The following is a 115343-nucleotide window of genomic DNA, read 5'->3' on the forward strand; positions in this document are numbered from 1 at the left end:
CGCCTTCTTCAAACAAATAGTAGCCGGCAAACACCGTATCTTCCAATGTTTCATTTAATAAAGCAGAAGAGTTTGCTAGATTAGCGATCCAATTACTCTCTGCTTCTAGTAATCCTTTTAATTGCAGAAGCATCAATTCATACGCTTCGATTTTTTTATTCATTTTCTCACCTCTGTCCTTGATTATAAGCAAAGACAGAGGATTTGTCTTGTCTAAATTACTGAGTATGGGAAACAATAATGTGAAAAAAGAACTGTTGCCTAAAATAGCCTATCCATCCACTCGTACCAATAGTCAACGCTACTCATGGCATTTCCTTCTCAGTCGTCTTTGAAAACTTACTAGGCATCAATCACAGTAAAGCGGGTGTTTTCATGTTGTACTGTTTCGATCTCATCGATAATTGCCTTAGCTAACGTACCGCTAGATGTCACCGATTGCTTTTGTTCGTTGAATAGTAAGTGATCTTTCCCTAAAATCGCTGGTTTAGCTGGTCCTTCTTGAAAGACATTCCCAGGAGAAATCCCCACCCAAGGGACATTTTTGACTGTTTCTAAAAAGAGATATTCGTCTAGCTGATTTTCTGGAATCGCAATCCAACTTTCGCTTCCTGGTGCTTTTTTCAACTCAGAGAGATTACGTTCCCCAGCTTCATTGAATAAACTGCCGGCTCCTAAGATGAAGAACAAACGAGTGTTTTTTTCTCGAAACAGGTGCACTAATTTTGCTGCCAGATCCACATGCAAGTAAGCTTTGTCAGGACTTGTCGCAAACGCGTCAACAAGCACATCAAAGTCACTGAGCTCTTCTTCTGTGAGAGAAAAAGCATCCTTTGTAAGTGTTTTGACCGTCTCACCAAGTTGTTCTTTGGCCTTCGCTTCATTTCTCACGATAGCAGTCACTTCGTGTCCTCTCTGTACTGCTTCTTGATAAATTGCTGAACCTGCATTCCCTGTTGCGCCAATAATACCGATTTTCATAATGATCATCCTTCCTACTTTTGTTTTTTTCAAAATCAGTTGTTACTAATTAAGTTACAACTAGAGTATAAAAGAAACTTTCTTCCCTGTCAAGAATTTGCCTAGCAGGTGAAAGTTCTTTTTTTACAGCCTTCCATGTGACACTTTTAATGATTGGCTTCTACTTGAATGCCGTCAATGATGGATTGTAGCGAGATAGCGCTCATCTCTTTCTCGATTTTCTTTTGCAGCACGTCGTAAGTTTCCTCTAATACCGTTTGGATATTCCCCCCAATCAAGCAATTGGGATTGGTCTTTTTGTCCGCATGTAAAAGATGCTGATCTTTTTCAACACTCGCATAGATGTCCAACAAAGAAATCTCATATGGTTCCTTCGTTAGTTTAGGGTTTGGTTTTCCTCTTTGGCTTTCGATCAATCCGGCAATACGCAGATCACTCATAATCCGGCGAACATAAGCAGGATTCGTTTCAACACTCTGGGCGATCCGATCACTTGATAGATCAGTTCCTTTAAAGAGGTGGATGTAAGCGAGGATGTGAATGGCGTCGCTGTATTTCGTTGAATATTTCACTTCGTCTCCACTCCTTTTTCTTGTATCATACCTCTTTTTTCAGATTTAGACAAAGGGTACTGACCAATCTTACAAAACTCGAGGATCCCATCAAGAAAAAGCAGCCCTCAAAAAGTTAGCACAAAAGCCTAACTTCTTGAGGGAACTGCATACTGAACCATTTTTTTCCTTTTTATTTAAACGAGCACTTTGCTAATAGCCCTTCATCCAAGCAGACTCAATCTGATTGCCGTCAGGATCAACGATTTCATAACCGACCATCATGTCCTCTGGAATCCCCATATCAACTTGGAACGACTGTCCACCATTTTCTTCAGCAGTTTTTGCAAAATTTTTTGCTTCTTCTGGTGTGTCAAAACTAAACGCGATCAATGCGCCACTCGTCTTCTTTGTATCTGCAATACTTCTACCATTTAGAAATTGTTGGTAAAACGCATGTTCTAACAGCATTAACCAAATCGATTCACTCCAAACCATTCCACTGCTGGTATCGTTTGAGAACTCTTCATTTTTTACAAACCCCAGCGCTTCATAAAAGGATGTTGCACGTTTGATATCAGTGACAGGCAAGTTAATAAACACCATTTTGTTCGCCATTTTCTTGCTCCCTTTCTTTGGTAAGCTGCACTGCTGAATTCGTTCTCATTATAGCACCTATCGGTTCATTCACAAAAACATCAGTCTTTGTCCTCTGCTGCTAGTCTGAATAACCTGATCCAAAATTTTTTTCAAGTAAAAAAAGGCCTTGCACACATAGGCCTTTTAGCTTTTCTCATCTATGAAAAAGTAACTTGATAAGCATTAGCAAAGAATCATGTTTTCGCTAATACAATCAGCCCAAACTACTTTATTTAATACTCAAAGCTCAAGTCTTGAGTCGATCACGGTTACTTTCCCACGATAAATTTTTCGATACTCTTTGGGCGTATAAGAAGTTGCTTTTTTAAATTTCTTACTAAAATAATTTGGATCATTGAATCCTACTCTAACAGAAATTTCACTGATCGATCGATCACTTGTTGAGAGTTCTTTTTTGGCAACTTCAATACGATAAATCATCAAGTACAATGAAAAGGTCATTCCTAATGTATTCTTGATCAAACGGCTAGTGTGATACCGACTTAAATGCAGGTGATCTGCTAAAGTGTCTAACGTAATATGTTCTCTATAATTTTCATGAATATAGCGCAATATCTTATGTCTTAAAGAAAGCGAAGGAGAAGCTACATTGTTTTTCTCGACGTGCAGCAAGGAAATCTGATTGATGGATTGAATCCCTCGGTCCAATGCATAAACAAAATCATTGGTGATCGGTTCGACCAAATAATCGATCAAGTCGTATCGCAACGCTTTTTGAGCGATCGCAAAGCTTTCTACTGCAGAATACAAAATTGCTTTTGCATTCGGATAAAAAGAAAGCAACTCTTTGTATAATTCAAAACAGTCCTCTTCGCCATCCGCATTGATCACTGCAATGTCAACCATCTGCTCAAGACAGGTACGCTGAAGTGCTTTTTTCGAATCAACCATTGGAAGCAAGATGACATTTGGGAAATGACGATCAATCAAACGAATCATCTCGCTAACTGCTCTTCGCTCTTCGCTGTCAATGATCAATAAATTACACACGAAATTTTCTCCTTCGCTAAAAATTCATAGTCGGTTTCTCTATTTTCGTTTATTTCTCTTGAAAATCAATGACCATCCGTCCTTTGATTTTTCCTGAAAGCATTTCATCAAAAATATCGTTGATCTCTTCTAACTGACGCATGACTACTTTAGGAACGACTTTCCCTTCCGCTGCAAATTGGAAAGCTTCTGCTAAATCAGTTCGTGTTCCAACAAGGGAACCGACAATCTTAATCCCATCCAATACAAGTCGAGGAATGTTCAAGTCCATGCTTTCTGGTGGGAGACCGACCGCTACAATCGTACCGCCCGCACGAACAGCATCAACAGCAGAATTGAAGGCTGCTTTTGAAACAGCTGTTACTACAGCTGCATGTGCGCCGCCGGTTGCTTCTTGAATGATTTTTGCCGCATCTTCTTTCGCAGGATTGATTACAAGATCAGCGCCGTGATCTTTTGCGAAGTCCAACTGTTTGTCGTTGATATCGATTCCAATCACTTTTGCATTAAAGACATTTTTAGCATATTGTAAGGCTAGGTTTCCTAGTCCCCCTAAACCATAGATGGCGATCCATTGACCTGGTTTAATGTCAGAAACTTTTACCGCTTTATATGTGGTTACACCTGCACAAGTAATGCTGCTGGCTTCAGCAGAACCTAAGTCCTCTGGAACTTTCACTGCATAGTCAGCTACAACGATACATTCTTCAGCCATACCACCATCTACAGAATAGCCGGCATTTCTAACCGAACGGCATAATGATTCATTCCCGTTCACACAGTATTCGCATGATCCACAGCTTTCATACAACCAAGCGACACTTGCACGGTCACCGATTGCTAGAGAAGTAACATCATCACCGATTGCAACCACTTTACCGATTCCCTCGTGTCCGAGTACGATCCCAGATGCATCTCCAAAGTCGCCATCTTTTACATGCAAGTCAGTATGGCAGACACCGCAACACTCCATTTTCAATAATGCTTCATTCGGACGAAGCGCTCTTAATTCTTTTTCCTCGATTTTTACAACCTTATCTTTTGATACTACAGCTGCTTTCACAAAGACACCTCTTTCAATTCGATTAAATAAAGAACTTCCTTTTATTTGTGAAGTAGTTAACTAACGCATAGAGGTCAGTAATAGCTAGATAAAAGAAAGTTCTCTATCGAGAAGATTACCATAGAAGTCATCAAAAAAAGGGGAATTTATTGCTTTTTTTCTGTAATCATTTATTAGAAAACAATAATGAAATCATTCAAAATTTTTTCTTTATTTCCAGATTACATAAAAGTAAAAATTAAAAAGATAGAGAAAATTCATCTCTATAAATAACAATCGTTTCAATAAAAAACATCAAGACGATCTGATAGAAGACTGTAGGATGATTTGTACTCACTGTTCTTCTATCCTTCTATTTTTATCCCTTCGATGACTTGCGATTTATTTTCTTTCAGGCGCTGAATGTCCTATTGGTATTTAGCAAGATGTCCCTCGTCAATGTTTTTCTGAAAATTTCCATTCCCTTCTTCTCCTTTTCTACTCATAAAAGCAACTAGTGCACAAAGGCGGTCGATCAAACAATCGACAATCTGTACTCTGTCATTATTGGACAGCCGATAAGTATCCACAAAAAGTTTCAATCGATGGCATTGCGTTTCACTCAGATGACTGTTCCCATCAAAATACAAGGGTACCCAGCGGTACGCAGCATAAGAAACATCCCATAACCTGCTTCCTGGCCTTACTGTGTCAAAATAAAAAAGCCCAAAAGGCTCCCCAACTACGATCGGCACATAATACGGAAAAACATAGTAATCAATCAGCAACTACCTAATCACTCAAAATGAACTTCTATAGCCTAAATGTGTAGTGAACGTTTAATTAAAATCTCCGTTTATTGCCTCTTTGCCTTTTTTATAAAAAACTGCTGATCAGTAACAGTTGTTGAGAGGGAAATAAACTTGAATCTGAAGAAAGTATTCTGTCTTCGCAAAACTTTAGACGATCATTTCATGGTATCCTCTGCTAGATAAGCTAAAATCATTTATGAAAAAAGTTACTCTGACGTACATGTAATTTTTGTTGCGCCAAATGAAGCATTGAGGGAAGTTGGATAGAAGTTTCAGAAACGGCAGGCGGTTTGAATGACAAACCGTCTCCAGGCGTCATTTGCGCATGCTCCACTTGAAACATCGTAAGAAACGGCTAACGAATAGAAATAATTATTTTTGTTAGCACTACGTTTGCTCTTGAAGGAAAACCTGAATGGAATTTTTTAGAGAACGTCATTTCTTGATGTGTCTTTTTCTTGACCTAAAGTTAACTTCAACATTTATACTAACAATACTAACTTAAGAAAGAAGGATTTATATGAGAGCAGCAATTTTTGAAAAAGCAGGATTAGTTAAAGTGGAAGAAGTAAAAAAGCCAACTTTACAAGCAGCCGATGATGTTATTATTAAAGTTGTCCGAGCATGTGTTTGCGGTTCTGATCTTTGGTCGTATGCCCATGGCGATAGTAAAGAACCTCATTCAGTTAATGATGGTCATGAGGCATTAGGCATCGTTGAAGAAATCGGTCCAGACATTACGACTGTGAAACCTGGAGATTTTGTCATCGTCCCCTTCACCCATGGTTGTGGTGAATGTGATGCTTGCCGTGCCGGTTTTGATGGCACATGCGACCGTCATCAAGGCACAACGAATTGGTCTAACGGTTTCCAATCTGAGTATATCAACTTCCATTACGGCAACTGGGCCCTTGTAAAAGTTCCAGGTCAGCCAGCTGATTATACGGAAGGTATGATCAAGTCTCTTTTAACTTTGGCAGATGTTATGCCCACAGGATATCATGCGGCACGTTGTGCACATGTAGAAAAAGGGGATAAAGTCGTCGTGATTGGCGATGGTGCCGTAGGACAATGTGCTGTCATCGCGGCAAAAATGCGTGGGGCTTCCCAAATTATTTTAATGAGCCGTCATAAAGATCGACAAGAAATGGCTCTTCAATCAGGTGCTACAGCTGTTGTGGCTGAGCGTGGTGAAGAGGGAATCGCGAAGGTACGCGAGATCCTTGGCGGAGGCGCGGATGCTGCTCTTGAATGTGTTGGTACAGAAGCTGCCATTACACAAGCCCTTGGTGTATTGCATAATGGTGGTCGTGTAGGTTATGTCGGCGTCCCTCACTATGACAATCGACCAATCGGTTCCACTTTTGCTCAAAACATTTCCATTGCGGGAGGATCTGCATCGGTCACAACATATGATAAGGAAATCCTGTTAAAAGCGGTGCTTGATGGTACTATCAATCCAGGCCGCGTTTTCACCCAAACCTATGATTTAGATGATATCAACCAAGCCTATGCCGATATGCAGGAACGAAAAACGATCAAATCTATGGTTGTTGTTTCAAGGGATGAATAGACAAAGCTAATTAAAAAAAGCTCGTCCGAACAATGGACAGCCTCTCGATAGACAAAGTACTATAACCAGTACTTTGTCTTTTTATCTATGAAGAAAGAAAACACTGTAACAGCCTACCCTTTTTCCACAATTAATCAATTCTAGAACTTTAAAATGATAGAACATAACGCCAAACAAAAGAAAAAAGCCCTTGAAATCAAGGGCTTTTGCTTCATCTGATAATAAATGATTAACGACGAATTTCTTTGATACGAGCTGCTTTTCCGTGTAATGCACGTAAGTAGTACAATTTTGCACGACGTACTTTACCGTAACGAACAACTTCGATTTGTGCAACACGTGGTGTGTGCAATGGGAAGGTACGTTCAACACCTACACCGTTTGATACTTTACGAACTGTATAAGTTTCGCTGATACCAGCACCGCGGCGTTTGATGACAACACCTTCAAATAACTGAATACGTTCGCGAGTTCCTTCGACAACTTTCGCGTGAACGCGAACAGTGTCCCCAGGACGGAAAGCTGGGATGTCAGTACGTAATTGTTCTTGAGTTAGTTCTTGAATCAATGGATTCATGTTTATCATTCTCCTTATTCCCAAACATTCTTAAAGCATGAAAGCTCCAGCGGAACATCGTAATAGTTGAGTTTACACTCACTGAGATATCTTACCACAGTCGACCATAGGCTGTAAAGAGAATTTTCTTGTCATGGCACAGAATATCAAAAAAACTGGCACTATTTTACTTGCCAGTCTTCGCTTCGTCTTCAATTTCTTTTAAAAGCTTCTGCATTTCAGCGGTCAGCGGATAAGTTTCCAGCATATCTGGACGTCGCTGATACGTTCGGCGCAAGGATTCTTTTAATTGCCACTGCTCGATCAATTTATGATTGCCATTCTTCAAAACTTCCGGCACTTTCATGCCTTTGAACTCTGCCGGGCGTGTATATTGCGGATGCTCTAATAAACCAGTGGAATGAGAATCAGTTTGTGCGGAGGTTTGATTGCCCAAAACTTCTGGTAATAGCCTGACCGTCGCATCGATCATGACCATTGCCCCCAATTCGCCGCCAGTCAAGACGTAATCGCCCAGTGACACTTCATCAGTGACCAATGAACGGATTCGTTCATCATAGCCTTCATAGTGACCGCAAATAAAAACAAGGTGCTCTTCGGTAGAGAATTCTTCCGCCATTTTTTGATCAAAAGGTTTCCCCGCTGGGTCTAATAGGATCACCCGCTTTTTCGTTTCTGGTGTCGCTTCTTCGATCGCTTTGATATTGTCATAGACAGGTTGGACTTTTAATAACATTCCTGCTCCGCCACCATAAGGATAGTCATCCACTGTTTGATGCTTGTTGTCAGAATAATCACGGAAATTAGAGACATTGATTTCTAATAATCCCTTTTCCCGTGCTTTACCGATGATCGATTCTCCAAGAGGCCCTTCAAACATTCGCGGAAATAGTGTCAACACATCAATTCTCATCGTCTAACAACCCTTCTGGGATCTCAACGATGACCTGACCATTTTCAAGATCGATGGTATGAACAACAGATTCGATATAAGGAATCAAGGCATCCTTCTTCCCTTTTCGCTGAACCACCCAAACATCATTGGCGCCTGGTGAAAGGATCTCTTTGACTTTACCAATGACTGTGCCATCTTCTTCGACGACTTCCAGACCAATAATTTCATGGTAGTAAAACTCATTTTCTGCTAGATCCACCAAATCATCCTTGGTAACTTTTAAAATGCCGTTACGAAACGGTTCAACGTCGTTGATGTTGGGATAGCCCTCAAACGTTAACAAATCAAAATTTTTATGTTTGCGATGACCTGAAACAATCAATGGTAATGGCTCTTTATTTTCACGAAAAAGTGTCAATTCAGCCCCTTTACGGTAGCGTTCTTCTGGAAAATCCGTTTGTGATATCACTCGTACTTCTCCACGGATCCCATGTGTATTGACGATTTTCCCTACGTTTAAATATTCTGTCACGTTCGTTCCCCATTTCTTCTAACTTCTGTTCTATTTTAGCATAGCAAAGTAGCGAATTCTAGCCGTTTCCTAGCGCCCCCTGTTTTCCTCAAAAGCATCGCGCGAAAAACACCCCTTCGACGCTTGATCAAAGGGGCAATGTCCTAATCTGAAACTTATTGATTCATTGAAACGGCCATTTCCAAAGCTGAACGTGCATCTTGATGTTGCACCGTTCGAAGCATCTTTTCTTGTTGCCAGACCACGGTAGTTGCTGTATGGTCATTTTTTCCCATATCAATGGTGATTTGACCGACCTCAGGCGCTGGGAGCATGGCATCTTCCAGATACGCCACCACTTCTTTGGCAACCGGCACAGGATCTTGTTCTTCTTGGTTGACCGCTCGAACAGTCAACGTCCAATTCCCTTCTTGCCAACTTAAATAACTGGAGCCAGCAGCTCCTTGCATATGCCCAGTAATCCCATATCCGAGATCAACGGCTTGTCCGCCATCATCCGCTGTTACATTGACCGCTGCAGCCGCTTCATCCGCTGATTGATACTCTTTTGATTGAAAAGCAGCAAGCGGTGTTTCCTCGTTCAAAGCCTTGTCATTGAGAGACAATTGCTGATCAAGTCCATAATAAAGAATCGAGGCATCGGATTGACTGCCAGCTGTGGCAGCATTCAACACTTTACCCGAAGCAAGCGGAACGTCCTTTGGCAAGACAAGATCAGGGAATACCGCTTGTATTTGGCTATAGATGTCTGTGGTGCTACTCGTATTTGAAGAATCCTCAGAAACCGCCTGACTAGTCGATGCAGTTGATTGACTGGTTTCTGATTGACTACTTTTTTGTGTTTGGGTACTTTCCACCATAGTCGTTGCTGTTGTTTCAGCTGTACTGGCTTGACTGGTTTCTTGGTCTTTTTGATTATTACAGCCAGCCAAGGTTCCAATCGTTAGCAGCGTAACAAATAATCCTAGTTCTTTTTTCATGATGTTCCCCTCCTTATACAAAGGATACCCCTCAATAAAAAAAATGACAAACAAGTCAGATTGTCTGTCATTTTTTTGTTGATTTTTTAAAGATTTGTCACCCAATTTTGCAGTGATTGAAAGCCATCCTTGATCCATTGCCAAACTTGATTGGCGATCGTCGATAGGTCGCCCCAACGAAAGTTTTGTGTCCATTGGTTCAATTGCGTCATGATCTCCTCACGATAGACCCAAATCAAAAAAAGTAGTAGCAAGATCCCTAGCGTTCGCCAAAGAAAAGAACCGATTTTATAAATAAAGACGAGAATCAAAAGAACAACGATCCATGCGATTAGTTGAGACATACAAGCACCTCCTCATTTTTGATTATCTCAAAACCACCTTTTTTTGTCCTCCATCTTAAGCATGAATTTTACAAAAAAAGCATTCCTCAAAGAGAAATGCTTTTCATTCTTGCTTATTTACCATCAATGATATTCAAACGAACTTTCTTTGGTCCATTTGTCCGTACACTGTAAACGATCGTTCGAATTGCTTTGGCAACCCGCCCCTGTTTACCGATGATACGACCAATATCTTCTGGTGCCACAGTAAGATTATATTCCAAGAAATCATCTGACTCTACCAGCTCAAGCTTGATATCCTCAGGTTTGGTAACAAGTGGTGAAACGATCGTTAAGACTAATTCTTGCAAATCTTTCATCCAAAGTCACCTTATTTCTTAGTGAATTTTGCTTCGTGGTGTTTTTTCATAACGCCTTCTTTAGAAAGGATGTTACGAACTGTATCTGAAGGTTGCGCACCTTTAGATAACCAATCAAGAACTAGATCTTCTTTGATTGTTACTTCAGCTGGGTCTAGTAAAGGATTGTAAGTACCAACTGTTTCGATGAAACGTCCGTCACGAGGAGAACGTGAATCTGCTACGACGATACGGTAAAAAGGTTTCTTTTTAGAACCCATGCGTTTTAAACGAATTTTTACTGCCATTATTTACACCTCCATTGATTTAATCACAAGAGCTAGTTTAACAGGTTTTTCTGATGGTGTAAAGAGTTTTTTCTTTACAGCTGAAAAAAGTTTTTCTTTCCTGTTTTTTCGGCATGGTTATCTTTTGCCAGAATGAATCTGGACGCGTATCATGAATACTAGAGAAACCTTTTTAAGAACAAATCGTTTTATTTGCACCATTCACTTACTTTTGGTAAGCTAAATGAGTAGAAAACAACAAGGAGGAATTTTACATGACAAAAAAAATTGGTTTTATAGTCGGCAGCTTGCGGGAAGGTTCTTACAATAAACTCGTAGCGAAAAAATTCGCATCATTATTACCAGAAGGTTTTGAAGCATCTTTCATCGAAATCGGCAACTTGCCTTTTTACAATGAAGATTTGGAAGTTGAAGGAAAAGTTCCTGCTGAATGGACAGCATTTCGGGAAGCATTAAGCGCCGTTGATGGTGTCTTCTTCTTTACACCAGAATACAACCGCTCTGTTCCAGCAGCCTTGAAAAATGCTTTAGACGTTGGTTCTCGTCCTTACGGTGCGAGCAGTTGGGGTGGCAAACCAGCTTTGGTTGTCAGCGTTTCTCCAGGAGCGATCGCTGGGTTTGGTGCAAACCATCACCTACGTCAATCATTAGTCTTTTTGGATATGCCTACTCTACAACAACCAGAAGCCTATATCGGTGGAATCACCAACTTGATTGATGAAAACAACGAAATCAACCCAGATACAGTAAGCTTCTTTGAAACGATCATTGCAAAATATATTGAACTCTTTCAACGATTCAACTAATTAAGAATCCAAACAAAAAGACCAAGAAACTCGGCACTGAGTTTCTTGGTCTTTTTACTGTGAAGAATAATCGTTTGCGCTTTTTACTCGCTGCCTGACACAGACTTTCGGACAAAATGAAGTTCTGTCAGTTCCCCCATCTGTTTTGTTTCAACAAACGTCAAGCGTCTCGCATAATCCCCCGGTTCAAACAGTCGCTTGCCCTCTCCTAAAAACACCGGCGCGATTTGAATAAACCATTCATCGATCAAATCAGCTTCCAGCAATGGTTTTAATAAGGAACCCCCACCTACTACCCATACGTTTTCCTCTTGTTTTAATGCTGAAACAAATGCAACTGGATCCGTTGACACTAGGGTTGCATCCGGCAGCGGCTCTTTTCGGGTACGAGAAAAAACATAGTTGGTCTTTTCAGGATATAGCAGTCCATCATCCATCAGTTTTTTTGCTTCTTGATAGGTCTTTCTTCCCATCACGGTCGCGTCGATGGTTGCAAAAAATGCTTCATAGGTCGTTGCAACACCGGTATCAGTTTGAAACAGCCAGTCCAGTTGATCCTCCATACCTGCTAAATAGCCATCGAGGCTGATTGCACCATAAAATACCACTTTTCCCAATTAGGCTCACTCCTTTATTTTTACGATTGCTTCTGACCTTCGACAAACACAAGTGACTAAGTGATCATTAACCATGCCGACCGCTTCCATAAACGCGTAAATAGTTGTCGTTCCGACAAATTTAAACCCTCGCTTTTTCAAATCTTTCGCTAGCTGATCAGAGATTTCCGAATGGGTCGGTACATCGGATTGCTGCTCAAATTCATTAATGATCGGCTGATGATCGACATATCGCCACAAGAATGCGGAGAAACTACCATATTCTTGCTGGATTTTTAAAACTTCTTGGGCATTGCTGATCGCCGCTTCAATCTTTCGCCGATTGCGGATGATTCCTGGATTCATCATCAGTTCTTCCACTTTTTCTTCCGTATAGTTCGCTACTTTGGTGATTTCAAACTGATCATACGCCGCATCAAAATTCGCCATTTTATTTAAAATCGTTTGCCAGCTCAACCCTGCTTGATTCATATCTAACACCAATTTTCGAAACAACTGCTGATCCTCATACTCAGGTTTCCCCCAGATTGTATCATGATACTCCTGCATCGCTGGTGTACTGTTGGCCCACTCACATCGTTCCATTGTCCTCATCAGCTCCTTTTTGTTTATTTTATCATAAAAGACTTTACTTCCACTAGTGTACTACGTATACTAGTACACATAAATGAAAGGAGCTGATTTTGTGGTTCGTATTAACAAAGCCAGCAGCAAACCTTACTATGAGCAATTGGTTTTAAGTATCAAAGAAGATATTCTGAACGGTGTTCTAACCGCTGGAGACCAAGTGCCTTCGGTTCGTGAAATGGCCAAGCACCTGTTGATGAATCCAAATACCGTCAGCAAAGCCTACAAAGTATTGGAAAATGAGCAAGTGCTTGTCACCATCAAAGGAAAAGGCACCTTTGTGAAAGTTACTGAGGATCTGCCACGCGATGAGATTCGGATCTTACAAGTGAAAGAACGTTTGAAAGAATTGGTGATCGAAGCACGCCATCTACAGATCAGCATGCGTGAGCTGAGCGATTGGATGAATGGCTTTGAACAAGAGTTAGGAGGCGATCCACAGTGAAGATCGAACATGTGACCAAGAAAATGGAACAAACAATTATCTTAGAAAACGTGAACTTCTCTTTGGAAAAAGGAGAACTCGTAGGATTGATCGGCCGCAATGGTTCTGGGAAAACCACGTTGTTTCGGACGGTCGCTGGACATTATTTACTAGATGATGGCGAGATTTCAATCGATAACCAACGCCTAGATCAGCACCCGGAATTAAAAGAACAGCTTTTTTATATCGATGAAAAAGAAAACTTTCTGGCTGCCTACTCGTTAAAAAAAATCAATCAATTTTATCGGCTTGCTTATCCGAATTTTGATCAAAATCTTTATTTAGAATTGATGCAAAGCCATGGTCTGCCGCTAACGCTTTCTTACCGGCGAATGTCAAAAGGAATGCAAGGTCTTTATAAGATGATTCTAGCGATCGCCTCAAATGCGACGTTCTTACTGTTAGACGAACCTTTTGATGGGCTTGATGTGATCGTTCGTAAAAAAGTGATCGGACTATTGCTGGAAAGCCTCAGCGAGTCGAATCGTACCGCATTGATCGCTTCCCATAATCTAAATGAATTAGAGCATATTATTGATCGTGCCTTGTTGATCAAAGGGAAAACGATTGAAGGAGACTACCGTTTGGAAACAATTCGCGAACAATCTCGCAAACTCCAACTCGTCTTTCGCAGCAAACAGATTCCTCCCCTTATCAAGCAGCACTCCAAGCTGATTCAAAAACAAGGACGGGTTCTGACCGCTTTGTTTGACAATTACACAGAGGAGCTGGCGGCTGAGATCCATCAACTTGATCCTTTGGTTTTCGAAGAATTACCTTTGACTTTGGAAGATCTGTTTGAAGCAAATTTACGACAAGAGGCATTAGTGGAAGGATAGAGGTGGAAAACGATGTTAAGCAATATATTTAAAGAACGCTACGGCAAGCTGCTGATCGGCTTTTGTTTTGTCTTACTCTTAATGTATCTTGGTGATGGCTGGCAATCACAAAAAGCCTGGCATCAGCAAGAACGCTATTTGACATCTGAAGAATTTATCAAAGATTTCAACGAAAATCGAGAGTACTATGTCAAAAGCTACAAGGGTGAAACCCCGGTTTACTTTGATTCGGCAACAGAGTACCGCGATGCTGTATTGACGATCAGCAATGAGTCCCCTGATGAGATTTATTACAATCGCCCTTATATGACCACCATGAATCAATTTGTGATTGTCTTCCTGTTTATTTGGGGCTTCTTGTCCTTTTTTGTCGATGGCCGCACCAATTTCAATCGCTTTTTATTTGCTTTACCCTTTAGCAGAAAGCACGTCTTTCACAAGAAACTGCTTTTTATCGGCTTACCCTTGACCGCTTGTTTAGTCTTGGGTCTGTTAGGTCATATCCTGATCGAATACACGATGATCCCAGCTCGCTATCTCGCTGTGCCGCTTCAAGACGTGCTGCTTTCTGCCCTTAGTACCTTGGCAACGAATCTGCTAGTATTTGCTGCAGGTCTCTTGTTAGGCGTTTTGCTGGGGAATCTGTTTACTGGCATGCTCTCGGTCTTCTTCACTATTTCTCTAGGATCAATGGGGTATAGCTTTTTCCAATGTACCCGCGAGTTTTTTAGTTTTGTGTTTCTTGGTCATGGGGATTTTCTGATTCCTTTTCAAACGTGGATCGATTGGCCGCAAGGATATGTCTACCCTTGGTGGCTGCTGCTCCTTTACCTCGGCTTGAGCGGCTTGCTGATTCTTGCTGCCGAAAAAGTGTTCTCGAAAATCTCTTTAGAAAATGACGGTGATTATTTAACGATCCCTAAATTGCGCGCACCAGTTTATTGGCTGCTTTCTTTGGGAACCTGGTTCTATTTATCCATGATTTCTTATTACCCACTAGAAATTTTTTACCGTAATCTCTATGAGGGGTATGATGTCAGTCTTTGGAACATCGCCCTTCGGCTCGGTTTATTACTGGTTGCCTGCTTATTCATCAGTTTGCTGCTTGTCTATCCTAAAGCGCTGATGAATTGGTGGTACAAACGAAAAAACAAACAAATCAGTGGAATATAAAAAAGCATCCCTGCAACATGTTCTTGTTGCAGGGATGCTTTTAAGTTTAATGTCTAGGTTTGTCGTCGTCTTTTTTGTCAAAGAAGTCATTTACTTTACGAGAAACATCATCCGCAAAATCTTCAACCTTATCTTTGGCTTTCCCATATTTATTTTGGGTTTTGCCTTTTAATTCTTCGGAGTCATCTCCTGTAAGTTTCCCTTTTGTTTCGGTTACTTTTCCTTCAATGCGATCTTTGTTTGTCATCGTAAAAAACTCCTTTCATACTTGCTATAAATTAATAGTAGCACCATTTAACAGAAAGCACGAATGTTCTGCTTCTATCCTATTTTTAGAGGTGCTCGCAACGATAGTTGATCGCTATTTTTGACTCTTGGACGATTTGAGATATTCGGTAGAAAGCTGGCTTTCTCTATAAAAAAGGATGTTCTCTAGATGTTCTATTTGATGTTCTTTGAAGAAGTTCATTTAAAGAGGACGCTGTGAGCATAAAAAACCATGACCTGAAGAAGGCAATCTGAGGAGCTGCAGTTGCTAGAATTAGCAGGTACAGCTTCTCGATTTGGTGCCTTTTCAGATCATGTTTTTTAAATTACACAAAGATAAGGTTCAGTTCTCAGTTCCTATCAGTGTTAAACGATTATTTGCGTTTTTTCTTTTTCTTCTTTTGTTTCTTGACCATGCGGTTCATGGCCATTTTTCCAAGTTTCCCTTTGACCCCACCGCCAAACATTTGATCCATGCCAGGAATGTTCATATTTCCTTTACTCATTTGCTGCATCATTTTGCGAGATTCTTTGAATTGTTTGATCATACGGTTGACTTCGACGACACTGTTTCCAGAACCAGCAGCAATACGGCGGCGACGGCTTGGATTCAACAAATCAGGATTTTCCCGTTCAGCTGGTGTCATAGAATAAACCATGGCTTTTTGTCGAGCAATTTGTTTCGGATCAACTTTGACATTTTCGATACCAGGCATTTGACTCATTCCCGGAATCATTTTTAAGAGATCTTCAATTGGGCCCATGCCCATAACTTGATCGATCTGTTCGACAAAGTCATTGAAATCGAAGGAGTTTTCCTTCATTTTTTGAGCAAGTTCTTCTGCTTTTTTCTCGTCGTAATCTTGCTGTGCTTTTTCGATCAAAGTCAGCATATCACCCATACCGAGAATCCGACTAGACATCCGATCTGGATGGAATACTTCAAGGTCGGTCAATTTTTCACCGGTACCAGTGAACTTGATTGGAGCGCCCGTAACTTGACGAATCGACAATGCCGCCCCGCCACGAGTATCGCCATCTAGCTTGGTGATGACTACCCCTGTGATCCCCAGTTGTTGATTGAAGCTTTCCGCCACGTTGACAGCATCTTGTCCTGTCATCGCATCTACTACCAGTAAAATTTCATTTGGTTGTGCCAAGTCCTTGATTTGTTTTAGCTCTTCCATCAAGTTTTCGTCGATATGCAAACGACCCGCCGTATCGATCAAAACGTAGTCATTTTTCTTTTCCCGAGCCAAAGCCAATCCTTGGCGGACGATTTCAACTGGGCTGACATCAGTTCCCATATCAAAAACAGGTACATCCAATTGCTGCCCTAATACTTTCAACTGGTCGATCGCAGCTGGGCGGTACACGTCACCAGCGATCATTAATGGACGTGCGTTTTCGGTTTTGATCAAATGGTTGGCTAATTTCCCAGCAAAGGTGGTTTTCCCTGCCCCTTGCAAACCAGCCATCATGATGATCGTTGGGATCTTCGGTGATTTTTCGATCCCAACTGTTTCTGATCCTAATGTTTTGGTTAATTCTTCATCAACGATCTTAACGATTTGTTGCGCTGGAGATAGGCTTTCTAATACTTCTACCCCCACTGCCCGTTCACGGACATTTTTGGTAAACTCTTTTACAACTTGCAGATTGACGTCGGCTTCTAATAAAGCTAGACGAATCTCACGCATCATTTCTTTTACATCTGCTTCAGATACTTTTCCTTTTCTGCGCAGTTTGCTCATTGCCTGCTGGAGGCGTTCAGTTAAACTTTCAAATGCCATTTTTTTTCATTCCTTTATTCTTCAATTTCTTGGAGCTGTTGAATAAACCCCTGTAAGGTTTCGTCTTTTGGATAGTGGGTTTTCGTATACTCGCTTAGCTGATCCAGCAAGTCTTCCCGCATGATATAATCCGAAAACATATGTAGTTTTTTTTCATAGTCTTCTAAAATACGTTCGGTGCGTTTGATGTTGTCATAGACTGCTTGACGGCTAACTTGATACTCTTCAGCGATTTCTCCTAGAGAAAAATCATCTGCGTAATACAATTCCATGTAATTCATCTGTTTTTCCGTCAATAACGTGGAATAAAACTCAAACAACGCATTCATGCGATTGGTCTTTTCAATTTCCATTTGCTTCCTCCTGTTTTGCAAGCCATTCGACATCGGACAAAACAGTCATGCCTTGTTGTCGAAAATAGGCACAAGCGACACCGACCCCTGTTTTTTTGATTCCAGAAAAATTGCCATCATAAATCGTCTGACTGCCACAAGAGGGACTTTTCTCTTTTAAGATCAGTTGGGTGATGCCTTGCTCTTGTAATTTTTGATAAGCAATTTTCGCGCCTTTAGTAAATTGTTCCGTCACGTCTTCTCCTGAAATGGTGACGACCTTCGCTCGTTGCGCCCAAACATCCACCCCATCGCCACCGACGATTTCGGCCGGTTCGCGTGGAATCGGCAAGCCGCCAAGAACTTCTGGACAGACCATCATTGCTTGACCCGCACGAACAAGTTCGATCAATTGTGGTACTGCTTGATGTTTTCCATCGTAGCGGCAAAGGGCACCGCCTAGACACGCACTGATTCCAATCATTTAGCACCCTCAGCTTTCCTATGAAATCGTCCTTTATTATAGCATTTATTTAGTGGTTGCAATAGTACCAATTGTCTATTCATGCTAAAATAGGACTTGTTCGTTGAAATTTAATCGTTTCTTGAAAAAAAGAAACGAAAGGAGTCTATCATGAAAAAAATACTCGTTGTCGATGATGAACCTTCAATCGTCACACTTTTAACCTTTAATTTAGAAAAAGAGGGCTACCAAGTCGTTTCCGCCTCAGATGGTCAAAAAGCCTTCGACTTGGCGTTGTCAAAACCTTTTGACTTTATCATCTTGGATGTCATGCTGCCGAATTTGGACGGCATCGAAATCACAAAGAAATTACGGCAAGAAAAAATCGAGACACCGATCCTCGTCTTGACCGCAAAAGATGATCCGATCGACCGGATTTTGGGTTTAGAGATCGGGGCTGACGACTACTTGACGAAACCCTTCAGCCCTCGAGAAGTATTGGCTCGAATGAAGGCCATCTTCCGTCGCTTAGAACCTCGTCAACAAGCACGAGAAGAAGATCAACCTGCAGAAATCTTGCAAATCGGCGGAATTCAAGCCGATCTGACCAATTTCCAGGTCAGTGTGGATGGGGAGAAAATCTTCCTGACCCCGAAAGAGTTCGAGCTGCTGGTTTACTTTATGAAACGTAAAGGCCGCGTGATCGATCGCGATACCTTACTCAATCGTATTTGGAATTTTGACTTTGATGGACAAAGTCGCATCGTGGATGTTCACATCAGTCATTTAAGAGAAAAATTGGAAGCTGATCCCAAGCGTCCAGAATACTTGGTGACCGTTCGAGGATTTGGGTATAAATTTCAGGAGCCGACCCAATGAAAAAACGCTATGGCTATGGTTTATGGTCAATCGGTCTATTGCTGATTTTTTTCCTGTGTTGGCAAGTTCTAAGCAGTTTTTACCGTCAGCAAGTCATCGCCCAGCAAGTGGATTTTCTGCAAGAGAAAGCCGCTGTATTTTTGAATCTCTCAGATAACCAAACCGCAGCGCTCGAACAATTTGCCGATGCCTATGTTCAAGACAGCAATAGCCGCATCACTTTGTTAGATGATCAAGGCCAAATCATTTTCGATACTTATGATCATACCCTCCATGAAAACCGCTCCGATCGTCCAGAAGTTCAAGCCGTTTTGCGCGGAAGCGCCGTTGGTCAATCGTTGCGGGAAAGCGACACCTTGCATGAAGAATTGCTTTACGTGGCGATTCCTGTCAAAGAAGATGGAAACTTAACTCAAATCTTGCGGATCGCAGAACCGACTGCTGCTTTTTTTGCGAAAAACCAAGGAATCAAGCAATCGATCTTGATTGTCTATCTTGTCTTTTGTTTCTTGATCAGCCTGCTGATTTTTCACACGCTGCGTCAGCGGAATCGTCCAATCCAAACGATTCTGCCCGTCGTAAAAAAAATGATCACCTCGCCCGATCAACAAGCAATCATTATGCAAGAAACCCCTGAACATGATGAGTTGTATCAACTGATCAATCAGCTGAGCGAACAAATGAGCCAGACCTATCGTGCCTATGCGGCATCTGAACAACAGCTGTACGGCTTGCTCAGTGAACTGATGATCGGTGTCTTTATCATTAATGAAGAAAATCAACTGCTGCTGTTGAATCCGACGATGCAAGAACAGTTGGGGATGGAAACTGCGCCAACCTTGCCGCAGCCCTTCACTGAAGTGATTCATGACACACAACTGATCCAATTGATCTATCAATTTAACGACGAGACCCCTATTTTCCATGCGGAAACCACCCTTAGCGGAGAACGTTCAAAAGTCTTGGATGTTACCTTGCGAAGCTTCCAAGAAAACCAGTTGATTGGTATTTCTTATGACTTGACGCGCATCCGACAATTAGAAAAAATGCAAAAAGATTTTGTCGGCAATGTTTCCCATGAATTAAAAACGCCGGTAACTTCCTTGATTGGGTTTACCGAAACACTGCTGGACGGCGCCAAAGAAGACCCAGAAACATTGCAGACCTTTTTAGAGATCATTCAAAAAGATGCTTATCGCTTGAAAAATCTAATACAAGATATCATCCAACTGTCTCAAGACAGTGATTCTTTCCAGTATGTCGACCAACCGATCAACTTTTCTGAGCTGCTGCAACAAGTCGTTCAAACCTATGGTCCCGCAGCTGCTAAGAAGCAATTGACCTTTCAATTTGAAGGACCCGAACCCTTCATTTTATCTACCAAAAAAGAGCTGCTGCAGCCCATCGTAAAAAATCTGGTAGAAAATGCTGTCACCTATTCAAAACCTGGTGGTGTCATCACATTATCCTATTCAGAGCAAGACGACCAGCTGTTATTTCAAGTGCAGGATCAAGGCATCGGCATCGATGAAGAAGATCAGGAACGGATTTTTGAGCGGTTTTATCGGGTGGACAAAGCCCGCGCCCGCAATTCTGGCGGCACTGGACTTGGGCTGGCTATCGTTAAAGACTATACCAAATTATTAGGCGGCAGCATCAAGGTTGACAGTTTCCCCAAAATTGGTTCTACCTTTACGGTGACTTTGCCGCTTCATGAAAAAGATGATTATTGATAAAAAACAGCCGATAACAGGTGAATAATTGTTATCGGCTGTTTTTGTAGTTGTTTTTCATTACCAAATGAAGCACCAGCCAATAGCATCTTCTTGATGCTTTAAACACAAAAAAAGAAGGAGCATTCTCCTTCTTCGATCATTTCACTATTCAACATTCGTTACTTCGCCGTCTACACTGCGTTCTACTTTCATATCAGTGATTGGCAAGTAACCTAATTCAATAACGATTCCTTGTTGGACATCGTCTGTCATGATGTAATCAAGAAAGGCTTTGACGTTTGCATCTGGCTCGCCGTTCGTGTACATATGCTCGTAAGACCAGATTGGCCATTTGTTATCTGCAATATTTTCAGGAGTCGCTTCTACCCCATCAAGAGATAGCGCTTGGATCGAATCGTCCAAATAGGATAAAGCAAGGTAGCTGATTGCTCCTGGTGTTTCAGCAACGATTTTACGGACTGTTCCAGAAGAATCTTGCTCTTGTGTTTGGATCGTCTCTGCACCATCTAAGCCCCATTTTTCAAAGGTCGCTCTCGTACCGCTGCCTGATGCGCGGTTGATTACAGAGATTTCTTGATCTGCTCCGCCTAGTTCAGACCAATTCTTCACTTTGCCTGTAAAAATATCGATTAAATCTTGTTGGCTAAGGTCCGTAACGCCTGCGTCTTTATTTACCACTGGTGCCATACCAACTACGGCTACTTTATGGTCAACTAATTTGCTAGCATCCACACCATCTTTTTCATCCGCAAACACATCGGAATTGCCGATCGTCACCGCGCCTGCTTCTACTTGACTTAAGCCAGTTCCGCTACCGCCACCTTGAACCGTAATTGTATAATTGGGATTGTCTGCTGAGAAGCTTTCACCTGCTGCTTCAACCAAGGGTTGCAATGCCGTTGAGCCCACAGCTAAAATTTCTACATTTTCATTTGATGCGGCACCTGATGAAGATCCGCCTGATGCTTGACTGCTCTCAGTGCTTGCGCCACCGCTCCCACAGCCAGCTAATAATAATCCAGTTGCAAAAAATAAAAGTCCCAATTTTTTCATTTAGTAAATCTCCTTTCGTTATATGCTTAGTTTAGCAAGGCGGTGTAAACCCTTGATGGATTTCATGTAAAGAATCGATAAAGCGATGTAAATCTTTTGTAAAGTTCGTCGATTGCCTAAAAAAGCCCCCGCTGCATCCTTCAGAGGGGGCTTACTTTATCTAACACTTATGAACTAAAGAAACGTTTGTAGAATCAATTGCTTTGCATATAGCGTGTCAAGCGATCCATCGCTTCCACCAAGTTTTCCATACTTGCCGCATAGCTTAAACGAACATAGCCTTCTGCTTCGGGACCAAAGGCGATCCCAGGAATGATTGCTAATTGATTCTTTTCGGCTAAGTCGACACAAAAAGCCATGGAATCTTGGTTGAAACCTGCTGGTATTTTGGCAAAAATGTAGAATGCACCAGATGGCTTCGCCATTTCAAAACCAAGGGCAGTCATCTTTTCAAACAAGTAATCTCGGCGTTCACGGTAATCGGCTTTCATGACTTCTGCATCGTTGATGCCTTCGATCAATGCCCGCACTGCGGCTTTTTGAGAAATCGTTGATGCCGCGGTCACTAAGTATTGGTGGACCTTAATGATCTGAGCAGTCAACGCTGCTGGTGCAAAAATGAAGCCGACGCGCCAACCAGTCATCGCGTGTGATTTCGACAAGCCGTTGATCACGATCGTTTGATCCCGCAAGTATTCAGCAATGGACACATGGGTTTCATCATAAGTCAACTCACTATAAATTTCATCGCTAATAACAAAAACGGGGTATTTTTCTAAAACTTCTGCCAATGCTTTGACTTGTTCTCGGGTATAAACGACCCCTGTTGGATTGCTAGGATAATTTAAAATGACTGCCTTGACTTGGTTCCCATGTTCTTTTAAGGCTGCTTCCAAAACTTCTGGCGCTAAAACAAAGTCATTATCCGTCGTATCAAGATAAATCGGTTTGGCATGAGCTAAATGGATGACTGGTTCATAGCCTGGATAAATTGGTGCTGGTAGAATCACTTTATCACCAGGTTCTAACGTGGCTAATAAAGAAGCTGAGATTGCTTCCGTTGCACCGATCGTCACTAATACTTCTGATTGAAAGTCGTAATCAAGCTGATATTTATTTTTCAAAAAGAGACTGGCTGCTTGCCGAACATCTGCTAAGCCTGCCATTCCAGAATAGTGGCTGAAATTTTGTTCGATTGCTTGGACACCCGATTTTTTCACGTGCTCCGGTGTGTTGAAATCCGGCTCGCCTAACGTTAACTTTAAAATATCAGGAATTGAAGAAACCCGTTCATCAAATTTACGAATCAATGAAACAGCTATATTGTACACTTCGTGATTGAAGCGTTGGCTTACGTCTGCCATAGTATCACTCCTTTGAATTAAGCAAATTCATTCGCTATTGTTGTTAATCCTAACACAAAAAGGCGACGATTTTAAGCAACGGATGAAATTTATCTACTAACGATAAATTCGTTTGTTTATTTACAAACGAAATCAACTTATGTTAGTATATATCTAAACAATAAAAGGAGAACCCAAAATGAAACCTTATCAAGAGTTTACCATTTCTGATTATCAGCAAGGATATGTCGCAACACCAACGGATTATTGTTGCGTCTTTTGTCAGGAGACCTTCGACAAAGAAGAAATCTATCCCGTTGATGGCGCCTTTTTTACAGCAAAAAAACGAATGGTGCAGCATATCACTGAGCATCACGGAACCGTTTTGACCGCATTGTTGGCTTTACCCAAAGAACAAACAGGCCTATCAGAAAGCCAGCAGGAGATTTTACAACTGTTTGCCCAAGATGTTAGCGATACTGTGATTGCCCAGCGCTTAGGTATCTCTTCTTCGACTGTCAGGAATCATCGCTTTAAACTAAAAGAAAAACAGCGACAAGCGACTGTTTTTTTAAGTATCATGTCCTTGTTGCAAGATACCCCGTTGCTGCCGCCTCACAAAGGGGCGACGATGCTTGATGATCGCTATGCCATTACGGCTAGTGAAAGAGAAAAGATCATTGCTACTTATTTTGATGAAACGGGGTTTATCAAACAGTTTCCCAGCAAAGAAAAGCGCAAGATCGTTGTCTTGAGTGTACTGGCACAAAAATTTGATCCGAAGAAAAATTATTCAGAAGCTGCCGTCAACGATGTATTAAAGCAAGCGATCACCGATTACGTCACTGTCCGACGTTATTTGATCGAATACGGATTTATGCAACGGACGAAAGACGGGAAAACTTACTGGCTGACTTAAAACCTAGTCTGTAACTGGCTGGAACTTTTGTTGGTTGGATGAGCAATATCTTTCACAGTTTTAAAAAAATTAACAAGCTCCAGTATTTTATAGAAAAAAAGACAAAGTACGAACACATCCGTACTTTGTCTACCGTCTGAAACGCTGGGACAAGTTCCAGCGTTTATTTTTCTTTTAGAAAGATTTTTTTGATGATCAATTTATCAAATAATTGCGTTTGATTGTCTTGTTCTCCAATGACTTCAGCGGTCACCGATTTACCATCTTGTTTTTTACGTAGCTGGTAAACGATCTTGCCTGTTTCTTTCAATTCGTTCACCATGTCAACGACACCGCCAAAACCAGTTTTACGAGTGATGAACCCTAACGCCACCATTCGCTCATCTAAATTTTTTGCCGAGATGCTCGCACCGGTGATCAGCGCTTGCCGCATGATTTGTAAGAATTCCTCTAGCCCTGCCACTGGCGGCTGTTCGGGTTCTTCTTCCATCATCGGTCGCTGACGCAAATAATCTAATTCCTGCAATAACGTTTCATACTGCTCTTGTGTCAACATGACCCCCGCCACTTTTTCACGATTGAATACATATACTGCTGTTCCTGCTTCTCGCGCTTGATTAAATACATCCATCGGAGATTTTTTTACTTCAGTAATTGAAGTAGTGGGAACATCCAATTTCTTCAGTTCCATAATCAACGTCCTCCTTGTCTCAACGAACACATTATAGCATAAATTTAGAAGCAGATTATAGAGGTATTTCACTGCTCCTAGGAAAAGAAACAAAAAAGCGGCTAATCGCCGCTTTTTTCGATTGATAAGGTCATTGCATTGATGGCAACGATGATCGTGCTCATAGACATCAAGACAGCTCCGACTGCTGGGTTCAAAATGATCCCGATCGGTGCGAGGACGCCAGCTGCCAAAGGAATGGCAAAAATATTGTATCCTGCGCCCCACCAGAGATTTTGAATCATCTTGCGTCTTGTTTTTTTCGCCAAAGTCAAGAAGTGCAAGATGTCTTGAGGTTCGCTATTCGTCAAAACGACATCGGCTGAATCGATCGCTACATCGGTACCCGCTCCGATCGCAATCCCGATCGTCGCTCTTGCAAGACTTGGGGCGTCATTGATCCCATCGCCTACCATTACGACGCGCTTGCCCTCTTTGACATAGTCACTGACTAGACGTTCTTTATCGTCTGGCAACATTGCCGCATGGAAGGCTTCGATTCCTAGGTAATCGGCTACGGCTTGCGCCGCTTCTTGGTTGTCTCCAGTAGCCATAACTGGTGTGATGCCTAAGTCTTTCACTTTTTGAATAAATTGACTCGCTTCTGGTTTCACCTTATCCCCTAATGCGACGATTCCTTCCACTTTGCCGTCATGAACCAAATAGCTGATAGTATTGCCCTGTTCTTGATAATTTTCCAAGGAGTTCCCTTGATACTGAATGGCTAATTGCTCCAATCCTTTTTGATTGACGATCAACCACTTCTGTCCATCGATCACGCCTTCCAGACCAATCCCTGTCCTTGTTTGAACATCAGTCGCCTTTTTGGCTGTGATGTTTTCCTTTTCAGCTTGGGCTAAAATACCTTCTGCGATCGGATGATTGGCGGTTTTCTCAAGACCTGCTAGGTAAGCTAGTACTTCTGATGCAGAAAGACTGCCTGTCGCCTCGATGCCAGTTACGGTAAACGTTCCTTCTGTTAACGTACCGGTCTTATCGAGGATCAGATAATCAACATGATGCGCATTCTCCAGTGCGTTACGATTTTTTAAGAGCAAGCCATTTTTGGCAGCGATCGATGTCGAACGAGCAACTACGAGGGGAATCGCTAGCCCTAACGCATGGGGACAGGCAATGACGAATACCGTGACCATTCGATCAAGAGCAGTCGGTAGATCAGCAACAAACAGCCATACAGCAAATGCCAAGACACCAGCAACTAACGCAATATAAAACAGCCATTTTGCCACTTTGTCCGAAAGTGCTTCTAAGCGGGATTTATCTGCTTGGGCTTTTCGCACCATTTCCATGACTTTCGCTAAGTAGCTGTCTTCCCCAGTTCCTGTGACTTCCATCGTGATGGTACCATTGCCGTTGACAGATCCTCCAATGACAGTACTGCCGACGGTTTTAGGTACCCGTCTGGATTCACCAGTCACTGCCGACTCATCGATTGTTGTTTCTCCTTCAAGGATCGTTCCGTCGGTAGGAATCTTATCTCCTGAGCGAACGATCAACTGTGTTTTGTTGGTCACTTCTTCTAATGGAATCTGTTCTTCTGATCCATCCGCATTTTTCCGAATCACTTCTTTTGGCAATAGTTCTGCTAATTTCTGTAATGCATTGCCAGCATTAGAAATGGCATTCATCTCGATCCAATGCCCCAACAACATGATCACGATCAAAGTCGCTAGTTCCCAGAAGAAATCCATTACATGAGGAACAGCAAGAAAATGATTGGCGATAAATGCGTAAAGACTATAAAAATAAGAAACCGTGATCCCCATAGCAATCAACGTCATCATGGCTGGGCTTTTTTGTTTCAATTCCATTTTCGCACCACTTAAAAACGGCTGCCCTCCATAGAAAAACAGGATCGTTCCTAAAAGCAATACGACCCAATCTGAGCCAGGAAACGTGAACTGAAAGGGCAATTCGATGCCCATCATTGGTGATAAAATGACGATTGGAATCGCCAAAACCAAGGATAGCCAAAACTTTTGCTTAAAATTTCCCATATGCATACTATGATCCATGCCACCCATTCCATGATCCATATGACTATGATCCATACCAGACATCTCATGATTCATGTGACTATGATTCATACCAGACATCTCATGGTCCTTATGGCCGTGATCCATGCCAGACATCTCATGATCCGTGTGACTATGTTCCATGCCAGACATCTCATGATTCGTGTGACTATGGTTCATGCCAGACATCTCATGGTCCTTGTGGCCGTGATCCATGCCAGATATCTCATGGCCCTTATGGCTATAGTCCATGCTGGACACTTCATGATCCATAAGACCATGGTTACTATCGGAGCTTTCATGCTCCTGCTGTTTTGATGTCGCCTTGTGATGATCCATCCCATTCATCTCATGGCTAGGCTCAGGGACTTCTGTCACTTGTGATTGCGCATGTTGCTCTTTTCCCTGTGTACCATTATCCCGCTCATTCAAAGCAGGTTCATGCCTATGATGGCTTGACGTCTGACTATTACTTGCGGAAGACGTTTTTTTCTGATTCATCCTAGTATTCCCCTTCCTATTTCACTGAATGTGCGTACAGTCTTGCTCCTTCATACAAAAGCTTCAAGCGGCTGGACACTTTTCATTTGTTTTGATTTTTCATTTTCACTTTAGCAATTCCATTGCTTACTCAAATACCCCTTGATAACCCGCTTCGGTGACCGCATTGACTAAGGCTGTTTCTGTCACTTGCGACTCGTCAAACTTGACTGTTCCGCGAGCTTTTTTCAAGTCCACTTTGGCTTTTTTCACACCCGGTACTTCACTAAGCGCTTTTTCAACTTTTGCGGCACAATGGGCACAATTCATTCCGCTGATTTGCATGTTTTTTTTCATTACGATTCCTCATTTCTTTTAACAGTTCGTTGGCTACTTATTTTGTTGCATGGGTTTTGCATTGGCACTGACCAGGAATACAATTACATGAGATCGCTGCTACTGGCACTTTTTGGTCGACTGCTGCTTGGAGCATCGCCAAATCTTCTGCCGTCAATGCTGCTTCTTGGATTATTTCTGCTAATGTCTGCCCAACTTTTTTGGCACAAATATGAGAAAAAAGATTCTCAGCTGCGCTGCGAACGGTTGCTTCTTCGGAAACAAGCGGCGAATAAACAAATTTTTTTCCTTGGCTTTCTGTTTTCAATACGCCTTTTTTGACGAGTCGTCCCAAAAGCGTCTTGACCGTTGCTGCTTTCCAATTTTTATTTTCGCTCAATAAAGCGGTGATCTCTTTCGCGTCGGATTGTCCTAATGTCCAGATCACACGCATGACTTCCCATTCAGAATCGCTAATTTTGATTGGTTCGACCACAGATTGCATTTGTCCACTTCCTTTCATAAGTGATTCACATTTTTAAGTTTACATCTGTAATCGTATTTTGTCAAAAAAAAGCATCGCCAAACTTTCTGCGTTTTGACAATGCTTTTTTCTATTTCATTAAAAATGATTTGGTTCCTATGCTTAAAAGTGGACCTGATACGTCGTCACAGAGTGGAAGGGTTCTTCTGGACGCAACACGATCTCACCAAAGTGGGTAAATTTCTCAGAGCCAGGAACACCTTGTGTTTCGATCGCCATCCCGCCATGATTGGCAAAAGGACCAGACTTCATTGGTGCGCCAGCTTCTCCCTCACCCGTTGTGTAAATAACAACGGCAGGACGGTCAGTAGTTACAGTCAGCTGCACTTTTTGATCGGGACTGGTTACTTTTAGATCCCACTCTTGCGTATGGTCTAATAAGAACGGATCATCCAACATCGTCGTTCCCATCGGGCGTTCTTGTCTAAAATCAAACTTTGTGCCTGCGACAGGCGTTTTTTCACCGGTCGTCGTCACATCGTCATTCGTTTCAGCCACATGTTCGGCATTGATTTGAACCAAGTGGTCATCGATCGGCTGTTGGGTATCACCTGTCAAATTGAAATAACCGTGGTTCGTTGGGTTAAATAAAGTCGCTTTGTCAGTGTTGGCATCATAAGCAAGCAATAGTTCATTGTCATTCGTCAACGTATAGGTGACTTGATAACGAACATTCCCAGGAAACCCGCCATCGCCATCTTGCCGTGTGGTAGTAAAAATCACCCCAGCTTTGTCTGCTTCTTCAAAGGTTTCAGTGATCCATGTATCAGTATCCAGCCCCTTTGAACCGCCATGAAGCGTATTGCCGCCATCATTGTCTTCCGTTTGGTATTCTTGTCCGTCGATCTCAAAGCGAGTACCTGCGATCCTTCCCGCCACAGGGCCGATCGTTGCGCCATAATAACGTGCTTGGCGATGTCCTTCGATCGTGTCATAACCGACCACAATGTCGCGACCTTCTTCTACTGGAACGACCCAATCCAATAAGCGTGCGCCTTCAGGACTTAGCCTTACGATGGTACCGCTATCATTGGAAAGCTCATAAATTGTTCCCATTTTTTCTGACGTCAGTTGTTTCACATTTGGCATTCGTTCATATCCTTCTTTCTTTGATTAGTCTGCTGCTCTTTTTAAGTATAGACGTTTAGGGCTAGATCCGTCAATTCAAGACGGAAGAATTCGACAGGAAATACTGTTTGTCTGACCATTTTCAAACAAACAAAAAGCGGCAAGCATCGCCAACGGATTGATCGAATCATCGACAGCTGATCGTAACAGAACGCGCTAGAAGAAGCACTGACTCCTCCTGACCTTCAACGATCACTCGTATTCATCTCACCTGTTGGACACCTTCGCCGCAACTGTATCGTTTATTTTTTGTGTTTTGCTTGGTAATGTTTTCTCTTTCGTCGCTTTTCCTTGATTTGAGAAGCGCTAGCAGCTAACTCTTCGCTTTCCTCTTCTTGCTTGTCTTTTCTCTTTTCCGCTCGCGCCTTCAAGACTTTTTGCCTGAATCGACGGTTTCCAAGAAACTTCAGCGCGCACATGAGTGGTTGACGATTTTCTCCCACCAAACCAATCAACTCGATAAACAATTCGATGCCAAAACCTGTACTAATGATCAGCAAGATGATTGCGGTGTTACTGGCATAATTCATCAATAATGCAATAAATGAAAAAACCATCGCCAAGGCATAGATCGTCAAGACCGTGCCACGGTGGGTAAACCCTAATGAAAGTAAGCGATGATGCAAGTGCATCTTATCTGCTGAAGAGATCTTTTGTTTATTGAATTTTCTACGAATCATCGCATAGACGGTATCGGTAATGGGTACCCCTAAAATCAACATTGGGGTGATCACTGTAATGAAGGTCGCATTTTTTAAGCCTTGCAACGATAGGACGGAAATCATGAAACCTAGAAAAAGTGCCCCAGTATCGCCTAAAAAAATCGTGGCTGGATAAAAATTGTAAGGAAAGAAGCCTACGATCGCGGCAATCAATGTAAAAATCACCATCGGTACTTCAACGGAGTTTGGTAAAAAGAAGTAACTAATGATCCCAATCGTTGTCAGACTGATAATGGAGACCCCACTCGCTAGACCATCTAAACCGTCAATCAAGTTGACCGCATTCGTGATCGCCAAAATCCATAGGATCGTCATAGGTAAGCCTAACCAGCCCAAGTCAAAAACCCCGAGATAAGGGATCGAAACCGTGCTGATTTTGATGCCAGCAACAAAATAGATCTCCAAAGCCGCTAACATCAAACCCAGTGTTTTTTGCAGGGGCGTCAACTCAAAGATATCATCCAATAATCCAGTAACTACGACGATGGCTGCACCTAAAAGCATCGGCCAGACATAGTCAAAAGGAATCATTGCACGGAATTCCCAAAGCAATGCAAAAGAGAACGAGAGAAAAATACTCAGTCCCCCTGCGGTCGGCATTGTCTTGGTGTTGATTCGGCGATCTCCTGGTCGATCGACTGCGCCGATCTTAAAAGAGATCAATTTAATGATCGGTGTTAGGATTAAAGACACGATCATTGTTATAAATAAGCGCATTACAAATTTGAATGCAAAATCCATCGTTTATTCTCGCTTTCCGTTATTTCTCTTTATTGGTAAATGTATCTTCGATTTTCGAAGAAATCCGCTGAACAGGATCTGTTCGTTCTTTGATCTCTTGTCCCGACACATACTCTTCTACCACTGCGTTGATGATTCCACCCAAGATAATAATCGTCGCAGCAAGATTCAACCAGATCATTAAAACAATAAAACTTCCAATAATTTGATAGCCAATGATTTTCGCAGCAAAGTAACGGGCGTATAAGCCAAACACTTGTGACAGCAACATCCAGCCAATCGTTGCAAAGATCGCCCCTGGCAAAGTCGAACGCAACTTGACCTTTGCATTCGGCACTAACCAATAGATCAGCATCATGATAAACAGCAAAGCAACGATCGTGACTGGCCATTTGACTGTTTGGAACGTATCGATCAGATTGTCTTGAAACTTAAAAATCGGCTGCAAAAAATCAAGAATGATTTTTCCAAGCCCAAATACCATCGTAACACCAACGATCGCAATCATAAAGAGCAGGATGATCACAAATGATACTGCGCGCACCACGATAAAATTGGAACGTTGGTCCACACCGAAGGCTTTGTTCATCGCAATTTGCAAGGCATTGATACTTTGACTCGCAGACCACAACGCAGCCAAGGCGGAAATCGATAACAACCCGCCAGAGCTTGTGGTGAGGAGGTTTTCGATCGCTGGTCCGATAAAGTCATAGATTTGACTAGGGATCAATTCTTGTACATAAGATAAAACCGTGTTCGGATCAATCGATAAATAAGGCAACAGATTTCCCAGCGCAATCATTAACGGGAAAAGTGAAAGCAATAAATAGTAGGCGACGACGACCGATGTGGTCCCCATCTCTGAATCCGTTATTCTATTTTGCGTTGTTTCAATGAAACGCATCAGCTTTTGATTGCTTTTTACTTTATCAACGATTTTCATGTTTCTTCCTCCGCCAGCGAATCATCTGCCTTTTTTTTCTTTGTCATACGTAACAATCAGAAGTCTCCTACCGCCAAAATTTAGTAGGTTCCTTCTTCTCCTTGAGAAGTCAAAATGCGTGGCCCTTCTTTGGTGATCGCCAAACTATGTTCGTATTGGCAACTTAAGCCACCATCTAGAGTATAGGCGGTCCAGCCGTTAGGATCCATTTTCATTTTCCACGTCCCTGTATTGATCATAGGTTCGATGGTAATAACCATTCCTTCTTTTAAACGCAACCCTTTGCCGGCTTCTCCGTAGTGAGGAATCATCGGACTTTCATGGATCGTTGGACCAATGCCGTGTCCAACGAAATCGCGCACGACACCGTAGCCTTCTTTTTCCGCATAGGTTTGAATGGCATGACCGATGTCACCGATTCGGTTGCCAACTTGGGCTTGTTCGATTCCTAGATACAACGCTTTTTTGGTTACTTCCATTAAACGATCGATCTCAGGCGTCGAGTTTCCTACCACATAACTCCAGCAAGAATCAGAAATGGCGCCTTTTAAATCAATACACATATCAACTTTGATCAGATCGCCATCTTTCAATGGTTTTTTTCGGGGGAACCCGTGACAAATCTCATCGTTGATACTGCAGCAAGTGGCATATTTGTAATCTTCAAAACCAATTTGGGCGGCAATTCCGCCATGGCTTTCAATATAATCTCTGACAAACACTTCGATATCCCAACTGGTGATACCAGGTTTGATGAAGCTGCGTAATTGTTTGTGGACATCTGCTAACAGCGCGCCGGATTCGGCCATGCGGTCTATTTCTCTGGCAGATTTTAATGTAATCATGTTCTCGTCTCCCTTAATTAAATTCCTCTTATTTTACCATAGAAATCCCTTATTTTACAAAATTCACAGACATTGTAAAGAGTTTTTCAAGTTTTGTTTTCAATCTTTCGTGCATTTGCTATAATCTGTAAGAGAGTTTTCCTTGAGAATAGGAATGAGATTGGAGGAAAAAGCCCATGGCTTTAGCAAAAATCGTCTATGCGAGTATGACGGGGAATACGGAAGAAATTGCAGATATCGTTTCTGAAGCCCTTGAAAATCTTGACATGGAAGTTGAAATGAATGAGTGTACCCAAGTGGATGCCGATGAGTTTGAAGACGCCGATATCTGTATCGTCGCAACCTATACATACGGTGACGGTGAATTGCCTGATGAGATCGTCGATTTTTACGAAGATTTGCAAGAACTTGATTTAAGTGGCAAAATCTTTGGGGTCTGCGGCTCTGGCGATACGTTTTATGATGACTTTTGTAAGTCCGTCGATGACTTTGAAGCCGTCTTTAGTAAGACAGGTGCAACAAAAGGGGCAGATAGCGTCAAGGTCGACTTGGCTGCGGAAGAAGACGATATTCAAAACTTAGAAGCCTTTGCCAAAAAGCTAGCGGAAGCATTTGCAGAATAAAACAAGAAAACCTCTGACAAAATCACTTGATTCTGTCGGAGGTTTTCTTGTTTGCTTAATGATAACTGATATCGATGGGTGTTTCTCTTGCTAAAATATTATCGGTGGTTTCCGTCATCAGCTTAGCAATCTGATCTTCTGTGGGATGAATGATCCCCGAAGACATCAATGCCGCTAAGCCAGTAGCGACGATCCAGACACCAGTATGCAAGGACTGTAATTTCACGTCCGATAGATCTTGATACTTTGGTTCTTTTTTCACTGATTTCACAAAAAGGTCAAATGAAAACTGCTGCATGGAATCCCCACCACCATGCTCTTCTAAGTATAGCGCTCGGTATAATCGTTTTTCTTTATTTGCAAAGCCAATATAATTTAACGTTAAGTCAACGATGACATCTCCCCGTCTTTCAACTGGAAAAACTTCTGTCGCTAAGTAGTCGTAAATCTGATTAATCAATGCATTTTTTAAGTCATCCATATTTTTAAATTCTAAGTAGATCGGTTGCGTTGAACATTTCATCTTCGCTGCGATATTGCGTGCGGTAAAACGTGTAAATCCTTCGGTTGCGACAACTTCATAGGCAGCTTTTAAAATCTGGTCTCTAGTAATAGTTTTCTTTCTTGCCATAATTTTTTAATCTCCTTAATTCTGCTATACATCGCTTTCAGAAATACCTTTTACTTATTGTATCATGTTTTTTTAAGTTTGCAAAAAAACTTTTAAAATTATTGCCCCTAGTGTTTCCAGTTTTTCAATTTGAAGACCTCTGTTTTTTTGCTCTCTTTTTCGTTTGTTTTCAAAAATACTTAGTGCTATCATGAAGACAGTTATAATTTTAGAATAAATGGAGGAATTTTAATGGTTTTACCAAACTTTAATCAGAACCTTGAAAAATATGCCCAACTGATCACAGAAGTTGGTGTAAATGTCCAAAAAGGGCACACCATCGTCATCCAAATCGCCGTGGACCAAGCACCGTTAGCTCGACTATTGACAAAAAAAGCGTATGAGCTAGGCGCTGATGAAGTAATCGTTCAATGGACCGACGATGTGGTTCAAAAAGAATTTCTTGCGCATGCAGCTGAGGATCGTTTGTCTACGATCCCTCAACACAAAATTGATCAAACAGAAGATTGGGTCGAAAAAGGTGCGAGCCGCATCAGTGTCGTTTCTGCCAATCCCGATGCGTTAGCGGGCGTTGACTCAGATCGGGTCGCCGCTTTCCAAGCAGCTTCTGGTAAGGCGATGATGAAACTGCGTCAAGCAACACAAGCCAACAAAGTCAGCTGGACCGTTGTTGCTGCTGCAGGTCAAGATTGGGCACAAAAAGTGTTCCCTGATGCTTCCCCAGAAGAAGCACAAGACAAGCTATGGGATCAAATTTTCAAAACGACGCGTATCTACGAAGAAGATCCTGTTGCTGCTTGGAAAAAACATGATGAAACACTGCAAGTCAAGGCAGAAGAATTGAACAAAGAACAATTCAGCGCATTACACTATACAGCACCTGGTACCGATTTGATCATCGGCCTACCAAAAAATCACTTGTGGGAAGGTGCTGGCAGCTACAACACCCGCAATGAAAAATTCATGGCGAACATGCCGACAGAAGAAGTCTTTACTGCCCCAGATAATCGTCGCATCGATGGCTATATTTCAAGTACGAAACCATTGAGCTACGCAGGAACGATTATTTCTGGCATGAAATTCACCTTCAAAGACGGTAAAGTCGTGGACTTTTCTGCAGAACAAGGCGAAGAAGTGTTAGGCAAATTGCTAGCGATCGATGAAGGAGCGAAATCTTTAGGTGAAGTCGCTTTAGTCCCTGACCCTTCCCCTATCTCACAATCTGGCATCATCTTCTTCAATACGTTGTTTGATGAAAATGCCTCAAACCACTTGGCTTTAGGCTCTGCTTATGCCTTCAGCTTACAAGGCGGCACTGAGATGAGTGAAGAAGAACTGGCAGCGGCTGGTTTAAACCGCAGCCAAACCCACGTAGACTTCATGGTCGGCTCTGACCAAATGTCCATCGATGGCATCAAAGAAGATGGCACCACAGTTCCTGTCTTCCGCAATGGTGATTGGGCTTAATAAAAAAAGGCTGAGGTGGAGTAGCTCCCCTCGGTCTTCTTTTTACATAGAATATTGAGAACCGGCGGCTTTTTTCATAGTAATCAGCTGGCTTTTTTGATAAAATCTACTTTGATAGTCTTTGATAAGAGAGGATGGATCCGATGACACCAAATCGTGAAGATTATTTAAAGCTCATCTTAGAGCTTGGTGGTGACCAAAAGAAGATCAATAACAAACAAATCGTGTCAGGTCTGGACGTCTCAGCAGCTTCAGTAAGTGAAATGATTTCAAAATTATTAAAAGAAGGCTTAGTGGAACATTCACCTTATCAAGGGGTACAGTTGACTGAAACTGGTTTAGCTTCTGCAAGTGCCCTCATTCGTAAGCATCGTTTATGGGAAGTCTTTCTTGTGGAGCACCTGCATTATTCATGGAATGAAGTTCATGATGACGCAGAAGTTTTAGAACATGTCACCTCAGAAACGTTGGCGAGCCGCTTAGAAGCCTACCTTGATCATCCTCGGTATTGCCCACATGGGGGAATGATTCCTGAACAAGGAGAACTCATTCACGAAGGCGAAAAAAACACCATGAGTTCTTATCCGGTAGGAACCAAGATTCGTATCGCCCGTGTCCTTGACGAACGAGAACTGCTGGATTATCTCGTTTCGATCAAATTGAATATTCATGAAGAATACGAGATCATCGATGCGGCAGCATACGAGGGTCCGATTACGATCAAAAATGACACAAAAGAAATTGCTGTCAGCTACAAAGCCGCCAGCACGATTTTTGTCGATAAACTGTAAGGAGTGAAGATGATGGAAAAAAAGGTCCTTTTTACGATTTTTGGCGGTACGGGCGACCTTGCCCAACGCAAACTATATCCTTCTTTGTTTCGGTTGTACAAAAAAGGCGATTTGAAAGAAGATTTTGCAGTCATTGGTACTGCACGCCGTCCTTGGTCGGATGAACACTATCGTGAAGTGGTGATAGGTACAATCAAAGAGTTGAGTGACTCACAAGAACAAGCAGAGACATTTGCTTCTCATTTCTACTACCAATCACATGATGTAACAGATACGAGCCATTATGATTCATTAAAGGATTTGGCGGAAACCTTAGATCAGAAATACCATTTAGAAGGCAATCAGATTTTTTACTTAGCAATGTCCCCTAATTTCTTTGGGACGATCGTTTCTCACTTGAAATCCCAAGGAATGCTGGATACTGACGGCTACCATCGGGTGATCATCGAGAAACCGTTTGGAAGCGACTATAATTCAGCAAAAGAATTGAATGAAGAGATCAATCAAGTCTTTACGGAACAAGAAATCTACCGAATCGATCACTATTTAGGAAAAGAAATGATCCAAAATATTTCTGCGATTCGTTTTGCCAATAACATTTTTGAGTCAATGTGGAACAATCGTTACATTGACAATGTTCAGATCAATATCGCAGAAAACTTAGGCGTAGAAGAACGCGGCGGCTATTATGATAAGAGCGGTGCCTTGAAGGATATGGTCCAAAATCATATTCTGCAGATTCTTTCCTTATTAGCCATGGAACCGCCAGTGGCTTTTTCTGAAAAAGAATTACGGACAGAAAAAATCAAAGCCTTAAATGCGATCCGTATCTACTCCGAAGAAGAAGTGAAACAACACTTCGTACGTGGTCAATACGATAAGGGACAATTAGAAGACAAGAAATTTGTTGGCTACCGTGAAGAAGCCAATGTGGATGAAGAATCGGCAACGGAAACCTTCGTTGCTGGGAAATTTTTGATCGATAACTTCCGCTGGTCCGGCGTACCATTTTATGTACGCACTGGGAAACGGTTGACGGAAAAAGGCACTCGCATCAACATTGTCTTTAAACAAGTCCCAGTCAATGTCTTTAAGCAAGACCTGAATGAACAAAAGCAAATCGAGAGTTTGGCACCGAATGTGCTGACGATTTACATTCAACCGACGGAAGGCTTCTCTCTTTCCTTGAACGGAAAAGAAATTGGCCAAGGGTTTGAGACATTGCCAGTGAAGCTCGATTACCGAAATAGTACTGAAATCGTCGAAAACACCCCTGAAGCTTACGAAAAACTAATTCTAGATGCCTTGAACGGTGATGGCACTAACTTTACCCACTGGGATGAAGTTGCCCAATCTTGGCGCATCGTTGATGTGATCCGTCACGCTTGGGACCAAGAAACACCTGATTTTCCAAATTATGCCGCAGGAACGATGGGCCCCCAAGCAGCCTATGATCTCTTAGCTGCCGATGGCTTTGAATGGATCTGGCGTCCCGATGAATGGTATCGTGAGCGAGATTTACTAAATGAGAAATAAGCAAATGGTCAATTGGATGAGGAAAAAACATCCAATTGGCCGTTTTTCTTTTTTACCGACTGTTTATAATAGAAAGAAATGAGAAATGAAAGGAGCAGCAGACATGAAACAAGTCTTATCGATCGCCGGTCTCGACAGTTTGGCAGGTGGCGGCATGACGGCTGATTTGAAAACATTTGAGGAATTCGGGGTGTTTGGCCATGCCCTATTAACATGTGTGGTCGCCATCAAGGATGATCTTATGTTCCATGATCTCCCTGAGCCTGTGATCCAAGCACAACTGGATTCACTGCGTTCGGTCGTATCCCTAGATGCAATCAAAATCGGGCTGCTTCATCAAACCGCCATCATTGAATTGCTGCGAGATTTTTTACAAACATTTACCGGACCGATCGTGCTCGATCCCGTTCTCGCCTTCAAAGAAGGAGATACTGCCTTTAACCACTCCTATCAAGCAGGATTGATCTCATTGTTTCCTTACACAGCATTAGTGACACCTAATCTACTCGAAGCACAACACTTATCTGGACAAAGCATTACCTCTTTAGCAGAGATGAAAACGGCGGCAAAAAAAATCCATGCGCTGGGTGCCCCAAATGTTCTGATCAAAGGTGGCAGTCGACTAACTGGGGAAACAGCCTATGATGTTTTGTATCAAGAAGGACAATTTACCGTTTTTGAGGCAGAAAAAAGTACGCGAACCACAACCAACGGTGCTGGCTGTACCCTCTCATCAGCGATTGCCGCAATGCTTGCTAAAGGCACTTCGTTGGAAGCAGCTATCCAAACCGCAAAAGCATTTGTTTGGGCAGGGATTGAAGACGGTCTGCCTTTAGGTACCTCTGGCAACGTCAATCAGCTCGCCTATTTTAAAAAGGAGGAACACCTATGAAAGTAAGAAACCTAACGACGATCGCTATGCTGACGGCACTCACGTGTGCACTTTCTTTGACCTTTATCATTCCTGTTCCGCAAACGAAGGGCTTTGTGACCTTATGTGAAGCAGGGATCTATATCTCGGCCCTGTTGTTCGGACCTAGCGCCGGTGCCTTCGTCGGTGGAATGAGCGGCGGCATCATTGATTTTCTATCAGGTTACCCTGAATGGGCCTTCTTTTCCATCGTGATCCATGGTGTGCAAGGCTGGATCGTAGGTAGAATGAGCCATCGGCCACTAGCAGCCGTCATTGTCGGTAGCTTAATCATGATCGCCGGCTATGCAGCAGCAACGGTTTTGCTATTCGGTTTAGGCGCTGGGATCGCCTCGATCCCAAGTAATTTGATCCAAACGGTCTTTGGCAGCATCGTTGCTTTACCCCTGACGCATGCTTTGCGCCGCACGAAAAAGTTTTCTTTAAATGAAAGGTGATTCTTATGACAGATATCAATCAATTAAAAACGGATTTAACTACGATCGTTGAAGAAGTCATTACGACAGCGAACGTTGGTGAAAATGATCTTTTTGTCCTTGGTTGTTCAACAAGTGAAGTCGTGGGCGGCTTGATTGGCAAAAATTCCAGTCAAGAAGTAGGCATGGTTATCGTTGAAACACTACGAGCGATCTTGCGTCCCAAAAATATTCATTTAGCCGTTCAAGGCTGTGAACATCTCAATCGGGCTTTAGCTGTTGAGCGTGAAACGGCTCGACTATATCAATTAGAAGAAGTCGCAGTAGTGCCCCAGTTGCATGCAGGCGGTGCTTGCTCAGTTGCCGCTTTCCAGCTGTTCGATGAACCTATTGAAGTGGAGCACATAGTAGCAAAAGCTGGCATCGATATTGGCGACACAGCAATCGGCATGCATGTCAAACATGTTCAAATCCCGATCCGTCCCTCTATCAAGTCCCTCGGCGCTGCCCATGTCACAGCTCTGGGATCACGGCCCAAATATATTGGTGGTCCTCGTGCGCATTACGCACAATAAGCAAATCGTATAATAATCGAAAAGCCATCATCAAAAAGAAAAAGCATGCTTCGGCATGCTTTTTTTGTGTCAACGTTCCTGCTATTGCCTCCCCCTTTCCTTCAGAGTGCTCTTTTTTCACTATTTTTTCCATTCCATTTTATGGCAGCTTTTTCTACTTCAAAGGCAAGTTTCTTTCTGGTGTAAAAGGAGCGGCAGCTGTCGCTTTCCTTTTGTCATAAATTCGTCAGAATTTCATCACAAAAAGAAAAGAAAGATACCAGTAAGCCCGCAAATTTCTTTTTTCTTTCCTTGATAGACTGAATGTAGTAAGAATCGAAAAGCGGAAGGAAGAAAAACATGAAAAAAATCGCCATTATTTTTGGAGGCAATTCACCGGAATACACCGTTTCTTTAGCCTCAGCAACTAGCGCAATCGAAGCACTCCAATCATCTCCCTATGACTACGACCTCTCTTTGATCGGGATCGCCCCAGATGCTATGGATTGGTACTTGTATACAGGAGAGCTGGAAAACATCCGACAAGACACGTGGTTGTTGGATACGAAACATAAACAGAAAATCCAGCCGCTATTCGAAGGAAACGGCTTTTGGCTAAGTGAAGAGCAGCAAACGTTGGTACCTGATATTTTATTTCCCATTATGCATGGCAAATACGGGGAAGATGGCAGTATCCAAGGATTGTTTGAATTGATGAAACTACCTTATGTAGGTTGCGGGGTGGCAGGTTCTGCCTTATGTATGAACAAATGGCTGCTGCATCAAGCTGCAGCAGCCATTGGCGTACAAAGTGCTCCTACGATTCTCTTGACAAATCAAGCCAACCAGCAAGAACAAATCGAAGCTTTTATCCAGACCCATGGCTTCCCAGTTTTCTTTAAGCCTAATGAAGCGGGCTCTTCAAAAGGGATCACTAAAGTCACCTGCGTTGAAGAAATCGCTTCTGCCTTAAAAAAAGCCTTTACTTATTGTTCCGCAGTGCTCCTACAAAAAAATATTGCCGGTGTTGAGATCGGTTGCGGTATTTTGGGCAACGACTCTTTGACTGTCGGTGCTTGTGACGCCATTTCATTAGTAGACGGCTTTTTCGATTTTGAAGAAAAGTACCAGCTGATCAGCGCCAAAATCACCGTCCCTGCGCCATTGCCTGAAACGATTGAAACCAAGGTCAAAGAACAAGCTCAGCTGCTCTATCGTAGTCTTGGTCTTAAAGGTCTTGCTCGCATCGACTTTTTTGTCACGGATCAAGGAGAACTATACTTGAATGAAATCAATACTATGCCGGGCTTTACGAGTCACTCCCGTTATCCTGCCATGATGGCAGCGGTCGGCTTATCCTATCAAGAACTACTACAAAAACTGCTTGTCTTAGCAAAGGAGGAAGTCAAATGAATCCCTATCTACAGTTAGTTAGCAAAGAATTTCCGTTAGAAAAAAACCAAGAGCCGCCTCATTTAGTCCTTGCTGCCTTCAGCGAAGACGAGATTTACTTGCAGCCAGAAGCAGCCAAACAATGGAAACGGCTCGTCAAATCCTTAAAGCTTGAAGACGAGATCTGCTTGTTAGATGGCTACCGAACCGAAAAGCAGCAACGGTATTTATGGGAATATTCCTTGAAAGAAAATGGGCTAGCCTATACGAAACAATTTGTGGCGTTGCCCGGTTGCAGTGAACATCAGTTAGGCTTAGCGATCGATGTTGGTTTAAAGGGCAGCCAGGATGATTTGATCTGCCCACGATTTCGTGACAGCGCAGCCGCTGATTTATTTACCCAGGAAATGATGAACTATGGGTTTATTTTACGCTATCCCGCAGACAAACAGGAAATTACAGGGATTGGCTATGAACCGTGGCATTTTCGTTATGTTGGTCTGCCTCATAGTCAAATCATCGCCAGTCAACAGTGGACCTTGGAAGAATACCATCAATACCTTGAACAAACTGCGAGGCAGTTCGCATGAAGAAGAATCAAGGAATCGAGCAATTCCGGGTGATTTTGGCGATGATGGTGGTGGCGATCCACTGTCTGCCTCTTCACCGCTTATGGCCTGACGGTGATATCCTGATCACGTTGACGCTCTTCAGAATTGCAGTCCCCTTCTTTTTTATGATCAGCGGATATTACGTGTTCAGCGACTTAGCCACCCAAAACAGCTATCCTGCCAGACAGCGTGTCTGGCAGTTTATTAAAAAGCAGCTGCAAGTCTACCTCATAGCCACACTGCTCTTTTTGCCGCTTGCTTGGTACAGCGGCATGCTTGGGTTGAACATGCCGCTGGGCACCTTTATCCAAACATTGTTGGTCACTGGCATTCTTTACCATCTTTGGTATTTTCCTGCGATCATTACCGGCAGTCTACTAGTGATGGGCCTCTTGACACGGCTTTCTTTCAAGCAGGTGTTTTTCATTGCTGTCGGTTTGTATGTGGTTGGTTTAGGTGGGGACAGTTGGTCTGGCCTGGCTGCACAAACACCCATTACGCCAGTCTATTCACTGATTTTTCAACTATTGGATGGAACTCGCAACGGCATTTTTTTTGCTCCTTTGTTTTTGATCTTAGGGGTACTAGCCAGAAGATTTGCCAAGAAACCAGTTTCTCCCCATCGCTATAGTTATCTGCTGATCAGTCTGATTTGCTTGCTTTTGGAAAGTTACCTTTTGCATCACTTTACCACGCCGAAACATGACAGCATGTATGTTTTTTTGCCCTTCGTCCTGTTGTTTTTATTTCCGATCATCCAGCAATGGCAAGCACCCATAATCTGGAAACAAGCGGGTCGACTGTCCCTTTGGCTCTATTTACTCCATCCTTATACCATTGCAGTGACCCATTTTCTTAGTCAAAAGCTGCCCTTGCTGCGAAACAATCTGATCAATTTCTTCGTGGTCTTAGGACTGACCATTGGGGTGGTGCATGGTCTCTTTGCTTTGCAAAAGCTGTTCCCGTTTTCGAAAAAAACGCCGCCCAAATTGCAGCGAGCAGCCAAAGAATTTTCCGCCCCCGCTTTGTTGCACAACTTGCAGGAAATCAAGCGATTGATCCCAGCAACAACAAAAGTGATGGCGGTGGTTAAAGCGGATGCTTATGGTTGTGATGCGAAGACGGTCGCCAGTACCCTAGAAAGAGCCGGCGTTGATTTCTTTGCCGTTGCTACCCTTGAAGAAGCCATTGAATTACGGCGAGCTGGCATCAAAAGTCGCTTACTGATTTTAGGGTACACTTCTGCCCAACGTGCCAAAGAGCTGAAACATTATTCCTTGATTCAAACCATCGTTAGTGAGGCCCATGGGCATGCTTTAGCCCAAACAAGCATTCCGATCGAATGCCATTTAGCGGTAGATACTGGTATGCACCGCTTAGGCGTTGCACCTGATCTTGAGACAGTTACTGGACTTTACGCCTTGCCATCTCTCAAGATCACAGGCATTTTTTCCCATCTAGGCTCTTCAGATCAGCTGGATACGGCAAGTATCTTGCGGACACAAGCCCAAATCACTTGTTTTGATGATCTGTTGGCTGGCTTATCCGCTAGAAATATCGCCTATGGACTGACACATCTGCAAAGCAGCTACGGAATATTGAATTACCCAGAGAAACACTATGATTATGTACGTCCAGGTATTCTTCTAACTGGTTCATTGAGCGTCCCGAACGAACCAACGAAGCAGAAGATAAACGTACAGCCAATTTTGACACTCAAAGCCTTACTGGTAGACAAAAAAACAGTTGCCGCTGGTGAAGCGATCGGCTATGGATTAGGCACTGTTTTTGATCGACCAGCCACGATCGGGATCGTTAGCATCGGCTACTGCGACGGGGTTCCACGTGCCCTATCAAACCAAGGGTTCCAACTTTCTTATCAAGGTGCTTTACTCCCGCAGATTGGGTTGGTTTGTATGGATATGCTCTTGATCGATTTAACGGACTATCCAGAACTGGCGGTCGAAAGTTCGCTCGAAGTAATCAGCGATTGGACGACTACCGCTGATCAAGCACAAACCATTACCAATGAATTGATCAGCCGCCTAGGTTCCCGCATCACCTCTAGTTCAAAGTAGAAAACGAATGCATTCGCTTACCGATTACGGTATGATGGGTGTAGAGTAAATGGTAGTGTAAATGAAAAATGATCGTAGATAGTTGGAGTGAATCAAGGATGGCAGAAAAAATAATTGTTGTTGATGATGAAAAAGAAATCGCGGAGTTAGTCACGACGTTTCTAAGGAATGAAGGCTTCCAAGTAGAACCTTTTTATGATGGAACGAGCGCTTTGGCCTATCTTGAAAAAGAAACGGTCGACGTGGCGGTTTTAGATGTGATGCTGCCGGATATCGACGGCTTCCAGCTGTTGCAGCAAATTCGTAAGACCCACTTTTTCCCAGTACTGATGCTCACGGCAAAAGGGGAAGACTTGGATAAAATCACCGGTCTAAGCCTTGGGGCAGATGATTATGTGACCAAGCCCTTCAATCCTTTAGAAGTCGTTGCTCGGGTCAAAACGCAGCTGCGGCGATACCAGCGTTACAACCAGTCAGCGAATCCCCAGAAGATTGAAGAATACGAAAAGGAAGGTTTACTGTTGAAAATCAACAGCCACCAATGTTTTCTTTATGGCAAAGAGGTTTTCTTGACCCCCATCGAATTTAAAATCTTGCTTTACTTATTTGAACACCAAGGATCGGTCGTTGCCTCGGAAACCCTTTTTGAAGCAGTTTGGAAAGAAAAGTATTTAGACAACAATAACACAGTGATGGCACATATCGCCCGTTTGCGGGAAAAACTGAACGAACAACCCCGCAAACCGAAATTAATCAAAACCGTATGGGGGGTCGGCTATATCATTGAAAAATAGAAGTCCATTGATCCGCAAGCTGTTGACCCAATACTTTATCACCACGGGCATCTTGATGGCGATCTTGATCATCATTCCTTTCGCAGTACGCTTCGTTGCTGGAATGAGGGTCTGGTATGGCTATGAACCCATTTATCATATTTTACGACTTTTTGCTGACTATTGGCTTCTTTGCTTAGCCATCGGGGCCTTACTGATTTGGGTGAGCACAACGATTTATTATATGAGTAAAGCTATCAGTTATTTGAATGAAACGATCCAAGCCACAAACCAACTGATTGCCGAACCCACGAAGCGAATCGTTCTTTCCAGCAATATGATTGATGTGCAAGAAGAAATGAACCAGTTGCGGGAGAAAAACTTACAGGATCAACGAGCCGCCAAAGAAGCGGAACAACGAAAAAATGATTTGATCGTCTATCTCGCACATGATTTACGAACGCCTTTGACCAGTGTGATCGGCTATTTGACGCTTTTAGAAGAGGAACCGCAGCTTTCTACCGAACTACGCGCACGCTATACGAAGATCGCCTTGCAAAAAGCCCAACGGCTGGAACTATTGATCAGCGAATTTTTCGAAATCACCCGCTTTAATCTTACAACGATCGCCCTGCAAACTGAAACCACGGATTTGAGCTTGATGCTGGAACAATTGACGTTTGAATTTTTGCCGCTGTTAGAAGAAAAAAACCTCCATTGGCAACTTCAGCTACAGAAAAAAGTCTTTGCGACCGTTGATACGGAGAAAATGGAACGCGTTTTTGATAACTTGATCCGCAATGCCATCAATTATAGCTATCCTAACTCCCCTTTGCGATTAGCCATCAGCGAGTCTGATGATATCCTGATTCGTTTGACCAATCAAGGAAAAACGATCCCAGCTGAAAAGATCGGCTTGATTTTTGAGCCTTTCTACCGCATGGATGCTTCCCGAGCAACAGCGACGGGTGGGACGGGTCTTGGTTTGCCGATCGCCAAAGAAATCGTTGAAGCATTAGGTGGAAAGATTTGGGCGGAAAGCCGTGATGAAACCATCGTCTTTTCGATTCGCCTACCGAAGGCAGCAATGGAAAAAAATGAACAGCTGTCAAAGCCCCATCCATCTGAACCAACCGCTTAACAGGCAAACAACCTGAGCATTTCGCTGCTCCCCTTCTAATTCAGAAGGAGGAATAGCTGCTCAGGTTGTTTTTTATTGATTGCTTATTGATACACCAACGATCGTAACGCTTGATCGACTTTTTCTGCTGCTAAGCGTCCTTCACGAATCGCCCAGATGACTAAACTCGGTCCTCGTTTGGCATCTCCTGCGACTAACACTCGTTCATTGTTCGTCGTGTAATCATCGTACACTTCTCGCACACCAAAGGCATCGAAGAGTTGGGTCTCTGCACCAACAAAGCCCATTGCCAGCAAGACCAAATCCGCCTTGATCACTTGCTCTGTGCCAGGGATCGGCTGAAACTGTTGATCTACTGAGACCGTTTCGATGGCGATCAACTGGCCGCGTTCGGCGCCGATAAAGGCCGTTGTGGACACTCCATGATACGTCACTTGTGTTTGTAGCACTTCAGCCGCTTCTTCTTGCCCATATCCTGTGCGAGCTGTCATTGGGTATTCTGGCCAAGGATTGCTGTCGGTCCGTGTCAATGGCAGTTGGGGCGTGATCTCCAATTGACGCACAGAAGCGGCTCCTTGCCGAATCGCTGAACCAATACAGTCATTTCCAGTGTCGCCGCCACCAATCACGATAACATGTTTGCCAGCAAGTTTTTTACTTGTTGCCGCTTTGCCATGCTTTAACACATCTTTGGTTGCTTCCGTCAGATAATCGACTGCAAATTGCACCCCAGTCAATTCACGACCTGGAATCTTCAAGTCACGAGGAACACTAGCTCCTGTTGCCAAGATGACCCGATCATACTGAGCGGCCAATTCTTCTGCTGACAAGTCACGACCGATCTCCGTATTAGCGACAAAGGTCACGCCTAGCTCTGCCATCAAGTCAATCCGTCGCTGAACGACGTCTTTATCTAATTTCATATTTGGAATACCGTACATCAGTAAACCGCCAAAGCGATCACTGCGTTCATAGACCGTCACTTGATGCCCTAGTTGATTCAAGCGCCATGCAGCGGATAAACCAGCTGGTCCGCTGCCGACGATGGCAACTTTGAACCCAGTCGCTTCTTGAGGCAATCCCGAGGCTTTGACCCAATCATTTTCAAAAGCAGTATCGATAATAAAGCGTTCATTGTCGTGGATCGTGACACCCGAGCCATTCAGTGCTTCGGTACAGCCTTTTTCACAAGGAGCTGGACAAACACGACCAGTCATTTCAGGTAATGGGTTGGTTTTGGCAAGACGCTCAAAAGCGGCTTGGAAACGCCCTTGATAAACCAAGTCATTCCATTCAGGAATCAGGTTGTCATTGGGACAACCTGAAACCGCTCGTTGCCCCCCGTAAAAAGAACCGGTATGACAAAAAGGAATCCCGCAGTTCATACAGCGTGCTGCTTGCTCTTGACGCTCATTTTCAGGCAATGGCGTCTGTAATTCTTGCCAGTCTTCGATTCGTTCTGCCACTGGTCGGGTAGGATTTTCTACTCTTGGGTACTTTAAAAAACCAAATGGATCTGCCATATTAGTCACGCTCCTTTCCTGGGATGGTCAATTGTGGACCGACGACAGCTTCGAAGGCTTTCGTCACAAGTTCATCTCCGACAAACCCTTGGTCCGCCAAGGTCTCCGTCGCTTGGATCATCTGATGGTATTCTGTCGGATAGACTTTGATGAAATGGTGCTGCTGATTTTCCCAATCTTCTAGGATCTCAGCCGCCTTCAATGAATCTGTATAGGCGAAATGCTGCTGGATCATCTCTTTTAGTTGGTGGTCATCGCCGCTTTCGCCAATCCGATATAAATCAACCATTTCCCGATTGCATTTATCGGCAAAGGTTTGATCGGGGTCGTAAACATACGCCACGCCACCGGACATTCCAGCACCGAAGTTGCGGCCGGTTTTTCCTAATATCACCACGACACCGCCAGTCATGTACTCACAGCCATGATCGCCAACACCTTCGACAACGACATTGGCTCCACTGTTACGAACACAAAAGCGTTCGCCAGCAATGCCTCGGAAATAGCCTTCGCCTCGATTTGCCCCGAAGCACGCTACATTACCAACAATTGGTGAATGCTCTGCGTCATAAGCGGCATCTTCAGGTGGCACAATGATTAAGCGGGCACCGCTTAACCCTTTGGCTACATAATCGTTGGCCTCACCGATCAGTTTCAACTGGATGCCTTGGGTGGCAAAAGCCCCAAAGCTTTGTCCAGCAATACCTCGATACGTAAACTGTAACAGACCTGGCGTAACTTCATAATTGCCAAAACGTTCCGCGATCCAGCCTCCTAAACGCGCGCCGACTGAGCGTTGAACATTATTAATCGTATGATTCGTCACGATTTCTTGATTGTTGTCGATAGCAGCTTGTGCAAAAGCATCTAATTCTGGCCATTGACGTTTCTCAAGGAATGGATCGGTCACTTTGCGTTCGATTGGGATCGTCGTCCCAATCATTTTCGAAAAGTCTAATGATTTTGCTTTGCCTTTAGCAACGAAGCGTGGTGTCAACAATTCCGCATGTCCTACCATCTCATCGATGGTACGAAAGCCTAACTCAGCCATCGTTTCCCGTAGATCTTCTGCTAAAAAGTACATCGTGTTGATGATGTGCTCAGGTTTTCCAGCAAAAAATTTTCGCAACGCTGGGTTCTGTGTAGCAATGCCGACAGGACATGTATTGATACTGCATACCCGCATCATGACACAACCAATCGCAACTAGCGCTAAAGAGGCAAAGCTATATTCTTCTGCTCCTAAAAGAGCAGCAATGGCGATGTCCCGACCCGTCATCAATTTTCCATCTGTCTCTAAGGTCATTCGCTGCCGCAAATGATTCATAGCTAACGTTTGATGGGCTTCTGCAAGCCCCATCTCCCAAGGCAAGCCGGCATCACGGATCGAATTTCTCGGAGAAGCACCAGTCCCACCGTCATAGCCTGAGATCACGACTACGTCTGCGCCAGCTTTGACGACACCGGTAGCGATCGTACCCACGCCCGTACTAGAAACCAATTTGACATTGATCCGTGCATACGGATTGATGGCTTTTAAGTCATAGATCAGCTGGGCTAGATCTTCAATCGAATAAATGTCGTGATGTGGTGGCGGTGAAATCAATCGAACACCAGGCGTAGACCCTCGAATCTCGGCGACCCACGGGAAGACTTTATTGCCTGGTAATTGACCGCCTTCTCCAGGTTTCGCCCCTTGCGCCATTTTGATCTGAAGTTCATCTGCACTCATTAAATATTCGGCGTTGACACCAAAACGGCCAGAAGCTACTTGTTTGATACGACTATTATAATTAATGCCATCCACTGGTTTGAAACGATTTCGGTTTTCGCCACCTTCTCCACTGTTGGATTTTGCCCCGATCGCATTCATTCCTTCAGCAATACAGCGATGCGCTTCTTCACTTAGTGAGCCGTAGGACATCGCCCCGACTTTAAATCGTTTGACGATCGTTTCGACAGGCTCCACCTCAGCTAACGGAATACTGCGTCTTGTGTTCGCAAAGGTCCACATAGACCGTAACGTCGTTGGATGGTCCAATGCCTCTTGATTCATTTCCGCCGCATATTCTTTATAAAGCTCATAACTGCCTGTGCGAACGGCTTTTTGGAACCCATAGATCGTTTTTGGATTGAACAAATGATGCTCCCCATCGGCTTTGTACTGGAAACTACCGCCAGAATCAAGATAATCCATTCGTTTTTCACCATATGCGGCCTCATAACGCGTCAGATATTCTTGCTCGATTTGCGCTAACGAGAGACCACCGATACGGGTAACCGTGCCGGTAAAATATTCAGCGATGACTTTCTCAGAGATACCAACCGCTTCAAACAATTGTGCCCCGTGGTAACCGGCGATCGTTGAGATTCCCATTCGTGACATGATTTTGACAATGCCCTTTTCACATGCCTTGCGGTAACTTTCGATCTTCTCTGAAAGCTCAAAGTGCGCCAATGTCTGGTAAGCCCCATAAGGATGAACCCCACTTGCTCCGTAGCCGACTAACATGGCATAATGATGGACCTCACAGACTTCCGCAGTATCCGCAACGATCGATGCCAAGGAACGTTTGCCTTTTCGCACCAAATAATTGTGCAGGCCTGATACCGCCAAGAGAATCGGAATCGCCACTTTTCCTTCTTGCGCTTGGATGACTTCCCGATCACTTAAAATGATGATCGTTGCCCCAGCATCGATTTTTTGCTCCGTTTCTTTAAAAAGCGCTTCTAACGCTTGTTGCAAAGCTACCCCGTTTTCTGGTACATAATCATAAAGAATCGACTGTGAAACCGCTTTTTGACCATTTTGATTTAACTGTTTGATCTTTTCATATTCACTCGTTTTTAACACAGGACTAGCAATCTTCAGCTTATTACAATTGATTCGGATGTCCTTTGAAACATCCCCATCTCGACCTAAAAACAGCTCGGTACCGATCACTAATTTTTCGCGAATCGCATCAATGGGTGGATTGGTCACTTGGGCGAATTGTTGCTTGAAGTACGTAAACAAGGATTGGGGACGTTCGCTCAAAATAGCTAAGGGTGAATCAAACCCCATGGAGATCACTGGTTCTTCTCCCGTTTGAGCCATTGGTAAGATCAACGTGCGTATGATCTCATCCGTGTAGCCATTTCGTTTCCAAAGGGTCTGGATCGCATCGTCTGCTGTTTCCTCCTGCTTCTCAGTCCCAGGAAGCAACTCTGGTGTCAATAGGTGTTCCGCTAGCCACTCCTGGTAAGGATGGGCATTCGCATAATGCGCTTTGATTTCTTGATTTCGTAAGATCATCCCTTTTTGGGTATCCACCAAAAACATATTTGCTGGTCCAAGCACCCCTTTTTCAATCACTTCCGACGCTGGTAAATCCACCACTCCTGACTCAGAGGCCACGACAACAAAACCAGCTTTCGTGATCGAGTAGCGAGATGGTCGCAATCCATTACGATCAAGGGCAGCTCCCACCATCTCCCCATCGGTAAAGCATAAAGCTGCTGGACCATCCCAAGGAGCCATAAAGCTTGCATTGTATTCATTAAAAGCCGTCAGTTCTGGCGTCAAGCCAGCTTCTTTAGACCACGCTTCTGGCACCATCATCAACAGTGCTTGGGGAATGTCCCGACCTTGACGATACAAGTATTCCATACAATTTTCCAGCTTCGCAGAATCGGAGTTTTCGTCATCGTAGACTTCGATCTGATGTCCATGCATCCAATTTTCCGCCCCGCGTAACGTGTTGATTTCGCCATTATGGGCTAAGAAACGAAAAGGTTGCGCCCGACTCCAGCTTGGAAAGGTATTCGTTGAAAAACGAGAATGAGTCAAAGCAATACTCGAAGTCATTTCTGGGCTTTGAAGATCTTTGAAAAACAAGCCAACTTGATAGGCATGCAGCATCCCTTTATAAACAACTGTCTTACTGGACAAGCTGCAGATAGACAGCTCATCGGTATGATATGTTTTTTCCAGTTTACGCCGTAGCCGATAAAGCTGATCTTCAAAGGGACGGCCAGCTGCTACATCGACAGGCTTTTCAATAAAGACTTGCACGAAAGATGGCATGACTTTTTGCGCCCCTGGCCCACACTGATAATAATCATATGGAACGTCACGCTGCCATAAAACCGTAAAACCCATTTGTTGAATGTCTTTAGTTACTTCTTCTTGGACCTGTGCTGCTCGGAGCTTTTCTTTCGGTAAAAAAAACATCCCAACAGCATAGGCGCCTTTTTCAGGCAATGGGATTCTTGCCTCTTTTGCCCGCTGCTGAAAAAAAGGATCTGGCATCGCCATCAAGATTCCTGCTCCGTCCCCCGTGTCAGGTTCAGCGCCAGTTCCCCCTCGATGATTCATCCGTTCTAACATCGTTAAGGCATTTTGGACGAGCTCTCGGGAATAATGACCATTTTTCTGAGCAATGAACCCCATCCCACAAGCATCTTTTTCAAAAGCGGCATCGTACATCGTTTGGTTCGTTGTTTTCATCATCTCTAAATCACTCATGGAATCACACTTTCTTTCAATTTTCTGAATATTCCGATTTTTAACAGTTTACAACCTGATTTTCTATCTGGCAAGTTTTTTTTACTTGATCGGATCTCGTTGTTTTCTTCCTTCAAGGGTTACTTACATCCATTGAACAAGTAGTTACTTGTAAATCACAGGCAGGAATCTTCGTCTAATAAGGTTTTTTTATTATACAATAAACTATCGTAAAATTATTGCAAACAAATGAGAATCGTTATCAATTAACGCGGATTTTCTCATTTGGATGTCACAAACAGCTACTTATGTCCCATTTTCAAGGAACAAGCTTGATTGATTTCAAAAAAAAAAGATGACCCGCAATGGGATCATCTTATTCCGTTTTTTTTATTTTTCAAAGCCTTCTGCAACCGCTTCAGGATAGTTCTCTTTGACGATGGCTGCGCAATGGCCGCAAAGTGTTGGTAGTTGCTCTTCTACACCGACATCCACACGGACTTGACGACAACGTTCGCAGACTTCACCTTCGGCTTTCTCCACTAAGATCGCCACGTCTTCGAATTGGTAAGCCGCTTCTGGTGCTGCTTCACCTGCTTCTTTGATCGTTAAGAAGTCCGGTGAAATGATCAGCAACTGAGCGATATCTGAATCAATGGCTTTTAGTAATGCCGCAACCGGTTCGGTTGGATAGACAGTCACTTTTGCTTCAAACGATTTCCCGATCAGTTTTGCATTACGCGCTTCTTCCAATGCTTTTAAGACATTGTCACGGAAATCAAGGAAAGCACGCCATAAATCAAGCAGCTCTTCTTGGTTAGCAAATGTATCATAGCCAGGGAACTCCGCTAATTGGACATATTCCTCTTCTTCTTTCAAATGTGACCAGATTTCTTCTGCCGTATGGGGAATGATCGGCGTCAGTAATTTCGTCAACGCAACCGCTGTTTGATAAAAGACGGTTTGCATGGCGCGACGTTGGAAATCATTTTCAGCTTCGATATAAACGACATCTTTCGCAAAATCCAAATAGAAGGATGACATATCGACTGTCAAGAAGTTGATGACTGTTCGGTAAATATGCAAGAAGTTGTATTTTTCATAACCATCTTCTCGGATCGTTTTGATCGTTTGATTCAGACGAACCATCATGTATTTATCGACAGAACGCAAGTTTTCAAATGGTACGCTGTCTTTTTCTGGATCAAAATCATTCGTGTTAGCCAATAAGAAACGCATGGTATTGCGAATTTTCCGATAGACTTCTGATACTTGATTCAAGATATCCATAGACACTCGGACATCCGCTTCGTAGTCAACACTGCTGACCCAAAGGCGCAAAATATCCGCACCCATTTGGTTAATCACTTTTTCTGGTGCAATGGTATTTCCAAGAGATTTACTCATTTTACGGCCTTCGCCATCTAAGGTGAAGCCTTGAGACAAGACGGCTTTGTATGGTGCGACTTCATTGATCGCCACACTAGTTGTGATACTTGAGTTGAACCACCCGCGATATTGATCAGAACCTTCCAAGTACATGTCAGCTGGGAACGTCAATTCTGGACGTTGACGTAACACGGCTTCGTGAGAAGAACCTGAATCAAACCAAACATCCATGATGTCAGTTTCTTTCGAGAATTTACCGTTTGGTGAGCCTGGATGCGTGAAGCCAGCCGGCAGCAATTCTTCGGCTTCTTTTTCAAACCAAATCGTTGAACCATGTTCAGCAAACAAGTTTGCCACATGCTCGATCGTTTCAGGCGTGATGATGGCTTCGCCGTTTTCTGCATAAAAGATTGGCAATGGTACACCCCACGCACGTTGACGAGAGATCACCCAGTCGCCGCGATCGCGAATCATATTGTATAAACGGGTTTTGCCCCATGGAATGATCCAATCTACTTTTTCGATCTCATCCAAAATGTTTTGACGGAACTTATCAATTGAAGCAAACCATTGTGGCGTTGCCCGATAGATGACTGGTTTTTTCGTCCGCCAATCATGTGGATAGCTGTGAGTAAAGAAGTTTAGTTTTAATAGCGCCCCTTTTTCTTCTAAAAGCTCAGTGATCATTGGATTGGCTTTGTCATAAAAGACCCCTTCAAATCCTGGTGCTTCTTCTGTGAAGACCCCACGGCTATCGACTGGCGATAAGACATCTAGCCCATATTTTTTGCTGACGATGTAGTCATCTTCCCCGTGTCCTGGTGCAGTGTGGACCAAACCAGTACCGGCATCCAATGTCACATGATCCCCTAACATCAACAGAGACGTACGGTCATAGAAAGGATGTTGCGCCGTCATTTTTTCTAATTGATCGCCTGCCAATTCTTGCAATACTTCGACAGATTCCCAACCAATCTCATTCGTCACGGTTTCTAATAAATCTTTTGCCACGACAAATTTACGACCATCAGCCAAGATTTGAACATAGGCAAAGGTTGGATTCACAGAGATTCCTAGATTCGCTGGCAAGGTCCATGGCGTCGTCGTCCAGATAACAAAAGATGTATCTGAATCAAGCAAATCTTTGCCATCTGCGACTGGGAAAGCAACATAGATCGATGGTGATTTCACATCTTTGTATTCGATCTCGGCTTCTGCTAGTGATGATTCACTAGATGGTGACCAGTAGATTGGTTTTAATCCTTTGTAGATATAGCCTTTTTCTGCCATTTTTCCGAAAACGCGAATTTCTGCAGCTTCATAATCGGGCGTCAGTGTGATGTATGGGTGCTCCCAGTCACCAGAAACCCCTAAACGTTTGAAGTCAGCTCTTTGTGTATCCACTTGGGTCAAAGCATATTCTTCACATTTTTTGCGGTATTCTGCCAAGCTCATTTCTTTGCGCTTGATTCCTTTATTTGTCAACACTTGCTCGATCGGCAAACCATGGGTATCCCAACCAGGTACATAAGGGGAACGGAAACCTGACATTGATTTGGAACGTACGATAATGTCTTTACTGATTTTGTTCAATGAGTGTCCGATATGGATGTTCCCATTTGCATAAGGAGGACCATCGTGTAAGACAAAGGTTGGCTTGCCTTCATTTAATTCTTGACGGCGTTGATACAATCGATTTTCTTCCCATTCTTTTTGCCAATCCACTTCGCGGTTCGGCAAGTTGCCTCGCATTGGAAAAGCGGTTTTTCCAAGATGCAGTGTTTCTTTCATTTTCATTCTTGTTTCGCTCCTTTTCGTCTCACTACGTTTCCGTATAATTTCTAAATCCATTGACTCGACCAATCAATTGCTTCTATTGAACGTATCAAAATGGATTGGTTGCCATGACTTCCTTGTGTTTAGGTCTCACTGATTTTAAAAATCAATCCTAGTGATTCCTCGTTTGGTTACTACGCTCCCTACGGTCGCCTAGTACTGTTCATCATCTGCTCTGTTCCGCATTGCGGACCAGAGCAGATGATGAACAGCAAAAAACACGTCCGTCCCTGGCAAGGGACGAACGTGTTCGTGGTACCACCCAAATTTTTATTGTCGTTAGACAATTCTTTGATGATCGGTAACGGGATCAGGCGTCGTTCTCTACTTGAGTCTTTGGATAATCGGCTCTTTAAAGAACGCAACTCACAGATGATCTGATTTCTTACAGGGTTTTATTTGGCTTCCACTCTCCCAAACTCGCTTGAAAAATATAAGAAATTTTTCTGTTCTGTGTCTTAGTTGTTATCTGTTTTGTTCAATTCGTCTAATAAGTTTCTCGCATCATCTAATGTTTTCACTTCAGGGCTTTCGCTTACATCAACGATTTTTTCATCTGATTCAACAACGTCCACATCAAATGTGTCCACTGCTTCTGAGTTTACTCCAGAACCATTTTCACTGTCAAGTTCTTTTGATAAAACTTCTCTGATTACTTGATGGGAATCTTGCACGTAGCTTGAAAATGGCGCCAAAATCTCTTCCCACTCGGGGCTCTTCACTTGTTCTAATTGGGTTTGTAACATAACCAATAAGTTGTTGTGGAAGACTCTGGTTTTCTTCTTCAAGTCATTTGTTTCTGTTGCCAATTGACGGGCATTGTCTGTTGCATCCGTCAAAATCTCTTTGGCTTTTTCTTCCGCTGAGGTCATCAAGGCATGGGCATGTTTTTCTGCAGTAGCAACCATTTCATCCGCACGGTTTTGGGCAGACGTAACAATCACTTCTGATTCTTTGCTTGCGCTTGTTTTTACTTTATCCGCGGTATCTTGAGCCACGATGATGGATTGGTTCAAGGCGTCTTTCAGTTCATTGAAATACTCTAGTTTTTCTTCGGCGTGTTTCAATGATTTCTCTAATTCGCGATTGCGTTGAACCGCTTCTTCATAATCGCGGACGATCATATCCAAAAAGTCATCGACTTCGTCTTGGTTGTATCCTCTCATTTTTACTGAAAAGTTTTTATTTTGAATGTCTAATGGAGTTAATGCCATATTCTATACACCTCTTTGATTTATTTACGTAATACACCTAATAACAATCTAACTTTTTCTTTTTTCGTGGTTCCTTCTAACCCCTGTATTTGAATCCGACCAAATCCTCTTACTGAAACGATATCCAGTAAATCCAGAACAAAATCTGGTCGTAGTGCTTCTGTCCAGTTTACTTTTACTTTTCCTGATTCGATCAACTGTTTCGAACGCTGACGTGAGATGTTGTATACGGCAGAGATCACTGTATCAAGACGCAATGAACTAACCGTTTCTCTTTCCTCGGTCCAGCCATCTTTAGGAACGATCAACTCGGTGTATTTTGTTTCTTCCAAGCGCACCGAGACGTTTCCGATTTTATCCACTTGGAGTTGGATAAAATGACTGACTTCAGCGGCAACGAATACTTGCCATATTTCACCATCGGAAAGAATGTCTCCAAAGTATTCCCTCTTGACTCCAGTCCCCATTAACGTGCCTAAAACTTTTCCATGACTCAACACCGTAAATTTTTTCGGGTATTGAATCGTAAACAAAGTCATGTCAAACTCATCGGTGGTGGGCTCATAATAATCGGGATAAATCAAACAACGTCGTCTTTCAGCAGCTTCGTAACCACCAAAAAAGCGGAAGCTTAAATCCGTTGATTGACGAATCAAGCTTTCTAAAATATACGCTTGTCTCGGATCTAAAAAATCAGTTAAGTAAGGCGCATACTGCATTTGCACTTGTTCGATCCATCCTTGAGCGGAATCAATAAAAGGGCGTTCATCGTTTCGAAAATGTTGATAGACATTTGCGTTCACCGATAACCACCCCTTACGTTAAAATAAAATTGATTGTAAGATCAATATCAATGCTTGTGATGCTAGCTGTAAGACGATAATTGCAAACGCAATCGTAAAATCAATACCAGCAAAACTTAATTTCAATCGATCAAATAAACTCAAATACGGTTCACACACTTTTGCTAAGAAACGGCCAAAAGCGGATTGATACCCTCCTGGAAACCAAGACAAAAGTGCATAGATCACTAATAAAATGGTATACAGATAAACAGCATCACTTAGTAATTTAACGAATCTCAAAAATAAAATTGGCGTTCCTCCTCACTTTAGATATCAAAAAAATTGGTATCTGCTAATGTTTGGGCAGTGCCTTCAATTTCCATACCCTTAGGCGTGCAAAGAAAAATTTCATCGCCAACACGCTTGATATCACCATCTTCAGCGTACACTGTTCCTGTTAAAAAATCAACTATTCGACGAGCTTGGTACTCTTCAATTAAATGAAAATTAACAAGTACAGCATCCCCATTGATGACCTGCTTGGCAATACCCATCGCTTCGGAATAAACGCGTGGCTCTACGATCGTTATTTTACCAGCTGCTTGTGCGGGTGTTTCTTTTGCTTTTGTTTCTTTGACTCTCGTATTGCTTCTTTGTTGTGCCATCGGAACGACTTTTTCTTCCGTCTTCGTCACCGGTCTTACCCGTTCAGCCGCAGCTGAGGCTTGTTGATAGACAGCTGCTTGTGGTTGCTGTCTGTATTGATAGGCTTGATTTTGTGGTTGACTTGTTGTACGTGTTGCCGCTTGGCCAGATGCATACGTATTCGTGGTTGCTCTGGGGGCTGTAAAAGCTCCTCCTTGGTTCACAGCTTGTTTAGACGCTGTGCGTGCCGGTTCTTCCGTGGCAAATGTTTCTTCGTAGTAATCTTCTTCGTCAGTCAATCCAAAAAAATTGGTCAGTTTCTCTTTGAGCGACATCGGTCAACCTCCTTTTTTATTGAAATAATGCTGTTCCTACACGAATAAATGTTGCACCTTCTTGAATCGCAATGGGAAAATCATTACTCATTCCCATACTCGTTTCTAAGCAAGGGGCATGTGTAAGATGCAGGTCAGCGATCTGTTGTTGAATCCTTTTTAATTCTTTAAAAATCTGATGCTGCTCGTCTTTGGAAGCAGTGAGCGGGGCCATCGTCATCAATCCAACAACACGAATTTTGTCGAACGAAGCAAGTGCTTCAATAAAAGCCATTACCTCTTCAACAAAAATCCCTTGTTTCGTTGCTTCCTGCGAAACATTCACTTCCACAAAGCAGTTGATCGGATGCTCTGCTCGTTTTTGAATTTCTTGTGCCAGTTTGATTGAATCTAACGCATGGAAAAAATCAATCTCATTTATAATTGATTTTACCTTTCTGCGTTGCAAATTGCCAATAAAATGCCAACGGACATCTGGATAATCCCTTAGTGCTGCCTTCTTTTCAAGTAGTTTTTCTACTCGATTTTCTGCACAATCCCGCACACCATTTTCTAAAAGGACTCTTGTTGTTTCTGTATCGACGGATTTTGTCACAGCTGTCAAACAGACATCATTGGCATTTCTAGAAACAAGAGCACAGGAATCCTGTATCTCTTGCTGAATCTTGTGCAAGTTCTCAGAAATCATGTGCTCTGCCCCCTAGCGTTTACGACGGAAAAATGGTGGTGTGCTTAATTCGTCGTCATCATTCGAACGTACTTCATCACGGCTGAAGGTATCGAATTCTTTCTTTTCTACATTTTCAAATGTGTTTTCTTCTACTTTAGGTCGTACATTTTGTTCTTTGCGGATATCCCAATCACCAAAGCCATTGCTTTCTTCTGCTTGCGCTGGGCGTGCTTGATCCATATCTAATGTTGGTTTTTGAGGGATAGAATGAATTTGACCTTGGCTTTGTCTGCTAGAGCGAGAACCCCGTTCTTTTTTTGAAGGGTCAATGCCGGTTGCAATGACTGTCACACGGATCTCATCGCCTAAGTCTTCATTGATTGATGTACCTAAGATAATGTTTACGTCGCCTGTTGCCGCATGAGCGACGATATCAGAAGCATCTTGTGCTTCAAATAAAGTCATATCCAATCCGCCAGTGATGTTCAATAGCACTTGTTCTGCGCCATCGATCGACGTTTCTAGTAATGGTGAAGAGATCGCTTTTTTCGTTGCTTCGATCACACGTTCTTCCCCGCTAGCAACACCGATTCCCATCAAGGCTGTGCCTTGATTTTCCATTACTGTTTTCACATCAGCGAAGTCTAAGTTGACATAGCCAGGTGCAGTGATCAGGTCTGAGATCCCTTGAACCCCTTGACGCAAGACATTGTCTGCTTCACGGAATGCTTCAAGCATTGGCGTTTTCTTGTCAACAACTTCTAATAAACGGTTGTTTGAGATGATCAATAAGGTATCGACATTCTCTTTTAATTTAGCGATGCCTTCAGCCGCAAAACGGCCACGTTTTGGTCCTTCAAATGTAAACGGACGAGTAACGACACCGACTGTCAACGCGCCGATTTCTTTAGCGATTTTCGCTACGATCGGTGCAGCACCTGTTCCGGTTCCGCCACCCATACCAGCGGTAATGAAAATCATGTCTGCGCCTTCTAATGATTCGCGAATAGAATCTTCACTTTCTTCCGCTGCTTTTTGACCAACTTCTGGTTGAGAGCCAGCACCAAGTCCGCGGGTATATTTAGGGCCTAATTGAATGACTGTTTCTGCTTTTGAGTTTTTTAACGCTTGAACGTCAGTGTTGGCTGCAATAAATTCTACGCCCTTGACATTTTCTTCGATCATACGATTAACTGCGTTGCCGCCACCGCCACCGACTCCGATGACTTTGATCACAGCGCCGTCATTGATGTTATTATCAATTGAAAATTCCATAATTTATCTTCCTCCTGAGAATCGTTTTAGATTATTCAAAGATATTTGAGAAGAAATCTTTTACTCGGTTTGTGATCGACTCACCTTTTTTCTCTTCTTCTGCTTCTTCATAAGTTTCTTCTGGCGCTTCATATTGTTCGTAATGCACTTCTTGTTGTTGAATAGCAACGGGCTGTTGCGCCACTGTTTTTTCACCAGTGATCGCACTTTTGGCAAGCTGGTACACTTCGCTTAAGTTTGCCGAATAGTCAACGATACTGATCACATTCGTGAAAACAGGATTTCTAAGTCCCATATGATTAGGAACGTAAAGCTTGACGTTTGTTTCGAATACTTCTTGAGCAAGATCTACGACACCAGGAAGACTTGCAGCGCCACCAGTCAAGATCACGCCACCCGGTAAATCAAGTCCATCGATTTCGTCTAGGACTTCTTTTGATTTGGTGAAGATTTGTTCCATACGGGCTTCAATGATTTCTGATAAATAGCGTTCATCGATTTTCACTGGTTCTGATTTTCCGATCACATCAACCGGAAATTCTTCGCTGGCTGAAGTGCGTTCAGGATACGCATCCCCATAATTGATCTTCAATGCTTCTGCATTGTTGAAAGAGGTATTTAAAACCGTCGAAATGTCTTTTGTGACAAATTCGCCGCCCTCTTGGTTCACATGGGTGAATTTCAATTGCTTGTCGTGCATCGCTGCTGTGGTTGTTTGGCCGCCACCGATGTCGATGACGATCGTACCAAAATCTTTTTCACCGTCTGATAAAATCGATTCCGTTAGTGCTAATGGCGTAATGACTACTTCATTAACAATCAGACCAGATTTTTCAACACATTTGCGAATGTTGTGAATGATGGTTTTTGGTCCTGTATACACAACACCAAACATTTCTAGGCGAACCCCGATCATGCCACGAGGATCTTTGATTCCTTCAAAACCATCAACGGTAAATTCCTGCGGTAAAATAGCAATGATCTGTCTTTCAGGAGGGGTAGAACGAACGAGTGCTGCGGAGGCAACATTACGCACGTCTTCGTCGGTGATCTCTTTTGATTCACTATTGACAGCGATCATTCCTTGACAATTTTCCACTTCAAGAAGATTGGCTGGTACACCAACACTTACACTGCGAATTTGAATTCCTGCTTTTTCTTCTGCTTGTCTTACTGCTCTTTGAATGGCTTGTACCGTTTTATCGATATCTACAATGATCCCACGGTTGATTCCTTCTGATTTTGCATTACCTACACCAATGATATTCATTTGGCTGTCAACGTATTCGGCTACTACAACTTTTACAGATGTCGTACCGATATCAAGGCCAACATACATTCCCGTTTTTGCCATGGATGGGGTTCCCTCCTACTTAAATTGGATATATAGCGAACCATCACAGTCCGTTTTTAGAGTTCATTCGAATAATTTGTTCACTGTTACCAATTCTACCATATAATGGCGCTTTTTAGAAACAAGTTAATGAAAAAAACTCTTGAATTTTTCCTAAGAATCACTATCAGCTGTTTGATTTTCGTCTGCATCGTCTTCTTGTGTATTTGAAATTGGGTAAGTAAAGATTCCAACTTCCATATCCACAATACTGTCCTCGGTCAAATCTTTGGCAATTTGCGGATAATACTGCATTTGACTCACCATATTCGAAATGTTGACGATCACTTGATTGCCATCATTCATAAAGAGAGTCAGCAGCTCATCATTGCTGTCACGGGGGGTATATTTGATTTGAGAAACGCCATCGCGAATTTCTGAACTTAATTCTTGATAGGCACTAAGTGTTGCTTTGATTTTATCTTCAGCCGAAAAATTTTCTAAAACCGGCAATCCTTCCACTGGCTGCTCACTGATTTCATCTAACACAACGCCATTTTCTAAAACCGGCGCATAGCCACCATCTTGGGCTAGTAAAGCAACTTCTTGAAATTCAGTGACAGTGATATCGAAGCGATTGATACCAGATAGAGAAATTGAGGCATTTTTTATACGTGGCAATTCTTTTTTGATGGCAGACACGCTTTGATTACGTTCGAAAAATTGCGGCCACATCTCTTCATTGACGGTTAGGTCCGAATTTTCGAGAATTGCTTCTGCGGATACTTCATGATTGCCTTTGACGACCACATTCGCCAAACGACTAAGGGGCGAAACGAAATACAAAACAATCAATAAAGGAATCATCAACAATCCAATAATCAAGGCTAAACGGCGAATCAACACTTGGTTGCGGTACGCCTTTAGGTTAGGCAGCCGATCAGCAAAGGAGCGGGCCTTATTTTCTGGCTCTGGCAATGCTTCCTTCTCATCAACAGACTCTTCCATTGCTTCATCTGCTTCAAAAAATGTTTCTTCTTGCTCGTCTTCATGGTCTTTGGACGAATCTTCTGTTTCTTCAGGAGCAGGAGAAGACCAAGCTGGCTGATTGCCTTTTTCTTGCAAATACTTTAGATTTTCTTTTTGCCAAGGGGTCAACTCTTCCGTTGACGAGGGGGTTTGATCATCATGAGGTGTTTTGTCTTTACTAATGATAATCGCTCCTTTCTATCCCACACATTGTACTATTTGATTACCTCTTGCACAAGTCGAAATAATCGTTCTGAGGCATCGCTGATCCCTTGTTCTTTTGAGGCTTTTGCCATCTTACTACGAAGGGCTTCATCTTGCATGATACTGTCTACTGCTTCCACGAGGTTTTGACTGTTTAGTTCATGATCGGCAATCATTTTGACTGCTCCTGCATTGGCTAAACTTTGGGCGTTCTTCGTTTGGTGGTCATTGGTCACATAAGGACTAGGAATCAAAATCGCTGGAATCCCTAATGCAGTGAATTCTGCGATCGATGTGGCTCCTGCTCGTCCAATCAACAAATCACTATTTGCCATCACTTCTGCCATCTGATCAATGTAAGGGCGAATACTGATATTAGGAAAGGCATCTTTTGACATGCCGATTTTTTCTTCGATCTCTTTGTAATACCGTTCACCTGACGCATAGAGAAGCTGATACTCTTTTTGAGCAAACAGCGGCAGCGCATCAATGATCGCTTGATTGATTTTCAGTGCTCCTTGACTCCCACCAAAAACCAAGACCGTCTTTTTCGCCGGATTTAAATCGTAGGAAGACAAGATCGCTGACTTTTGACTGTTGCGTACTTCTTGACCTCTGGGATTCCCCACCAGCACCGTTTTCTTCGCTGGAAAGTACTGGGACGCATCGTGAAAGGCAATGGCGATTTTGTCCACATATTTGGTTAGAAATTTATTCGTGATCCCGGGAACACTATTTTGTTCATGAATAATTGTAGGAATTTTCAACTTCGCTGCAGCAAAGACCACCGCGCCAGAAACGTAGCCGCCGGTGCCGATCACCACATCCGGTTGAAACTCCTTGATGATTTTTTTGGCTGCGTAATAACTTTTCATGAAAAGTTGGATCGTTTTTACATTATCGAAGGACAACTTACGCTTAAAGCCTTGGATTTCTAATGTTTTAAAAGGAATACCTGTTGGAGGGACGATTTTATTTTCCAAGCCCCTTGTTGCACCAATGTATAAAAATTCGGCTGTCGGGTCAATCTCTTTTACATAATCGACAAAAGACAACGCTGGATAAATATGTCCGCCAGTACCGCCGCCAGTCACAAGTATTTTCATATCCGTCACTCATTTCTATTTAAGTTCTGCTACTGCCGCCATAAATTTGTCGCCGCGAACTTCAAAATTAGGGTATTGATCCCAACTTGCATTCGCAGGTGACAATAAAATCGTATCTCCAGCAGCACTTAAAGAAAAGGCTAATGGGACGGCTGTTTCAACATTGTCTGTCATTTCAATTGTTTTTACCCCTGCTGCTTGAGCAGCAGCGGCTAATTTTTCCTTTGTTTCACCAAACAACACGATGGCTTTTAGCCCTTTTAGTGCGGGAACTAAGTCATCAAAGCTGTTCCCCCGATCCAGACCACCTGCCAATAAAATCAGTTTCTCATTGTCAAAGCCGCCTAATGCCATTTCTGTGGCTAGAATGTTTGTTGCTTTGGAGTCATTGAAAAATTTCACCTGATTGATGGTGGTGACATACTGAGTCCGATGGGGCACGCCTGTAAAGGTTTGTAACGCTTGCTTAATGGCTTCGTTTGGCATATCGCAAAGTTTACCGACAGCAATCGCTGCTAATGCATTTTCAATATTATGATCTCCTGGCACGCCAAGTTCATCAGCTGCCATAATCACTTCTTCTTTATAATAGAGGATACCGTCAAGCATGTACGCGCCTGCTACTTTTTCCTTGGTGGAAAAAGGAATGATTTGCGCTTTTGATTTTGTCGACAGTGCTTCTAGTTCTGGCTGGTTCCAGTTGATCACCAAATAATCATCTGCAGTCATTCGCTGTTGCAATCGCCACTTTGCTAGGACATACTCTGGACGACTGCCATGGTAATCGATATGGGCTTCATAAATATTGGTGATCACGGCGATTTTTGGTCGCAAAGTATCGATCCCCATCAATTGGAAGCTAGACAATTCCATGACTAATCGGTCTTCCGCTTTGGCCGTTTGAGCAACGGAACTTGCAGGAAACCCAATGTTCCCAGAAAGCAGTGCCTGCCCTTTTTGCATCCCTGCGTTTAAGACATTGGCGATCATGGTCGTTGTGGTGGTTTTTCCGTTCGTACCAGTAATGCCGATAATCGGAGCCTCAGAGATTTGATACGCTAGCTCCACTTCCGTGATTACAGGAATTTTTTTCTCTAAAGCTTTTTGAACAAGGGGCTGTGAATAAGGGATTCCTGGATTTTTCACAACTAACGAAAAGCCTTCATCCAATAATTCGATTGGGTGGCTGCCAGTGATCACTTTGACCCCTAACGCCAAAAGATCTTGTGCTTCGGGATTTTCAGCAAATGGCTTGCCGTCATTAACGGTCACAAGTGCGCCCAAATCATGTAACAATTTGGCCGCACTGAATCCACTACGCGCTAATCCTAGCACAAGAACTTTTTTATTTTGATATGTTTTAATTTTTTTCATTTTCTTCATCTCCTACCATACAAGGGCTATTGTGAGCAACGAGCAACCTAACGCAATACACCAAAAAACAGTGTCGATCTTCCACTCAGACCATCCGCTCATTTCAAAATGATGGTGGATGGGTGACATCTTGAAGATTCGTTTGCCCGTTAATTTGAATGAGGCAACTTGCAGCATCACGCTTGCTGTTTCACAAACATAGACCAGTCCGACAAGCAAGAGGGTCCATTCTTGGTGTAAAAGAATCGAAATTGCTGCCAGCAGACCGCCTAAAGCCAGCGAGCCGACATCCCCCATAAAAATTTTAGCCGGTTTGCGATTGTACGGAAAGAAGCCGATCAATCCGCCAATGATTGCTAGACAAACGATCAATACATCGATTTGATCTTGCCGCCAAGCAATCAGTGCGTAAGTTGAAAAAGAAATCGTGCCCAGTCCTGCGACCAGACCATCGATACCGTCGGTCAAGTTGACTGCATTTGAAAAACCGACCAGCCAAAAGATGACGAACACTCCGTAAAAGATCGACAGTGGTACATCGATCCCAAAGAAATTTAACACGTCTGCATTGCCTTCCGCTCGAAAAACAAAGTAAAAGACGAGTCCGCCTAAAATCTGTCCAATCAATTTTTGCAGCGAGTTTAAGCCCATATTTCTTTTGCGGAAAATCTTGATGAAATCGTCAAGAAATCCTAATGCACCATAAACCAAGGTAATGAACAAAAGAATGAACAATGAAGCAGTCAGTTGATTTTGCCATGCCCCTACCCAAATTGCAGTGATCATTGCAGAAATCAAAAATACAAACCCACCCATCGTTGGTGTACCAGCCTTTACGTTATGCCATTTAGGGCCGTCACCACGTATTTCCTGTCCGTATTTCTTCATTTGAAAATAGCCGATAAACAAAGGCATTGCGGCTGTTACGATCGCAAAGCCGCTTGCCAAAGGTAATATCATCTCTGTCCATTCCATATCGTTCTCTCCTATTATTCTATTCGTTTTCGCTTAGTGTAAACTTGATCGATTGTCCCGATAACTCAGTATAAGGCTCCACGCTCTGTTTGGTACAATAGCCGTCCCCTTCAAAACTGACGTCCACATTCAACAGACTGCCAAATTTGATCAAATCTGCTTTGGACCAGGAGGTCGTATCAGGCATGTAATACTTGTCGCTATCCGTAATCAGCAGTACCCGTCCGCCAGGCATGATCGAAGTGCCGCTGTCAACGGACTGTGCGATGACCTTCTCGCCATCACCGATGACAACAGGGGTCAACCCAGCTTTTTGAACGTCAGTTGCCGCAGATTCTGTATCAAGATTACGATAATCCCCTACAGTCGTTTCACTACCAGAGGTTGTACTATCTTCTAATGCAGAGTTTTTCAGATCCATGACCCGTTTCATCAATGGATTGGCAATTTCACCCAACACGGTGCTTTCGTGCTTCTCTGGCAATTTGATCGTCAAATACAAAATATATTCAGGTTCTTCTGAAGGAAACATCAAAACAACAGAATACAGATAATTGGTACCACCAGACAAATACTTACCGGTCGTTGGATCGGCTACTTGGGCTGTCCCCGTTTTTGCGGAAATATTGTAGCCCGGTAGTTCATAGACACCATAAGCACTTCCGTAATTTTCACTTTCGACAACATCACGCATATATTCCCGTACTTTTGTTGCCGCTTCTGCTGTAATGGGATGGCCAACTTCTTCTGGTTGTGTGACCGTTTCTTCTCCTGTATTGCCATCAACGATTTTACTAATAAATTGTGGTTTCAACATCGTTCCGTTATTTGCCACCGACGTAAAGGCCTGCATCATTTGGAAATTCGTCACACCAATCGCTTGACCAAATGACGTCATCGCTTGGCTGACAGGGTTATCCTCTGGTGTGATCCCAGTATTTTCGTTAGGCAATCCTGAATAGGTACTGCGACCAAAACCAAATTCTTTTAAGTATTGTTGCCAACGATCTGCCATTCGCTGTTCCAAGGTCACCATTCCAATATTACTCGACCATGAAAGTGCTTGGCGCATCGTCAGTGTTCCTTTTTGACCGAAGTCCCAGTCGTTGATGGTTGCATCATAAAGTTTCATTCCATCAGGGCTTGGGGTAAAAGTTTCGTTTTCATTAAAGATCCCTTGATCGATCGCTGCTGCCGTCGTCAAGATCTTCATGGTTGATCCTGGCTCGTAGTTGTCCTCAACTAATAGGTTTTGCCAATCATTGATGGAATCCAAATTTTCTGGATTATAGGTTGGTCGTTGCGCCATCGCCACGATTTCACCCGTTTTTGCATCCATTAAGTTCGCTGTTAAGTTTTCTGGTTTGTTTTCTTTAAAGACACTGTCCATCAGCGTTTCCAAGTAGCTTTGGATCCGACTATCGATGGTCGTATAGACGTCTTTCCCATCCACCGCTGCAACAGTTTCGGCTACGGTTCCTGGCAACGGATTTTGATTGTTGTCTTTTTGATAAACGATCTCGCCATCGGTCCCAGAAAGCACGTCATTGTAGGCAGCTTCTAGCCCGGTTTTCCCAACTAGACCAGTATCGTCATCATTGGCAACAGCATACCCGATAAAGTGAGAAGAAAAGACACCATTCGGATAAAGACGAGCTGGATGACTGTCAAAATGAAAGCCAGCAATCCCTTCTTTTTCCATTGCATCTTCAATCGCATTCTTTTGTTCTAATGTAATATTGTTTCCTTTGCTTCCAAAAGAAACACGCCATAATTGTTGTTCAAGCCCTTCTTCTAATGTATTGACTGCTGTTTCTTGGTCGATGGACAATACATCCGACAAGATTTTGCCCAATTTATTGAAGTTTGCTTTTTCTGCAAAAAGATTCTTTTTGCCATCTTTGTAATTTTGGTTCAAAACAGCGTAAATCGAATACGAGGTCACATCTTCAGCAATTGGAATCCCATTGCGGTCATAGATCGTTCCACGTTTCGCTTTGATGACTTCACTGCCTTCATAAAGATTTTTCGTTTTTTCAGCTAAGGAAGTCCCTGCAACATCTCCGACAATGACGATGTAGCTCAAACGCGTGACAAACAAAAAGAACAATCCAATACTCGTAGCAAAGAGAATAATACCTACTTTTTTGCGATTGTTCGTTGTAGTTTGATTGTTCTTTTTTAAGTATTGCTTGAATTTATCTGTTAACTTCATTTAGTCCACTTTCCTTAAATTGCCGTCATCGATCGACAATCCATTATCCTCAGCAATCTTTTGGATGCGCTCGGTTTTAGAAAGTTCATTTTTCTCTTGTTCCAACTGTTCTGCTTGTGTTGTTTTTTCATTGATATCCGATTGGATCAAAGAAATATCGTGTTCGACTTGACTGATATTGGTTCGAATATTGATGGTCAAGATCGCCAACGTCAATACAGAGATGATCACAAAGGCAGCGATCAGTTTTTCCAGAGTAGAAATGCTTTTTAACCGACGAGCCGGAGATGCTGGTACGCGGATGACCTCAGGACGCTTGGGATCAGTAGGCAGTTTTTCAGTTGTCGGTTCAGAGTGTTCCATAGGTTGTGATTCAAGTGGTTCTCTGAATTCATAGTCATGAACTTTTAGTTCTGCCATAGTTGTTACCCTTCGCTTTCCTTGATTTTTTCCGCGATTCGCAGTTTCGCACTACGAGAACGATTATTTTCAGCTACTTCTTCCTCAGTTGGAAGTAGTGGTTTTCTTGTTATAAGTTTAAGTGTTGGTTGGAATTCTTCTGGTATCATCGGCAAACCTGGCGGCATATCCTTCGGTGTGCTGTATTCCTTGAACATCGATTTCACGATACGATCTTCTAAAGAGTGAAACGTGATGACACTCACACGTCCGTTGACTGCTAAAAGATGAATCGCTTGTTCAAGTGATTCTTCAATCACACCTAGCTCATCATTGACTGCAATGCGAATGGCTTGGAAAACCCGTTTTGCAGGGTGTCCGCCTTTTCTTCTTGCTGGCGCAGGAATGGCTGTTTTGATGATATCGACCAATTCACCCGTTGTTTCAATTGGATGATCTTGTCGCACCCGCTCGATTTCACGAGCGATTTGTTTCGAGAATTTTTCTTCTCCATAACGGAAGAAGATTTTGACTAATTGGTGGTAGTCGAATTGATTGACTACTTCATAGGCAGTCAATGCTGCAGTTTGATCCATCCGCATATCCAGCGGTGCATCTTGGTGGTAGCTAAAGCCGCGTTCGGCTTCATCTAATTGGGGTGAGGAAACACCTAAATCGTACAAAATCCCATCGACTCGGCTCACACCGTGTTGATGCAATGCTTCCTTTAAATAGCGGAAATTACTTTTAATGAACGTAACCATTCCTTTAGCAACATATGGTGCTAAACGTTCTTTCGCATGATCGATAGCAGTTTGGTCTTGATCAAAAGCAAAGAGATGTCCCTCTTCAGACAGTTGCGACAATAAATATTCACTATGACCGGCTCCACCTAATGTACAATCGACATAGACGCCTTCTGGACGAATCTTTAACCCATCAACGGTCTCCTGTAGCATAACGGTGTAGTGTTGAAAATCTGCCATGTGTTTTTTCCTCTTCCTATCAAGCCTATAAGCCAAAATCAATCATTGTTTCAGCAATTTCATCAAAGTTTTCTTCTGCTTCTTCAGAGAATGCTTGCCAACGCGTTTCATCCCAAATCTCGATTCGGTTTGAAACGCCGATGATCACACAGCTTTTGGTAAGGTCTGCATGATTTCTCAATGTAACAGGGATATTGATTCGTCCTTGTTTATCGATTTCGCACTCTGTTGCAGCAGAATAAAAGAAGCGGACAAATGTCCGAGCGTCCTTTTTCGCTAAAGGCATTTCGTTTAGTTTTTCTTCAAGTTTTTCCCATTCAGATAAGGGGTAGCCAAATAAACAGCCATCTAATCCACGTGTCACAACAAATTTTTCTCCGAGTTTTTCTCGTAGTTTTGAAGGGACGATTAGTCGGCCTTTTGCATCTATCGAATGTTGAAATTCACCCATAAACATCGATAAATAACCCCCGATCTCCACCTGATATTCACAGTCTACCACAATCCCCCACTTTCTACCACAAATTATATGAAATTTGAAAGGGAAGTTGTTTGACTTTTCTTTACCAAATGAGGAAAAAGAGGAAAACCGACTACTTAAAGTTTTTAAAAAAACTTTAAGTGAAAAAATGGGCGTTTATCAAGAGTCAAAACACTATAAGTAACTAACAATATTTAGAATGATCAAAACGACATGAAAAATGATCGTAAATAGAAAAATACTACGCCAATACATCTTTAAATAGCGACCATATTGGATCTCCTCATAGTAATATGCCTGAAAAACTGCCAGCAGAATCCCTAATAAAAAAATGGAGATCAAATAGTACAATGTGATCGCTTGATCAAAAGTATACTTTGATAATTGATGAATCCCGACCATCAAAAACGGTACTGCTAAATCCGGTGCCTTCACGTGGTAACGATCATTCAAGGACAACGCGGAAACAATGAACCGACAGGCGAAATAGACGAGCACAGGGAAGATATACCAAAACAAAACGATTGGATTAAATCCAGACATACAGCAAAATCCTTTCTAACAACTAGTGTCACTATACTTTATTTTCTTTACATCCGTGTTTCAGTTCTTTTAAAAATCTGAGCTGGAATAAGACAGTCATGAAATTTTTTAAGGAGCCTCTTTGTTCACCAGCTGACTTTTGAAAGTCTTGAAGAATGCATTTCTTTACCTATTAAAACAGAAGGGCGTATCTTCAACAAGTCTATCTTGCCATTCTAATGATTTTTTTTGTCCTGAAATTGAAAATTTCTTAATTTCTCCTTGGTTCAACTTGAGTTCTTGTGTATTTGAGGGTAAACTGTCACTAGAATAACTCTAAAAGGTGGATTAGAATGAACGAGAAAAAACCAAAAAGTACCTTTGCAAAAATCACGCAAGTCGTGATCTGGACCATGCTTATTCTCACTGTTGGCTCGATTTTCTTAGCAGCATACACAAGTATTATGGGTTGATCCTATTAAAAAAGTGCCCTTTTCCAAAATGATGGCTTCCATCTTTTGGAAAAGGGCACTTTTTTTACAGCAAGGGTGACACAAGGCGTGCCAAGCCTTCTTTGATTTTGATCGTCAGCTTTCTTTGCTGATACGCTTCGATCGTTAAGTGCTTAGAATCGATCGAATCCGCCAGAAACGCTTCTTTCGTTTGCGTCGCGAGTTGTGCATCGTAGATGATCGTATTGACCTCAAAGTCTAAACGAAACGATCGGACATCGATATTTGCTGAACCAATCGAAACGAGCCCACTGTCAATGATCATCGTTTTTGCATGCATAAACCCTTTCTCATAGGTTTCGATGACTGCCCCAAAATGCAGTAGCTCAGCCGCAAAGGAATAGGTCGCCCAATATACCAAGGGATGATCCGGTTTGTTAGGGATTTGTATATGAACTTTCACCCCAGAAAGCAGTGCCAATTTCAAGGCATTGTGAATGGCTTCATCCGGAATATAATAAGGTGTTTGGATCAAGATTTCCTTTTTGGCTAAGTTGATCATTTTCAGATAGGTCATTTTGATTTCTTCATGTTCCGTATCAGGACCACTCGTGATGACTTGGGCTGCAACTGTCCCGACTTGTTTAATTTCAGGAAACAAGGAAGGATCATATTTGATCTCCAACGCATGTTGTGAATTCCAATCCATCAAAAACCGATTTTGCAGCGAATAGACAGCTGAACCGGCAATTCGCAAGTGATTGTCTCGCCAATAACCGAATTTTTCCACTTGCCCTAGATATTCATCTCCCACATTAAAACCGCCTGTATAGCCAATTTCTCCATCGATCACCACGATTTTCCGATGATTTCGATAATTGATTCGCGGATTGACATAAGGAACGAATAAAGGAAAGAAGAAGGCAATTTGACCGCCATGTAGACGCAACTCATCAAAAAACTTCAATGATACTTGGGTGCTGCCCCAAGCATCTAATAAGACTCTTACTTTTACGCCCCGCTTCGCCGCGCGCACCAGTGCCTCTTTGACTTCATTTCCCAATGTATCACTGCGATAAATGTAATATTCCATATGAATGTGATTTTTTGCCTGTTCGATATCCGCGATCAAGGCATCAAATTTCTGCCGTCCGTCGGTATAAAGCGTCATACTATTCGCTGTCGTATACAGGGATTGCCCAAAGACTGTCAACAGGTAGACCAGCTGCTGCACTTCTACCTGCGCGGTCGGCGGATGCGGAAACAGCTGACGAGCGAGGGCTTGCTTTTGTTCTTCTAATTCAACATTCAGCCCCACCTTTGCCTGTGAGCGCATATCAAAGATCTTTTCCTTAGAGATCCCTCTACCAAAGAAAAAGTAAAGCACAAAGCCAACGATTGGAATGAACATCAAGACCAAAAGCCAGGCCCACGTTTGAGCAGTCTGCCGCCTTTCTCTGAAAATGATAATGATTGATAACAAAATATTGACTATAAATAAAATGGTTACCAAATTATCCATTACAACCATTTCTCCACCTCTTCCCCGATTTCCCGCTACTAAAGCATATCAAAAAATAGTACCTAAAGTAAAGAAACACTGTGATGAAACAAAAAAAGCCGATCTTGACGATCGACTTTAAGAAAACATCGGTTTAGAATTTTAAGAAACGGCGCATTGATAAGACAGAACCAAGTGAACCGATCACGATCCCAATCAGTGCCATCACACCGCAAACTTGTAATAGAAACATATTTGGTGCAATTAAACTGTAATTTGAACGCAGTAAGGATGGATTGACCATTGCATAAACTTGGTGGTAGCCGAAGTACATTAATGCAATCGGAACGATCGAACCTAAGAGTCCGATCCAGCCGCCTTCAAGGAAGAATGGCCAACGAATGTAGCCGTTTTTCGCCCCCACCAGACGCATGATCTGAATTTCTCTTTGACGAGACAAAATCGTGATCCGAATCGTATTAGAGATCAGGAACATTGCCACAAAAATCAATAAGACAGCAGCAGCTAAGCCCCAAGTCCGCACAGCAGCAGACAATTCAAAGATTCGGTCAGAAGAATCTCCGCCGTAATCGGCTTTGAAAACATTTGGCAATTCGCCAGCTTGCTCAGCGATCTCTGTCGTATACTCTGGGTCTGTTGCACTGACGACAAACACGTTATACAGCGGATTGCTGTCGCCTTCGAACAAGTTCCATGAATCCCCCATTGCATCTTGGATCTTCTGCAATTCTTCGTCTCGGCTAGAAAATTTCACTTCTGAAACGTTCGGCAGATCATTTAAGGACTGTTCCAAAGCATCCATGTCTTCTTGTTCCGTACCAATATCAACGAAAACCGAAACGTCCACATTCTCGCGAATGTCTTCGGCTAGTTTTGTTGCATTTAAGATTACACCTAGAAAAATACCGACTAATGTCAGTGTGATCGTTACCGCACTCAATGACGCAATAGTCATCCAGCCGTTACGCTTTAAACTTTTGATACTCTCCAGGAGATGACGGAAAAATGTTCTAATCATCGTAACCATATTCTCCTTCCGCTTGGTCGCGAATAATGCGGCCATTTTCAATCGCGATCACGCGATGACGAATCGTATTTACGATCGTACTATTATGGGTCGCCATAACGACCGTTGTTCCTTGGGCATTGATCCGATCCAGCAGCTTCATGATTTCCCATGAGTTTTCAGGATCTAGATTCCCCGTTGGTTCATCCGCAATCAATACTTTCGGCGTATTTACGATGGCACGAGCGATCGACACCCGCTGTTGTTCCCCACCGGAAAGCTCACTTGGAAATACCCGCACCTTATGTTTCAGGCCGACCAAGTCTAACACTTCCATCACCCGTTTTTTGATATCACGAGGTTTGCGGCCGATAACTTGCATTGCATAAGCAACATTTTCAAAGACCGTTTTCCGTGGTAAAAGTTTATAATCCTGAAAGACCACGCCGATTTCTCGACGCATCAATGGGATCTCGCGGTTTTTCATGCCGACCAAATCATATCCTGCGACATTCAAAACGCCTTTGGTTGCTTTTTCTTCCCGATACATCAATTTGATAAAGGTTGATTTACCGGCACCCGATGGGCCCACGACATAAACAAACTCTCCTTGATCAATTGAAATCGAAAGGTTACGGATAGCAGTCGTACCATTAGAGTACTTTTTCATTATATCTTTCATTTCTATCATACAGCTATCTCTCCATCTCAAATTTTCATTCTGGCTTATTATAGCATGAATATATTTCACCTTGCTTGCAACAGATTACAATTATGTTTCAATCTGTTTAAGTCACACAAGGTTATTTTTGATTCAGTTTCAGCTTCAAATACGCGTCGATAAAGCCATCCAAATCGCCATCCATGACTGCCTGTACATTCCCAGTTTCGAAATTCGTTCGGTGATCTTTGACCATCGAATAGGGATGGAAGACATAAGAACGGATTTGCGAGCCCCAACCAATTTCTAACTGCTCGCCTCGCAAGGCTGCTGCCTCTTGCTCTTTCTTTTCCACTTCTAATTGATACAGCTTGGCTTTCAACATCCCCATCGCTTGCTCACGGTTTTTCAATTGTGAGCGCTGGGCTTGGCTAGCAACGACCGTTCCTGTCGGAATATGGGTGATCCGCACAGCAGATTCGGTTTTGTTGATGTGCTGTCCACCCGCACCACTTGCGCGGTACGTATCGATTTTCAAATCATCTGAGTTGATTTCCACATCGATCGCCCCATCTAATTCTGGCATCACATCCACCGAGCAAAATGACGTGTGCCGTCTCTTGGCTGAATCAAAAGGTGAGATCCGAACTAAACGATGAACGCCTTTTTCCGATTTCAAATACCCATAGGCGTTGTGGCCTTTTACAAGTAAAGTGACACTTTTGATCCCCGCTTCATCACCAGCTTGATAGTCGAGGGTCTCTACTTGATACCCGTGTTGTTCGCAAAAACGAGTATACATCCGTAACAGCATGCTGCCCCAGTCTTGTGATTCGGTACCGCCTGCACCAGGATGAAGCTCGATGATGGCGTTATTTCGATCATAGGGTTCATCTAACAGCATCGACAATTCATAAGACGCCATTTTCTCGTTTAGCTTCGTGATCCGTGCTTCAAGTTCTGCTTCCATTTCTGGGTCTGCTTCTTCTTGAATCATTTCCAACATCACTTCCAGCTCTTCCAATTCTTCTGCTAACTGATTGAACTGATCGTAGGTCTCTTTGTTGGCATTGTTTGCGTTAATGACTTGTTGAGCTTTTTCTGAGTCATCCCAAAAGGTGGGATCTGCCATTTGGTGTTCCGCTTCCGCAATGTCCTCTTCTAACTGATCTAAGTCAAAGAGACCCCCTAAAACTGATTATTTTTTCATTCATCTGGGTCAATTGATTCCGAATATCTGCGATTTCCATTAAAATTCCTTCTTTCTTTTTTTCTTACAAACGAAAGTAGACTGGACAAAAACGTCTGCCAGCCTACTCTCAACTTTTTCAAAACGTGTTACATATTTTTCCCGTGGCAATTCTTGAATTTTTTCCCGCTGCCGCATGGACAAGGATCGTTACGACCAACGTTTTTGAAACTTGGTGCTTGGGCAGCAGGTGCTTCTTCTACCCCTTGTGCTTCCCCTTGAGCAACTTGTTCCCGTTGAACGTTTTGACGAATCTCTGCCTTCATAAAGAGACGAGTTACTTCATATTCGATCGCTCCAACCATGTTCTCAAACATATTGAATCCTTCTGTTTGGTACTCAACTAATGGATTGTTTTGTCCATAAGCCCGTAACCCAACCGATTGACGCAGCTGATCCATAGCATCGATGTGGTCGGTCCACTTCGTATCGACAACTCGTAAGATGACGACTTTTTCAAATTCCAGTAATTGTTCTGGACTATTAAGTTGTGCTTTCTTTTGTTCAAAGACTTCTTCTGCCCGTTGGTTTAGGTAGTCTTTGATCTCTTGAGCTGATTTGCCCTTGATGTCCTCGATACTGATAGTATCTTCATGAACAAGTGCATTCGCCGCAAAATCAACGATTCCTTCGTAGTTCCAATTGCTTTCTTCTAATTGCGTATGACTGTCGACGACTCGGCTGATGGAACGTTTCACCATATTCATTAATTGTGGTGAAAGATCCGATTCTTCCATGATCACTTCTTGACGTTGTCCGTAAATAACTTCCCGCTGTTCTCGCATCACGTCATCGTATTGCAAGACGTTTTTCCGAGTATCGTAGTTATTGCCTTCCACTCGTCGTTGGGCAGATTCTACTTGTTTTGAAAGCATCTTGCTTTGGATCACGGCGTCGCCTTCATCGATCTTCATCCGATCCAAGAACACTTTGATTCGTTCAGAACCAAAACGCTTCATTAAATCATCTTCTAACGACAAGTAAAATTGCGACATCCCTGGATCTCCTTGACGTCCCGCACGTCCCCGCAACTGATTATCGATCCGTCGGGATTCATGACGCTCAGTACCGATAACTGCCAAGCCGCCTAGTTCTGCAACACCAAGACCTAACTTGATATCCGTTCCCCGACCAGCCATATTGGTCGCGATCGTTACAGCACCTTTTTGTCCCGCATTCAAAATGATTTCTGCTTCTTTAAAGTGATTCTTGGCATTCAATACTTCATGAGGAACTTTCTCACGATCAAGCATTGATGACAATAATTCAGAAGTCTCAACAGCGACCGTCCCTACAAGCACGGGTTGTCCTTTGCGGTGACGCTCTTTGATGTCTTGAACGACTGCTTGGAATTTGCTCGTAAGCGTTGGATAAAGCAAGTCCGCACGATCATCCCGTAAGATTGGTTTGTTCGTTGGAATCTGAATGACTTGCATGTTATAGATTTCTCGGAACTCTTCTTCTTCCGTTTTCGCTGTACCGGTCATCCCAGACAGTTTTTTGTACATCCGGAAGTAGTTCTGGAATGTGATCGTCGCCATCGTTTTGGTTTCATCTTCGATTTCGACACTTTCTTTCGCTTCGATCGCTTGATGGAGCCCATCAGAATATCGGCGACCATCCATGATCCGACCTGTAAATTGGTCAACGATCATTACTTTTCCATCTTGCACGACATAATCGATATCGCGAATCATAATGTAATTCGCTCGTAGTGCTTGATCCAAGTGATGGGTCAATGCCGTGTTTTCAATATCATACAAGTTTTCTAAGCCGAAGGTCTCTTCCGCTTTTTCGATCCCACGTTCTGTCAAACCGATCGTTTTTGATTGGATATCGATTTTGTAGTCTTCTTCTTCCGTCAAGCGTTTGACAAAATTGTCGACCCGATTGTATAGCGCAGTTGATTTTTCTGCTTGTCCTGAAATGATCAACGGTGTTCTCGCTTCATCGATCAAGATCGAATCGACCTCATCGACGATGGCATAGTTTAATGGACGCTGTACCATTTGATGACGGTAAACCACCATGTTGTCCCGCAAATAGTCAAACCCTAATTCATTGTTTGTACTATAAGTGATGTCACAAGCATATGCCGCACGTTTTTCTTCTGCTGATTTTGAGTTGATGTTCAAGCCGACCGTCAACCCTAAAAAGTTGTACAGCTCCCCCATCTCAGTCGAGTCACGAGTTGCCAAGTATTCATTGACAGTTACGACGTGGACACCTTGACCGCTCAAAGCATTCAAATAAACAGGTAATGTCGCCGTCAAAGTTTTCCCTTCACCCGTACGCATCTCTGGGATATTCCCATCATGCAAGACGATCCCACCCATTAATTGGACGTGGTAAGGATAAAGGCCCAAAACGCGTTTTGCAGCTTCACGTACTACTGCAAAGGCTTCAGGTAATAATTTATCCAAAGTCTCTCCCTCTTGGAAACGACGACGAAATTCATCGGTTTTCCCGCGTAATTGTTCATCAGATAAAGCGGCCATTTCATCCGCATGTGATTCAACTTGATTCGCAATATGGTCAAGACGTTTTAATTCTTTTTTGTCGTTTTCGATTAATTTTCTAAAAAAATTGGCCATACCTTAATAATTCTCCTTTTACTTCTGCATTATCCTAGCTGGAAACTCTCCTAACTATTTTAGCACTAGTTCACCATAAATGAAATATTTTTCGATAGAACTATCGCATCAATCTTGCGTGATAAACGGATTCTTAACCTTTTTTCACAGATTTTAAAGAAACGCGGAAAAAAAAACACGCAACAAGCCATTGATCGGCGCTGAAAGTCCAGCACACGCCCAAACGTCTTGTTGCGAATGTTTGCAAATTATGCCGTTTTAAAACGGGTTTTTAAGAAAGCTAAGAAGAGCATCAGTAGCATGCCTAAAGACTGAATCCCGATCATCAAGACGATATCAGCGCCAATAAATCCTGCCAACATCGCAACGAGAGAGCCTGCCCCCAGTGCATTTAAAATCACGTTCGTACTTTCTTTAAAGCTGCCGATTGTCGACAGTCGTGATTTTTTCGTCAACCAGAGGAAAAACGCTGCGCCTATGACTAGAATACTATTCATTGCCACCAATAAAAATGCCACTGTGATCGTCTGACTGAAGAAAATCGCTGTCTCGTTGTTGCGATAGAAGCCGTCTTCGATTGCTTTTTGAAACGAAGCCGCATCATCTACTTGATCAGGTGCCATTTCCGCCGTGTAACGCATTTCATAGTGATAAGTTTGTCCATCGATTTCTTCTTTGATGGTCCAGTCTGTTTCCCGAAAATTGATGGCGTATTTCGCTCTTTCAAGAGCCGCTTCTGAAAGCGCAACGCCTATGATCCCCGCTTCTGTTTGGGAAAAGACTTGTGACTCATCCGCTAAAAGTTTGCCATCTTCCAGCTGCAACTCATTGTATTTTGCTGCCGTTTCTGCCGTCACGAGTGTTTTTGCATGGGGAAAAAATGCCGCAAAGGCTTGATCCGTTTGCTTGCTGATCATTAAGGTCAACGGGATCATCAGCAAGGACATCAAGAAAACATAGACGAACACTTGCTGCCAGCGATTTAATTTTTTACGCCATGCATAGACTTTTGTTGGAGAAAAAATGGCCCCAAAGTACGTTAAGGGAAATCGTTGTTCAGACATCCTATCATTCCTATCCTTTTGTTCCGCCAGAGGTCAAACCTGAAACAAAGTATTTTTGTAAGAAGAAAAACAGTGCAGCGATCGGTACGGCGATCAAAATCGCCCCTGCCGCAAAGAGTGCGACCCGTTGGTTACGGGCATCATTGATAAAGGTTTGCAGCCCAACTGCGACGGTCAAACGCTCTTGTGAGCGAAGCAAGAAACGCGCCAGCAAGAATTCGCCGAATGGTCCCATAAAGGCCCACAATGCTTGGACGGCAACCATTGGTTTTACGAGGGGCAAAACGATTTGCCAAAAGATGCGAAAATGCCCTGCACCATCAAGTTTTGCTGATTCATCCAAGTCGATGGGTACCGTATCAAAGTACCCCTTCATCAGCCAAGTATTCATCGGAATCCCACCACCGATATAAATCAATGTCAAGAACCAGAAGCTATCTAGACCGTTTGCTAATAAGCCCATAACATAAAAAGCGGTCAACGCCGACATTGTCGGTACCATTTGAACGATCAAGAACACCATCAGACTACTTTTACGACCAGCAAAACGGTAACGACTGTAAGTATACCCTGCTAACGTTACGATCATTACTTGAATGATCATCGTCGAAACGGCCACGATCAAGGTGTTTTTATACCATGTCAAATACGGGGTTTCATTGAATAAACGTCGAAAGTTGTTCAATGTCCAATCCGCATCAAAATCTAAGCGAAAAGCGATCATGTTCCCTGCCTTGAAGGCTGAGGTTGCGGTAATCAACAAGGGATAGATGATAATGATCGATAACGCGATCATAAACAAGTAGGTAAATAATTTGCTGAAAGAAAACTTCTTCTTTTTCATCCTCAATCCTCCATATTAAATGCATTCGTCTTTTTAAACACCAGTAATGAAATGGAGATCACCACAAAGGAAATGATCAAGGTCAATGCAGAAGCAATCGAATATTGTGGTGAGCCGCCGGTCGTCAGTTTGTAGATCCATGAAATCAAAATATCTGTCGATCCAGCATTTCCGCCTAAACTCCCTGGTCCACCTTCGTTAAATAGATAGATCATCGAGAAGTTATTAAAGTTCCCTGTATATTGCGTAACGAAGGTTGGGGCTGCTACCAAAAAGATTGCCGGCAGCGTAATGTTCCGAAAACGCTGCAACGCATTGGCTCCATCCATTTTTGCTGCTTCATACAAATCTTCGGAAATGGATTGTAAAATCCCCGAAACCATTACATAGATGTAAGGAAACCCTAACCAACCCTGAATCAAAATAATCGCCGTTTTCGTCCAAAACGGATCAGTCTTCCAAGCAATGTTCCCAATATCCACAAAAGGCAGATTGTTCAATAGCGGGATCACCTGCGTATTGATCGCTCCTGCGGTATCATTAAACATATTTGAAAAACTCATGATTGTGATAAACGCTGGCACCGCCCAAGGAAGCAAGAAAATCACCCCAAAGACGCGACGAAACTTCACAAATTTTTGATTGGCAACAACTGCTGTCAGTATGCCGAGTGTAATTTGCAAGGTGGTTGCTAAAACGGTCCAAATCACCGTCCAACTGAATACTTTTACAAAGGTGTCGCGGTAAGAACTTAAGGTGAAGATATTCGTGAAATTCGAAAAACCGATCCAGTCGATTAAGTTTGCTGGCGGAATGTGTCGAAAATCATAGTTGGTAAATGCCATAAAGAGCGTCACCATTACTGGAAAAATAATTGCTACGATCATTACCAAGTAGGCAGGGATCGTCAGTAAGTACGCGAACCCATCTTCGTATAATTTTTTGAAAAATTCTTTTCTCGTAACAGCTACCGGGAAGCCTTTTTCAATGCTTTGCCGAACCTGATAGGCATCTTTGATATTTAAAACCCAAAAGATAATGAAAATAACGGTAACGATGACCTGCAGTGTTCCTTCAATCAACAAGAACAAAGAGTTGTCTTCCATTGGTACTGATCCGAGTGTGACAAAGTTATAAAGTGCTTGTCCACCAAACAAAAGCATTTCGACCAGAAAAATCAGAAAGGCTGCAAAAAAGAGACCCGCTTTGAATTTCTGACCATTTTTGAATTGTCCCCCACCAGGGATGATTGAAAGAAGCGCTGTCTGCATGGCTTGTGAATTCGTCCTCATATGTATCCTCCTTAAAATCGAAAGTCTGCCAAGCGGCCGACGATCGATAGAAAACAATCTCGTCAAGCAATTTCTTGCGTGCTACGTTGCAAGGAATCCTTTTGACAAACATCCTCTATAGAATCGTCGACATGAATGACAGACCGTAATCGGCTAATTATTAGTATTTCTGCTCAATCGCTTCTTCGATTGTTTTGGCAGCATTATCCGCTGCTTCTTGAGGAGTCATATTGCCTGAACCTGCATCAAACAGCATGTTTTCAGCCCCTACCCAAACCTCAGACATTTCAGGGATATTTGGCATTGGTTGTGAAACACTGTATTGCTCGATCACTGCTTTTGCTACTGGATCATCAGAAGCAGCGACTGTTTCTTGAGCCATAATGTTCGCTGGAATATCATGACGCATGTCATACAATTTCTCTTGATTGGCTTCGTTGGTCAAATACTCGACAAATTGTTGCGAAACGTCTTTGTTTTGTGAGTAGTTAGATACCACCCACGCTTTTCCGCCGCCAAATGTTTCATAGTCGTTGCCGTTGTTTAGCGTTGGGATTTTCGCTACACCATAGTTGATGCCTGCTTCTTCAAAGCCGTTCACGCCCCATGGTCCATAAATGATAGCTGCTGTTTTGCCTTGATTGAAGTAATCCAACATCAAGTTTTCGTTGGCTGATACATCCAGCATTCCTTGCGGCCAGACATTTTGGAACCAATCAGTTGCATACGTGATTGCCTCAACAGAACCTTCGTTGTTCAGCCCTAGATCAGATGGATCTGTTCCTTCATCACCAAAGACATACCCGCCATGCCCCGCTAATAGACCATACGTATAATAAAAGTCCGTCCAACGAGCTAAGAAACCAACATTGTCATCGCCTTCTGCAAAACGATCATCTTTTGCTAGTTCTTCTAAATCAGAAAAAGTTGCTGGTGCTTCATCGATCAAGTCTTTGTTGTAGAACATGACAACCGCTTCGATCATTGCTGGTGCGCCATAGATCTTATCATCGATGGTCACTTGTTGCTTGTCGGTATCGCTGTACCGTCCATCATCTGGCAAAGTCATTTCTGCCAAATGCCCTTGGGAGCCTACTTGACCCACACGGTCATAAGGAGACATCGTAACATCTGGGCCTTTCCCAGCAGGACCGTCTAGTTGAAGCGCATCCATTTGATCGAACATGTCCATTTCTACAACGTTGATGGTGACATCATTTTCAGATTCAAAGTCAGATTTCACTTCATTGATATAATCAATATAGTCTGCGCCTACAGAGACCGTGATCGTTTTTTCATCGCTACCTGAACCTGCATCTGCATTACTACCATCGGTACTACCGCCGTTGCCGCCACACGCCGCAAGCGCTAACAACGCACTTCCTGAAACTAATCCTAGAGCTGCCTTTTTCCAATTCACTTTCATCCTGTTTACCTCCTGCAATTTGTAACTCTATTATGCAACCGGTTTCTTAAAATGGCAAACATTTTCTAAATGTTAGCGATAACAAAAATTGAAAAAGCCTTTAAATTAAGATATTGAGGAATTGAAAAGAAATTGCGCAACCATTTGCTTAACTTTTCACCTTGTGGATTCACGAACCACGAGTTGCGGTAAAAAGCGCTGTTGTCGCAGGCTCGTATCGTTCTGTTCAATTTTTTGAATCAGTAATTCACCACAAGCTTCGCCCATCTCAACGATGGCTTGCTTCATAGTCGTCAACTTGGGCGAGCTGACCTGATCCAAGAATACCCCATCGTAGCCGACAATCCCAAAATCCTTTGGTATCTGCGCGCCAATCGACTGCAAGCCTTGATTGATGCCTAGTGCCAAACGATCCGTCGCACAAATAAAACAAGTATTTTCCGCAAATTGTTCCTTCTGTGCTGTGATAAACGTGCGGGCTGCAGAAGAACGGTTTTCAAAACGATGGATTTTTGGTGCTTGTCCTGTTTTTGTCACTGTATCTATGTACCCTTTTTCTCGGCTTTTCGTAAATGCTTCTTCCAACTCTAAACCAATATAGACCAAGTGTTGATAGCCAGTATCGAGGGCGTGTTTACAAGCAGAAACGATCCCTTGGTAGTTGTCACTATCAACAAAGCTGAATCCAGCTTCATTTTCACCAAATAGAACGACGGGTTTCTTTAAATTTTTTATCCAGTCCATATCCTTTTGGCGAAATCCCGTAATGATACAACCATCAGCTGGGCCACGATCCACCCCATCCGTCGTAACCAGCTGCAACGAATAATGCGCTTTGCCGATGGAACGAGCGATCCCCACTAATAAATTCATATAGTATGGCTCCGTCGTGTCCATCTCCTCTAAGATATACACTTTGATGATATGGGAACGCTTGGAAACTAATGATTTGGCAGCAATATTCGGTTGATAATCCAGTTCTAGCATTGCTTGATGAACGAGCTGCTTTAGCTCTTCGGTCACTTTATCTGGATGGTTGATCACTCGAGAAACGGTCATTGCGGAAACATTTGCTTTTTTGGCGACATCTGCTAACGTAGTCATGATTCACTCTCCCTGTATTATTTCATCTATAGTATAACACAATAAAACAAAAGAGAAACAAAGCCAACTTTTATATAGAAAGATTTCTTGCTTCATTCCAAAAGATAAAAAAACAGAGCAGCTTATCAGCTACTCTGTCAAAAAAGACTTTTTTTGGGGTGTCGCCAAAAGGATCCCACACGTGTTAATCCGTTTCGATCAACCCGTATTTACCATCTTTCCGACGATACACAATGCTCGTTCCATTCGTTTCCGCATCTTCAAAGATAAAGAAGTTGTGTCCAAGCATGTTCATTTGTAAAACAGCTTCTTCACTATCCATTGGTTTTAAAGACAAACGTTTTGTACGTACGATGTCTAAATCAGAACCATTGGTTTCTTCATCGTTTGCTTCAGTTGTGAACAAATCACCATCTGTTGGCGGAACCAACGCTGTCTCACGAGATTTGCGATTGATTTTTGTTTTGAATTTGCGGATTTGGCGTTCCAATTTGTCAACAACCAAATCGATACTAGCATATAGATCAGGTGAAGTTTCTTCCGCACGTAGAACTAGGAATGGTAAAGGAATCGTTACTTCTACTTTTGCAGTTTTTTCTGTATAAACTTTCAAATTAACGTGTGCTGTTGCTTCTGGCACATCATTAAAATAACGTTCTAATTTACCTACTTTTTTCTCGACGTAATCACGGATCGCTTCTGTTACCTCGATATTTTCGCCACGCACATTATATCTAAACATAAAAATTACCCCTTTCGTCTACCAGTAAAGAAGGAAAAGGACCACTCTTTTCTTCTTCTTAACTCTATTATATCGAACTCTTGGTCATTTGCCTAGTAAATCGAACAATTTTCTTTAAGCGTTTTCAAAATAACGTTTCAACGAGCAATAGAAAAAGAACGAATCGACTGGGGGCCAAAGGACTGCAGTGCTTCAGCTGCATGATATAACGTTCTACCGGTAGTATACACATCATCGATCAACAATAATTTTTTCCCTTTGATTTCACACGCTACATCTGGCTTCACTGCAAAGGGTTGCGCCTCTACTAATCGTTGCCTGCGAGAACGTTGTGCCTGTGGTGCGGTATCAACAACTTTCTCCAGTAACTCTTGAAATCTGACTCCGGCGGCTTCCAGCACAGCGGTGACTTGATTAAACCCTCGCTGTTGGTAACGCTCTGCCGATAGTGGGATGGGAATCAAACACTCATAGTCAAACCTGTTGAGTTTCTGTTTGATCACAGGCGCAAACGTCCCCCGCAACTGATAGTTTCCCATCAGTTTGTATTCGTGAAGCCAATCCTTCATTCCTTGATCGTAAGCAAATAGCGCTCGGTGCTGCAATTGTATCATGGGACACGTTTCTTCCCAATAGAGACAATCGCTGCAAAACTCAGTTTCTTTTTTTCCACACGAAGGGCAGCAGGTTCGCCAATCGATCACTGAAAACTGTTGGGCACATTGCGGGCACAATTCATTTTCTGGGATACGCCAAGGAGCCAACACCTCAATGATCGTTCGTTCTCTAGGAAAAGTCCTTTTACACCAACTACACACCATCGGTCAGCCAGCTTTTTGCCAATTGGTTCATTTCCTTAATTTCGTTGAGTGCTTTTCGGATCGCTTCCGTCATTTGGTCGTAGAAAAAAATGACCTCCCCTTCCGTATAGGCCCCTTTACGATCGACACGACCAGCAATTTGCACGAGCGCCGATTTTGTAAAGACTGGATGATTAGCACCCAATACGATGACTGAGACGTTTTCAAACGTCACCCCACGCTCTAAAATCATCGTTGTAAACAACACCTTGTAAATCTGTCGACGAGCAGACGCTACTTTTTCGCTCCGTTTTTGATCTTGCGACGAAACGCTTGTCAAAGACCATGACGTGCCTTGTCGGCGGACAGCCGCTTCTACTTCCTTCATCAGCGCAATGCTTGGACAAAACACCAAGACAAAGTTTTTTTGAAGCAGCCGCTGCAACTGCTGCAGCAATGGTCGCAGCCAACGTTTTCTGCGATAAGCCTGCGCCCAGTGACTATAATGAACAGGTTTTGGAACGATCAATGGACGCTGATGAAACCGCAGCGGCATTTTCAAGACAGCGAATTTCCCACGAATTTCTTGCAGCAGTCGTTCTGAAGGCGTCGCACTTAAATAGATCAGACACCCGTTTTTGGCTAAGGCATTGTATAATCCGTAACGCAGCTGCGCATCGCCCTCGTAGGGAAATGCATCTACCTCATCCACCACGATCAGTTGAAAGCTCCAATAAAAATGCAGTAGCTGATGGGTGGTGGCAATAAGGATGTTTGTGTAGCGATAAGACTCTTCTGATTTTCCATAAAGGAGCAAGCTTTCCTCTTGTGGAAATGCTTGCTGAATTCGCGGAAACAATTCACGACAAACATCGATCCGAGGTGAGACGATCGCCACTCGACCACCTTCTTGCCGAACGTAGCGGATCGTTTCAAAGATCATTTCGGTCTTCCCTGAACCCGTGACCGACCAAACAAGCGAGGATCGCTTTTGTCGACAATTAGACACCAATTGCTGGGAAATTTTTTTCTGAAACGGCGTCAATGCTCCTGGCCAGACGATGTGGTGATCAATGGCTGGACTATCCGTAGGTTGAATCACCAGTCGCCCATTTGATGTGATCCGACCATAGCGAATACAGGTTGGACAGTAATAGCTGCCTATCGGTAATTGCACCGACGGCTTGCGGTGGGAAGAACCGCATCGCTGACAAACGATTCTCTGCCCCTGCTCGAGCATTGCCGGTCGAGAATCAAAGGGTTTTCCTACATTCATTGTTTCATCTAAAACAAAAAATTGTCTTCCTTTTTGATTGGTCATAACATACACCTCAGTTTTAAGTACGCAAAAAAATCGGTTCAAGTACTTTTTGAAAAGTACTTGAACCGATTACAGGTTTCTTGTTTGCTTCAACAGCAGGTCTTGCTTATTCGCCGATCAATGTCAAAGCTTGATCTAAGACTTTTTCGCCGTTCATCATGCCGTAATCTGCCATGTTGATTACTTCTAAAGGAATTCCTTTTGGCGCTAGACGTTTCTCAAAATCGCCTTTCATGAAACGAACTTGTGGTCCTAATAATAAAACATTTACGTCTTTGCTTTCTAAATGTTGATCTGCTTCTGAAGCGGAAACTGCAAAAATATCTGCTTCTAATCCTTTTGCTTCAGCTGCTTTTTGCATTTTTGTTACTAATAAGCTTGTACTCATTCCTGCAGAACAAACTAACATAATTGTTTTTTTCGCCATATCGAACACTCCTTGAATTTTAAGAATAAGATAACATTTCCTATCTCTAGTATAGAACAAGTTTGAAATTTGTCAACGCTTTCTATCCAGCAGCCAGTTTGATTTTACTAAACGGTTAAAAACGACATACTCTTTTTTTAAATTGACGAGGACTACCTCATAGCCGGCATTCAGCCACGCATAGGCCCCGTTTTCAGGATGTCGGTAATCATTTGCCCACCAATCCGTACTCGTGCGGGCACTTTTGGGCAAACCGGATGCTGGGAAAAGAAATTCATCAAACTGGGTAAAGGTTAACGTAATTTGTGAACCGCCGTTGTTTTTTAAATAGTGCGTGATCGTATCGTACTTTTTGCGTCTACCCAAAGCAACTGCCTCCTCTTTTTCAGGTCTGTGTTGGTGCCTTTTTCTTTCTTCTATTTGTAACTTTCCTTCCGATTGCCTATACTAGAAACATAAAGGAGGCGATCGTACGCGTGACTTATCGAACGATCCGACAAGATGGAGAAACGGAAATAGAAATCAAAAAATCGCGTTTCATCTGTTCGTTAAAACGAATCCAATCAGAAGATGAAGCCAAAGCGTTTATACAAGCCCTCAAAAAAGAACATTGGAAGGCGAATCATCATTGCAGCGCCTATGTATTGGGTGAAAACCATGAGATCCAACGCAGCAGTGATGATGGTGAACCTAGCGGCACCGCTGGAGTACCGATTTTAGAAGTATTGAAGAAAAATGACTTGATCAATATGGTCGCTGTCGTTACCCGCTACTTCGGTGGAACGAAACTTGGCGCTGGCGGATTGATCCGCGCTTATTCCAGTTCAGCTTCCGCTGGCATCAAAGCGGTGGGAATCGTCGAAGGCGTTTTGCATCAAGAGCTTGCATTGACCATTGATTATCCCCTTTTAGGTAAGCTGCAAAACTATTTAGAACTGCAGAACATCTACGTAAAAGACATTGCTTATACCGAGAAAATCGTTGTTACCTTAATGATTCCCGAAGCAACGCTTGCCGACCAAGAAGCCGCTTTGATTGATTTGCTGCAAGGGCAAGTGCAGCTAAACAAAGGCAAGACCGAATATGTAGAGCGCCTCATTGAGGAGCCAACCGAGTAACTACGCAGGGCAAGCACCCTGTCAGGTTTGCTTTTTTCCTCAAAGCGCGGACTCTAATGCCGCTTGCTGCAGCGAATGCAGGAACGCCCAATCGTTGAAAAACCGAATTGACCGATGCGGAGCAACAGCACGTATGCTCGCAGTGTCCTTTCGGCTTTTTCGCGTCTTTTTTGTTTCCAGCCGTCTCAGGCAGCTTATTTTTCCATATAAAATTCGAAACGATTGCCGACATATTGGGTGCGCACATATTCAAATGGTTGTCCATCTTCAAATGAAGTGATTTGCCGCATACGTAAAATCGCATCGCCGCGTTTGATTTGTAAGTAATCAGCAATTTGCTCGGAAGCGACCATAGCTGAGATCGTTTGCGAAGCGCCGCCAATTTTCCGCTGTCCTTTTTCTTCCAACACTTTATAGAGGGAAGAGATAATCTCCTCCTTGCTAAAGTCATGAATAAACTTTTCAGGGATACTCGCTACTTCAAAACAGATCGGCACATCATCCGCATACCGAATCCGCTCCATCCGTAAAATCGTTTCGTGTCCTTCTAATTGCAGCTTTTCCATCTCACTGGAGCTAGGTGCCGTCAAGAAATAAGCGACCGCTTTGCTGGAAGGCTTACGACCAAGAGAATTCATAATTTCGGTAAAACTCGTCGTGCCCGTCATTTTCTCTTGTACTTTTTGACGAGCCACATAAGTGCCAGAACCGATTTTGCGCTCAAGAATCCCCTCATCCGCTAAGGTTTGGATCGCTTGCCGCAACGTCATGCGACTCACGCCGAATTGTTTTGACAACTCCCGTTCTGAAGGCAGACGATCCCCGATTTTGTATGTATTGTTTTCGATATTGGCTTTGATTTGATCATGAATCTGGATATAAACAGGTAATTTTTCCACCACTACACATTCCTCCGTTCCCCTCCTATTATAACTGGTATATACCTAAATAGCTAATAAAAAAAGCAAAAACTGCTCAGTTTTTCTCAATTTGTGCGAACTCTTTCCCCATTTTATAGGCAGAAAAAGAAGTTATCACAAATTGTCCAAACAAGAGCAGTCTCTTTGCTTTTAAATTGGTTCGGTCGCTGGCTTGAGAATTTATTCAGCCAGCGCTTTATTAGCAGTGGCCATCAGCAAGCGAATGCGATTCAATTGATTGACGATCGAAACACCTGGATCGTAATCAATCGCTGCAATGTTCGCCTGTGGGTATTGACGACGTAATTCTTTCATAACACCTTTTCCTACTACATGGTTAGGCAGACAGCCAAATGGTTGCAGACAAATGATATTGTTGACATTATTTTCCAACAGATCGATCATCTCACCGGTCAAGAACCAGCCTTCTCCCGTATGATTGCCGATGGAAACAATCTCGCTCGCTTGCTCGGCAAGCTGATAGATCGAATGAATGCCCTCAAAGCGCGTTGACGCCCGCAACGCTTTATCCATTGGTTTTTGGAGCCGTTCAATCGCCATGATCGCAAAATCAGCGATCATTTTGCTTTTCTTCGCCATCCCCAAATGCTCGTAGCGCCAAATCTGATTGTAGAGGGAATAATTCATGAAGCCGACAATATCTGGTACGACCGCTTCCGCTCCTTCTGCTTCTAACAGGCGAACGACATCATTATTGGCAGTCGGTGAATACTTCACTAAAATCTCTCCCACGACACCGACACGTGGCTTCTTGATAGCATTTAACGGCACTTGATCAAAGTCTTGAATGATTTTCTTCATATTGCGATTAAAGAGGCTGAAGGAGCCATTGCGGACATTTTTGGCAATTTTTTCCAGCCATTCTTGGTGGAGCCGATCGACAGCCCCTGCTTCTTGCTCATATGGACGGGTGCGATAAACGACTCGTTCAAAGAGATCTCCGTATAAAAATGCCACCGCCAAGCGTTTCATCATCGGCAAGGTAAAGCGAAAGCCAGGATTTGATTCAACACCAGTATTGCCCATCGAAATAGATACCACCGGTACTTGCGGAAATCCTGCATCGTTCAATGCTTTACGTAACAAGGGAATATAGTTCGTTGCGCGACACCCACCGCCCGTCTGGGTCATCAATACGCTGGTGTTTTCGACGTCATATTCCCCGCTTTGTAACGCTTCTACCAGCTGTCCAATGGAAATGATGGCCGGGTAGCAGGCATCGTTATTGACAAAGCGCAAACCGACATTGACTGCTTCTCGATCTTCACTGGGCAGACAGACCACTTGATACCCAGAAGCCTGCAAAGCGACATCTACTAATCCGCTTTGATGGATGGGACTCAACATCGGCAATAAGAGCGTGTGCTGCTTGCGCATTTCCTTGGTAAAAATAATCTTTGCTGGTTCCTCGTATTGCTTTTTAGGAACAAAGTGCTGTTTATCCCGTTCGTTGACTGCTGCTTTCAAGGAACGTAACCGAATCCGAATCGCTCCAAGGTTTGCACCCTCATCGATTTTCAACACCGTATACAGCTTGCCATATTGCGCCATGATCTCTTCGACTTGATCGGTGGTCACTGCATCGATCCCGCAGCCGAAGGAGTTTAATTGAACCAATTCCAACTGCTTGTTTTTCGCCACCACTCGTGCAGCCGCATACAACCGTGAATGATAGACCCATTGATCCACGACCCGCAGATCGCCGACATTTGCTAAATGAGCAATACTGTCCTCGGTCAGTACATGAAAGCCTTCTTGGGTAATGACTTCCGCTATCCCATGGTTGATTTCAGGGTCCAAATGATACGGTCTTCCAGATAAAACGATTCCTTTTTGGTTGGTCGTCATCAGCATTCGCAGCGTTTCTTCTCCCCGTTGCGCAATATCTGCTTTGAACTGATCTAGTTCCTCGAAGCCGCTGCGCAGCGCTTGGGCAATTTCGTCTTCAGAAAAACCAAAATCTTGAAACGTCCCCATTAAGGTTTTGACCATTGAGGCTTCATCTGCCAGATTTAAAAATGGACAGCGGTAGTCAACCGCCCCTTCACGAATCGCATCGACGTTGTTACGAATCACTTCTGGATAGCTTTGTACGATTGGACAGTTAAAATGATTTTCAGCGGCAGTGTTCTCTACTCGCTCAAAAATGACTCCTGGATAAAAGATCAACGGTATGTTTTGATCGATCAGTGCTTGGATGTGTCCATGGGCTAGTTTGGCTGGGTAACAAACGGTATCGCTAGGAATCGTTTCGATCCCTTGCTCATATAGTTCTTTATTAGAACGCGGCGACAAGGTTACTCGAAACCCTAACTGGGTGAAAAAGGTATGCCATAGCGGATAATTTTCATAAAGATTCAACACTCTTGGTAAGCCGATTTCCCCATGGAGGGCATCTTTTTTACGCAAAGAACGGTACTTGAACAAGCGGCGGTATTTTTCATCCACGAGATTGACTTTGCGGTCTTCTTTTTTGATTTTGATCCGCGCACCACGTTCGCAGCGATTCCCCGTAATGAATTTTCGACCATCCGAAAAGAGGGTCACGGTTAATAAACAATTGTTTTCGCAAAGACCGCAATTTGTAAATTCTTTTTCTGCTTGAAAATCGGCCATTTCTGCAGGAGACAACAACGTACTGACATCGTCGATCGCCGCTTCTTCTAACGCGATCAACGCCGCCCCATAAGCGCCCATCAAGCCAGCGATCGATGGTCGTACGACTTCACGGCCGCTGATCAATTCAAAGGCGCGCAGAACCGCTTCATTATAGAAAGTCCCTCCTTGGCAGACGATTTTCTCGCCAAGATCTTCGGGGCGCCGAACCTTGATCACTTTATAGATAGCATTCTTTATGACCGAGTAAGACAAGCCAGCCGAAATGTCGCCAACAGAGGCTCCTTCTTTTTGGACCTGTTTGACTTTTGAGTTCATAAAGACGGTACAACGCGAACCCAGGTCAACCGGCGCTTGGGCTTTTGTCGCTGCCAGCGCAAATTCTTTGACATCCTGATTCATGGATTTGGCGAAGGTCTCAATGAACGAGCCACATCCTGACGAACAGGCTTCATTTAGCTGAATCGAAGAAAGTGCACCGTCTTTGACTGTCATCGCCTTCATGTCTTGCCCACCAATGTCCAGGATAAAATCAACCCCTGGCTGGAAATGTTCAGCAGCTTTGTAATGGGCCATCGTTTCGACTTCACCGATATCGACCTTCAGTGCATGTTTGATCAGATGCTCACCGTACCCTGTGATCGTTGACTTTGCGATGTAAACGTCAGAAGGCATCTGACGATAAAGCTCTTGTAAAACCGCCATCGTTGTCGCTAACGGCTCGCCTTCATTGTTGCCATAAAAAGAAAACAACAAATCCCCTGCATCATTGATCAAGACGACTTTCGTTGTCGTTGATCCAGCATCGATACCCAAATAAGCAGCACCTTTATGCTCCGACAAAGGTTTTTCTGCAGCAACCGCTTGGGCATGGCGGGCACGAAAAGCAGCCAGTTCTGCTTCGTCTTTGAATAAAGGATCTAGCGTATCTGTTGGCGCAAGTGTGCCGTCTTCTTCATTGGCTAAGCGGTCGCATAGTACAGAAAGCTGCTGCGCTTCTTCTGCATACAGTGCAGCCCCCATCGCCACAAACAGTTCTGGGTTCTCGGGAAAAATGATATCTGCTTCTTGCAGGTTCAACGTATCGATAAATCGTTGACGCAATTCCGACATAAACGTCAGTGGACCGCCTAAGAAGGCTACCTTGCCTTTGATTTTACGACCAGCTGCTAAGCCAGCAATCGTTTGATTGACCACCGCTTGAAAAATACTCGCAGCAATGTCCGCTTTTGCCGCTCCTTCATTGATCAGCGGCTGCACATCAGTTTTGGCAAAGACCCCGCAGCGTGAGGCAATCGGATAAAGGGTTTGGTATCCCTTGGCTAGCTCATTGACCCCATTGGCATCCGTTTTCAATAAAACCGCCATCTGATCAATAAACGCACCGGTCCCACCGGCACAACTACCATTCATCCGCTGCTCCAACGCACCTTCAAAAAAGGTGATCTTCGCATCTTCACCGCCTAATTCGATCGCCACATCCGTTTCTGGGATCACTGTCTCGACTGTTTTGGTACAAGCGATGACCTCTTGGACAAAAGGAATCCGCAAAACTTCTGCCAGCCCCATTCCGCCTGATCCGGTAATCGCCAGCGCAACTGGCTGATCTTGGATTACTGCTTGCGCTTCTTTAATAATTTTTTCCGCTGCCTTTTGGATGTCTGCATAGTGTCGTTCATACCTTGAAAAACACGTTTGATTGCGTTCATCTAACAGAACCATCTTGACCGTTGTTGAACCGACATCGATGCCCGCCTTATATTTTTTCATTTGTTGCCTCCATCTAAACAACACTTTGTTGATTATCTAACAAGCCGTTTGTTATAATACTTATGTTCATTGTAATTCTTTTAATTGATAATTCAACAAACAATTCCAACGAAGGTGTGGGATAAACAACAATTAGACGTTTTTTGTCGTTTATTTTGAAAGGAAATTCACAATATGAAAAAATTGGATTTACGTGTCAAACGAACCAATAAGTACATTATTGAAGCCTTTATTCGCTTAGTTGAAGAAAAAGGCTTCGAGCAAGTGACTGTCCAAAATATCGCAGACGAAGCCATGATCAACCGCGCGACCTTCTATGCCCATTACAAAGACAAGCAAGACTTGTATGAAAAAATATTTGACTTGGCCGTCGAATCTTTTACCTCGATCCTTGACTTTGAAGATTTCGTTCAAGGCAATCGAATCAAGATCCGTAAAATCGAAGCGGCCATGACCGAACTTTTTATACACATTCAAAAGAATCGCTCTTTTTATTTGACGATCATGGATGCCTCTGCCATTGAGATCATTCGTAAAAAACTGGGGCTGATTTTAACGGAACGGTATCAAGAAATCTTTTCAACCTTGAAGATCACAGAAGGCGATCTTGAAGTGCCCTTAGATTTCATCATTGATTATATGACCTCAATATTTGTTGGCACGCTGCATTGGTGGCTAACGGCAAAAACAACGATGCACGCCGACCATTTAGCAAAACTCGTCATCAAACTAGTGGCAAACGGTCACCTAACTGTCTTGGGGATTGAAATTGAGGAATAACTGCTAAAGCATCACCATTCCCTTCACTGACTATCTCACTCGTGTAAAAAGCATTAAATCTTCCCTCGATAACATACACATGGTCTTTTCTTCCTCCACAGAAAAACCCGCCCTGATCGTCTGCTCTCAGGGACGGGTTTCTTGCAATTTTTCACGGTTCTTTTTTACTGATTTACGTTCGATCAATTCGAAAGGGATGATCTCTGAGGTGATCTTTTTCCCATTAAGTACACAATTAAGCAGTTTCAAACAAGCCCGTTTTCCCATCTGATGAAAGGGCTGTGAAATGGTAGTCAGTGGCGGACTGACCATTGCGGCAATACGGGAATTATCATAACCAACGACTGAAAGATCATCTGGTACGACGATATGGTTTTCGTAACAAATGGAGATGATTCCCAATGCTGTTTCATCACTTGCACAAAAGACCGCTGTAATCGGTTCTTTTCTTTCCAAATACGCACTCATTGCTCGTCGCCCAGATTGAAAACCAAAGTACCCATACTCAATAAATTGTTCTTTAACGGGGATCTGATTCTTCTCTAAGGCATCAATATACCCCTTGATCCTCGGTACACTCGTATTCTCATCATCATAGCTTAATCCTGCCAGCCCAATATTCGCATGTCCCTGTTTGATCAAATAGTCAACCGCCGTATACGCTGCCAAATAATCATCCACTTTTATGGAAGGAATTTTGTTGTTTGTGTCCGTACTTGAGACGAGTACAATCGGGATATTCAAGCTTTCGATTGGTGCCAAATCGTACTTTGATAAAAAAATGGAAAACACAATAATGCCGTCCACTCTACGTTCAGCCATGAGATCCAAACTCTTCTGGAAGCCTTCTCCCCCGATCCCTGCATGGGTCACGATCACGCTAAATCCTCTTGCGTGTGCTTCTTCTTCAATTCCTTCAATAATTTTCACATAAAAAGAAGTATCAGAATTTGGCATAATGATTCCCACCGTCTTAGTTGTTTTGGTCACTAAACTGATGGCAGTCTCATTTTTGCGATATCCTAGCATTTTAACTGCCGAAAGGACTCGCTCTTCAACTTCTTTGCTATACCCGCCAATATTATTCAGCACTCTCGAAACAGTGGCAATCGAAACGCCTGTCTCTCGAGCAATATCTTTTATAGTCGCAGCCATCTCAAATCTCCTTTTGTGTGCTTTAGTATCCGTTGCTTCTGATCAAATGAAAAAGCTTGCTACTTTTATCTCATTAGCATTCATAGCCATTTATTTCTCTTCTATTCTAACAAATATTGAAGAAAAAACGATAGTTAAAAGAAGTAAAAACGTCCTCTAGCTATCGTCAAAGCAAGAATAAAAGGGAAAATAGAGCTACGATTACCTCTTATTCTCCCGTGATTCCTGACTTGTCGATACTTTCCACAAACCATTTCTGAACAAAAACATAGAAGAATATCAACGGAAAAATGCTCAAGATCGTTCCCGAATATGCCACTGCCTCCGTATAACTAAGATTTGGATTGGTTCCCGGATCGCCTAGGGTCGCCGTGTTATTGACGACATTGTTAAATTGACTCTCCAATGAATTGAGTAGCATAGGTGTGGTTTGAATATTTCCTTCAATATAAAAAGAAGTCAACAACGTTTCATTCCAATACAACGCAAAAGCATAGATCCCGACAATTACAAATGCAGGTCTCACCATCGGTAAGGCAATCTTATAAAACGTCTTAAAGGCTCCTGCACCATCTAGAAAGGCGGCTTCTTCTAATGCCGTTGGAATCATTTTGAAAAACTGATAGAAGATCAAAATAAATAAAGCAGCTTGTTCCCCTTGCCCCATTAGAGCTGGGAAGATCAACGCACCCATATTTCCACTTAACCCAAACGTAGTAAAGAGTTGGTATCGCGGAATAAAAAACAATACTTTGGGTGCTAGATAGGTAAATAAAAGCAATGAAAAGATCAGAAATTTAAAGGGAACTTGAAAGCGAGCTAAGCCATACGCAATCAGCGCAGATGAGAGCATCAAGCACACGGTGGAGACCCCTGCAACCAGTACAGTAGTGAAATAACTCCCTGGCAGTCGCAACGCTCGCCAGGTCAGACGAAAATTTTCTAAATAAAATTCTGAAGGGATCCATTCGATCGAGTGATCTGCCAAATCTAAATTTGACATCAATCCAACCGTTATCATATTGATCAAGGGAAAGATAAAGACAAAACTCAGCACGATCAAGATTGCATATATGGCGATTTTCCCTAGTAAACCATTTGTAACATTCGTTCCCAGTATCATTTTTTTCATTCTATGGGTATTTCCTCTTCGTCGTATCATCATGTTCTTAACCCGCCTTACTTTTCTTGCGCTCTTTTATGATCGTATACAAAATACCAATCATTAAAAATTGGAACAGTGTGTACAATATAGCGATCGCTGATGCATAGCCTTCTCTTCTAGCCCCGTCATAAGTGGATTCTAATATAATGGAAACTATTGGATTTGCTTCGAAATTTGCTAAAAAAACGACTATAAACACGACAGCGACATTGATCAACGGAAAAATTATCGGTAAAGTGATTTTCCAAAAACTGACCCAAGAAGAGGCGCCGTCGATCGATGCAGCTTCATAGATACTCGGGTTGACATTTTGCAAGGATGCTAGAAAAATCAATACTGGAACTGCACAATACCATAGCAGTTGCGCAATCATTTCAAATAGCTCTGCAATCAGTAGAACAACCGCTTGTGAAGGAATAAAAAATTCTAAAATATCGAGAATCACGAGATTCGCCACAATTCCTGTTCCACCATACTCACTGATCATGGTCATCAGTTTGCCGCTTAAGATGATAATAGGTAGAAAAAAGATCAGACGAAAGAACCAATTACCACGGATTTTTTGGTTCAATAGCATAGCGATAATCACGGATAAGGCGATGATCACGGGTACCTGAAATAAGGTAGCCACAAAAAAGTCTTGCAAGGCGATCACAAAGTCAATATCTTGAAACAAGATTCGGTCATAATTCTCCCAACCGACCCAATTATAACGCCAGCCTGAACGAATCCCGTAGGAGACGTTATGGAAGCTAAAGAAGATCGTTCGACTAAGCGGATAGGCGACTAACGTCAGAAACCCAATGATCCAAGGACTGACAAAAAGCAACCCTGTTAACTTCTTTTTCTTTTGCATGGATAATTTCATCGAACAACGACCCCCTTTCCTTCTACTGTGACTTCCCCTGTATCAAAGGTCGTTTCATTATAATTGATCGTTAGTGTCTTTTGATTGGCATAGGTTACTTGAACGACCCCCTCTGCTAAGCGTTGATGGCCGATCATCTCACTTCCTCTGACACCTGCCAAGGCTTCGTTCATTGCCTCATAATAAAAGGTGATTCGTTCTGCTAAATACTCATATTCAGAAACAGTGATTGCACTCGCACCGGTACCTTTCATTTTGTATGCTGGTTCCCCCGTCAAGACGAATGCAGGATAAACACCAAATTCGATTAGTCGCAAAAGGGTATCTTGGTCATGGGAAACACTATTCAGATAGGTGGCATACATCTCAACATGTCCACTTAAAATCAGTTGCAACAATGGAATCGTTTCATCAATAAAAACAAACCCTGAAGAATAGATAGGCGTATCATAATAATCATCGAGGTAAGGGAAAAGATACGCATTTGGTCGATACATATTCGCTGCTACCTCAGCTTCCTCCAATCGCTCAAGCAACTGTTTGACACTTGTCATCGTCACCAGGCTGCTATGGATCTGACGGTCTTCAAAAAAAGTAAACAAGTTGTGATCGAAACCAGCCAAAGCCAGACTCACGCCCTCAAGCTCAGCGAGTGTCGTTAAGTCCTTCTCTAATGATGAAGCATAGGAGTAAGGACTATTCATATAATTGAGGGTTGCCTTTTCTGGATCAAAAAACTGAAAATCGTTCCTATTTAATTTATACGTTTGCTGATTGCTTGCATTATGATAAGATTTCGTATAATCCACATAAAAGTTAAAAGCGATCTCATGCTCCTCAAAGGTTGCCAACAGCGCTTGAAAGTCTTGGTTATTCTTTAGGTCTTTTTGCGGGCCAATGCCATATGCCCAGCGATCTTGTAAAAACGATTTAGCAGTGACCGTTAACTGATCGATGCCACTTTCTAGTAATTGCTCTGTGATTGCTTGTGCTTGCAGATGATCTGTCAGCGCTACCTCCTCAATCCCCAAATTTCCCAGCTTTACTTCATTCATTAAGAAATCAATTTTCACAGGCATCGATTGAACAGGTGTCGCTTTTTCTTTGGTCTCTCCAATCTGTTCAATAAAGCTTCGATAACTTTTTGCCAGACCAACATAATTCGCCTCATCTTCTCGCAAGAAAACATAGCGTTGCACGACATCAAAATCATTGGGAAGTTCTTGAAAGCCTAAGATATGTTGATCTTCATTGATCCGACTTTGAAATTGTGAATAAGCGGTACGATAGGTATAAGTAAAATAGGATTGATAAAAATGCGTATCTGTATTTTTGGGTCGATAGTTATACGTGGCATAGCTTTCTCCGTTTTCAGAAATAACTAACACGCCAGCGGTGTTCTCTTCTTTAATCACACCATAGATCGGTAACGTCAAAAGCTCAATTGGCTTTGACGGGTAGGCGCCTCCTCGAGGATTGTCTTCATACCCCTGATCTAAGCCATAAACAGGGGCAGAATACCCGACCAGAGATCTTGGGGTCTCATCTAGGCGAATGATTGCCCCTGGACCATCGGGTACAACTAGATACCCTGTTTCTTCACCTTCTGTACTAGCGAAAAATGGATACAGGATCAGTTGATTCAGTGAAATATTATTGTTTCCCGGCTGCCAAAGATGCTCATTGTACTCCTCAACACTTTCCTTGGGAATATGAACAAGAAGATCGCCACCTTGAATACTGACCTTCAATTCAAAACGAATCTTTTGTGAAGTAAAATCAATACTGGCAACAAAACCACTCTCGTGAAACTGGTATTCTTTCGTGACACCCGAATCCATGAGTGTCCGTCGTCCTGGTGTTGCGCGATCATACGTAACGATTGAAACACCAGACTTGATATAATTGACGATTTCTTGACTATATTGCATCTCAACATAATCTGCTTGATAGTCATAGGAAGTCCATTGCTCGCCGTTCACCTTGTCAAAGACGATGATAGCTGCCGTCTCTTCTTCGACATACAACATCAGTTGCTCATTTTCAGCTACTAACCGAAAAGAAGCTGGAATTTCAGACGGTACATCATAGCTTTCCTCAGAAGCTTTTGCTGCTGTGTTAACTGTCACTGCCTGAAAATCGTTCATTATCGGCTCGATTCTGGGCTTTTCTTCTTTCGGACTGATCAGCCAAACAACCAGGAAAGCAATTACTGGTAAAATTAGTATATAAGTCAGCCATTTTTTATTCATCGGGCACTCACCTCAGTTATCACATCTAGAATAAAGTTGACAAGCTGGCTACCTAATGTGTACAGGACAAATACACATAGCCCAATAATCAACATGGTAAAAATACTTTTAAAGATGATCGAAAACGTCTCGCCTACGTCATAGTTGTGAAGATCTTTGATCACAAAAAATTGTAGAAATAAGATCCAAAGTCCTGTAACTGCTTGTGGAAGGTAGAAAAAGACACTTTGTTCTAAGGTAAGACCATTACTCAAAAGAATAACGACTGGAAAAACAAATAATAGTGGTGTCATCGCATAAGCAGTTCCATTGACACTTTGGATAAACGTACCTTCCCCATCGTTGATCGAGCAAATCAAATAATTTGATACTACCCATAATAAGACTAAAAAAATGAGGAGTGCTAGTTCATATAATAGATATTGATTGTTTGCTACAAAAATTACATTTGTCCATTGATGATAGCTCAGAAACAAAACAATATAGAGAAAAAAGAGAATCATAGAGAAAAACACTGATACCCGATTGCGACGTTTGATCGTATAGATTCCATCAAAAATCGCTTGATGAAACTCAAAAATAAACAAGAAATTATCGACAAGTTTGTACTTTTTCACCCATTGAAGTTTATGACTTAACGAAAGAGAACGGCGACTAAATTTCTTTAACAATCGCCATATGCTCCATAAGAGAAAGCCGATCATCATCAGGACAAACAAGGCATTTAAATTGGCACTCAGCCAATCTTGCCGAATTTCCCAAAAAGCCGCCGATATTCCAGGGGTAAACTCAGCACTCATAAATTCCTGGTAAGCTGACTGAGCGTCACCTTCTCGTAAATAGGCATTGCCTAATCCAATCCGTGCGTTATCGAAAACGGAATTATAATTCAAGGTATACGCCCAAAGCTCTTGGCTCACTCGGTATTCCCCTTGCTGATAACTACTCATGGCTTGATGAACCGCTTCTGTAAAACGAGTACGTTCATACTTTACCAAGGAAGATGCTCCTTGATCGACGATGATCAGTTCATTGTCTGAGGTGGCTGCGATACTCGTAGGACGACTTAAAATCCCGAAACGACTAGAGATCACATCATTGCCTCCAAACACGAAGAGCAACTGTCCTTGCGCATCATATTCATAGATCCAACCATCTGAGGAAACGGCATAGACGCTGTCTTGTTGACCGACCCAAATACTTTCCATATTAAATTCCCCCAACAGATCATCCGGAAAATAATTGGTTCCTGCGACATTAAACTTTTTTATCGCTCCCGCTGCCAATGAAGAAGTCACCGTATAAACAAATCCTTTTTGATCGATACTCACATCAGCGATAATATTTGGAAAAACAGTTTCCATTGCTTGTTGCTGCGTTTCTGTTAAAAAGAAAGAACGAATCTGATCTAACAGTGGAACATTTAAAGGGTTGGCACCAAAGAAGGTAACGAACTCTCCAGCGCGATTCAGCATGATCAAGCCGTTGCTTGATTCAGAGCCTCGAATATAGAGGTTTCCTCGCATGTCGACCGCTAGATGCGTCGGTAAGAAAGGGTAACCTTCATTGAATACGGGTGCGTCTGGCGTACCGATTTCTTGTAAGAATTCATGCGTCTCTTTGTCATATAAAAAGATTTTATTTTGGCTCGTATCTACTGCGTAAATAATCTCATCTGTGACGAAGGTACTTTGCACTTCAACCAATTCTTCGCTAGCTAAAGTTCCTTGATAAGACAGTTCTTTATCAAGAATGATGACTTGATTCAGCCCTGTATCAGAAATGTACACATTGTCTTCGCGATCAACGAAAACATGATTAGGTTCGACAAAGGATCGCCCATCAAAGGTGGTGATTTCTTTTGCAGGTGTATAGGCCGTTTGCGTCCGTAGAAAGTAATTTTCACTATCTGTAGTGAAGGTGAAATAGGGTACTTCTTGGGCAAGAACTGATTCCGGTACTAAAGTTGCCAAGAGCAGCGCCAATAAAATAAGCATCGTCTTCTTTTTCATATCACTTGATCCCCGTATGTGCCATCGAATTCATGACTTTATTTTGCAAAATGATAAACAATAACAAATTCGGTACAAACATGATGAGCCCCCCGACCGCTTCTACTCCTGCACTGGCGACAACATTTCCAGTTTGTGAAGAAAGAGTCGACATGTAAAAAGGAAGCGTTCGGATGGCTTCACTATCCATAAAAATAGCGGAAGCTTCTACATTGCCCCACACCGACTGAAACGTCAGTAATGAAACCGTGATCAGCGCGGGCTTGATCATCGGCATGATGATACTCCAATAAATTCGAGCAAAGCTTGCCCCATCCATTTTGGCCGCTTCAATCAAGGAATCTGGGATTTGGTCAATAAACTGCTTCAATAAAAACAAACCGACAGGCATTGCTAACATTGGAATAATGTGTGCCCAAATCGAATTGTAAAGTCCTAATTGAACAATGATCAAAAACCGCGGGATCGCCACCGCAACAGGCACAAACATAAGCGCCAAAGTATTGATTTTGTTAAAGGTCTTCTTGCCTTTAAAATGCAGCTTAGATAGTGCAAAGGCAGCGGAGGAGCTGATCAACAACGTCAAGACAATCAACGTGAACGCTACGAATAAACTATTGAACAAATAACGGCTCATTGGGATACCGGATTGATTGGAAAAATTGGTCAAGAGCTGAAAATTTTCTAATGTAGGCTGCCGAACAAAAAAAGTCGGCGGATAAGCAAATAACTCGGTAAATGGTTTAAATGCATGATTAATTATAAAGATCACTGGTAACCCCATGATCAGTGAAACGAAGATCAAAAGTACGTGGATCTTCATTTGGTCTTTATGAAATCGTTGTGGATTCACTTTAACGGGACTCGACATCTTTTCACCACTCTCTAGATAATAATTTTAGTTTTCACTAAACAGCTTATAGCTGACACGATTAAATAGGACTACAATAAGTAGTAGCACAACTGTGACGGCTGACGCATAGCCTAACTCATACCGTGTAAAGCCAAAGTCTTGCGCATGATCAACGATCAACCAACCGGAATATTGCGGAGGTGGATTTCCACCACTCAAAGCCGCCGCCAATCCAGCTGTGTTAAACGTGCCAACGATGGCCATGACTGCCCCAAACAACATTTGAGGTTTCATAGAAGGAATTGTAATAAAGAAAACTTCTTGCCATCTATTTTTCACACCATCAATACTTCCTGCTTCATAAAGTGAACGATCGATGTTCAATAGACCACCTAACATGGCTAAAAAGCCGACTCCCATGCTACTCCAAATCCCGATAAAAATCATAATGACAAATAAAATCGTAGGCTGCTGTAAAAACTGAATCGGTTCTCGAACGATCCCCCATTCTAAAAGCCAATGATTCAAGTAGCCAGTCTCATCGCCACTGAATAAAACGCGCCAAACCGTCCCCATCATAATAGAGCCCGTAATTGAAGGCGAGTAAATGATCACCGTATATATGGTTCGCATCCGATGCGTGACTTGCGAGATATTCCACGCGAGGAAAAAAGCCAACATATAGCCTACTGGACCGACGATCACCCCATACAAGATCGTATTCATCAGTGCATTTTGCAAGAAGATCGTATCCCCCATGATCAAATCAATATAGTTTTGAAAACCAATAAATTCTGGAAATTGAACGGTATTGAAATAGGTGAAGGATAAAATAAAAGCGACTAAAACAGGCAATAAAATCAGTAAACCGAATAATAGTGCATAAGGCGAAAGAAAGAGAAACGATGAATTCAACAGACGGTCTAGCCAGCGATGCTCTTTTTTCGTTGTCTTTTGACTTGATTTAGTTATCCCCATCATGACTTGGTATCCACCTTTCAATTGTTTCTAATACGGGGACATTAAAAGGTCGGACCAAGACATCTTCTTGGATATACCCAAATTCCCTCAATTTTCTTTCCAACTCTTTATCGATAATCCCGACGGCATGATCAATGGCGATTCGTGGATTTTCCCCATCTAAAACTACTTTGTTCCAAGCATTGCTTAGCTCTCTTTCAACAATATAATCTCCAGGAACTCTGCCTGTGGTTTGAATCCATTGCCATTGGTCTAAAATCACTTGCTTTGATTCTTGCGGCCAAGCGCTTGCTTTGAACCCTTCTAGATTAGCGGGCAGATAAAGGAATTGGTGCCCCAAAGTCGCCTGCAGATCATAGGAGAACGTCGCCTGTGTTTCGCTACTGTTCCACCATTGTAAGAATAACCAGCTTTCTGCTTTTTTCTCACTATCGCTAAAAATGATCGATGCAGAACCATAGGTAGGGTCCCAGCGCTCGATTTCTCCCTCTGCATTTTCTATACCAGGAATTGGGATTATCCCCCATTGTCCAGCGATTTCAGGTGCTGCGTGTTTTAATTGCACATACAGGTTCGCATCACCGATCCCAATCGGCGTTTTCCCATCCCGAAAGCTCTGATAAAATTGTGCAGTAGTCAAGGGCATATTGTAGACCGTAAATAGACTAGTCATAAAATCAAACGCTTCATAGGCACCGCCTAAATGAATCTCCGTTTGACTCCCTGTGTCATCAAACAGTCTGCCGCCATATTGATAAATAAAAGGTGTCGTCGTGTCGAAACCTTTATGTGAGCTATCTGATCCTAAAGGAATATAGATATTCATATCGTATCTTTGCAACAAAGGAATGATACTGATCATTTCTTCCCAAGTTTGTGGCGGTTCTTCTCCGATCATCTCCAATAGATCCTTGCGATAATATAGCAGTTTGACGGTTTGCGTTTCTGGAATCGCATAGACGCCTTCGTCATAAATGTATTGCGTAAAGGAATTCGGATTGTAATCAGCAGTAAGCTGGTCAAATCCCTCCAATGCACTAAGATCCTCGATGATCCCTCGCAAACCCAGCTCAAACGGCATCCCATGACTGACACTGAGAGCAGCATCTGGTACACTTCCTGCAGCATTATTTAAAATGATTCGTTGTTCATCTGGTAACAAAGATAAGTTCACTTGGATTCCTGTTTTTGGTGTGAATTCTTCATCAACCAGTCGCTGGATGATCTCCAAGTTCAATCGTGATTGATTGACCCAGACCTCAATTGCTTCTCCCTCAGTTTCATTGACTTGCCTATATCTTGGATTGATGAAGGTATAAATAAATGCCTTTACTCCTTCGAAGGCTGTAGTAAAGATCCCAGCTCGTTCCCTTGGTAATTCCGCATTGGCCTCGTGGATGAAAATGCGATCCATTGATAACGGACTAGTGATCAATGTTGGCAGAACAGATTGAATCCTTCCGTATGCGGAAGAATACCCTTGATTAAAACGGGTCAAATAATGTGGCAATGTATCAGGCTGTTCATAGAAACTCTCTACCATTGAGATAGCCACGGCTAATTCAGTTAAAATGGGCAATTTTTCGTTGCCAAATAAATCGATAAGCACTTCTTTTTGTGTTTCTAATCCCTCTAGGATCTCTGCTAATGAAGCTTTGAGTTCTGGAAAATAAGTTTCGATCCGCCAGTCTCTTTGACGATCGACCAAACCACCCGTCAAGCGCACGACTTCTGCACCAATGGCATCCATTTTTCCAAGTAATGCAAGCAATTCATGATAGGGTGCTGCTACTAACGTGCTATCAATCGTAAGAGACATCGTGTGCTGTCCCTCTTCTAAATAAAAAACATACGCGTTCCCCTCAGTATCACTTAGGGTTTCATGCGTCCACTTATTTGCGTAATCAAAAGTGTAGGTACGCATTTCCTCAAATGGAACTTCGCCATTCAACTCGATTCGTCTTCTAGCAGGCATTCCGTTATTCATATTTTGTAAATACTTGAAGGTGATCTGATAAAATCCACTCTCTTCTACATCAAAAAGATACGTCACCTTGTCTCCGGGTTCTGAAAAAGAAGCACCATCTAATACATTCAATAATCGAGTTTGATAGTCATAAGGGCTCAATGCTGGGTTTCGGAGATATTGCCCGCGAATACTTCTGCGACTTTTTGTCAAAGGCGCTTCCGTCTCGATCGTCAACAATTGTTGTTCATTTTGACTTGATGTTCCTTCATACAACGCAAGATATTCTTCGTACGAGGGAATCGATTGTTGCGTATTCTTGATAATGATATCTCCTAGTAAAAGAACCCCTTCATTTACCTCAAAAGAAAAGGTATTCGCGCCTTGCTCAAGTTCAAACTTCAATGGTTCTGCAAAAAAATGATTTGGGTCTTTCAATGGTTGTTGCGCCCACTCCCCAGCTAGTTCTGATCGTACTTGAAGCTGATCGCCATAACGGTCAAATTGAATAGCGGCTTCATCATTTGTTTGCTGCCATTGTAGCGGCAACGTCAATGCATTCATCTCATTAAATTGACTGGTGTCGTTGATTCTCAATGACAATTCTGGATTTAAAAATGTTTGCTCATCTACACGATAATCCATCCACACTTCATACAAACCACTGACTGGCACATTGATGTCAAACACTATTTTGTCCCCAGCTTGAATACTGGTGACATGCCCCTCATAGTTTTTACTCTGAGAAGGAGGAATTAATTCGCCACCTGTGCGTTCTGGCGCTTGAATGGTCACTTCCTCAAGGGGAACCTCAAGACCTTCTTTCGCTCGCCTCATCGCAATCGCATAATAGTGGTCCGCTTCATAGGAGAAAGCCATTACTTCTTCAGTAGCCCTTACTTCATTCCCCTCTGCTTCTTGCTCCCCTCCACTATCGTTTTGGGAAGAAAGAGCTGCTGCGAATACAATCGCAATCGTTACTACGATCGACCAGGCAATTTTGACCGTCCTTCTATTTTTCTTCTTCGTCATAGCATCCCAACCTATCACTCATTTTTTGATGCAAGGAAACCTTGTTATGGTTCGAATGACCATAACAAGGTAGGTATTGACTATAGTGATCATCGATTGTATTGTCGTAAGTATTCTTCGATCTGTTCATTGATTCTGCGATCCCATTCGCTTGCAATGTCACTGTAGCGAACACCTTCATCTTTGATTTGGTGCATGATTTCCCAAGGATCGACATCCCCTTGAACATTAGAGAATCCAGGCATCTGTCTTGGGTAAGCCACTGGGTTTGAAAGCTGTTGTTGGAATGCTTCTTCTTTAAAGGCAGCAAAATTGTAGTTTGCTAATCCGCTCTCTTCATCGAAGCCTTTTACCAATGGATGATTTGCTAGTACCGTTGGATTGGTCGTGATTGGCCATCCTTGAATAAAGTCCATCAAGCGATCTTCTGCTCGTAGTGGTGCATCTTCTGGAAGACCTGTATATTCATCGATCAATGCCCATCTTGACAGCAATCCTTCCTCACCATAAGTCAACCACTTCAACAGCTCAAATGCCGCCTGTGCCTTCACAGGATCATCTTCTAACTGACTAGAGATACTGAAGGTATCATAGTAACCTGGAATATAGGTTTCACCACGAGGAGCAGTAGGCATTGGGTAAATATCGATCTCCATATCCCGCGTTTCGATCAATTCAGAAACATCGCCACTTAACGCCCATAACCAGCCACTATCTAACACTTGTAAGCCATCACCAAACGCCCAACTCAAGTTGCCGACTTTTGCTACTCTTTCCTCTTCGCTCAGATCATAAAAATGCAACCCTTCGATTGCCTCGCGGGCAAATCGCTCATAATATTCACCAAAATTAGTTGCACTAGCTAAGTCCCAGCGTTCTGTTTCAATATTGAATCCTTTCCAGCCATTGGGAATATCATCAAAGTAATTTGGACCTATTTCACCAAATCCGACAACACCTGGAAAGATTGGGCTATTTGGTGTTAGAACTGCAATTTCACTTCGAAGATTTTCGTACTCCTCATAACTCCAGTTGTAGTCTGGAATCGCAATGTTGTTTTCTCTTAGGAGCCGTGTATTGACTAACACATATTGAGAAACAGACTGCCACGCCAAGCCATAGATTTCTTCTCCGTCATGGGTACGTAAAAACTCCATTGCGTTCTCAGAGATCCATTGCGCTTCATCATCTGCTTCTAAATAAGGGGTTAAATCAAGCGTAAATTCACGATCGTAAACTTCAGCAGACATCGGCGAAAAATAAATGTCAGGTAAGTCATTGTCTTGTGCACGGGCATTCAGCATTTCCAATTGTTCAAAGTTTCCATTTTCACCATTGGCAAATTGCGCATCACGAATAACATTGACGTTCGGATACTTCTCCATAAATTTCTCGATATTTAACCACATTGGATTTTCGCTATTTTCTTCCCCATAATAGCGGCTGGCAAAAACCAGATCGATCTCTTCTTCTTGCCAGGCAGGAGTCCCTTCTTCCCCTTGTGTTGCATGATTTCCAGAACTAATGGTTTCTTGATCATCCGAGTTACTACACGCTCCCAAAATAAATACACTGGAGAACAAACAGACCGACTTTACTATTTTGCTATTTTTCATACAAAACACTCCTCAATTTTATTTTGTCTTTTATTTCTTAATGGAAATGGGACAACTTTCCTTAAGCGCTAGGCAATCTTTTTTAGTTAAACGTTTACGTACGTATTACGTAAACGTTTAACCAGAGTCTTTTCCTTCACCCTCTAATCGTAACGATGAGAAACGATACATGTTAACGAGCCGCCGTTTTTAAATTGTTATCGGAAAATTCTCATAATTCTTTTACTCACTGTGGTACATTGTTTAAACTCTCTCTTTGATTCTTAGGTTGTTAATTTTCGCTGCAATACCAGAAAAGATACACTCTGCTATTATTCATTTTGATCTAATTATTGGGTTCCGAATATACTAAACCTATCTGTAAGCGCTTCAGTTATAAAGTAATAGTACCATATGATAACAGATACTCAATATAAAACTTATAATTTGTGCAAATAACCTCCCTATTTTATCTCGAAAATTGATAAATTATCGCCTTAAACAAGGTAATTTGCATCAAAAATATTTTATTTTTTGATTATTTAAATTCGATTAGAAAAAAAACAGTCTATAATAATATAACAAAGCATACAAAACGATCGGTGATGACAAGCTGACGAATTAGTAAACTATCGCTAATTATTTCTTCATTTTTATTTTTTCAAGAAAACAAAAAAAGCACCGTGCTGTGCACAAGTGCTTCTCAAGGTGGATCCTTTAATAAAAAAATGTTTCCGTGATTCGTATCAATGATTTTTTGCGCGCCATTTGATCGTGTCTTTTGTCTTACGCTGTTTTGTTACTTTGATTCCTTTTGGAGCCACACGAATCGCATAGTCTTCCTTTTTGACAACGTCATAGACATGCTCTGCAACTTCCGTTACTTTTTCTTTTAGATTCAGTTTAAATTTCATGTGTTTTCATCTCCCGAATGCTTTACTACTAGCGTATCGCAAATAAAAAAAATCTTCAACTTATAGCCCTTCCTCAAACCAAAAAAATAATGGTTAAATAACGAAAAAAACAGCAAGACTACTTGCTGTTTTTTTTGCGTATTCATCTGACTGGGGTAGCTGGATTCGAACCAACGCATGACGGAGTCAAAGTCCGTTGCCTTACCGCTTGGCTATACCCCAATAATGGTGGAGGAGAGTGGATTCGAACCACTGAACCCTAAGGAACGGATTTACAGTCCGTCGCGTTTAGCCACTTCGCTACTCCTCCAAAAGGTTTTTCTCAAACCTGACAATAGTTATAATACCGAAAAAGATAACAAATTGCAAGAGCAAAAAGTAAATTTTTCTAGAAATTATTCATGTAAATTCCATTGGCGAATAATCATCTCGATCGCAGCTTCTAAACTTCTGCTTGAACCTAGATCTTCATCCCCTAAAAAGCTTTGAAATTCTTTCGGTCCAGTCGTTAAAATCTCACCGATACGTTTTTTACCAATAAATAATTCATTGACGGTATAGTCTTTGCCATGAATGGCTTTCGTTGTTTCTTCAATACGGACTTCGATATCTTTATTTTTCTTAGACATGATTGCACCTCTTTCTTTACAGCACCTTCCTATTTTAACAGAAAACCAGCAAAAGAAAAAGAAAATCTCATCTGGAACGAAAAAAAGTAGTCAATCGTTACGATCGACTACTTTTGCTGCTTTGTCTCATTTCTGGTTCGTCAAGACAGCACTGGTTACGGTATACCCCGCATCGCTTAAGATTTTCTCAATCGTTGCGACTTGGCGCGACTCTACTTGGATCTCAACAATCGTTTTTAGCGCCATCCGATTGACTACGATGGTCAAAATACTCATTTGATGATCGGCAAGCAGTTTGGTCACGTCTGCTAACACGCCTACATGGTCATCCGTGATCTCGATGGACACTCGGGTTCCGCCATCGTGGTAGCCAGTGATTTTCAAAAAGGCATCGAAAATATCATTGTTGGTAATGATTCCCACTAAGGCATCATCATCCATGACTGGTAAAACCCCCACGTTTTCACTACGCATGACGGAAATGGCGTCCTCTAATAGTGCATCTGGTTCAATCGTGGTCACTTTTTTCAACATGATATCAGCGACAGTCGTTTTATTTAAGAGATAGTTCATTTCATAAACGCTTAAGCTTGTCGCTTTTGAGGGAGTTGCTTCAGCGATCGTTCCTTCTGTGATCAACCCTACTAATTTACCGTCGTCAACGACGGGCAGACGGTGGATATCGTGCTGCTTCATTAAATCTACTGCATCAAAGATCGGTGTCTGCGAATCGACGGTGACGACCGTCTTCGTCATAAAATCACTTACACTCATTGTTTAGCCTCCTAGATACGCTTTTCTTACTTCATCACTTGCTAGTAATTCTTCTCCAGTACCTTCTAAAACGATTTTCCCCGTTTCTAATACATAGCCGCGATCGGCAATCGATAAAGCCATTTTTGCATTTTGTTCAATCAGCAGCACAGTCGTTCCTTGCTGCTTGATTTCTTGAATGATTGAAAAAATTTCTTTGATAAAAATCGGTGCCAAGCCCATCGAGGGCTCATCCAGCAAAAGCAAGCGCGGTTTTGACATCAATGCCCGCCCCATTGCCAACATCTGCTGCTCACCGCCAGATAATGTCGACGCATCTTGCGAGAGGCGTTCTTTCAATACAGGAAACTTGCGGTAAACTTGTTCATAGTCTTCTTTGACACCACTGTCTTTACGCAAGAAGGCGCCCATCTCTAAGTTTTCTTGAACCGTCAATCCTGAAAAGACGTGCCGCCCTTCTGGCACTTGCGACAAGCCGTTTGCGACGATTTTTTGCGGTGCTTCTTTCTCAATTCGTTTTCCTTCAAAAGTGACTGAGCCATTTGAGGGGCGGATCAATCCAGAAATCGTCCGTAAAATCGTGGTTTTCCCTGCACCATTGGCACCAATCAGTGAAACGATCTCCCCTTGATTGACGTGGAAGGAAACATCATGGACCGCTTGGATCATGCCGTAGTGTACACTTAAATTTTGAATTTCCAGCATCAGATTTCCCCTCCTAGATAAGCTTCGATCACCCGCGGATTGTTTTTGATCTCTTCTGGTTCACCGTGGGCGATGACTTGGCCGTATTCCAGCACATAGATCCGTTCGCACACTTCCATGACCAAACTCATATCATGCTCAATCAAGAGGATCGTCAATTGAAAATCTTTTTGGATCTTATAGATCAGCTTTGTCAGTTCTGTTGTTTCTTGAGGATTCATCCCCGCAGCCGGCTCGTCAAGAAATAGAATTTTTGGTTCTGTAGCCAATGCGCGTACGATCTCTAACCGACGCTGCTCGCCATAAGGCAAATTTTTCGCTAACGTTTGACTTTTGCCATCCATATCAAAGATCCGTAACAGCTCTAAGGCTTTTTTCTTCATGGACGCTTCGTTTTTGTAGTACTTTGGCAAACGCAGGATGCTAGTCAGCAGGCCTTCTTTATGCTTACTGTTCATAGCGATCAAGACGTTGTCCATCACAGTCAAATTTTTAAACAAGCGAATGTTTTGGAAGGTTCTTGAAAGACCTAAATCCGCAATTTTATAGGGCTTCACACCATTTAAACGTTTTGGCTTACCTTGGGTCTCAAAAAGCACTTCCCCTTCACTAGGTTCATACACACCTGTCAGGAGATTAAAGAGCGTTGTCTTGCCAGCACCGTTTGGTCCAATCAATCCGACCAGCTCATTGGTATCTAAATGGAGGTCTACATGAGAAACAGCAGCTAAACCGCCGAAGTTTTTCGTTAAGCTTTTAACTTCTAATAGAGGCATCGTTGTCATCCCCCTTTTTTCTAAATTTATCCAGCAGTCCTTTTACGGAGAATTCCCATGTCCCTAAAAGTCCGCTTGGTTTAAAGATCATGATGATGATCAAAGCCAATGCATAAATGATCATGCGCAAATCAGAGAAGCCTTGCAAGTACATATTTAAGATTCCTAGCACTACTGCCGAAACAACTGCTCCTGTGGTACTCCCAAGCCCTCCAAAAACGACGATGATCAATACATCGATCGATTTCATAAAACCGTAATCTCGTGGGAAAACCGACTGCTGATAGCTGGCATAAAGGGTACCAGCAATGCTTGCCATCACTGCCCCCATTACAAACGCAATTACCTTGTATTTCGTTGTGTTGACCCCCATTGATTCTGCAGCGATCTCATCTTCCCGAATCGCTAAAGTCGCCCGACCTGGTCCGCTATGGATAAAGTTTGACACGACAAGAATCGATAAAACGGCAAAGAGAAAGACGATCTGCCAATTACTGAATTGGGGCAATCCGAAAATTCCTGCAGGACCATTGGTCAAGCCTCGTAGGTTCACCAACAAGATCCGAATGATCTCTGCCACACCTAGGGTAGCGATCGCTAGATAGTCGCCTTTTAAACGGAGGGTCGGAATCCCAACCACTAATGCGACTGCACCAGAAACCAGCATTCCCACCAGTAAACCAGTTAAAAAGCCGCCAAAGGTTGGATTGCTAGCCGACAGGATCGCGCCAGCATAAGCACCGATTGCCATAAATCCAGCATGTCCTAAGGAGAATTGCCCTGAAAAGCCGATGATCAGATTCAAACTGACTGCCAAGATGATATTGATTCCGATATTGACGATGATGGCATCAGAGAACAAATTGATCATTCCGCCATTGTAGGCAGCAAATAATCCAAAATAAAGAATAGCTGCCAGAGCGAGCCAGATTAAGTTGTAACGTAAATTCTTTTTCATTTCTGCCACCTACACTTTCTCTTTGATATTTTTGCCGAGGATCCCAGCTGGACGAACCAACAATATAATTATTAAAATGACATACACTAAAGCATCCTTATAATCAGAAAAACCAAGCGCTGTCGCTGCTGTTTCCACCAAACCGATCACAAAGCCACCTAAGGCTGCTCCAGGAATGATCCCGATCCCGCCAAGAACCGCTGCAACAAAAGATTTCAGACCAGGAACGACGCCCATTGATGGATCAATGGAATTATAATACAAACCGATCAGCATCCCGCCAGCTGCAGCCAAAGCCGAGCCTAAGGCAAAGGTAAAGGAAATCGTTCGATTGACATTGATCCCCATCAAACGCGCTGCATCTGCATCAACACTTACTGCCCGCATCGCTTTTCCCATACGGGTTTTTTTCACGATCAATTGCAAGAGAATCATTAAGGTAACCGAAACAGCCAAGATCAATAACTGGACATTACTTACTTGAACAAACCCGATGGAATAAGTTTGTCGTTCAATCGCTTGCGGAAAGGGGCGCACATTGGCTGAAAAGAAAAAGATCATGACATTTTGCAAAAAATAAGAAACCCCGATTGCCGTGATCAGTGCCGAAATTCGCGTGGAATTGCGTAAGGGACGATACGCTAAAAATTCGATCGTTACCCCAAGAGCTGCACTGGCGATCATTGAAATGAACAACGCGGGGAAAAACCCTAATTGCCATTGATTGATCAAAAAGTAACCGATAAAACTACCGATCATGTAAACTTCTCCGTGGGCGAAGTTGATCAACTTGATGATGCCATACACCATCGTATAACCCAACGCTAACAAGGCATAGATACTGCCTAGAAACAAGCCGTTGATCAATTGTTGGATCATCATTTCCATATACTCACTTCCAATATCATTTATTATGGTCATTCTTTTAGAGAAAAGAAACTGAGACAAACACATCAGGTCTGTCCCAGTTTTCACTGCCAAACAACTGCGGGTTTTTTAAGGTTCCACAGTGTCTGCTGAGGTTTCTTTCCCGTCAGTCAATCCTAAAACAACTGCTGATTTTTCAGGGTTATGATTTTCATCCATCGTGATTTCACCGGTCACACCGACAAAGTCTTTCAGTTCAGACAAACCAGCTGCGATCGCCAATGAATCTGCTGAGTTTTGATCTTCGATCGCTTGTTTGATCATATAAACGGCATCATAGGCTAATGCATTAAAAGCAGAAGGCTCTTTGCCATATTTTTCATTGAAAGCTGCCACAAACGGCTCAACTTTGTCGTTTGCTGGTGCTTTGGTAGAGAAGTGACCTGTATAGTAAACATTGCTGACATTTTCTGCACCAGCTGTTTGAACCATTTTTTCATCACCGAATCCATCCGCACCAATGATTGCTTGATCAATTCCTAATTCTCGCGCTTGCTTGATGATCAAACCAGCTTCTGTGTAGTAGCCTGGAATGAACAAGACATCGAAGTCGACATCTTTGATTCTTGTAAGAACTGCTTGGAAATCTTTGTCGCCTTCGGTAAAGTTATCCTCTAAGACGATTTCGCCTGGGTAGCTTTCTTTAAATGCTTCCGTCAAACCAATTGCGTAGTCACTTGAGTTATCACCCAAGATTACGGCTTTTGAAGCATCCAAATTTTCTGCTGCATATTTTGCCAAGATTGTTCCTTGGAAGCTATCTTGGAAACAAGAACGGAACGCAAATTCTTGGACTTTTCCACTGGTGTAAGTAATCGCATCATCGGTACCTGAAGGAGTGACCATCGGTACTTGGGCTCTCGTCACATTCGGTAAAGCCGCCTTTGTGGCACCTGAAGTTGCTGGTCCAATAATGGCAACGACTTTATCATTGGTTGCTAAGTTGGCTGCTACTGTCGCAGCTTCATTGTTATCTGATTTGTTATCTTTCGAAATGATTTCAATTTGTTTTCCAAGAACGCCGCCGGCAGCATTGATTTCTTCGACTGCCAAGTCGATCCCCTCTTTTTCAGCCGTCCCATAAGCAGCAACTGCTCCAGATAACTCTAAGTTGGCACCAATCTTAATGGTATCTCCCTCTTGTTTATTGCCGCCTTCAGCAGCACCACTGCTATCCGTTGGTCCACCTGTTGGTCCTGCACTACAAGCTGTCAATAAAAACAAACTCGCAAACAAAAATGCAAATTTCTTTTTCATAATTTTCCTCTCCTTTACTTCCCCTGAATATGTTATCCAATATACTGAAAAATCTAGGAAATGTCAACGAATTATCAGAATATTTCACCTATTCAGAATTTATTTTTTTCGCCGATAAAAAATGGTGCTTTTAAAACATTGATCCAGCAACAATGGAATCGCTTTTCTAATTTTTGGATAAAAAGAAAAGCAAGCAAAGGTTTTTCCCCTTTGCTTGCTGCCGATACGCTTTGATTTGATACTTTTTTCTTCAAACGGACGTTTGAAAACATTACATCCTCATGTTAGCGGCTATTTCGTGGATACAATGCTTGAAAATTTGCCGCCGCCCCAACTAAATTGGCATCATTGCGATAGTCACATAGCTTGATCAGTGGGACGAAATCATTTAATGCTTGATCCGCCAACATTTTTTTCAAGCGCTGGTCAACTTCTTCTAACAAGCCTTTTTTGGCACTGACACCACCGCCGATAATGATCACTTCAGGATCAAAAGCAAACTGAATACTGAACAGTCCTTGTGCTAAATAGTTGTAAAATTTATTGACTTCCTCGATCGCAATGGCATCGCCATCTTCTGCACGTTGAAAGACCTCTTCACCGGTAATCGTCGTTCGATCCACTCCGATCCGATCACAATACCGCCAGGC

107 protein-coding genes and 2 tRNA genes (2 of these 109 only partly in view) are annotated in these 115343 nt (G+C 42.8%); 23 read left to right on the forward strand and 86 right to left on the reverse strand.

Going from position 1 to position 115343, the window contains the following annotated elements; genetic code table 11:
* The 6 genes from A5867_RS13360 to adhP all read right to left on the reverse strand — a co-directional run.
* Window positions 1-163: the 5' portion of a GAF domain-containing protein gene (locus A5867_RS13360; protein WP_015510123.1), read on the reverse strand. 299 nt of this gene lie to the left of the window's left edge; 163 of the gene's 462 nt are visible here — the first part of the coding sequence; it begins with the start codon at window positions 161-163; its stop codon lies beyond the left edge, outside the window.
* Window positions 164-342: 179 nt separating this feature from the next.
* On the reverse strand, window positions 343-990 hold the full coding sequence (locus A5867_RS13365; protein WP_005229078.1) for an NAD(P)H-binding protein: 648 nt from the start codon (window positions 988-990) through the stop codon (window positions 343-345).
* Window positions 991-1127: 137 nt separating this feature from the next.
* Window positions 1128-1553: an Rrf2 family transcriptional regulator gene (locus A5867_RS13370; RefSeq protein ID WP_087627802.1), complete on the reverse strand. Its 426-nt coding sequence runs from the start codon at window positions 1551-1553 to the stop codon at window positions 1128-1130.
* A 192-nt stretch (window positions 1554-1745) separates the two neighbouring features.
* Window positions 1746-2150 carry a VOC family protein gene (locus A5867_RS13375; RefSeq protein WP_087627803.1) on the reverse strand — a complete coding sequence of 135 codons (405 nt, stop codon included), beginning with the start codon at window positions 2148-2150 and terminating at the stop codon, window positions 1746-1748.
* A 261-nt stretch (window positions 2151-2411) separates the two neighbouring features.
* A complete protein-coding gene (locus A5867_RS13380; RefSeq protein WP_170927570.1) occupies window positions 2412-3131 on the reverse strand; it encodes a DNA-binding response regulator in 720 nt (239 codons plus the stop codon).
* A gap of 100 nt (window positions 3132-3231) precedes the next feature.
* Window positions 3232-4245: an alcohol dehydrogenase AdhP gene (gene adhP, locus A5867_RS13385; protein WP_005229064.1), complete on the reverse strand. Its 1014-nt coding sequence runs from the start codon at window positions 4243-4245 to the stop codon at window positions 3232-3234.
* 1311 nt (window positions 4246-5556) lie between these two features.
* On the opposite strand from adhP, the gene A5867_RS13395 reads away from it, so the two are divergent.
* Complete coding sequence (locus tag A5867_RS13395) at window positions 5557-6609, forward strand: alcohol dehydrogenase catalytic domain-containing protein (RefSeq protein ID WP_074536033.1); 1053 nt, start codon at window positions 5557-5559, stop codon at window positions 6607-6609.
* Window positions 6610-6838: 229 nt separating this feature from the next.
* Here the strand turns inward: A5867_RS13395 and rplS are convergent, their stop codons facing one another.
* From rplS to rpsP, 7 genes are all read right to left on the reverse strand, one after another.
* The gene (gene rplS / locus A5867_RS13400; RefSeq protein WP_002357176.1) at window positions 6839-7186 is read right to left on the reverse strand and encodes a 50S ribosomal protein L19; all 348 of its coding nucleotides are present in this window, start codon (window positions 7184-7186) and stop codon (window positions 6839-6841) included.
* A gap of 166 nt (window positions 7187-7352) precedes the next feature.
* The gene (trmD, locus tag A5867_RS13405; protein ID WP_087627804.1) at window positions 7353-8099 is read right to left on the reverse strand and encodes a tRNA (guanosine(37)-N1)-methyltransferase TrmD; all 747 of its coding nucleotides are present in this window, start codon (window positions 8097-8099) and stop codon (window positions 7353-7355) included.
* On the reverse strand, window positions 8089-8613 hold the full coding sequence (gene rimM, locus A5867_RS13410; protein ID WP_010749728.1) for a ribosome maturation factor RimM: 525 nt from the start codon (window positions 8611-8613) through the stop codon (window positions 8089-8091). The genes trmD and rimM overlap by 11 nt, the downstream gene beginning before the upstream one ends.
* A 155-nt stretch (window positions 8614-8768) precedes the next feature.
* A complete protein-coding gene (locus A5867_RS13415; RefSeq protein ID WP_087627805.1) occupies window positions 8769-9593 on the reverse strand; it encodes a hypothetical protein in 825 nt (274 codons plus the stop codon).
* Between the two features lie 86 nt (window positions 9594-9679).
* Entirely contained in the window at window positions 9680-9937 is a 258-nt protein-coding gene (locus A5867_RS13420; protein ID WP_005228919.1) for a hypothetical protein, read from the reverse strand.
* A 113-nt stretch (window positions 9938-10050) separates the two neighbouring features.
* A complete protein-coding gene (locus A5867_RS13425) occupies window positions 10051-10296 on the reverse strand; it encodes a KH domain-containing protein (RefSeq protein WP_005228918.1) in 246 nt (81 codons plus the stop codon).
* Window positions 10297-10307: 11 nt separating this feature from the next.
* Window positions 10308-10583 (reverse strand): 30S ribosomal protein S16, encoded by a 276-nt coding sequence (gene rpsP, locus A5867_RS13430; protein ID WP_005228917.1) that lies wholly within the window; start codon window positions 10581-10583, stop codon window positions 10308-10310.
* A 254-nt stretch (window positions 10584-10837) separates the two neighbouring features.
* Here rpsP and A5867_RS13435 point away from each other — a divergent pair, with 254 nt between their 5' ends.
* Window positions 10838-11389, forward strand: coding sequence for an NAD(P)H-dependent oxidoreductase (locus A5867_RS13435; protein ID WP_087627806.1), 552 nt, complete (start codon window positions 10838-10840; stop codon window positions 11387-11389).
* A gap of 83 nt (window positions 11390-11472) precedes the next feature.
* Here the strand turns inward: A5867_RS13435 and A5867_RS13440 are convergent, their stop codons facing one another.
* Window positions 11473-12006 (reverse strand): dihydrofolate reductase family protein, encoded by a 534-nt coding sequence (locus tag A5867_RS13440; RefSeq protein ID WP_005237235.1) that lies wholly within the window; start codon window positions 12004-12006, stop codon window positions 11473-11475.
* 6 nt (window positions 12007-12012) lie between these two features.
* A complete protein-coding gene (locus A5867_RS13445; protein ID WP_087627807.1) occupies window positions 12013-12591 on the reverse strand; it encodes a DNA-3-methyladenine glycosylase I in 579 nt (192 codons plus the stop codon).
* Window positions 12592-12691: 100 nt separating this feature from the next.
* On the opposite strand from A5867_RS13445, the gene A5867_RS13450 reads away from it, so the two are divergent.
* From A5867_RS13450 to A5867_RS13460, 3 genes are read left to right on the forward strand one after another with little or no spacing between them, the layout of a single operon-like run.
* A complete protein-coding gene (locus A5867_RS13450) occupies window positions 12692-13078 on the forward strand; it encodes a GntR family transcriptional regulator (protein ID WP_005228910.1) in 387 nt (128 codons plus the stop codon).
* Entirely contained in the window at window positions 13075-13956 is an 882-nt protein-coding gene (locus A5867_RS13455; protein ID WP_087627808.1) for an ABC transporter ATP-binding protein, read from the forward strand. The genes A5867_RS13450 and A5867_RS13455 overlap by 4 nt, the downstream gene beginning before the upstream one ends.
* 12 nt (window positions 13957-13968) lie before the next feature.
* The gene (locus A5867_RS13460) at window positions 13969-15129 is read left to right on the forward strand and encodes an ABC transporter permease (protein ID WP_074536045.1); all 1161 of its coding nucleotides are present in this window, start codon (window positions 13969-13971) and stop codon (window positions 15127-15129) included.
* 46 nt (window positions 15130-15175) lie between these two features.
* On the opposite strand, the gene A5867_RS13465 is transcribed toward A5867_RS13460, so the two are convergent.
* From A5867_RS13465 to A5867_RS13480, 4 genes are all read right to left on the reverse strand, one after another.
* Window positions 15176-15376 (reverse strand): CsbD family protein, encoded by a 201-nt coding sequence (locus tag A5867_RS13465; protein ID WP_005228904.1) that lies wholly within the window; start codon window positions 15374-15376, stop codon window positions 15176-15178.
* Window positions 15377-15770: 394 nt separating this feature from the next.
* Window positions 15771-17189, reverse strand: a complete 1419-nt coding sequence (gene ffh / locus A5867_RS13470; RefSeq protein ID WP_005228902.1) for a signal recognition particle protein — start codon at window positions 17187-17189, stop codon at window positions 15771-15773.
* A gap of 14 nt (window positions 17190-17203) precedes the next feature.
* Window positions 17204-17542, reverse strand: coding sequence for a putative DNA-binding protein (locus A5867_RS13475; RefSeq protein WP_005228897.1), 339 nt, complete (start codon window positions 17540-17542; stop codon window positions 17204-17206).
* Complete coding sequence (locus A5867_RS13480; protein ID WP_016608717.1) at window positions 17532-18005, reverse strand: DUF523 domain-containing protein; 474 nt, start codon at window positions 18003-18005, stop codon at window positions 17532-17534. Before A5867_RS13480 ends, A5867_RS13475 begins: the two co-directional genes overlap by 11 nt.
* A 150-nt stretch (window positions 18006-18155) precedes the next feature.
* On the opposite strand from A5867_RS13480, the gene A5867_RS13485 reads away from it, so the two are divergent.
* On the forward strand, window positions 18156-18863 hold the full coding sequence (locus tag A5867_RS13485) for a response regulator transcription factor (protein WP_005228895.1): 708 nt from the start codon (window positions 18156-18158) through the stop codon (window positions 18861-18863).
* A complete protein-coding gene (locus tag A5867_RS13490) occupies window positions 18860-20596 on the forward strand; it encodes a two-component system histidine kinase PnpS (protein WP_087627809.1) in 1737 nt (578 codons plus the stop codon). The genes A5867_RS13485 and A5867_RS13490 overlap by 4 nt, the downstream gene beginning before the upstream one ends.
* A 147-nt stretch (window positions 20597-20743) precedes the next feature.
* Here the strand turns inward: A5867_RS13490 and A5867_RS13495 are convergent, their stop codons facing one another.
* Window positions 20744-21652 carry a phosphate ABC transporter substrate-binding protein PstS family protein gene (locus A5867_RS13495; RefSeq protein WP_016608721.1) on the reverse strand — a complete coding sequence of 303 codons (909 nt, stop codon included), beginning with the start codon at window positions 21650-21652 and terminating at the stop codon, window positions 20744-20746.
* A gap of 194 nt (window positions 21653-21846) precedes the next feature.
* Window positions 21847-23016, reverse strand: a complete 1170-nt coding sequence (locus A5867_RS13500) for a pyridoxal phosphate-dependent aminotransferase (RefSeq protein WP_015510142.1) — start codon at window positions 23014-23016, stop codon at window positions 21847-21849.
* A gap of 178 nt (window positions 23017-23194) precedes the next feature.
* Here A5867_RS13500 and A5867_RS13505 point away from each other — a divergent pair, with 178 nt between their 5' ends.
* Window positions 23195-23914, forward strand: coding sequence for a DUF2087 domain-containing protein (locus A5867_RS13505; protein WP_016619828.1), 720 nt, complete (start codon window positions 23195-23197; stop codon window positions 23912-23914).
* A gap of 163 nt (window positions 23915-24077) precedes the next feature.
* Here the strand turns inward: A5867_RS13505 and A5867_RS13510 are convergent, their stop codons facing one another.
* The 8 genes from A5867_RS13510 to map form a co-directional block, all read right to left on the reverse strand.
* Window positions 24078-24605: a hypothetical protein gene (locus A5867_RS13510; protein WP_010749742.1), complete on the reverse strand. Its 528-nt coding sequence runs from the start codon at window positions 24603-24605 to the stop codon at window positions 24078-24080.
* Between the two features lie 101 nt (window positions 24606-24706).
* On the reverse strand, window positions 24707-27181 hold the full coding sequence (locus A5867_RS13515) for a heavy metal translocating P-type ATPase (protein WP_087627810.1): 2475 nt from the start codon (window positions 27179-27181) through the stop codon (window positions 24707-24709).
* Between the two features lie 126 nt (window positions 27182-27307).
* Window positions 27308-27517, reverse strand: a complete 210-nt coding sequence (gene copZ / locus A5867_RS13520) for a copper chaperone CopZ (RefSeq protein ID WP_005228873.1) — start codon at window positions 27515-27517, stop codon at window positions 27308-27310.
* 37 nt (window positions 27518-27554) lie between these two features.
* Window positions 27555-28001, reverse strand: coding sequence for a CopY/TcrY family copper transport repressor (locus tag A5867_RS13525; protein WP_087627811.1), 447 nt, complete (start codon window positions 27999-28001; stop codon window positions 27555-27557).
* A 141-nt stretch (window positions 28002-28142) separates the two neighbouring features.
* Window positions 28143-29129 (reverse strand): aldose epimerase family protein, encoded by a 987-nt coding sequence (locus tag A5867_RS13530; protein WP_087627812.1) that lies wholly within the window; start codon window positions 29127-29129, stop codon window positions 28143-28145.
* A gap of 281 nt (window positions 29130-29410) precedes the next feature.
* Window positions 29411-30631, reverse strand: a complete 1221-nt coding sequence (locus tag A5867_RS13535) for an MraY family glycosyltransferase (protein WP_087627813.1) — start codon at window positions 30629-30631, stop codon at window positions 29411-29413.
* A 19-nt stretch (window positions 30632-30650) separates the two neighbouring features.
* Window positions 30651-31574 carry a YihY/virulence factor BrkB family protein gene (locus A5867_RS13540; protein WP_005228865.1) on the reverse strand — a complete coding sequence of 308 codons (924 nt, stop codon included), beginning with the start codon at window positions 31572-31574 and terminating at the stop codon, window positions 30651-30653.
* An 80-nt stretch (window positions 31575-31654) separates the two neighbouring features.
* Window positions 31655-32419 (reverse strand): type I methionyl aminopeptidase, encoded by a 765-nt coding sequence (gene map / locus A5867_RS13545; RefSeq protein WP_005228863.1) that lies wholly within the window; start codon window positions 32417-32419, stop codon window positions 31655-31657.
* A gap of 176 nt (window positions 32420-32595) precedes the next feature.
* Here map and A5867_RS13550 point away from each other — a divergent pair, with 176 nt between their 5' ends.
* Complete coding sequence (locus A5867_RS13550) at window positions 32596-33042, forward strand: flavodoxin (RefSeq protein WP_015510148.1); 447 nt, start codon at window positions 32596-32598, stop codon at window positions 33040-33042.
* A 55-nt stretch (window positions 33043-33097) separates the two neighbouring features.
* Here the strand turns inward: A5867_RS13550 and A5867_RS13555 are convergent, their stop codons facing one another.
* Window positions 33098-33673: a TetR/AcrR family transcriptional regulator gene (locus A5867_RS13555; protein ID WP_005228861.1), complete on the reverse strand. Its 576-nt coding sequence runs from the start codon at window positions 33671-33673 to the stop codon at window positions 33098-33100.
* A 231-nt stretch (window positions 33674-33904) separates the two neighbouring features.
* Between A5867_RS13555 and A5867_RS13560 the strand changes: the two genes are divergently transcribed.
* From A5867_RS13560 to vanS, 11 genes are all read left to right on the forward strand, one after another.
* A complete protein-coding gene (locus A5867_RS13560) occupies window positions 33905-35140 on the forward strand; it encodes an aminopeptidase (protein WP_015510149.1) in 1236 nt (411 codons plus the stop codon).
* A 143-nt stretch (window positions 35141-35283) separates the two neighbouring features.
* Window positions 35284-35931, forward strand: coding sequence for a metal-dependent transcriptional regulator (locus A5867_RS13565; RefSeq protein ID WP_015510150.1), 648 nt, complete (start codon window positions 35284-35286; stop codon window positions 35929-35931).
* Window positions 35932-35940: 9 nt separating this feature from the next.
* Window positions 35941-37467, forward strand: a complete 1527-nt coding sequence (gene zwf / locus A5867_RS13570) for a glucose-6-phosphate dehydrogenase (protein ID WP_015510151.1) — start codon at window positions 35941-35943, stop codon at window positions 37465-37467.
* A 103-nt stretch (window positions 37468-37570) separates the two neighbouring features.
* Window positions 37571-38359, forward strand: a complete 789-nt coding sequence (locus A5867_RS13575; RefSeq protein ID WP_005237263.1) for a bifunctional hydroxymethylpyrimidine kinase/phosphomethylpyrimidine kinase — start codon at window positions 37571-37573, stop codon at window positions 38357-38359.
* Window positions 38356-38835 (forward strand): ECF transporter S component, encoded by a 480-nt coding sequence (locus tag A5867_RS13580; protein ID WP_015510153.1) that lies wholly within the window; start codon window positions 38356-38358, stop codon window positions 38833-38835. Before A5867_RS13575 ends, A5867_RS13580 begins: the two co-directional genes overlap by 4 nt.
* Window positions 38836-38840: 5 nt before the next feature.
* Complete coding sequence (locus A5867_RS13585; protein ID WP_015510154.1) at window positions 38841-39389, forward strand: TIGR01440 family protein; 549 nt, start codon at window positions 38841-38843, stop codon at window positions 39387-39389.
* 339 nt (window positions 39390-39728) lie between these two features.
* The gene (gene vanC, locus A5867_RS13590; RefSeq protein WP_074933485.1) at window positions 39729-40781 is read left to right on the forward strand and encodes a D-alanine--D-serine ligase VanC; all 1053 of its coding nucleotides are present in this window, start codon (window positions 39729-39731) and stop codon (window positions 40779-40781) included.
* Complete coding sequence (gene vanXY, locus A5867_RS13595) at window positions 40778-41350, forward strand: D,D-carboxypeptidase/D,D-dipeptidase VanXY (protein WP_087627814.1); 573 nt, start codon at window positions 40778-40780, stop codon at window positions 41348-41350. The genes vanC and vanXY overlap by 4 nt, the downstream gene beginning before the upstream one ends.
* Window positions 41347-43449, forward strand: a complete 2103-nt coding sequence (gene vanT / locus A5867_RS13600) for a membrane-bound serine racemase VanT (RefSeq protein ID WP_087627815.1) — start codon at window positions 41347-41349, stop codon at window positions 43447-43449. The genes vanXY and vanT overlap by 4 nt, the downstream gene beginning before the upstream one ends.
* A gap of 98 nt (window positions 43450-43547) precedes the next feature.
* Entirely contained in the window at window positions 43548-44243 is a 696-nt protein-coding gene (gene vanR-C, locus A5867_RS13605; RefSeq protein ID WP_005228837.1) for a vancomycin resistance response regulator transcription factor VanR-C, read from the forward strand.
* Window positions 44233-45363, forward strand: a complete 1131-nt coding sequence (gene vanS, locus A5867_RS13610; protein ID WP_349290009.1) for a vancomycin resistance histidine kinase VanS — start codon at window positions 44233-44235, stop codon at window positions 45361-45363. The genes vanR-C and vanS overlap by 11 nt, the downstream gene beginning before the upstream one ends.
* An 83-nt stretch (window positions 45364-45446) precedes the next feature.
* On the opposite strand, the gene A5867_RS13615 is transcribed toward vanS, so the two are convergent.
* The 19 genes from A5867_RS13615 to A5867_RS13705 all read right to left on the reverse strand — a co-directional run bounded on the left by A5867_RS13615 (window position 45447) and on the right by A5867_RS13705 (window position 70166).
* Entirely contained in the window at window positions 45447-46886 is a 1440-nt protein-coding gene (locus A5867_RS13615) for a glutamate synthase subunit beta (RefSeq protein WP_005228830.1), read from the reverse strand.
* Window position 46887: 1 nt separating this feature from the next.
* Window positions 46888-51393, reverse strand: coding sequence for a glutamate synthase large subunit (gltB, locus tag A5867_RS13620; RefSeq protein WP_170927539.1), 4506 nt, complete (start codon window positions 51391-51393; stop codon window positions 46888-46890).
* Window positions 51394-51762: 369 nt separating this feature from the next.
* Window positions 51763-54558 carry an isoleucine--tRNA ligase gene (gene ileS, locus A5867_RS13625; protein ID WP_074933477.1) on the reverse strand — a complete coding sequence of 932 codons (2796 nt, stop codon included), beginning with the start codon at window positions 54556-54558 and terminating at the stop codon, window positions 51763-51765.
* Between the two features lie 497 nt (window positions 54559-55055).
* Complete coding sequence (locus tag A5867_RS13630) at window positions 55056-55811, reverse strand: DivIVA domain-containing protein (protein WP_005228824.1); 756 nt, start codon at window positions 55809-55811, stop codon at window positions 55056-55058.
* Between the two features lie 20 nt (window positions 55812-55831).
* Complete coding sequence (locus A5867_RS13635) at window positions 55832-56614, reverse strand: RNA-binding protein (RefSeq protein WP_010749763.1); 783 nt, start codon at window positions 56612-56614, stop codon at window positions 55832-55834.
* An 18-nt stretch (window positions 56615-56632) separates the two neighbouring features.
* Window positions 56633-56896: a YggT family protein gene (locus tag A5867_RS13640; protein WP_005228822.1), complete on the reverse strand. Its 264-nt coding sequence runs from the start codon at window positions 56894-56896 to the stop codon at window positions 56633-56635.
* 26 nt (window positions 56897-56922) lie between these two features.
* The gene (gene sepF, locus A5867_RS13645; protein WP_010749764.1) at window positions 56923-57576 is read right to left on the reverse strand and encodes a cell division protein SepF; all 654 of its coding nucleotides are present in this window, start codon (window positions 57574-57576) and stop codon (window positions 56923-56925) included.
* 16 nt (window positions 57577-57592) lie between these two features.
* Window positions 57593-58264 (reverse strand): YggS family pyridoxal phosphate-dependent enzyme, encoded by a 672-nt coding sequence (locus tag A5867_RS13650; protein WP_087627816.1) that lies wholly within the window; start codon window positions 58262-58264, stop codon window positions 57593-57595.
* Window positions 58265-58276: 12 nt separating this feature from the next.
* A complete protein-coding gene (gene ftsZ / locus A5867_RS13655) occupies window positions 58277-59521 on the reverse strand; it encodes a cell division protein FtsZ (RefSeq protein WP_005228816.1) in 1245 nt (414 codons plus the stop codon).
* A 31-nt stretch (window positions 59522-59552) separates the two neighbouring features.
* The gene (gene ftsA, locus A5867_RS13660; RefSeq protein WP_005228814.1) at window positions 59553-60875 is read right to left on the reverse strand and encodes a cell division protein FtsA; all 1323 of its coding nucleotides are present in this window, start codon (window positions 60873-60875) and stop codon (window positions 59553-59555) included.
* A 153-nt stretch (window positions 60876-61028) separates the two neighbouring features.
* A complete protein-coding gene (locus A5867_RS13665) occupies window positions 61029-62012 on the reverse strand; it encodes a cell division protein FtsQ/DivIB (RefSeq protein ID WP_016608748.1) in 984 nt (327 codons plus the stop codon).
* An 86-nt stretch (window positions 62013-62098) separates the two neighbouring features.
* Complete coding sequence (murG, locus tag A5867_RS13670; protein ID WP_010749767.1) at window positions 62099-63193, reverse strand: undecaprenyldiphospho-muramoylpentapeptide beta-N-acetylglucosaminyltransferase; 1095 nt, start codon at window positions 63191-63193, stop codon at window positions 62099-62101.
* Between the two features lie 15 nt (window positions 63194-63208).
* Window positions 63209-64567: a UDP-N-acetylmuramoyl-L-alanine--D-glutamate ligase gene (gene murD / locus A5867_RS13675; protein WP_087627817.1), complete on the reverse strand. Its 1359-nt coding sequence runs from the start codon at window positions 64565-64567 to the stop codon at window positions 63209-63211.
* Between the two features lie 12 nt (window positions 64568-64579).
* Window positions 64580-65542, reverse strand: a complete 963-nt coding sequence (gene mraY, locus A5867_RS13680; protein ID WP_010749769.1) for a phospho-N-acetylmuramoyl-pentapeptide-transferase — start codon at window positions 65540-65542, stop codon at window positions 64580-64582.
* A gap of 19 nt (window positions 65543-65561) precedes the next feature.
* The gene (locus tag A5867_RS13685; RefSeq protein ID WP_087627818.1) at window positions 65562-67757 is read right to left on the reverse strand and encodes a penicillin-binding transpeptidase domain-containing protein; all 2196 of its coding nucleotides are present in this window, start codon (window positions 67755-67757) and stop codon (window positions 65562-65564) included.
* On the reverse strand, window positions 67758-68177 hold the full coding sequence (gene ftsL / locus A5867_RS13690; protein WP_087627819.1) for a cell division protein FtsL: 420 nt from the start codon (window positions 68175-68177) through the stop codon (window positions 67758-67760).
* 5 nt (window positions 68178-68182) lie between these two features.
* Complete coding sequence (gene rsmH, locus A5867_RS13695) at window positions 68183-69142, reverse strand: 16S rRNA (cytosine(1402)-N(4))-methyltransferase RsmH (protein WP_005228794.1); 960 nt, start codon at window positions 69140-69142, stop codon at window positions 68183-68185.
* A 25-nt stretch (window positions 69143-69167) separates the two neighbouring features.
* Window positions 69168-69599 (reverse strand): division/cell wall cluster transcriptional repressor MraZ, encoded by a 432-nt coding sequence (gene mraZ / locus A5867_RS13700; protein ID WP_005228792.1) that lies wholly within the window; start codon window positions 69597-69599, stop codon window positions 69168-69170.
* Window positions 69600-69797: 198 nt separating this feature from the next.
* Complete coding sequence (locus tag A5867_RS13705; protein ID WP_005228786.1) at window positions 69798-70166, reverse strand: DUF3397 domain-containing protein; 369 nt, start codon at window positions 70164-70166, stop codon at window positions 69798-69800.
* Between the two features lie 332 nt (window positions 70167-70498).
* On the opposite strand from A5867_RS13705, the gene A5867_RS13710 reads away from it, so the two are divergent.
* On the forward strand, window positions 70499-70618 hold the full coding sequence (locus A5867_RS13710; RefSeq protein WP_005237290.1) for a DUF4044 domain-containing protein: 120 nt from the start codon (window positions 70499-70501) through the stop codon (window positions 70616-70618).
* Window positions 70619-70682: 64 nt separating this feature from the next.
* On the opposite strand, the gene cls is transcribed toward A5867_RS13710, so the two are convergent.
* From cls to A5867_RS13795, 15 genes are all read right to left on the reverse strand, one after another.
* A complete protein-coding gene (gene cls / locus A5867_RS13715; protein WP_005228785.1) occupies window positions 70683-72128 on the reverse strand; it encodes a cardiolipin synthase in 1446 nt (481 codons plus the stop codon).
* A 124-nt stretch (window positions 72129-72252) separates the two neighbouring features.
* Window positions 72253-73137, reverse strand: a complete 885-nt coding sequence (gene ftsX / locus A5867_RS13725) for a permease-like cell division protein FtsX (RefSeq protein WP_010749773.1) — start codon at window positions 73135-73137, stop codon at window positions 72253-72255.
* Complete coding sequence (ftsE, locus tag A5867_RS13730; protein WP_005228783.1) at window positions 73130-73816, reverse strand: cell division ATP-binding protein FtsE; 687 nt, start codon at window positions 73814-73816, stop codon at window positions 73130-73132. Before ftsE ends, ftsX begins: the two co-directional genes overlap by 8 nt.
* Before the next feature lie 112 nt (window positions 73817-73928).
* Window positions 73929-75036 (reverse strand): peptide chain release factor 2 gene (gene prfB, locus A5867_RS13735; RefSeq protein ID WP_100214389.1). Its coding sequence is split into 2 segments (ribosomal slippage): window positions 73929-74963 and window positions 74965-75036, totalling 1107 coding nucleotides; the frame shifts between segments, so codons are not numbered across the junction.
* A gap of 88 nt (window positions 75037-75124) precedes the next feature.
* Window positions 75125-77629 carry a preprotein translocase subunit SecA gene (gene secA, locus A5867_RS13740; RefSeq protein WP_005228781.1) on the reverse strand — a complete coding sequence of 835 codons (2505 nt, stop codon included), beginning with the start codon at window positions 77627-77629 and terminating at the stop codon, window positions 75125-75127.
* Between the two features lie 248 nt (window positions 77630-77877).
* Window positions 77878-78693 (reverse strand): DUF1189 family protein, encoded by an 816-nt coding sequence (locus A5867_RS13745; protein ID WP_087627820.1) that lies wholly within the window; start codon window positions 78691-78693, stop codon window positions 77878-77880.
* 10 nt (window positions 78694-78703) lie between these two features.
* Window positions 78704-79537 (reverse strand): sugar ABC transporter permease, encoded by an 834-nt coding sequence (locus A5867_RS13750; protein ID WP_016608756.1) that lies wholly within the window; start codon window positions 79535-79537, stop codon window positions 78704-78706.
* A gap of 2 nt (window positions 79538-79539) precedes the next feature.
* Window positions 79540-80829 (reverse strand): sugar ABC transporter permease, encoded by a 1290-nt coding sequence (locus A5867_RS13755; RefSeq protein ID WP_010749778.1) that lies wholly within the window; start codon window positions 80827-80829, stop codon window positions 79540-79542.
* Window positions 80830-80989: 160 nt separating this feature from the next.
* Window positions 80990-82255: an extracellular solute-binding protein gene (locus tag A5867_RS13765; protein ID WP_015510171.1), complete on the reverse strand. Its 1266-nt coding sequence runs from the start codon at window positions 82253-82255 to the stop codon at window positions 80990-80992.
* 156 nt (window positions 82256-82411) lie between these two features.
* Window positions 82412-83359: a LacI family DNA-binding transcriptional regulator gene (locus A5867_RS13770; protein WP_005228774.1), complete on the reverse strand. Its 948-nt coding sequence runs from the start codon at window positions 83357-83359 to the stop codon at window positions 82412-82414.
* A gap of 184 nt (window positions 83360-83543) precedes the next feature.
* A complete protein-coding gene (gene raiA / locus A5867_RS13775) occupies window positions 83544-84101 on the reverse strand; it encodes a ribosome-associated translation inhibitor RaiA (protein WP_005231866.1) in 558 nt (185 codons plus the stop codon).
* 137 nt (window positions 84102-84238) lie between these two features.
* Window positions 84239-84922, reverse strand: a complete 684-nt coding sequence (locus tag A5867_RS13780; protein ID WP_010749781.1) for a ComF family protein — start codon at window positions 84920-84922, stop codon at window positions 84239-84241.
* A complete protein-coding gene (locus A5867_RS13785) occupies window positions 84912-86222 on the reverse strand; it encodes a DEAD/DEAH box helicase (protein WP_086337985.1) in 1311 nt (436 codons plus the stop codon). Before A5867_RS13785 ends, A5867_RS13780 begins: the two co-directional genes overlap by 11 nt.
* Before the next feature lie 106 nt (window positions 86223-86328).
* Window positions 86329-86649, reverse strand: coding sequence for a PTS sugar transporter subunit IIB (locus A5867_RS13790; RefSeq protein WP_005228768.1), 321 nt, complete (start codon window positions 86647-86649; stop codon window positions 86329-86331).
* A gap of 72 nt (window positions 86650-86721) precedes the next feature.
* Window positions 86722-87015: a hypothetical protein gene (locus A5867_RS13795; RefSeq protein ID WP_005228767.1), complete on the reverse strand. Its 294-nt coding sequence runs from the start codon at window positions 87013-87015 to the stop codon at window positions 86722-86724.
* A gap of 110 nt (window positions 87016-87125) precedes the next feature.
* On the opposite strand from A5867_RS13795, the gene A5867_RS13800 reads away from it, so the two are divergent.
* Entirely contained in the window at window positions 87126-87767 is a 642-nt protein-coding gene (locus tag A5867_RS13800; RefSeq protein WP_086337984.1) for a YigZ family protein, read from the forward strand.
* A 194-nt stretch (window positions 87768-87961) separates the two neighbouring features.
* On the opposite strand, the gene A5867_RS13805 is transcribed toward A5867_RS13800, so the two are convergent.
* Entirely contained in the window at window positions 87962-88669 is a 708-nt protein-coding gene (locus A5867_RS13805; protein WP_005228765.1) for a GntR family transcriptional regulator, read from the reverse strand.
* Window positions 88670-88867: 198 nt separating this feature from the next.
* Complete coding sequence (locus A5867_RS13810; protein ID WP_087627821.1) at window positions 88868-93094, reverse strand: 2-hydroxyacyl-CoA dehydratase; 4227 nt, start codon at window positions 93092-93094, stop codon at window positions 88868-88870.
* A 174-nt stretch (window positions 93095-93268) separates the two neighbouring features.
* Here A5867_RS13810 and A5867_RS13815 point away from each other — a divergent pair, with 174 nt between their 5' ends.
* Entirely contained in the window at window positions 93269-93874 is a 606-nt protein-coding gene (locus tag A5867_RS13815; RefSeq protein ID WP_087627822.1) for a TetR/AcrR family transcriptional regulator, read from the forward strand.
* A gap of 126 nt (window positions 93875-94000) precedes the next feature.
* On the opposite strand, the gene A5867_RS13820 is transcribed toward A5867_RS13815, so the two are convergent.
* From A5867_RS13820 to A5867_RS13915, 20 genes are all read right to left on the reverse strand, one after another.
* Window positions 94001-95029 carry a LacI family DNA-binding transcriptional regulator gene (locus A5867_RS13820; protein WP_087627823.1) on the reverse strand — a complete coding sequence of 343 codons (1029 nt, stop codon included), beginning with the start codon at window positions 95027-95029 and terminating at the stop codon, window positions 94001-94003.
* 208 nt (window positions 95030-95237) lie between these two features.
* Window positions 95238-96161, reverse strand: coding sequence for a carbohydrate ABC transporter permease (locus A5867_RS13825; protein WP_249270057.1), 924 nt, complete (start codon window positions 96159-96161; stop codon window positions 95238-95240).
* 37 nt (window positions 96162-96198) lie between these two features.
* On the reverse strand, window positions 96199-97062 hold the full coding sequence (locus tag A5867_RS13830) for a sugar ABC transporter permease (protein ID WP_087627825.1): 864 nt from the start codon (window positions 97060-97062) through the stop codon (window positions 96199-96201).
* Window positions 97059-99314 (reverse strand): DUF5696 domain-containing protein, encoded by a 2256-nt coding sequence (locus A5867_RS13835; protein ID WP_087627826.1) that lies wholly within the window; start codon window positions 99312-99314, stop codon window positions 97059-97061. The genes A5867_RS13830 and A5867_RS13835 overlap by 4 nt, the downstream gene beginning before the upstream one ends.
* Entirely contained in the window at window positions 99311-101326 is a 2016-nt protein-coding gene (locus A5867_RS13840; RefSeq protein WP_087627827.1) for a hypothetical protein, read from the reverse strand. Before A5867_RS13840 ends, A5867_RS13835 begins: the two co-directional genes overlap by 4 nt.
* A 1-nt stretch (window position 101327) precedes the next feature.
* Window positions 101328-102197 (reverse strand): carbohydrate ABC transporter permease, encoded by an 870-nt coding sequence (locus A5867_RS13845; protein WP_087627828.1) that lies wholly within the window; start codon window positions 102195-102197, stop codon window positions 101328-101330.
* 27 nt (window positions 102198-102224) lie between these two features.
* Entirely contained in the window at window positions 102225-103160 is a 936-nt protein-coding gene (locus A5867_RS13850; RefSeq protein ID WP_087627829.1) for a sugar ABC transporter permease, read from the reverse strand.
* Window positions 103144-106158: an extracellular solute-binding protein gene (locus A5867_RS13855; protein ID WP_087627830.1), complete on the reverse strand. Its 3015-nt coding sequence runs from the start codon at window positions 106156-106158 to the stop codon at window positions 103144-103146. Before A5867_RS13855 ends, A5867_RS13850 begins: the two co-directional genes overlap by 17 nt.
* A gap of 89 nt (window positions 106159-106247) precedes the next feature.
* The gene (locus A5867_RS13860) at window positions 106248-107774 is read right to left on the reverse strand and encodes an ABC transporter substrate-binding protein (protein ID WP_087627831.1); all 1527 of its coding nucleotides are present in this window, start codon (window positions 107772-107774) and stop codon (window positions 106248-106250) included.
* Between the two features lie 725 nt (window positions 107775-108499).
* A complete protein-coding gene (locus A5867_RS18000) occupies window positions 108500-108667 on the reverse strand; it encodes a hypothetical protein (protein WP_005228760.1) in 168 nt (55 codons plus the stop codon).
* Between the two features lie 150 nt (window positions 108668-108817).
* A tRNA-Gln gene (locus tag A5867_RS13865) sits at window positions 108818-108889 on the reverse strand.
* A 4-nt stretch (window positions 108890-108893) separates the two neighbouring features.
* A tRNA-Tyr gene (locus A5867_RS13870) sits at window positions 108894-108977 on the reverse strand.
* 85 nt (window positions 108978-109062) lie between these two features.
* Window positions 109063-109296 (reverse strand): DUF2969 domain-containing protein, encoded by a 234-nt coding sequence (locus A5867_RS13875; protein ID WP_005228752.1) that lies wholly within the window; start codon window positions 109294-109296, stop codon window positions 109063-109065.
* Between the two features lie 126 nt (window positions 109297-109422).
* Window positions 109423-110070 (reverse strand): CBS and ACT domain-containing protein, encoded by a 648-nt coding sequence (locus tag A5867_RS13880; RefSeq protein WP_087627832.1) that lies wholly within the window; start codon window positions 110068-110070, stop codon window positions 109423-109425.
* Window positions 110071-110073: 3 nt separating this feature from the next.
* Window positions 110074-110775 carry an ABC transporter ATP-binding protein gene (locus A5867_RS13885; RefSeq protein ID WP_015510178.1) on the reverse strand — a complete coding sequence of 234 codons (702 nt, stop codon included), beginning with the start codon at window positions 110773-110775 and terminating at the stop codon, window positions 110074-110076.
* Window positions 110775-111551 (reverse strand): ABC transporter ATP-binding protein, encoded by a 777-nt coding sequence (locus A5867_RS13890; protein WP_015510179.1) that lies wholly within the window; start codon window positions 111549-111551, stop codon window positions 110775-110777. The genes A5867_RS13885 and A5867_RS13890 overlap by 1 nt, the downstream gene beginning before the upstream one ends.
* Complete coding sequence (locus tag A5867_RS13895; protein ID WP_005228744.1) at window positions 111532-112509, reverse strand: branched-chain amino acid ABC transporter permease; 978 nt, start codon at window positions 112507-112509, stop codon at window positions 111532-111534. The genes A5867_RS13890 and A5867_RS13895 overlap by 20 nt, the downstream gene beginning before the upstream one ends.
* Window positions 112510-112518: 9 nt before the next feature.
* Window positions 112519-113397 carry a branched-chain amino acid ABC transporter permease gene (locus tag A5867_RS13900; RefSeq protein ID WP_005228742.1) on the reverse strand — a complete coding sequence of 293 codons (879 nt, stop codon included), beginning with the start codon at window positions 113395-113397 and terminating at the stop codon, window positions 112519-112521.
* A gap of 108 nt (window positions 113398-113505) precedes the next feature.
* Window positions 113506-114693, reverse strand: a complete 1188-nt coding sequence (locus A5867_RS13905) for an ABC transporter substrate-binding protein (RefSeq protein WP_010749790.1) — start codon at window positions 114691-114693, stop codon at window positions 113506-113508.
* Between the two features lie 284 nt (window positions 114694-114977).
* On the reverse strand, window positions 114978-115343 hold the 3' end of the coding sequence (locus A5867_RS13915; protein ID WP_087627833.1) for an ROK family protein. 516 nt of this gene lie beyond the right edge of the window; the window shows 366 of its 882 coding nt (coding positions 517-882); its start codon lies off the right edge, out of view; it ends in the stop codon at window positions 114978-114980.

The sequence above is a fragment of the Enterococcus sp. 6D12_DIV0197 genome (assembly GCF_002174385.1).
Lineage (GTDB): Bacteria > Bacillota > Bacilli > Lactobacillales > Enterococcaceae > Enterococcus_D > Enterococcus_D casseliflavus.

Bases quoted from the DNA above. Each gene is read 5' to 3' on its own strand.
- A5867_RS13365 (WP_005229078.1), bottom strand. From the start codon at position 990: ATGATCATTATGAAAATCGGTATTATTGGCGCAACAGGGAATGCAGGT.
- A5867_RS13375 (WP_087627803.1), bottom strand. From the start codon at position 2,150: ATGGCGAACAAAATGGTGTTTATTAACTTGCCTGTCACTGATATCAAA.
- A5867_RS13380 (WP_170927570.1), bottom strand. From the start codon at position 3,131: ATGATTCGTTTGATTGATCGTCATTTCCCAAATGTCATCTTGCTTCCA.
- A5867_RS13395 (WP_074536033.1), top strand. From the start codon at position 5,557: ATGAGAGCAGCAATTTTTGAAAAAGCAGGATTAGTTAAAGTGGAAGAA.
- rplS (WP_002357176.1), bottom strand. From the start codon at position 7,186: ATGAATCCATTGATTCAAGAACTAACTCAAGAACAATTACGTACTGAC.
- trmD (WP_087627804.1), bottom strand. From the start codon at position 8,099: ATGAGAATTGATGTGTTGACACTATTTCCGCGAATGTTTGAAGGGCCT.
- A5867_RS13415 (WP_087627805.1), bottom strand. From the start codon at position 9,593: ATGAAAAAAGAACTAGGATTATTTGTTACGCTGCTAACGATTGGAACC.
- A5867_RS13420 (WP_005228919.1), bottom strand. From the start codon at position 9,937: ATGTCTCAACTAATCGCATGGATCGTTGTTCTTTTGATTCTCGTCTTT.
- A5867_RS13425 (WP_005228918.1), bottom strand. From the start codon at position 10,296: ATGAAAGATTTGCAAGAATTAGTCTTAACGATCGTTTCACCACTTGTT.
- rpsP (WP_005228917.1), bottom strand. From the start codon at position 10,583: ATGGCAGTAAAAATTCGTTTAAAACGCATGGGTTCTAAAAAGAAACCT.
- A5867_RS13435 (WP_087627806.1), top strand. From the start codon at position 10,838: ATGACAAAAAAAATTGGTTTTATAGTCGGCAGCTTGCGGGAAGGTTCT.
- A5867_RS13445 (WP_087627807.1), bottom strand. From the start codon at position 12,591: ATGGAACGATGTGAGTGGGCCAACAGTACACCAGCGATGCAGGAGTAT.
- A5867_RS13460 (WP_074536045.1), top strand. From the start codon at position 13,969: ATGTTAAGCAATATATTTAAAGAACGCTACGGCAAGCTGCTGATCGGC.
- A5867_RS13465 (WP_005228904.1), bottom strand. From the start codon at position 15,376: ATGACAAACAAAGATCGCATTGAAGGAAAAGTAACCGAAACAAAAGGG.
- ffh (WP_005228902.1), bottom strand. From the start codon at position 17,189: ATGGCATTTGAAAGTTTAACTGAACGCCTCCAGCAGGCAATGAGCAAA.
- A5867_RS13475 (WP_005228897.1), bottom strand. From the start codon at position 17,542: ATGGAAATTGAAAAGACCAATCGCATGAATGCGTTGTTTGAGTTTTAT.
- A5867_RS13480 (WP_016608717.1), bottom strand. From the start codon at position 18,005: ATGATTGGAATCAGTGCGTGTCTAGGCGGTGCCCTTTGCCGCTACGAT.
- A5867_RS13485 (WP_005228895.1), top strand. From the start codon at position 18,156: ATGAAAAAAATACTCGTTGTCGATGATGAACCTTCAATCGTCACACTT.
- A5867_RS13490 (WP_087627809.1), top strand. From the start codon at position 18,860: ATGAAAAAACGCTATGGCTATGGTTTATGGTCAATCGGTCTATTGCTG.
- A5867_RS13495 (WP_016608721.1), bottom strand. From the start codon at position 21,652: ATGAAAAAATTGGGACTTTTATTTTTTGCAACTGGATTATTATTAGCT.
- A5867_RS13500 (WP_015510142.1), bottom strand. From the start codon at position 23,016: ATGGCAGACGTAAGCCAACGCTTCAATCACGAAGTGTACAATATAGCT.
- A5867_RS13505 (WP_016619828.1), top strand. From the start codon at position 23,195: ATGAAACCTTATCAAGAGTTTACCATTTCTGATTATCAGCAAGGATAT.
- A5867_RS13510 (WP_010749742.1), bottom strand. From the start codon at position 24,605: ATGGAACTGAAGAAATTGGATGTTCCCACTACTTCAATTACTGAAGTA.
- A5867_RS13515 (WP_087627810.1), bottom strand. From the start codon at position 27,181: ATGAATCAGAAAAAAACGTCTTCCGCAAGTAATAGTCAGACGTCAAGC.
- copZ (WP_005228873.1), bottom strand. From the start codon at position 27,517: ATGAAAAAAAACATGCAAATCAGCGGAATGAATTGTGCCCATTGTGCC.
- A5867_RS13525 (WP_087627811.1), bottom strand. From the start codon at position 28,001: ATGCAATCTGTGGTCGAACCAATCAAAATTAGCGATTCTGAATGGGAA.
- A5867_RS13530 (WP_087627812.1), bottom strand. From the start codon at position 29,129: ATGCCAAATGTGAAACAACTGACGTCAGAAAAAATGGGAACAATTTAT.
- A5867_RS13535 (WP_087627813.1), bottom strand. From the start codon at position 30,631: ATGGATTTTGCATTCAAATTTGTAATGCGCTTATTTATAACAATGATC.
- A5867_RS13540 (WP_005228865.1), bottom strand. From the start codon at position 31,574: ATGAAAATCGTTGATAAAGTAAAAAGCAATCAAAAGCTGATGCGTTTC.
- map (WP_005228863.1), bottom strand. From the start codon at position 32,419: ATGATTACATTAAAATCTGCCAGAGAAATAGACCGCATGGCCGAATCC.
- A5867_RS13550 (WP_015510148.1), top strand. From the start codon at position 32,596: ATGGCTTTAGCAAAAATCGTCTATGCGAGTATGACGGGGAATACGGAA.
- A5867_RS13555 (WP_005228861.1), bottom strand. From the start codon at position 33,673: ATGGCAAGAAAGAAAACTATTACTAGAGACCAGATTTTAAAAGCTGCC.
- A5867_RS13560 (WP_015510149.1), top strand. From the start codon at position 33,905: ATGGTTTTACCAAACTTTAATCAGAACCTTGAAAAATATGCCCAACTG.
- A5867_RS13565 (WP_015510150.1), top strand. From the start codon at position 35,284: ATGACACCAAATCGTGAAGATTATTTAAAGCTCATCTTAGAGCTTGGT.
- zwf (WP_015510151.1), top strand. From the start codon at position 35,941: ATGATGGAAAAAAAGGTCCTTTTTACGATTTTTGGCGGTACGGGCGAC.
- A5867_RS13575 (WP_005237263.1), top strand. From the start codon at position 37,571: ATGAAACAAGTCTTATCGATCGCCGGTCTCGACAGTTTGGCAGGTGGC.
- A5867_RS13580 (WP_015510153.1), top strand. From the start codon at position 38,356: ATGAAAGTAAGAAACCTAACGACGATCGCTATGCTGACGGCACTCACG.
- A5867_RS13585 (WP_015510154.1), top strand. From the start codon at position 38,841: ATGACAGATATCAATCAATTAAAAACGGATTTAACTACGATCGTTGAA.
- vanC (WP_074933485.1), top strand. From the start codon at position 39,729: ATGAAAAAAATCGCCATTATTTTTGGAGGCAATTCACCGGAATACACC.
- vanXY (WP_087627814.1), top strand. From the start codon at position 40,778: ATGAATCCCTATCTACAGTTAGTTAGCAAAGAATTTCCGTTAGAAAAA.
- vanT (WP_087627815.1), top strand. From the start codon at position 41,347: ATGAAGAAGAATCAAGGAATCGAGCAATTCCGGGTGATTTTGGCGATG.
- vanR-C (WP_005228837.1), top strand. From the start codon at position 43,548: ATGGCAGAAAAAATAATTGTTGTTGATGATGAAAAAGAAATCGCGGAG.
- A5867_RS13615 (WP_005228830.1), bottom strand. From the start codon at position 46,886: ATGGCAGATCCATTTGGTTTTTTAAAGTACCCAAGAGTAGAAAATCCT.
- gltB (WP_170927539.1), bottom strand. From the start codon at position 51,393: ATGAGTGATTTAGAGATGATGAAAACAACGAACCAAACGATGTACGAT.
- ileS (WP_074933477.1), bottom strand. From the start codon at position 54,558: ATGAAAATGAAAGAAACACTGCATCTTGGAAAAACCGCTTTTCCAATG.
- A5867_RS13630 (WP_005228824.1), bottom strand. From the start codon at position 55,811: ATGGCATTAACTCCATTAGACATTCAAAATAAAAACTTTTCAGTAAAA.
- sepF (WP_010749764.1), bottom strand. From the start codon at position 57,576: ATGTCGCTCAAAGAGAAACTGACCAATTTTTTTGGATTGACTGACGAA.
- A5867_RS13650 (WP_087627816.1), bottom strand. From the start codon at position 58,264: ATGATTTCTGAGAACTTGCACAAGATTCAGCAAGAGATACAGGATTCC.
- ftsZ (WP_005228816.1), bottom strand. From the start codon at position 59,521: ATGGAATTTTCAATTGATAATAACATCAATGACGGCGCTGTGATCAAA.
- ftsA (WP_005228814.1), bottom strand. From the start codon at position 60,875: ATGGCAAAAACGGGAATGTATGTTGGCCTTGATATCGGTACGACATCT.
- murG (WP_010749767.1), bottom strand. From the start codon at position 63,193: ATGAAAATACTTGTGACTGGCGGCGGTACTGGCGGACATATTTATCCA.
- murD (WP_087627817.1), bottom strand. From the start codon at position 64,567: ATGAAAAAAATTAAAACATATCAAAATAAAAAAGTTCTTGTGCTAGGA.
- mraY (WP_010749769.1), bottom strand. From the start codon at position 65,542: ATGGAATGGACAGAGATGATATTACCTTTGGCAAGCGGCTTTGCGATC.
- A5867_RS13685 (WP_087627818.1), bottom strand. From the start codon at position 67,757: ATGAAGTTAACAGATAAATTCAAGCAATACTTAAAAAAGAACAATCAA.
- ftsL (WP_087627819.1), bottom strand. From the start codon at position 68,177: ATGGCAGAACTAAAAGTTCATGACTATGAATTCAGAGAACCACTTGAA.
- rsmH (WP_005228794.1), bottom strand. From the start codon at position 69,142: ATGGCAGATTTTCAACACTACACCGTTATGCTACAGGAGACCGTTGAT.
- mraZ (WP_005228792.1), bottom strand. From the start codon at position 69,599: ATGTTTATGGGTGAATTTCAACATTCGATAGATGCAAAAGGCCGACTA.
- A5867_RS13705 (WP_005228786.1), bottom strand. From the start codon at position 70,166: ATGTCTGGATTTAATCCAATCGTTTTGTTTTGGTATATCTTCCCTGTG.
- A5867_RS13710 (WP_005237290.1), top strand. From the start codon at position 70,499: ATGAACGAGAAAAAACCAAAAAGTACCTTTGCAAAAATCACGCAAGTC.
- cls (WP_005228785.1), bottom strand. From the start codon at position 72,128: ATGGTTGTAATGGATAATTTGGTAACCATTTTATTTATAGTCAATATT.
- ftsX (WP_010749773.1), bottom strand. From the start codon at position 73,137: ATGATTAGAACATTTTTCCGTCATCTCCTGGAGAGTATCAAAAGTTTA.
- ftsE (WP_005228783.1), bottom strand. From the start codon at position 73,816: ATGATAGAAATGAAAGATATAATGAAAAAGTACTCTAATGGTACGACT.
- secA (WP_005228781.1), bottom strand. From the start codon at position 77,629: ATGGCCAATTTTTTTAGAAAATTAATCGAAAACGACAAAAAAGAATTA.
- A5867_RS13745 (WP_087627820.1), bottom strand. From the start codon at position 78,693: ATGTCTGAACAACGATTTCCCTTAACGTACTTTGGGGCCATTTTTTCT.
- A5867_RS13750 (WP_016608756.1), bottom strand. From the start codon at position 79,537: ATGAAAAAGAAGAAGTTTTCTTTCAGCAAATTATTTACCTACTTGTTT.
- A5867_RS13755 (WP_010749778.1), bottom strand. From the start codon at position 80,829: ATGAGGACGAATTCACAAGCCATGCAGACAGCGCTTCTTTCAATCATC.
- A5867_RS13765 (WP_015510171.1), bottom strand. From the start codon at position 82,255: ATGAAAGTGAATTGGAAAAAGGCAGCTCTAGGATTAGTTTCAGGAAGT.
- A5867_RS13770 (WP_005228774.1), bottom strand. From the start codon at position 83,359: ATGACTACGTTAGCAGATGTCGCCAAAAAAGCAAATGTTTCCGCAATG.
- raiA (WP_005231866.1), bottom strand. From the start codon at position 84,101: ATGTTTAGATATAATGTGCGTGGCGAAAATATCGAGGTAACAGAAGCG.
- A5867_RS13780 (WP_010749781.1), bottom strand. From the start codon at position 84,922: ATGGTGTGTAGTTGGTGTAAAAGGACTTTTCCTAGAGAACGAACGATC.
- A5867_RS13785 (WP_086337985.1), bottom strand. From the start codon at position 86,222: ATGACCAATCAAAAAGGAAGACAATTTTTTGTTTTAGATGAAACAATG.
- A5867_RS13790 (WP_005228768.1), bottom strand. From the start codon at position 86,649: ATGGCGAAAAAAACAATTATGTTAGTTTGTTCTGCAGGAATGAGTACA.
- A5867_RS13810 (WP_087627821.1), bottom strand. From the start codon at position 93,094: ATGAAAAAATATAAGGCGGGCATCGATGTCGGTTCAACAACGGTCAAG.
- A5867_RS13815 (WP_087627822.1), top strand. From the start codon at position 93,269: ATGAAAAAATTGGATTTACGTGTCAAACGAACCAATAAGTACATTATT.
- A5867_RS13820 (WP_087627823.1), bottom strand. From the start codon at position 95,029: ATGGCTGCGACTATAAAAGATATTGCTCGAGAGACAGGCGTTTCGATT.
- A5867_RS13825 (WP_249270057.1), bottom strand. From the start codon at position 96,161: ATGAAAAAAATGATACTGGGAACGAATGTTACAAATGGTTTACTAGGG.
- A5867_RS13830 (WP_087627825.1), bottom strand. From the start codon at position 97,062: ATGAAATTATCCATGCAAAAGAAAAAGAAGTTAACAGGGTTGCTTTTT.
- A5867_RS13835 (WP_087627826.1), bottom strand. From the start codon at position 99,314: ATGAATAAAAAATGGCTGACTTATATACTAATTTTACCAGTAATTGCT.
- A5867_RS13840 (WP_087627827.1), bottom strand. From the start codon at position 101,326: ATGAAAAAGAAGACGATGCTTATTTTATTGGCGCTGCTCTTGGCAACT.
- A5867_RS13845 (WP_087627828.1), bottom strand. From the start codon at position 102,197: ATGTCGAGTCCCGTTAAAGTGAATCCACAACGATTTCATAAAGACCAA.
- A5867_RS13850 (WP_087627829.1), bottom strand. From the start codon at position 103,160: ATGATGGGGATAACTAAATCAAGTCAAAAGACAACGAAAAAAGAGCAT.
- A5867_RS13855 (WP_087627830.1), bottom strand. From the start codon at position 106,158: ATGACGAAGAAGAAAAATAGAAGGACGGTCAAAATTGCCTGGTCGATC.
- A5867_RS13860 (WP_087627831.1), bottom strand. From the start codon at position 107,774: ATGAAAAATAGCAAAATAGTAAAGTCGGTCTGTTTGTTCTCCAGTGTA.
- A5867_RS18000 (WP_005228760.1), bottom strand. From the start codon at position 108,667: ATGAAATTTAAACTGAATCTAAAAGAAAAAGTAACGGAAGTTGCAGAG.
- A5867_RS13875 (WP_005228752.1), bottom strand. From the start codon at position 109,296: ATGTCTAAGAAAAATAAAGATATCGAAGTCCGTATTGAAGAAACAACG.
- A5867_RS13880 (WP_087627832.1), bottom strand. From the start codon at position 110,070: ATGAGTGTAAGTGATTTTATGACGAAGACGGTCGTCACCGTCGATTCG.
- A5867_RS13885 (WP_015510178.1), bottom strand. From the start codon at position 110,775: ATGCTGGAAATTCAAAATTTAAGTGTACACTACGGCATGATCCAAGCG.
- A5867_RS13890 (WP_015510179.1), bottom strand. From the start codon at position 111,551: ATGCCTCTATTAGAAGTTAAAAGCTTAACGAAAAACTTCGGCGGTTTA.
- A5867_RS13895 (WP_005228744.1), bottom strand. From the start codon at position 112,509: ATGAAAAAGAATTTACGTTACAACTTAATCTGGCTCGCTCTGGCAGCT.
- A5867_RS13900 (WP_005228742.1), bottom strand. From the start codon at position 113,397: ATGGAAATGATGATCCAACAATTGATCAACGGCTTGTTTCTAGGCAGT.
- A5867_RS13905 (WP_010749790.1), bottom strand. From the start codon at position 114,693: ATGAAAAAGAAATTTGCATTTTTGTTTGCGAGTTTGTTTTTATTGACA.